The sequence below is a fragment of the Amycolatopsis sp. NPDC048633 genome (genome assembly GCF_040650695.1).
Lineage (GTDB): Bacteria > Actinomycetota > Actinomycetes > Mycobacteriales > Pseudonocardiaceae > Amycolatopsis.
On sequence record NZ_JBEZHS010000034.1, the window covers coordinates 1 to 104036 of the forward strand.

Here is a 104036-nt window from a genome sequence, read left to right on the forward strand (position 1 = left end):
ACATCGCGGCGCAGCAGGAGCAGGGCTGACGCTCGACCCAAAGCCGTGAAGGCCTCCTTACCGGCTCTTATGGCCGGTAAGGAGGCCTTCACGGCTTTTCCAGCGCCCGGAGGTAGGCGAGGACGGTCGCCCGGCCGAGGGACTCGCGGTCGGCGCCCAGTGCCGTGAGCGTCGTCTCGCCGAGCGCCGCGCGGGGGAGGGCCCGGGCCCACTCCGATGCGACTTTCGTCGGGTGGATCGGGTCGTCGGTGCAGGTGCCGATCCCGGCCGGGACGGCCAGGGCCGCCAGCTCGGCCACGGTCGGCGCCGGACGGCCCGCCGCGACGCGCAGGCCGGCCGCCAGCCCGTCGCCGTGGCGGCGCCACGCCCGGTCCAGTTCCGCTCGCAGCCAGCCGGGGCTGCCCGCCGTCTGCGCCAGGGCGGCGTCAACCCCTGATCCGGCCACCAGATCCGCGGACAGCGTCGCGGCCAGCGATGCGGGTGCCGGGCCCGGACGGCCGTTCCAGGCCGGGAGCGCGGCCAGCAGGCCCCCGCAACGGCCCGGATGGGCCACGGCCCACTCCGCGGCGAGGTGGGCGCCGAACGAAATGCCGCCTACGAGCAGTTCGCCGTGTTCGTCCGCCAGCGCGTCCAGGGTCGCCAGGTAGCCGTCGGCGAGCGCCGCGCCGGGGGGTGGCGGTGGCGCGATGAGCGGGACACCGAGGGCGCGCAGCGGGCCGGCGAAGACCGCCCGGACGAACACCTCGTCCGAGCCGGTGCCGGGCAGCAGCACCGCGGCGGGAACTCTGATTGCGGACGTCACGTTGCGATCTTTGCGCAAAGGCGTTTCCCTGGCGGGGACCGCAGTACGCTGGAATCGCACGGGCCGCAAGCAGTTTGTCGGGGGCCCCGGAGCACAGGAGCACCTATGTCCGCCAAAGACGGCGGCTACTTCAGCCGGTTGGTACGCAAGCTGACCAGCGACGTCGACGAGCTCGACGCCGACGAGATGTCGATGAGGTCCGGCGCCGAGGGCGCGCAGCGGGCCTGCGACTGCCGTTCCGGCGAAGAGGTCACCGTGATGGGGAGACTGCGCAGCGTGGAGCTCTGCCCGACGAACGAGGCCGCCACGCTGGAGGCGGAGCTGTTCGACGGGACACAGGGCGTGACGCTAATCTGGCTCGGCCGCCGCCGGATCCCGGGCATCGAGCCTGGCCGGACGATCAAGGTGCGCGGCCGGATGGCCGAGCGTGACGGCCAGAAGGTGCTGTACAACCCCTATTACGAGCTCCAGAGCCCAGTGAGTTGATCACCTATCGTGACTGAACCCGCCCCGAGCGAGAAGAAGACCGACGCGGAAGATGAAAAGCAGCCGACCCTGCTCGAGCAGATGGGCGGCGTGTCCGGCCTGATCTACTCGTCGGTGCCGGTGATCGTCTTCGTCCTGGCGAACGCCTTCTTCGGCCTGACCGCGGCCATCTGGACGTCGGTGGGCAGCGCGGTGGCCATCACCGTGCTGCGGGTCGTCCGCAAGGAGCCCCTGCAGCCGGCGATCTCCGGTTTCTTCGGCGTCGCGATCGCGGCGTTCATCGCCTACCGCACCGGGTCGGCGAAGGGGTTCTTCCTCTTCGGGATCTACGCGAGCCTGGTCTACTGCGGCGTCTTCGTGCTGTCGGTGGTCGTGCGGTGGCCGATCGCGGGCGTCGTCTGGAACGTGCTCAACGGCACCGGGCAGGCGTGGCGCAAGGACAAGCCGTCCCGCTACGGCTACGACATCGCGACGCTGGCCCTGGCGCTGGTGTTCGCCGCCCGGTTCGTCGTCCAGCGGTGGCTCTACCAGGAGGACTACACCGGCTGGCTGGCCTTCGCGAAGATCGCCATGGGGTACCCGCTGTACGGGCTGGGCCTGCTGGTGGTGGTCTGGGCGGTGCGCCGGTCGGACAAGCGGCTGAAGGCGCAGGCCGAGGACGAGCCCAAGCCGGAGACCGACGCCGAGGTCGAAGCCCGGCTGCGCGAGAAGTACGCCCAGACTCCCGAAGCCTGACCTTTGCCCGGCGGGGGATCGTGGGCCTGCTCTCCGATGGCATGAACGACCCTTTCAGGTCGTCCGGCGTGGTGAACGAGTCGTTCATGACGTCCCGGCGCGCCCCTCGAAGCCCGACCCGCGCGGGGCGCCCCCGTTTTCCACGCTACCGGTGAGCACCGACAGTTCCGCTCGTCCTGCGCCGCGAATGACTCATTCCCGGCGTCGGAGGTCCCGAATGAGTCATTCGCGGCACCCACTCGGCACGAAGAAGGCCCCCGGCACGCTCGCCGGGGGCCTTCTTCGCGAACTCAGTAGCCCAGCGAACTCAGTAGCCCAGTGCCGTCCGGATCTCCGGCTCGACGTCCGCCGTCGCGACGAATAGGAGCTCGTCGCCCGGCTCCAGGGGGTCCTCCGGCTGCGGCACGATCACGCGGTCGCCGCGCAGGATGGTCACCAAGGCCGCGTCGCGGGGCAGGCTCAGGTCGCTCACCGGCTTGCCGGCCAGCGGGGTCTCCGCCGGCAGCGTCAGCTCGACGAGGTTCGCGTTGCTCTGCCGGAACGTCATCAGCCGGACCAGGTCGCCGACGCTGACCGCCTCCTCGACCATCGCCGCGAGCATCCGCGGGGTCGACACGGCGACGTCGACGCCCCACGCGTCGGTGAACAGCCACTCGTTGGCCGGGTTGTTCACCCGCGCCACCACGCGCCGCACCGCGAACTCCGTCTTGGCCAGCAGCGACACGACCAGGTTCGCCTTGTCGTCGCCGGTGGCGGCGATCACGACGTCGCACTGCTCGATCCCGGACTCCTCCAGGATCGACACCTCGCAGGCGTCGCCGAGCACCCAGTCGGCCTGCTCGACGGTCTGCGGCTCGAACTGGTCGGCCTCCCGCTCGATCAGCATCACCTGGTGCCTGCCGTCGATCAGCTCGGCGGCGATGGAACGGCCGACGGCACCCGCCCCGGCAATCGCGACCCGCATCAGTCCTCGTCCTCCGGTTCGCGCTGCGCCACGCTCGTGACGTCGCTGACGGTGCCCGACCGCGCGGCCACCCACACGTCGTCGCCGTCCTGCACCATCGTCTTGCCGTCCGGCAGCACCGGCGTGCCGAAACGCATGATGAACGCCACCCGCGCGCCGGACGCCTCCTGCAGGGACCGGACGGAGTGCCCGACCCAGCCCTCGTGCAGCGGAAGCTGCAGCAGCGCGATGTTGCCCGACGGGTCCCGCCACGCCGACGCGACACCGTCCGGCAGGAGCGTCCGCAGGAACCGGTCGGTGGTCCACGGCACGGTCGCCACCGTCGGGATCCCCAGCCGCTCGTAGACGGCCGCGCGCTTGTGGTCGTAGATCCGCGCGACGACGTGCTCGATGCCGAAGTTCTCGCGCGCGACCCGCGCGGAGATGATGTTCGAGTTGTCGCCGCTGGACACCGCGGCGAACGCCCCGGCCCGCTCGATGCCCGCTTCGATCAGCACCTTGCGGTCGAACCCGACGCCGATGACCTGCTGCCCGTGGAAGTCGCTGCCGAGCCGGCGGAACGCCTGCTGGCTCTTGTCGATGACGGCCACCTCGTGGCCGAGCCGCTCCAGCGCAGCGGCCAGGGACGCGCCTACCCGGCCGCATCCCATGATCACCACGTGCACGCCCTGCCTCCTCTTCGGCGGTTAACCCGTCCGTACCTGCCCCGACATGCCAGCGCCGAACCTACCGTGTACCCCTGCCGTTAGGCTTCCGTGGTGTCGAAGTTCCCGACCGTGCTGAAACGCCTGGTCCTCGGACGTCCGTTCCGCAGTGACAGGCTCGCTCACACGCTCCTCCCGAAGCGCATCGCGCTGCCTATCTTCGCGTCCGATGCGCTCTCCAGCGTGGCGTACGCACCGGAAGAGATCTTCCTGACGCTGAGCGTCGCGGGCCTCTCCGCCTACGCGCTGGCGCCGTGGATCGGCATCATGGTCGCGTTGGTGATGCTGGTCGTGGTCGCCTCCTACCGGCAGAACGTCCACGCGTACCCGAGCGGCGGCGGTGACTACGAGGTCGCCAACACGAACCTGGGCGGCAAGTTCGGCCTGACGGTCGCGAGCGCCCTGCTCGTCGACTACGTGCTGACGGTCGCGGTGTCCACTTCGTCCGGTGTGGCGAACATCGGGTCCGCGGTGCCGTGGGTGGCACAGCACAAGGTGCTGGCCTCGATCGTCATCGTCGTCGTGCTGACGTCGCTGAACCTGCGCGGCATCCGGGAGTCGGGGAAGGCCTTCGCGATCCCGACATACGGGTTCATCGTGGGCATCATGGTCATGGTCGTGTGGGGCCTGGTACAGGCGGCCACCGGCACCGAGATGAAGGCCGAGAGCGCCGGGTTCACGCTGAACGCCGAAGGGACCTTCGCGGGCGTGGCGTACGCGTTCCTGGTGCTGCGGGCGTTCTCCTCCGGCGCGGCGGCGCTGACCGGGGTCGAGGCGATCAGCAACGGCGTCCCGGCGTTCCAGAAACCCAAGTCGAAGAACGCGGCGACGACGCTGCTGATGATGGGCCTGCTCGCGGTGACCATGCTCGTCGGCATCATCACGCTGGCCACGATCACCGACGTCAAGTTCGCCGAGGACCCGGCGGAGCAGCTCGCCGGCGCTCCCGCGGGCTATGAGCAGAAGACCATCGTCGCGCAGATCGCGCACGCCGTGTTCGCCGACTTCCCGCCGGCGTTCTACTACGTCTCCTTCTCCACCGGCATCATCCTGCTGCTGGCCGCGAACACCGCGTTCAACGGTTTCCCGGTGCTGGGCTCGATCCTCGCGCAGGACCGTTACCTGCCGCGGCAGCTGCACACCCGCGGCGACCGGCTGGCGTTCTCCAACGGGATCCTGTTCCTCTCGGCGTTCGCGCTGGTGCTGATCATCGCGTTCGACGCCGAGGTGACCCGGCTCATCCAGCTGTACATCGTGGGCGTGTTCGTGTCGTTCACGGTGAGCCAGGCCGGCATGATCCGGCACTGGAACCGGTTGCTGGCCAAGGAAACCGACCCGGGCAAGCGACGCCGGATGCGGCGCTCGCAGACGGTCAACGCGGTCGGCCTGACCATGACCGGCGTCGTCCTGGTCATCGTGCTCATCACCAAGTTCCTGCTCGGCGCGTGGATCGCGATCGCGGCGATGGTGGCGATCTTCGTGCTGATGACCGCGATCCGGAAGCACTACGACCGCGTCGCCGACGAGCTGAAGGACCTGGGCGACACCCCGACCGTGCTGCCGTCGCGCAACCACGCGATCGTCCTGGTGTCCAAACTGCACCGCCCGACGCTGCGCGCGCTGGCCTACGCCAAGGCGATGCGCCCGGACGTCCTCGAAGCCGTGACGGTCAATGTGGACGACAAGGACACGCGCCGGCTCACCGCCGAGTGGGACGCGCACAACTTCAAGGTGCCGCTGAAGGTCGTCGAGTCGCCCTACCGCGAGATCACGAAACCGGTCCTGGACTACGTGAAGCGCGTGCGCGGCGACAACCCGCGCAACGTGGTCACGGTCTTCATCCCGGAGTACGTGGTCGGGCACTGGTGGGAACAGGTGCTGCACAACCAGAGCGCGCTGCGGCTCAAGGGCCGCTTGCTGTTCCAGTCCGGCGTGATCGTGGCGAGCGTGCCGTGGCAGCTGGAGTCGTCCGCCAAGGCGGCCGCGCGCGTCCGCAACGAGCGGCCGGCCGCCGGCGACGTCCGTCGCGGCTTCTCTCCCAACGGGAAGCCGATCACCACCCCGAAACCCAAGGAGCCGGCAGAATGACGAGCTGGCTGGGCCGCGTCCTCGAGGTGGAGGTCGGCGCGGTGGCGCACGGCGGCCACTGCGTGGCGCGTGCCGATGGTCGCGTGGTGTTCGTCCGGCACGCGCTGCCGGGCGAGCAGGTCCGCGTCGAGGTCACCGAAGACAACGGCGGCTCGTTCTGCCGCGGCGACGCCGTCGAGGTGCTCGTCCCGTCCCCGCACCGGGTCGAGCCGCCGTGCCCGCTCGCGGTGCCCGGCGGCTGCGGCGGCTGCGACTGGCAGCACGCCGCTCCGGATCATCAGCTCTCGCTGAAGGCGGCGGTGGTGGCCGAGCAGCTCCAGCGGCTGGCCGGCATCGAGCGGGACATCGTCGTGGAGGCCCTCGAAGGCGGGCCGCTGGACTGGCGCAGCCGCGTCCGGCTGGTCGCCGACCGGGACGGGCGCGCGGGCCTGCGCGCCCACCACAGCCACCGGGTGGTGCCCCTCGAAGACTGCCCGATCGCGGTGCCGGGCGAGCTCGACGACGTCCTGGCGCGGCGCTGGCGACCGGGCAGCGAGATCGAGGTCACCGGCGACGGCGACGGCGGGGTGCACGTCCGGGAGCTGTCGACGGTCCGGGGCAAGGTCCGCGCCCGCCAGCTGGCGGGCGGGGTGGCGGTCCAGCACGCGGCGGGCCGCGACTGGCAGCTCGACGCGCACGGCTTCTGGCAGGTCCACCCGGCGGCGGCCTCGACGCTGGCCGCGGTCGTGGCCGAGTGGGCGGAGGCGCCCGTGGGCGGGACGGCCTGGGACCTCTACGCCGGGGTCGGGCTGTTCGCGTCGGTGCTGGCTTCGCAGGTCGGCTCGTCGGGCCGGGTGCTGGCGGTCGAGTCCGGCCGCCGCGCGGTCGCGGACGGCGAGAAGAACCTGGCCGACCTGCCGCAGGTGTCCTGGCAGGCGGGGCGGGTGGAGCACGTGCTGGAGTCGGCCCCGAAGCCGGTGGACGTCGTGGTGCTGGACCCGCCGCGCAAGGGCGCGGGCAAGGCCGTGGTGGAGACGATCGTGGCCGGGCAGCCGGACCGGATCGTGTACGTGGCGTGCGACCCGGCGGCGCTGGCCCGGGACGTGGCCATCTTCGCTTCGCACGGGTACGCGCTGACGGACCTGAGGGCGTTCGACGCCTTCCCGATGACGCACCACGTGGAGTGCGTGGCGCTGCTGTCCTGAGTTTTTGTCGGTGGTGGCCGTCACACTGATCGCGTGACTCCTCTCGACGACTTCGATCTCGCGGCCTCGACGGTGACGTCGCTGGTGGGCGCCCTCGGCGACGACCAGTGGGCGCTCCCGACGGCGTGCGCGGACTGGGACGTCCGCGCGGTCGTCAACCACCTGGCGCACGGCAACGCGAAGGTGGCGTTCTGGGCGGGTTCGGGGCCACCGGCTCCGGACGGTGACTACCTGGGTCCCGCGCCGGCAGCGGCCTTCGCCACGTCGGTCGCGGCGGCTCGTGCGGTGCTGGCCGAGCCGGGGTTGTTCTCGCGGAAGGTGACGACGCCGCTCGGCGAGGTGCCGGGGGTGTTCCTGGTCCACATGCGGGTCAACGAGTACCTGGCCCACGGCTGGGACCTCGCGGACGCGACGGGGCAGTCGACGGACCTCCTGCCGGACCTGGCGTCGCGGGCGCTGGAGCAGTGGCGAACCAGGTTCGGGGCGACGCCGCGGCAGGTGGGTGGGCCGTTCGGCCCGGAGGTGGAGGCGCACCCGGGGGCGACGGAGGCGGACCGGCTGGCGGCCTTCCTGGGGCGGAAGGCGGTGAACGGCTGAGGGGGAGATGAACGCGACAGCCTGAGTTGGCGGCGCCGCTGCTTGCTACTGCGTGGGCGCGGCGGTCCGCTTTCGCGACTGTGCAAGCGTGGCGGTCTGCGTGGTGCGGCGAGCCGCGGGCGGCAATGGCTGGAGGCGACCGCCAGCCACCGTGGCCGACCGGCATGAGCGGCTGGCGCGCGCCCCGGCGTCAGGCTGCCCGGCGCACCGCGAACGCCGCCGCCAGGCCCGTCGCCGTCATCGCGATGCCCGACACCAGGAGCACCCACGCTCCCGCTCCCGGCACCACCCGCGCCGTCGGCTGGAAGCGGGCTACGTGCGGGAGCGTCACCGCCAGGTGGCGCAGGACCACGCCCGTCACCACCAGCCCCGGGAGGCACGTCATCGCCAACGGCTCGTCCTGGTGGCGGGCGAACGTCAGGTACGCCAGCGTGCCCGCGAGCAGCACCGCCGCCGCGCAGACCAGGCGCAGGCCCAGCGCCAGCTCGGGGTCCGGCGTTCCCGGCGGCAGCAGCCCCCGGTAGTCGGCGGTCCGCAGGGTCAGCCCGGCGATCACCCCGACGCCGGCGACCCCTGCCGCCACCGCTCGTGGAATCCGCCAAGCTCGCGTCACGCCAGGCAGCATAAGTCGCCCGAAACGGCTTTCCGAGCACGTTTCCCGCGCTGGGCCGATCGGTGGATCCCGATCGAGGGACCCGCTCAGCCGGCGAACCAGCGCTGCGGTGCCGGCCGCAGGTTCTGGTAGATGTGCTTGACCTCGGTGTACTCGCCCAGCCCGGTCGGGCCCAGCTCGCGGCCGAACCCGGACTGCTTGTAGCCGCCCCACTCGGCCTGCGGCAGGTACGGGTGGAAGTCGTTGATCCAGATCGTGCCGTGGCGCAACCGCCCGGCCACGCGCTGGGCTCGCCCCGCGTCCTGCGTGAACACCGCCCCGGCCAGGCCGTAGTGGGTGTCGTTGGCGATGCGGACCGCGTCGTCCTCGTCGGTGAACGTCTCGACCGTCAGCACCGGCCCGAACGACTCCTCGACGACCGCCGAGGAACCCTGTTTCACCTGGTCCAGGATGGTCGGCAGGTAGTAGAAGCCGTCGGCGAGCGCGGGGTCGCCGGGCCGCCGCCCGCCGGTCCGGAGCACCGCGCCCTCGGCCAGCGCCGCCGCCACGTACGCCTCGATCTTCGCCCGGTGGGCCGCCGAGATCAGCGGCCCGGTTTCCGCGTGGGAGTCGAACGGGCCGCCGAGGCGGATCCGCTCGGCCCGGCGCACCAGCTCGGCGACGAACTCGTCGTGCCACTCCCGCTGCACGATCAGCCGCGTGCCGGCCGAGCACACCTGGCCGGAGTGCAGGAACACCGCGGTCAGCGCGTAGTCGACGGCCGTCTCGAAGTCGGCGTCGGCAAAGACCACGTTCGGGTTCTTCCCGCCCAGCTCCAGGGCCACTTTCTTGACCGTCCCGGCGGCCGCCGCGGCGATCACCTTGCCGGTCGCGAGCCCGCCGGTGAACGACACGAGGTCGACGTCCGGGTGCTCGGAAAGCGGCGCGCCCACCTCCGCGCCCGCGCCCAGCACCAGGTTCCCCACGCCCGCCGGCAGGCCCGCCTCGGTGAGCAGCTTCAGGAACAGGATCGAGGTGTGCGGCGTCAGCTCGCTGGGCTTGAGGACGAACGTGTTGCCCGCGGCCAGCGCCGGCGCGATCTTCCACACGGTCTGCAGCAGCGGGTAGTTCCACGGCGTGATCAGCCCGCAGACGCCGACCGGTTCGTGCACGATCCGGCTGAAGGCGTCCGGGTTGCCGGTGTCGACGACGCGGCCGGCGTCCTGCGCCGCGAGCTTGCCGAAATAGCGCAGGCAGGCGGCGATGTCGGCCATGTCGTAGCGGCTCTCGACCAGGCGCTTGCCGGTGTCGAGCGACTCGGCGCGGGCGAACGCCTCCGCGTCGCGGTCCAGCAGGTCCGCGGTGCGCAGCAGCAGGTCACCGCGCAGGTGCGCGGGCGTACCGGGCCACGGGCCGGTGTCGAACGCCCGGCGTGCCGCGGCGATGGCGGCCTCGGTGTCCTGGGCGGTGCCCTCGGCGACCGTCGCGACCAGGGAACCGTCGGCCGGGCAGCGGATCTCCCGCCGCCCGCCGCCGATCGCGTCCACCCAGTCGCCGCCGATGAAGAAGTCCGCCATGCGTCCCATTCTCGTGGCCACGCCGCGTGACCGCCACAGCACGGCGGGGAGACGAGGTTCACCTCAGGAGATGACGGGTGATCGCGCTCCGCCTGTGACACCGGACGCGGCGGGCGGAAGCCCGGTGGCCGTCCTCCGTAGACTGGCCGGAACGAGGCGTGGTGACCAAGTGAGGTGGAGACGAGTGACGTTGCTGGAGTCCGTTCAAGGACCGGCGGACCTGAAGCGCATGAGTGTCGAGGACCTCGGCGAGCTGTCCGCCGAAATCCGGGACTTCCTCGTCGACAAGGTCCGCCGCGCCGGCGGGCACCTGGGGCCGAACCTCGGCGTCGTCGAGCTGACCCTCGCGCTGCACCGCGCGTTCGACTCACCGCGCGACGCGATCGTCTGGGACGTCGGGCACCAGGCCTACGTGCACAAGATCGTCACCGGCCGTGCGGAAGGCTTCGACCGCCTGCGCCAGACCGGCGGCGTCACCGGTTACCCGTCGCGCGCGGAGAGTGACCACGACTGGGTCGAGAGCAGCCACGCCTCCTCTGCACTGTCCTATGTGGACGGTCTGGCGAAGGCGTTCGCGCTGGGCGACGACGAGCGGCACGCGGTCGCCGTCGTCGGGGACGGCGCGCTCACCGGCGGCATGTGCTGGGAGGCCCTCAACAACATCGCCGCGCACCGCGAGCGCCCGGTCGTCATCGTCATCAACGACAACGGCCGCTCCTACTCGCCGACCATCGGCGGCGTCGCCGACCACCTCGCCGCGCTGCGCCTGCAGCCCGGGTACGAGCGGCTGCTCGACGGCGGCCGCGAGATCCTCAAGCACACCCCGGTCGTCGGCCGGCCGATCTACGCCGCGCTGCACGCCGCGAAGGCCGGCCTGAAGGACGCGCTGAGCCCGCAGGCGATGTTCTCCGACCTCGGCCTGAAGTACCTCGGCCCGGTCGACGGCCACGACTTCGTCGCGCTGGAGAAGGCGTTCCAGAGCGCGCGCAGCTTCGGCGGCGCGGTGATCGTGCACGTGGTGACCGAGAAGGGCCACGGCTACGCGCCCGCGGTCAACCACGAGCACGACCAGATGCACCAGACCGACCCGATCGACCCGGAGACCGGCCTGCCGCCGGTGAAGGGCCCGAGCTGGACCGGCGTGTTCGGCGACGAGCTGGCGAAGATCGGCGCCGAGCGGGAGGACGTCGTCGCGATCACCGCGGCGATGCTGCGCTCGACCGGCCTCGACAAGTTCGCCGAGGCGTTCCCGGACCGTTGGTACGACGTCGGCATCGCCGAGCAGCACGCGGTGACGTCGGCGGCCGGCCTCGCGATGGGCGGGCTGCACCCGGTCGTCGCGCTCTACTCGACGTTCCTCAACCGCGCGTTCGACCAGGTGCTGATGGACGTCGCGCTGCACCGCCAGCCGGTGACGCTGGTGCTGGACCGCGCCGGGATCACCGGGCCGGACGGGCCGAGCCACCACGGCATGTGGGACCTGTCGCTGCTGGGCATGGTGCCGGGCATGCGCGTGGCCGCCCCGCGCGACCCGGCGACGCTGCGGGAGGAGCTGCGCGAGGCCGTGGCGGTGTCCGACGGCCCGACGGCGCTGCGTTTCTCCAAGGGCAAGGTCGGCACCGACGTCCCCGCGGTCGAGCGGCTGGGCACGGTCGACGTGCTGCGCCGCCCGGTCGAAGGTGCCGACGTGCTGCTGGTGACGGTCGGCCCGTTCGCGACGCTGGGATTGGCGGCGGCCGACCGGCTCGCCGACCAGGGCATCGGTGTGACGGTGGTCGACCCGCGCTGGGTGCTGCCGGTCCCGGCCGAGCTGGTGGCGCTGGCGTCCCAGCACAAGCTGGTGGTGACGGTCGAGGACAGCGGCCGCCACGGCGGCTTCGGCTCGGCGCTGGCGGCGATGTTCCGCGACGCCGAGTGCGACGTCCCGTTGCGGGACCTGGCGGTGCCGCAGACGTTCCACGACCTCGGTAGCCGCGACGAGGTCCTGGCCCGCATCGGCCTGACGGCCCAAGACGTCTCTCGCCGCGTGACGGAGTGGGCGTCCCGCCTGGGCTCGGTTTCGGAGCCGGCGCCCGAGAAGAAGGACGCGAACCGCACCTGACCACAAGCGCCCCAAGGCGGCCTTGGTTGCGTCTGACGCACCGAAGGGCGCCTTGGGTGCGTTGAACGCACCCAAGGCCACATTGGGGCGGCTGGGGTCAGGCCTCCGCGGGGACCGTGAGGACGGCTGCGGGCGCGGGCACCGAGCCGAACACCTCCGGGGGTTCCGGGAACAGCTTCACCAGCACCGGATACGTCACCGCGGCGGTCACCAAAGTCACGAGCAGGCTGATGTCCACCCCGCCCGCGATGTTCCGCAGCGGCCCCGCGATCATCGGCGTGTTCGCGCACAGCAGGCCCAGTGTCGTCGCCGGGATCCAGGCCGCCATCGCGCGCCAGTTCACCCCGCGCGCGAACCAGTACCGCCCGCCGCGGCGCCCCTCGTTGAACACCTGCAGGTCCGCCACGTCGTAGAACCCGCGCCGCTGGACGAAGCCGATCATCATGATCACCATCCACGGCGACGTGCACAGCACGATCAGCGTCGCGAACGCGTTGATGCTCGACACCATGTCCAGCACGAAGTTGCCGACGAAGATGAACGCCACGCTCAGCGTCCCGATCAGCAGCGTCGCCTGGACGCGGGACAGGCGGGGGAAGATCGAGCTGAAGTCCAGGCCCGTCCCGTACAACGACGTCGTGCCCGTGGACAGGCCGCCGATCAGGGCCACCACGATCAGCGGGATCGCGTACCACAGCGGGGAAACCGCCGTCAGGCCCGTGATGTAGTCGGCCGGGTCCGCGACCAGTGTCGCCGTCGCGATGCCGAAGCCGAACGGCAGCAACGTCGCCACCTGCGCGAGGAACGGCGCCGCCAGCAGAGAGCGCTTGCTGAAAGAAGAAGGGATGTAGCGCGACCAGTCGCCGAGGAACGCGCCGAACGAGATCGGGTTGGCCAGCGCCGTCAGGGCCGCCAGGGTGAACGTCGGCCAGAACGTGCCCAGCGCGTACGTCCCGGTGCCCGCGTACCCCGGGTCGAACGAGCTGCCGTACGCCAGCACGCCGAGCAGCATGATCGCCGTGCCGAGCACCACCGCGACCCGGTTGACCAGGAGCATGAACCGGTAGCCGTAGATGCAGACGACGAGCGTCGCGATCGCGATCAGGCCGTACGCGATCCCGCGCAGCGTGGCGCCGCCGTCGAAGCCGAAGAGCCGTTGCGCCGCGCCGGCCACGGCGTCGCCGCTGACCCAGACCGAGATCGCGAAGAACGTGATCGCCGTCAGCAGCGACAGGAACGACCCGACGCACCGGCCGACCACCCCGAAGTGCGCGCCGGACGACACCGCGTTGTTGGTCCGCGTGCGCGGCCCGAACAACGCCATCGGCGCCAGTACCAGCCCGCCGACGACGACGCCGAGCGCGGTCGCCAGAGCCGCGTCGCGGAAGCTCAGCCCGTACGCGATCGGCAGCGTGCCCAGGATGATCGTGGCGAACGTGTTCGCGCCGCCGAACGCCATCCGGAACAGGTCACGCGGGCGCGACGTCTGCTCCTCCGGCGGGATCGGCGCGATCCCGTGCCGCTCGACCTCCGTCACGCGGGCGCTCATGCGAACCTCGTCATGACGTGCTTGACGCGGGTGTACTCGGCGAAGGCGTACGCGGAGAGGTCCTTGCCGTGCCCGGAGTGGCCGAACCCGCCGTGCGGCATCTCGGCGACCAGCGGCCCGTGCGTGTTCACCCACACGCACCCGAAGTCCAGGTCGGCCGACACCCGCGCGGCGACGCCGAGGTCGTTCGTCCAGACCGACGACGCCAGCCCGTACGGGACGCCGTTGGCCAGCTCCACGGCCGAAGCTTCGTCCGAAAAGGACTGGACGGTGACCACGGGCCCGAAGATCTCCTCCTGGACGATCTCGTCGTCCTGTCGCAGCCCCGAGACCACGGTGGGGGAGAAGTAGAAGCCCCGGGAACCGAACCGCATCCCGCCGGTCTCGACGCGGGCGTGCGACGGCAACCGCGAGATCAGGCCCTCGACGCGCGAGAACTGCGCCGCGCTGTTCAGCGGCCCGAAGTCGACCCCCGGCGTCTGCGCCGAGGCGACCTTGGTCAGCTCGCGGACGAAGTCGTCGTGGATCGACGCGTGCACCAGCACCCGGCTGCCCGCGGTGCAGTCCTGGCCTGCGTTGTAGAACGCGGCGCCCACGATGCCTTCGGCCGTCGTGGCGAGGTCGACGTCCGGGAACACCAGCAGCGGCGCGTTGCCGCCCAATTCCAGGTGGGTGCGCTTGAGGTCGGCGGCCGCCACGGTGGCGACGTCGATGCCCGCCCGCGTCGACCCGGTGATCGAGACGAGGGCCGTGCTCGGGTGGCGCACCAGGGCGCGACCGGTGTCGCGGTCGCCGGTCAGCACGGTGAACGCGCCCGCCGGCAGGAACTCCGCGGCCACCTCGGCCAGGAGCACGGCGGTCGACGGCGTCGTCTCGGCCGGCTTGAGCACCACGGTGTTGCCCGCGGCCAGGGCCGGCGCGATCTTCCAGACCGCCATCATGAGCGGGTAGTTCCACGGCGCGATCTGCGCGCAGACGCCCACCGGCTCACGGCGGATCACCGACGTGTGGCCCGGCGCGTACTCCCCGGCGGCCGTGCCCTCCAGGTGCCGCGCGGCACCGGCGAAGAACCGCAGCGCGCTCACGCACTCGGGGATCTCCTCCTCGAGCACCACCGACCGGATCTTGCCCGTCTCGCGCACCTCGAGGTCGGCGAACTCGTCGGCTTGGGCTTCGAGGGCGTCGGCGATCTTCAGCAGGGCCAGCTGCCGCTGCGCCGGAGTGCTGCGGCGCCACACCGCAAACGCTTGCGCGGCGGCCGCCAGCGCGTTGTCCACATCGGACTGCCCGGCGATGGCACTGGTTCCGATCACCTCGCCGGTCGCCGGGTCGGTCAGGTCGAGCGTGCGCGTCATGCCTTCTCCAAGTGGGTCGGCGCGAACAGCTTCAGCAGGGCGGGGAGGACGACCACGGACGGCCCGGGCGTGCGCAGCGCCTCGGCGAGGTCCGCGCCCACGGTGTCCAAAGAAGACAGTCTCGCGGGCACGCCGAACGACGAAGCCAAGGCCACGAAGTCGGGCCGGGCCAGCTCGGTGGCCGTGGTGTGGCCGAAGGCGTCGGTGAGGTACTCGCGCAGGACGCCGTAGCCGCCGTCGTCGACGACCAGCCACGTGACGTCGAGGCCGTGCTGCACCGCGGTGGCCAGCTCGGCGACGCCGTACATCGCACCGCCGTCGCCGGACACGGCCAGCGTGGGAGACCCGGCGGCCGCGCCGCCCAGCGCGCCCGGCAGGCCGTAGCCCAGCCCGCCCGCGCCCTGGGCGGTGTGGATGGGCGCGCCTTCGGGGTTCCACGCCGACCAGGCCCAGTACGCGGCGATCGTCATGTCCCAGAAGGTCTGCGTGCCGTCGGGCAGCGCCGCGCGGATGTCGTCGACCAGCTTGCGTTCGACGGCCAGGTCCTGACTGTCCAACCGCGACTCGACGCGGGACAGCAACGAAGCGACGGCGGCTTCGGCCCGGCCGTCGGACGGCCGCATCGGCACCCACTCCAGCAGCGCCTGCAGCGTCGAGGCGACGTCGGCGTGGATGCCGAGGCCCGGGTAGTTCGACTCCAGCTTGCCGAGGTCGGCCTCGACCTGGATGACCCGGCCGCGCGGGGCGAACTCGCGGTAGTTGCTGGACAGCTCGCCGAGGCCGGAACCGAGCACGAGCAGCACGTCGGCGGCCGCGAGGAACTCCGTGGTGTGCCAGTCCTCCAGCCACGACCGCCCGGACAGCTCGTGGTCCCAGCCGAAGACGCCCTTGCCGCCGAAGGTCGAGATCACCGGGGCGCGCAGGGCCTCGGCCAGGGCCGTCAGCTCGGCCTGGGCGCCGGACCGCAATGCGCCGCCACCGGCGAGGATCACCGGGTTCGACGCCGCGGCCAGCAGATCGGCGGCCGCGGTGACCAGCTCGGGCAGGGGCTCCAAAACCGGGGGAGCAGCCGCCACCGACGTGATCGGCGGGACCCCGGCCGGGCCGAGCAGCACGTCCTGCGGGATCTCGACCCAGACGGGGCCGTACGGCGCGGTCGCGGCCGACGTCCAGGCTTCGCGCAGCGCCGTCGGGATCTGGCTGGCGCGGCGGACGACGTGCACCGACTTCACGACGTCCCGGAAGCTCGCCTGCTGGTCGGGCAGCTCGTGCAGGTAGCCGTGCCGGCCGCCGCCGAGCCCGGCGACCGGGACCTGGCTGGAGATCCCGAGCACCGGCACCGACGCGGCCCGGGACTCCTGCAGGGAAGCCAAGGTCAGCAGCGCGCCCGGGCCGGTCGAGACGACCAGGGGCGTCACGGGCACCGGGCCGCCGGGGTTCGCGGCGAGCCGGGCGCGGGCGTGCCCGTCGGCGGCGAAGGCGAGGTTGTTCTCGACGCGCCCGCTGATCACGCGCAGGTCGCCGGCGCGCCGCAGCGCCTCGAAGAGGCCCAGCGCGTGCTGGCCGGGCAGGCCGAACACCGTGTCGGCGCCCAGCGCGCGGAGGGTCTCCACGACGACGTCGCCGCCGATGCGGTCGGTGTCGGTCATGCGCTCTTTCCCAACGACAGCAGGCTCACCAGGTCGTAGGCGACGTGGGAGGCCGCGATGGCCGTGATCTCGGCGTGGTCGTAAGCGGGGGCCAGCTCGACGACGTCGGCCCCGACCAGGTTGAGGTCGCGCAGCCCGCGCAGGATTTCCAGGAGCTCGCGGCTGGTCATCCCGCCGGCTTCGGGGGTGCCGGTGCCGGGTGCGTGGGCCGGGTCGAGCACGTCGATGTCGACCGAGACGTAGAGCGGGCGGTCGCCGATGCGCTGCCGCAGCGCGTCGACGGTCTCGGCGACTCCGCGGCGCAGGACGTCGCCGGAGGTGACGATGCCGAAGCCGAGCCGCCGGTCCTCCTCGAGGTCGCGCTTGCCGTACAGCGGCCCGCGCGTGCCCACGTGCGACAGCGCGCTCGTGTCGAGGATGCCTTCCTCGGACGCCCGCCGGAACGGCGTGCCGTGGGTGTACGGCTCGCCGAAGTAGGTGTCCCAGGTGTCGAGGTGCGCGTCGAAGTGCAGCAGGGCAACGGGTCCGTGCTGCTTCGCCGCGGCCCGCAGCAGCGGCAGCGCGATGGTGTGGTCGCCGCCGACGGTCACCAGCCGCGTGCCGTTCGCCTGCAGCGCTTCGGCTTCCTGCTGCAGCGTTTCGATCGCTTCACCGATGTTGAACGGGTTGACCGCGATGTCCCCGGCGTCGACGACCTGCTTCTCGGCGAACGGCGAGACGTCCAGCTCCGGGTGGTACGGCCGCAGCAGCCGGCTCGCCTCGCGCACGGCCGCCGGGCCGAACCGCGCGCCGGGCCGGTAGGACACGCCGGAGTCGAAGGGCACCCCGACGACGGCGATGTCGGCATGGGCGACCTGGTCGATGCGCGGCAGCCGCGCGAAGGTCGCGAAGCCGGCGAACCGGGGGACCCGGGACGAGTCGAGGGGTCCGACGTTAGGCACTGGTGGGCTCCTGTTCGCGGTTCGGGACGGACGTGTCTTCGCCGTTGAGACGGCGGGTCCAGGTGGAGAGGATCGCGTCGGCCGTGCGGGGCGTGGCGAAGCTGACGGCCAGGTACACCACCAGGCTCGCGCCGAGGCCCCAGTAGATCGGGGTGTTGGCGTCGACGCCGTCGATGATCATGAAGGCGACGACGGACACGGTGCCGGCGACCATCGAGGCGTACGCGCCCTGCCGGGTGCCGCGCTTCCAGAACAGCGCGCCGATGATCGCGACCAGCAGGCCGCCGACCAGGATGTCGTAGGCGATGGTGAGGGCGTTGACGACGTCGTCGACGATCATCGCGATGCCGATCGCGATCAGCCCGAGCACGAGCGTGGCGAGCCGGTTGCGGCTGACCTCGCCGCCCTTCTTGAGGCCGATCTTGGTGAGCAGGTCCGACGTCGTGGTGGTGGAGCACGCGATGAGCGCGCCGCTCGCGGTCGACATCATCGCCGAAAGCGCGGCGGCCAGCACCAGGCCGCGGACGCCGGTCGGCAGCAGGCGTTCGACGATCGTCGCGAAGGCGTCCTGCGCGCTGGCGAGGTCCGGGTACAACGCGTGCGCCGCGGTGCCGATCAGGGCCCCGGCCAGGCCGTAGACCAGGCAGTAGACGCCGGAGGTGATGCCGCCGGACGTCGCGATGCCGGGCGTGCGGGCGGTGAACACGCGCTGCCAGATGTCCTGGCCGATCAGCAGGCCGAAGGTGTAGATGACGAAGTACGTGATGATCGTGTCCGTGCCGATCGAGCTGAAGCTGAAGAAGCTCGCGTCGAGCTTTTCGCTCATCCCGCTGAACCCGCCGGCCGAGCTGATCGCGACCGGCAGGAGGATCGCCAGGATGCCGATGGTCTTGATGACGAACTGGGCGATGTCGGTCAGCGTGATCGACCACATGCCGCCGAGCACCGAGTAGAGGACCACGATCGAGCCGCCGATCGCGATGCCGGCCCAGTTCGGCAGGTCGAAGAGCACCTTGAAGATGGTCGCGAAGGCCAGCGTCGAGGTGACCGTGAGCATCAGGGTGTAGCCCCACATGACGATGCCGGACACCGCGCTGGTGCGGCCGCCGTAGCGCAGGTCGAGCATCTCGCCGACGGTGTAGACCTTCAGCCGCACCAGCCGCCGCGCGAACAGCGCGTGCAGCACGAGGATGCCGACGCCGATGCTGACGACCAGCCACATGCCGGAGATGCCGTAGGTGTAGCCGAGCTTCACCCCGCCCACGGTGGACGCGCCGCCGAGCACGACGGCCGACATCGTGCCGGAGTACATGAACCAGCCCAGCCTTCGCCCGGCGACGAGGTAGTCGGACTTGGTCTTCGCGAGCCGGAGGCCGTACCAGCCGACTCCGAGCATCCCCGCGATGTACAACGCGATCACGGCGTAGTCCCCGGTCACGGCGTCCTCCTTACCTCTTCGGGTGGTGTTCGGGTCACCGTAGGTTCGCTCGCCACCCCTCCGGCATGGGATGATTCATCCACAAGTCGACACAAGTGGGGATGAGATGACCCAGAACGTCGATCCGTTGTCCACCGAAGTGAATGTCCCGTTACGGGCGGTGGTCGGCAACCGGGAGCTGGCGCTCGAGGTCGTCCGCGAGACGCTCCGGCCGGGCGCGCTGGACGCCCCGGTGCGCTGGGCCCACGTCAGCGAGCTGCGGGACCCCGCGCCGTACCTGCTCGGCGAGGAGCTGATCCTCACCGCCGGGGTGAACCTGGCCACCACGCGCGGCGAGGTCGACCAGTACGTCCGCGGCCTGCGCCAGGCCGGGGTCACGGCGCTCGGCTTCGGGCTCACCCCGAACGTCCACGAGACGCTGCCGGAGCCGCTGCGCCGGGCCTGCGCGCGCCACGGGCTGCCGTTGCTGGTGGTGCCGACGCGGACGCCGTTCCTCGCGGTCAACCGGGCGGTCTCGGTCGCGCTGACCGAGGCGGGCCAGCGGGAGCAACGGCGGATCACCGCGGCGCGCGAGGCGCTCACCCGGGCCGCGGGCGGCGGTCTGGGCGAGCTGACCGAAGCGCTCGCGACGCGGCTGCGGTCGTGGGTCGCGCTGGTCGGCGCCGGGGACGTCCTGGCCTCGGCGCACGACGCGCCGTCGCCGCTGCCGCCGGAGGTGCGGGAGCTGGTCGCGACCGTGCGGGCGGGCAGCGGGATCCGCAGCGCGACGACCGAGCTGACCGGTGCCGGCGGGGTCGTTTTCGTCGTGGTCCAGCCGGTCTACCCGCAGGCGACGGCGTCGCACCTGGTGGTCACCGGCCGCGCGCGCCGGTTCGACGGCGCCGACCGGGCGATCCTCGCCGTCGGCGCGGCGCTGCTCGGGCTGGTCGGCCGGGCCGGGTCGGACGCGGCGGAGCTGGGCGCGGCGGCCACCGGCCTGCTCCTCGGGCGGGCTTCGGCCGGCGAGGTGGCGCGCGAGCTGCTCGGCTCGGACGGCGGCCGCCTGATCGTGGGGGCGCCGTACCGGCGTGGCCCGGACGAGGTGGCGCAGCGGCCGGACTGGCTGCGGGCCCGGCTCGACACCCCGCTGGTCCAGGTGCTGCCGGGACCGCGGTTCGTGGCGATCGTCGGCCCTTCGCCGCCGGAGCTGGAGGGCCTGCGCGCGCACGGCTGGCTCGCGGCGGCGGGGGCACCGGTGCCCGCCGCGCGGCTGGCTGACTCGGTGGCGGAGGCCGAGCTGCTGCTTTCGCGGGCCCAGGCGCTCGGCCGTCCGGTCGTCGCCGGCGGCGGGCCGCCCGACTTCGACGCGCTGCTCGACCCGGGCGCTTCCCGCGGATACGCGACGAAGCTGCTGGAGCCGCTGATTTCGCTGGACCGGACGGACCGCGAGCTGGTCCGGACCTTGCGCACGTGGCTGGCCCACCACGGCGGCTGGGAGCCGACGGCCACCGAGCTGGGCGTGCACCGCAACAGCGTCCGGCACCGGATCGCCCAGGTCGAGAAGGCCCTGGACGTGGACCTGGCGGACCCGGAGACCCGGATGCGGCTGTGGTTCGCGCTGCGCTGGGCCACACCTGACACACACGGTCCTTAAAGGGCACTCTCAGGAAAATATGGGATTGTGATGGCGTGCGAGTTTTGGTAGTCGAGGACGAAGAACCCCTGGCCGACGCGATCGCCCGTGGCTTGCGCCGCGAAGGCATGGCGGTGGACGTCGCGCTCACGGGTGACGACGGTCATGAGAAGGCCGCCGTCACGCGGTACGACGTCGTGTTGCTGGACCGGGACCTGCCCGGGATGTCCGGCGACGAGCTGTGCCGCGAGATCGTCGCGTCCGGAGAATTGACCCGCGTCCTGATGCTGACCGCGAGCAGCTCGGTGTCCAACCGCGTCGACGGGCTGTCGCTCGGCGCCGACGACTACCTCGCGAAGCCGTTCGCCTTCCCCGAGCTGGTCGCCCGAGTGCGGGCGCTGGGCCGGCGAGCCACGCCGGCCGCGCCGCCGCTGCTGACCGCCGGGGACGTCGAACTGGACCCGGCGAAACGCACCGTGCGCCGCGCCAGCGGGCCGGTCGAGCTGACGCGCAAGGAGTTCGGCGTCCTCGAGGTCCTGCTCTCGGCCGCCGGCTCGGTCGTCAGCAGCGAAGAGCTGCTCGAACGGGTGTGGGACGAGAACGCCGACCCGTTCACCACGACCGTCCGGGTCACCGTCATGACGTTGCGCAAGAAGCTCGGCGAGCCCGGGATCATCGAGACCGTCGTCGGCTCCGGGTACCGGGTGCCGGAGCCCGGCACGCCGCGCGCGTGAACCTGCCGGGCACCCGCAGCCTCCGCGCCCGGATCACCTTGCTGGCGACCGTGCTGGTCGCCGCGGTCAGCCTGCTGCTGCTCTGGCTGGCCTGGACGCTGGTGCGGGACTCGCTCGACGCGGTCCCGCAGATGCCGCCGGGCAGCACGGTCGTCGTCGACGGCGTCCAGGTCGACGCGTCCACGCTCGCGGACCACCTGCGCGTGCACGCCCGCAACCGGATGCTGCTGTTCGGCTCGATCGCGTTCCTGCTCGTGGTGGCGGCCGCGGCGATCCTCGCGTGGACGTTCACCTCGCGGGTGCTGCTGCCGCTGCGCGAGATCACCGGGACGGCGCGGCGGCTGTCGATCGAGTCGATGGGGCAGCGGATCGGCGGGGTCCGGTCCCGTGACGAGCTGGCCGAGCTGGCCGGCACGTTCGACGACATGCTCGACCGGCTCCAGGCCGCTTTCGACGCGCAGCGCCACTTCGTCGCGAACGCGAGTCACGAGCTGCGGACGCCGCTGGCGGTGATCCGCACCGAGCTGGACGTCACCCTCGCCGACGACGACGCCGACGAAGCCGAGCTGCGCAGGATGGGCGGGGTGGTCCGCGACGCGACCGAGCGGGCCGGGCAGCTGGTGAACTCGTTGCTGCTGCTGGCCCGCACCGACGGCGCCGGGCTCGGGGTCCGCGAGCCGGTCGACCTGGCGGCGGTCGTCGACCGGGCCTGGCGCGCGGCGCGCGCGGAAGCCGAGCAGCGCGGGATCCGGGCGACGTTCGCGGTGGCGCCGGCGCCGGCGTTCGGCGACCCGGCGCTGCTGGAGCGGATCGCGGGCAACCTGCTGGAGAACGCGGTCCGCCACAACGTCGAGGGCGGCTGGCTGGAGGTCGTGACGCAGCCGGGGCCGCAGTGGTCGGTGCTGCGGGTGCGCTCATCGGGCGGGCTGGTCGACCCGGCGGCGGTGCCGGAGCTGTTCGAGCCGTTCCGCCGGGCGGGGGTAGCGCGCACGGCCCGCCACGGCGCGGGTCTGGGGTTGTCGATCGTCCGCGCGGCGGTCGCGGCCCACGGCGGAAGCGTGGCAGCGGAACCGATCGTGGGCGGCGGCCTGGGAGTGACGGTCCACCTCCCGGTCCGCTAGTCGTGAGTGGGAAACCGGGTTGGAACACTGTTTCCCACTCACGACCACCCGTCCACCAAATGGGGGTTCACGCACCAGCACAAGGCCTCGAACCGGTGTCCCGGCGGCCGACGTGTGCTGTGATCTTCCGCGTGGAGGAAAAACCGCTGGTCCGCGTCGTGGTCCCGGTCTTCGCGCTGGCGCTGGCGGCCGGGGTGGGGCTGGCCTTCGGCGTCGCGGCCCTGAAGCGCCCGCCCGACCTGCCGGTGGACACGAACCCGGCCCCGCTGGCCGGGCACACGCTGTGCGCGGCGGTCGTCCTGGTCTTCCCCGACGACGCCGCAATGCGGGCGGCCGTGCCGTCCTTCCGCGACAACCCCACGGCGCGGCGGGTGTTCGTGGACCCGCCGTCGATCTCCTTGCTCGCCGTCCCGGGCACCGACCTGAAGGCTTGGGCGCAGGAGCTGCACGCGCGCTTCCGGACCGCCGAGCGGGTGACGGTGATCGACTCGGACGCGGCGGCGGCGCGGCTGAAACTCACCGCGCCGCCGCCGAAGTGCCCGAGAGAGGGCGAGTACTAGCGAGCCGGGACCGAGGCGACGCCCGGGGCGAGGAACGGCTTGCCGTTCACGCGCTCGGACACGCCGGAGCGGTCCAGGTACGGCGTGATGCCGCCGTTCCAGAACGGCCAGCCGGCGCCGAGGATCAGGCACAGGTCGATGTCCTGCGCCTCGGCGACCACGCCCTCGTCGAGCATGATCCGGATCTCCTCGGCGATGGCGGAAAGCGCTCGCTCCCGCACCTGGTCCGAAGTGGACGGAGAAGCTCCCTGCGTCCACAGCGAAACGACCTCGGGGTCGGGCGACTGGTTGCCCTGGTCGTCCCAGATCCAGACGCCCTTCTTGCCCGCCTTGACGAACTTGGCGAGGTTGTCGGACACCGTGAACCGGTCCGGGAACGCCTCGTGCAGCGTCTCGCCGACGTGCAGCGCGATGGCCGGGCCGACGAGCTGCATCAGCGTCAGCGGGGTCATCGGCAGGCCGAGCGGTTCCAGCGCCTTGTCGGCGACCTCGAACGGCGTGCCCTCGTCGACGGTGACCAGCACCTCGCCGAGGAAGCGCAGCAGGAGCCGGTTGACGACGAACGCCGACGCGTCCTTCACCAGCACGCTGGACTTCTTGAGCTGCTTGCCGACCGAGAACGCCGTCGCCAGGGACGCGTCGTCGGTCTGCTCGCCGCGGACGATCTCCAGCAGCGGCAGCACGGCGACCGGGTTGAAGAAGTGGAAGCCGACCACGCGCTCGGGGTGCTGCAGCTTCGACGCCATCGCGGTGATCGACAGCGACGAGGTGTTCGTCGCGAGGATCGCCTCGGGGGAGACGTGCTGCTCCAGCTCGGCGAACACCTGCTGCTTGACGCCCAGCTCCTCGAACACGGCCTCGATGACGAAGTCGGCGTCGGAGAAGGCAGCCTTGTCGAGCGAGCCGGAGACCAGCGCCTTGAGCCGGTTGGCGCCGTCCGGGGAGACGCGCTTCTTGGCCAGGAGCTTGTCGATCTCCTCGTGGACGTACCCGACGCCCTTGTCGACGCGCGCCTGGTCGACGTCGGTCAGCACGACCGGCACCTTGAGGCGGCGCACGAACAGCAGCGCGAGCTGGCTGGCCATCAGGCCGGCGCCGACGATGCCGACCTTGTTCACCTTGCGCGCCAGGTTCCGGTCCGGCGCGCCGGCCGGGCGCTTGGCGCGCTTGTTGACCAGGGTGAACGAGTACAGCCCGGCGCGCAGGACGTCGGACATGAGCAGCTCGGCGAGTCCGTCGGTCTCGGCCGCATAGCCACGGTCGAGATCGTTCTCGCGGGCCAGCTCCAGCAGCTCGACGGCCTTGGTGGCGCCCGGCGACGCACCGTGCGTGCGACCGTCCACAAGGGACTTGGCGCGGGCGATGGCGGCGTCCCACCCGGAGCCGCGGTCGATCTCGGAGCGAGCCGGCGTGATCTCGCCGTTGACCACGCGAGCCAGCCACAGCAGCGACTGCTCGAGGTAGTCGGCCGAGCCGAAGACGGCGTCGACGATGCCCAGCTCCGCCGTCTTCTTGACGGTGAGCATCTTGTTCTGCGCCAACGCGTTCTCGATGATCACCGTGACGGCGGCGTCCGGCCCGATGAGGTTCGGCAGCAGCTGCGTGCCGCCCCAGCCCGGGAACAGGCCGAGGAAGACCTCGGGGAACGCGATCGCCGCGGTGTTCTCCGAGAGCGTCCGGTAGTGGCAGGACAGCGCCAGCTCCAGGCCGCCGCCCATGACCGCGCCGTTGATGAACCCGAACGTCGGGATCTTCGTCTCGGTGAGGCGGCGGAACACGTCGTGCCCGGTCTGGGCGATCTCGCGCGCCAGCTTCGGGTCGCTCACGGACTCGACGCCCGAGAGGTCCGCGCCGACGGCGAAGATGAACGGCTTGCCGGTGACGGCGATCGCGGCCGGCTCGGCCTCGAAGGCCTTGTCCAGCGCGGCGTTCAGCGACACCAGGCCCTGCGGGCCGAAGGTGTTCGGCCGGGTGTGGTCGTGACCGTTGTCGAGCGTGATCAGGGCGACGGGCTTGGCGAGCCCAGGCACCTTCACGAGACGGGTCGTCGCAACAGTGACGACCTCGTCCGGGAACGCGGCCTTCGCTTCTTCAGCGGTGAAAGTCATTACTTCGCCCCCTCGAACGCCGGGTTCTCCCAGATCACGGTGCCGCCCATGCCGATCCCGATGCACATCGTCGTCATGCCGTACCGCACGTCGGGCCGCTCGGCGAACTGGCGCGCCAGCTGCGTCATGAGGCGGACGCCGGACGAGGCCAGCGGGTGGCCGCAGGCGATGGCGCCGCCCCACTGGTTCACGCGCGGGTCGTCGTCGGCGATGCCGAAGTGGTCGAGGAAGGCCAGCACCTGCACGGCGAAGGCCTCGTTGATCTCGAACAGGCCGATGTCGTCGATCGACAGACCGGTGCGCTTGAACAGCTTCTCGGTGGCCGGCACCGGGCCGATGCCCATGACCTCGGGCTCGACGCCGGCGAAGGAGTAGCCGACCAGCCGCATCGCGACGGGCAGGCCCAGCTCGCGGGCGGTGTCCTCGTCGGCCAGGATCGACGCGGTCGCGCCGTCGTTGAGGCCGGCCGCGTTGCCGGCGGTGATCCGGCCGTGCGGGCGGAACGGCGTCTTCAGCCCGGCCAGGGTTTCGAGCGTGGTGCCCGGCCGCGGCGGCTCGTCCTCGGTGGCCAGGCCCCAGCCCAGCTCCTTCGAGCGGGTGGCGACCGGAACCAGCTCGGGGCCGATCTTGCCGGTCTTGACGGCCTCGGCATAGCGCTCCTGGCTGCGCGCGGCATAGGTGTCGGTGCGCAGCTTGGTGATCGCGGGGAACCGGTCGTGCAGGTTCTCGGCGGTCTGGCCCATGACGAGCGCGGTCGGGTCGACGAGCTTGTCGGCGATGATCCGCGGGTTCGGGTCGACGCCCTCGCCCATCGGGTGGCGGCCCATGTGCTCGACGCCGCCGGCGATGGCGATGTCGTAGGCGCCGAAGCCGATGCCCGACGCGGTGGTGGTGACGGCGGTCATCGCGCCGGCGCACATCCGGTCGATGGCGAAGCCCGGCACGGACTTCGGCAGGCCGGCGAGCAGCGCGGCGGTGCGGCCGATGGTCAGGCCCTGGTCGCCGATCTGGGTGGTGGCGGCGATGGCCACCTCGTCGACGCGCTCGGGCGGCAGCTCCGGGTGCCGCCGCAGCAGCTCACGGATGGCGTTGACGACGAGGTCGTCCGCGCGGGTGCCGGCGTAGATCCCCTTGTCACCGGCCTTGCCGAAGGGGGTCCGTACCCCCTCGACGAAGGCGACGGTGCGCACGCCCCGCGCGTTCGGCGCGAGCGGCGTTGCTGGTGCGGCCACGAATGCTCCATGAAGTAGACAGAAATCCTGTCCGCACGATAGCCCTTGTTACCCGTGGGTAACTAGTGGTGTGGCCCGGTCGAGTGGGCTACGGCACACTCTTGGGCGTCAGCGTCTGTCCCTTGAGCAGCCAGGCGACCCCGAACGCCCAGATCGCGACGCTCTCCAGCCACAGCGCCGGGCGCAGCTGGGGCACCAGGCCCAGCGAGCTGGTCACCACGATGAGCACCAGGCACCCCAGGATCACCACGCCGCAGGTGCGGTAGACGACACCCGTGCCGGGCGGCTGCTCACCGTCGTGCGGGAACAGGCGGAGGCAGAAGTAGGCCAGGCTCAGGAAGAACACCGCCGCGAACGCGAGGTGCAGGACGCCGGAGGTCTGGTCCCACGTCGTCGCGGCGGTCCCCGGCGTCGTCGGGAACAGCGCCAGCCCGATCGCGCCGAGCCCGGCCACCGTGCTCACGATGTTGTCGACGTAGTCGTGGCCGTAGTACGCGAGCAGGAACACCCCGACCGCGCACATCGCGCCGACGAAGACGTTCCGCAGGTCGGTGTAGTAGTAGCCGCTGAGCGAGCCGATCAGGTCGCCGCCCTGGACGAGCTGCTTGCCGAGGATCAGGACAATCGGCAGCGCCAGCCCGATCAGCCCGATCGCGCGCCGCAGGTACAGGTACGAATGGACGAGCGGGGCACGGGTCGCCGTGGTCATGGCCGCCTCCCGGGAGCGTTCCTCACCAAGGTCATCGGCGGTTTACTGCCCCGGTTCGAGGCCCATCACCCAGATCCTCAGCTGATCGTTACGCAACTCGGCGAAGGCGCCCGAACTGTGGGCGATGGGGTGGAAGCCCGCCACCAGCCCGATCCGGGCGCCCTCGGCCGGGTCCCAGACCTCCAGCCCTGCTTCGGTCCGCACGTACAACAACCCGTCGTGCGCCCACATCGGGCCGGCGGGTCCGGCGAACATGCCCGTCCGCCGTCCGGTTGTGGCGTCGTACAGCTCGACGCCGTCGAGCATCCGGTCGTCGCTCACGCCCATGCCCTGGACAGCGACGGTCGTGTCGCCGAGCCACGCGATCGGCCGGTCCCACACCCAGTCACGCGAGGTGAGGCTCCGCCCGTGCTCGGCCGCGTGCGGGTCGCCGTCGAGCCACGCCGCGACGTCGACGACCACCGGCGCGCCCACCGGCATCCATACCCAGCCGTCCACGACCAGCGCTCGCTCGGACGGGCTCACGTGCAGCGCGCCCTGGAAGTAGTCGAGGTAGTGCTCGTGGTCCGGCGCCGCGGTTTCGCGATCGGTCAGCACCTCACCGCCGGGCAGGGCGAAGACGTCCAAGCGGTTCCAGTCGGTGCCCGCGACGACCTTCGCCGTCTCGCCTTCGCCGAGGAAGGCGAGCGGGAACCGGGTGAACTCGTTGTCGTTCCAGTCTCGGTCGAGGTCGACGACCGTGAACCACTCGAGCAGGTCGACGACCGTGGCGAACTGGCCGTAGTCCGAGACGACGGCCGCGTACCGGCCGTCGCGCGAGGTGTGCAGGGAGCGGCGCGGCCGGTCGGGGATGTCCCGGATGTCCTCGTAGGTCTCTTCCGGCAGCTCGACCGGCCCGACGAGCCACTGGTCGTCGCCGTCGATCCGGACGAACCCCTCGGCAGTGAGCGCGAGCCAGCCGTCCGGCATCGCGGCGAGGCAGCCGTCGTTCAGCGGGGTCACCGGGCACGGCCGGGTCACCCAGCTCCCCGCGAGCTCCTTGTCCCGCAACAGGACTTCGGGCTCGCCGTGCCAGCCCGAGGGAAAGCTCCGCTGGTCGGCCCGCTCGGCGCAGCTCTCGCAGACGTCGACCAGCGCGGCCGGCGTGCAGAGCGCGCAGATCAGGTCGTACCGCGTGCCCAAGCCGGTCAGGTGGCGCGTGGACGGAGGAGGTTCTTCGACAGCCAAGTGCGGGCAGAGGCGCAAGGTGCCGATGCGGCCCGGATGGCCGCAGGGCAGGGTGTTCACGACCTCAGTGTGCGTGGCGTCGCACCGGCGCGCACCCGATTTATCCCAGGTGCGCCAGCCACCCGCCCTTCGCCGAGATGTCCTCGGCGCCCTTGGTCGCCGCCGGTTCGCACAGGAACCCGGACACGCGCGAACCGTCGGCCAGCTCGACCTTCCCGATCGCCAGCGGCGCGGGAATCCGCGAGACGAACTCGCCGAAGCCCCGCACCGGCAGGTCCCACACCTCCGCCGCGATCGCGACGCCGTCGGATGCGACCCGCACGAGTCCCGGCTTCGGCGGCACCGTGTCCAGCGCGTACAGCCGGTACGACGCGGACGTGGAGACTTCCGAGACGAACCGCCCGCCGCGGGAGGTCAGTTCGTGGTTCAGCGGCTGCCCCCGCAGGTGAGCGCCGACGACCACGAGCGGGACCCGCTCGCCGCGCAACCCCGCCAGCGCGGCCAGCTTCAGGTCGTCGTGCGGGGCGCCGACCAGCATCACGCCGAACGGGCGCCCGGCCACCGTGCCCGCCGGGACCGCCAGCGCCGAGAGCCCGAACAGGTTGGTGGAGTTGGTGAACCGGCCCAGGCGCGCGTTGACCGCGATCGGGTCCGCGGCGACCGCGGCGATCGTGGGGTGCTCGGTCGTCGTCGGGGTGAGGAGCGCGTCGACACCGGCCAGCACCGAGAGTGCCTCGGCGCGCAGCCCGGCCAGCGTCTGCTGGTCGGCGAACAGCCGGTGCGCCCGGATGTCCCTGGCACCGGTGATGATGCCGTGCACCACCGGGTCCACGGCGTCCGGATGCGCTTCCAGGAACTCGCCGACGGCGGTGTACCGCTCGGCGACGAACGCCCCGCCGTACAACAGCTGTGCCGCCTCCAGGAAAGCCGACATGTCTACTGTGGTCACTTCGGCGCCGGCCGCCGCGTACTCCTCGACGGTGGCCTCGAACGCCTCCGACCAGCCCGCTTCCAGCGGTCCCAGGCGATCGGGCACGCCGAGCCGGAACCGTCCCGGGTGGACCTGCGCGGGTTCGGCCAGGCAGGTCAGCGCGAACGTCGCCTCCTCGATCGTCCGCGCGAACAGCGACACGCAGTCGATGCTCGCGCACGCGGGGACGACGCCCTCGGTCGGCAGCAGCCCGGGCGTCGGCTTGAGCCCGACGATCCCGTTGTACGCCGCCGGTACCCGGCCGGAGCCCGCGGTGTCGGTGCCCAGCGCCAGGTCCGCGATCCCGAGCGCGACGGCGACCGCTGATCCCGAGCTGGAGCCGCCCGACACGTACGCCGGGTCGACGGCGTTGCGCACCGCGCCGTACGGGCTGCGCGTCCCGACCAGCCCGGTCGCGAACTGGTCGAGGTTGGTCGTGCCGAGCACCAGCGCCCCGGCCGCCCGCAGCCGGGCAACGACCGGTGCGTCGGCCTCCGGCTTGTACGCGTACGCCGGGCAGCCCGCCGTCGTCGGCAGTCCCGCGACGTCGATGTTCCCCTTGACCGCGACGAGCTTGCCGTACAGCGGCAACCCTTGTTCCGCCAACGCGGCGGCCTCGGCCAGCACCTCGGCTTCCGGCCGCAGGTCGATCCAGATCTCCGGCCGGTCGACCTGCTCGATCCGCCGGTACGCGGCGCGAACTCGTTCCAGGATGCTCATCCGAGCACCACCAGCGGTGTTCCGGGGGCGACCTGGTCACCGGGGGACACGAGCACTTCGACCACCTCACCGCTCGACGGCGCGGGGATCCGCGCCTCCGTCTTCATCGCTTCCAGCGTCACCAGTGACTGCGCGCCCGCGACGCGCTCGCCCGCCGCGACGTCCACCCGCCACACCGTCGCCGCGAACGGCGCCTCGACGACGTGCCCGCCCGGCGGCGCCTCGACCCGTTTCGGTGGCAGCGTCACCGGTTCCGGCTTCGGGTCGAACTCGCCCGCCGCGGCCCACGCCCGCCGTTCCGCCTCGAACGCCGCCGCCTGCGTCGCCCGGAACCCGGCGATGCCGTCCGCGTTGTCGGCCAGGAACTGCTGGTACTCGGCCAGCTTGAAGGTGCCGTCGGTGACGTCCAGCTCCAGCTGTCCGGCCGAGCTTCGCGCCCGCAGGTCGAGGAGTTCGTCCGCGGACACGGGGTACCAGGAGATCCGGTCGAAGAACCGCAGGCACCAGGGCTGCTCGCCGCCGTGCCAGCTGTTCCACACCTGCACGGTCCGGCCGACGAACTGGTAGCCGCCCGGGCCTTCCATGCCGTAGATGCAGAGGTAGGCGCCGCCGATGCCGACGGAGTTCTCCGCGGTCCACGTCCGCGCCGGGTTGTACTTCGTCGTCACCAGCCGGTGCCGCGGGTCGAGCGGCGTCGCGACCGGCGCGCCCAGGTAGACGTCGCCGAGGCCGAGGACCAGGTACTCCGCGTCGAACACCGTCCGGTAGACGTCGTCCACGCCTGCCAGCCCGTTGACGCGCCGGATGAACTCGATGTTCCACGGGCACCACGGCGCGTCGTCGCGCACGCCGGTCATGTACCGCTCGATCGCCTCGCGCGTCGCCGGGTCGTCCCACGACAGCGGCAGCCGGACGCTGCGGCTCGGCACCTCCAGCGCGTGCGTCGGCGGCAGGTCGCGTTCCAGCTCGCGGACCAGCCCGAGCGCCTTGCCGACGGGCAGCGCGTCCGGGTCGACGTGCACCTGCAGCGACCGGATGCCCGGCGTCAAGTCGACGATCCCCGGGACGCCTTCGGCCGCCAGCCGTTCCCCGAGCGCGTGCACCCGCATCCGCAGGGCGAGGTCGAGCTTCATCTCGCCGTACTCGACGAGCAGGTTGTCGTCCCCGCTGCGGCGGTAGGTGACGGACGGTTCGTCGTCTTCGGACGCTTGCCGGCCCAGTACCCCGCCGTCGTGGCGGGCCTTCCTGGTGGACGTCACCGCGGAGGCCGGCCGCCGCCGCAGCACCGCCGCGTGGTCGGTGTCGATCGGCACGAACCGCACGGTGTCGCCCGGGCGCAGCTGCCCGAGCTTCCAGCGCTCGCCGGTGGCGACCGTCGCCGGGCAGACGAAACCGCCGAGGCTGGGCCCGTCCGGGCCGAGCAGGATCGGCAGGTCGCCGGTGTAGTCGACGGCGCCGATCGCGTACGGCGTGTCGTGGATGTTCGACGGGTGCAGGCCCGCCTCACCGCCGTCCGCGCGGGACCATTCGGGCCGCGGCCCGACGAGCCGGACGCCGGTGCGGGCGGAGTTGAAGTGCACCTGCCAGTCCGTGGCGTAGAACGTGTCGACGTCGCCGGGCGTGAAGAACTCCGGTGCCGCGTGCGGGCCTTCGAGTGCCCCGATCGTCCAGTGTGGAGCGAACTCCGGGCGGTCGGTCACCGGGCCGAGGACCGGGTCCGCGGGCAGCGGGCCCGGAGTCAGGACGTCGCCCGCGGCCAGCGCGCGGCCGCCGAGCCCGCCGAACTTGCCCAGGGTGAACGTCGCCGCGCTGCCGAGGAATGCCGGGACGTCGACGCCGCCGCGAACCAGTACGTAGCTGCGCAGCCCGGCCGTGCACGCCCGGACGTCGAGCGTAGCCCCGGCGGGAACCTCGACGGGTGTCCACAAGGGAGCCTCGACGCCGTCGACGAGTACGGTCGTCGGCGCACCGGTGACGCACACGTGGGTGGCGTGCGAAAACCGGAGCGTCACACCGTCCACAGTGCACTCCAGGCCGGGCGCACCCTCGGGGTTGCCGAGCGCCAGGTTGCCCAGCCGCAGCGAGCGGTCGTCCATCGGCCCGCTCGGCGGGACTCCGACGCGCCAGAAGCCGGTGCGGCCCGGCCAGTCCTGCACGGTCGTCATCGTCCCGCCGCGCACGACGTCGATCCGGTCCTCGGCGTCCTCGATGGCGTCCAAAGTGGACGTGTCGTGCGCGACCGCGCCGAACGCCGCGTCGGCGGCCGCCGCCCGCAGCTGCCCGAGGTTGGTGCGGACGCCGTCCACCCGGGTCAGGGCCAGTGCTTCCCGCAGGTGCGCGAGCGCGTCGGCGCGGTCGGTGCCGGTGCAGATCACCTTGGCCAGCAACGGGTCGTAGTGGGTGGTGACGGTGGTGCCCGGCTCGACCCAGGTGTCCACGCGCGTGCCCGGCGGCAGTGCGACCCGGGTGACGAGGCCCGCGCTCGGCCGGTGCCCGGCGCTCGGGTCCTCGGCGTACACCCGTGCCTCGACGGCGTGCCCCCGCGCGACCGGCACCGCGCGGAACATCGCGCGGTCGCCCTGCGCGAGCCGGAGCATCCAGGCGACCAGGTCGACGCCGTGGACGGCCTCGGTGACCGGGTGCTCGACCTGCAGCCGGGTGTTGACCTCGAGGAAGGCGGCCTCCTCGCGTTCCGGGTCGTAGACGTACTCGACCGTGCCGGCCGAGCGGTACCGCACCGACGAGCAGAGCGCGACGGCCGAGTCGACGAGCTGTTTCCGCATCGCGTCCGGCAGGTCCGGCGCCGGGCACTCCTCGACGACCTTCTGGTTGCGCCGCTGCAGGGAACAGTCGCGGGTGCCCAGCGCCAGGACCTCGCCGAAGCCGTCGCCGAACACCTGGACCTCGACGTGCCGGGCGCGGCGCACCAGCCGCTCCAGGAACACCCCGGAGTTCGCGAAGCTCTTGGCCGCGACGCTCCGCACGGTGTCCCACGCTTCACGCAGCTCGTCGGGCGTGGCGCACGCGCGCATCCCGATCCCGCCGCCGCCCCCGGTCGCCTTGAGCATCACGGGGTAGCCGATCTCGGCGGCGCGGGCGACCGCTTCGTCCACATCGGACAGCAGGCCGGTGCCGGCGAGCAGCGGCACGCCCGCGGCGACCGCCGCCTCGCGTGCGGTGTGCTTGCTGCCGAACACTTCCAGGTGCTCGGGCGACGGCCCGGCGAACGCGAGCCCGGCGTCCTCGCAGGCTCGCGCGAACGCGGCGTCCTCGGAGAGGAACCCGTAGCCGGGGTGGACCGCGTCGCAGCTGGTGTCGAGCGCGGCGGCCACGATCGCGCCGGCCCGCAGGTAGCTTTCCGCGGCGGGCGCCGGCCCGAGCCGCACGGCCCGGTCGGCGAGCCGCACGTGCGGGGCGAGGCGGTCGGCGTCGGAGTACACGGCGACGGTCTCGAGGCCGAGCTCCCGCGCGGTGCGCAGGATCCGGACCGCGATCTCGCCGCGGTTGGCGACGAGCAGCCTCACTCGCCGCCTCCGGGGGACGTCACGACCAGGCGCACCGGCGTCGGGTCGAACCCGTTGCAGGGGTTGTTGATCTGCGGGCAGTTCGACACCAGCACGAGGACGTCGGTCTCGGCGCGCACCCGGACTTCGAGGCCCGGCGCGGAGATCCCGTCGACGATGCCGAGGGTGCCGTCTTCTTCGACCGGCACGTTCATGTACCAGTTGACGTTGCTGACCAGGTCGCGCTTGCCCAGCCCCCATTTCGCGCCCTCGCTGAGGAAGTTCTCGACGCAGGCGTGCTGGAAGCGGGTGTGCTGGCCGTAGCGGAGGCTGTTGGACTCCTTGCTGCACGCGCCGCCGATCGTGTCGTGGCGCCCGCACGTGTCGGCGACGACGGTCAGCAGCGGGGCGCCTTCCTGGGTGCGCAGGACGCTGCCCGTGGTCAGGAAGATGGTGTGCTGCGCGGCGATCGTCGTGGCCGCGCTGTAGCGCTGGGCCGTGTCGTTCGCGTCGTAGCAGAGGAAGTCGACGGCCTGGTTGCCGCCCAGGTCGATGATCGCCAGCTCGCTGCCCCGCTTCAGCACGGTGGAGAACGGGGCGCGCGCGGCGACGTCGAACGTCAGCTCCAGCTGGGACTGGTACGCCGTGCTCATGCGATCCCCCGGGCGGTCAGGTAGTCGGCGGTGTTCTCGAAGGCCCGCTGCGCCTCCGGCGAGTGCGTCCATTCCGGACTGTCCGGAGTGGACGGCCGGTCGCGCCAGGCGAGCACTTCGAGGTTCGTCACGGTGTAGTCCGGCCGCGGGTCGACCGGGTGCGCCACGTTGGCGATGAGCACGATCGCCGGGAGCTCGATCCGCAGCTCGACCGACCGGCCCGCGCCCGCCGATCCGGTGAAGTCCAGGCCGCCGTCCGGCCGGACCCGGACGCCCTGGAAGAACGACAGGCTCGGCGGCAGGTCCCGCGGCCCGAGGCCGTTCTTGGCCGCTGCCAAGGTGAACAGCGGCAGCCCGGCGGGGGAGGGACCCTGCGGGGCGCCGTCGCCGTAGCGCTCGGTGTTGCCGTCCACAGTGGACGTCCCGCACAGGGCGTCGTGCCGCCCGCTCGAGTCCGCGACGACCGTCGCGAGCACCCGGGCCTGGTCCGACAGCAGTGCCACCTTCGCGCCGAGGTAGGCGTTCCACTGCACCTTCACCGTGTCCGCGACGTTCAGCCGCTCCCACGGCCCCTCGGCGTTGAACAGCAGCAGGTGCGCGCACGCGTCGCCGTCGACGTCGGTCAGCCGCACCCGCGTGCCCCGCGCGAGCACCTTGTGCGTGTAGCCGCCCCCGGCCACCGTCTCGGCCCAGGTCAGCGCCTCGGGCGCGACCTCGGGCGGCGGTGTCGGCCAGGTGCTCGCCGGGATCGACGGCATCGTTTCGACCACGGTTCCGGCCTGGGCGCGGGCGTGGTCGCGGGCGCCGTGGGGGGTGGCGGTGGTGCTCATGGACGTCCTCTCTCAAGCGCGGGTTCGAGGGCGGGAGCGCGACGCGGGCGCGGCCGGCAGAGCCAGCCGATCACCAGAGCGCCGCCGACGAACTCTATCGGGAACAACAGCGTCCAGGCGGCGCCCGAACCGGTCACGTCGTAGATCTCCGGGCGCGGCCAGGCGATGTTCACGATCATGGCGATGCCGTAGAGGACGGCCGCCGCGTTCACCGGAACACCCCAGCGGCCGAGGGAGAACAACCCGGGCTCGGCGGGGAGGCGTCCGCGCAGCCGGTGCACCAGCAAGGGGCCGGTGACCAGGAGATACGCCAGGTAGACGACCACCACCGACGTCCCGGTGATCGTGCTGAAGAGCGTCGGGTTGCCGACGTTGAGCAGCAGCAGCCCGATCGCGAGCCCGCCGGACAGCAGGGCGGGCGCGACCGGTGTCCCCGTGCGCGAACTCACCGACGAAAGTCGGGTGGACGCGGGGAGTGCGCCGTCGCGGGCCATCGCGTAGATCAGCCGGACGGTGCCGGTCTGGATGGTCAGGGTGCAGACGACCACGGCGACCGCGACGTCGGCGAGGAAGACCCGGCCGAGGGTGTCACCGAAGACGGCGGTGATCACGTACGGCAGGCCGTGGCCGGCGAGCTGCCCGTCGGTCAGGCTCGGCGCGGCCATCAGCGCCGTGAGCACGACGGCCAGCCCGCCGATCCCGGACACGAGCACGGCCCGCAGCACCGCGCGCGGAGCTGCCCGTCGCGCGTTCTTCGTCTCCTCCGCGACCGACGCGGCGGTGTCGAAGCCGTAGAGGACGTACGCGGCCATGAGCGCCGAAGCGAGCACGCCGCCGATCCCGGCGCTCGTGCCGGGGTTGTCGTGCAGCACCACCTGCGGCCCGCGGACGGCGAACAGGCCGAGGCCGGTCACCAGCACCACGACGCCGACCAGCTCGGCCGCGACACCGACGTCGTTGATCCGCGCGATCAGCCGCACGCCGCCGGCGTTCACGGCGGTGGTGAAGACGAGCAGCAGGGTGCCGAGCAGGACGGCGTTGGCCGCACCCGACGGCGACGTCACCGTCGGGTCGCCGCCGACGAGCTGGAAGCCGTCCCACACCGACGGCAGCACGACCTGCAGCGCGATGGCCGCGGCGGCGAGCGCGACGACGCAGCCGAGCAGCATCATCCAGCCGGCGAGCCAGCCGAGGAAGCCCTTGGTGAGCTGTTTCGCCCACTGGTAAACGGATCCGGCGAGCGGGAAGCGCGCGGCGAGCTCCGCGAACACGAGCGCGACGAGCAGCTGGCCGGCGAGGACCACCGGCCACGTCCAGAAGAAGAGCGGGCCGCCGAAGGTGTAGCCGAAGCCGAAGAGCTGGAAGACGGTCGTGAGGATCGAGACGAACGAGAAACCGGCGGCGAAGGCGGAAAACCCGCCCAGCGACCGGCGAAGCTCTTGGCGGTAACCGAAGGCGGCGAGTTCGTCGGGTGGGGACATGCGGGCTCCTGACCTGGTTTCGATCGCTTGACAGAAATTAGGTCTCGGGCACGACGTGATGATCTCCGGCGCGTTAGGGCCTCGTTAACGGACGGGCCGACAGCCCGTCAACGGCGACATGCAGGAGTAACCGCACCTCGGTGCGGGTGTCCGGGCCGCGGACCTGGCAAGATCACCGGCGTGGTCAAAGGGGCGGGGGTCGGCAGGCCCAGGGCGAGCGGCGCGGCGGCGAACCGGCCGGACGCGCGTCAAGCCGTGCTCGACGCGGCGGGCGAGCTGTTCACCGGAGCCGGCTACGCGGCGACGACGACCCGGGCCATCGCCGAACGCGCGGGGCTGCGCCAGGCGTCGCTCTACTACCACTTCCCGGCCAAGGAAGACATCCTCGCGGCCCTGCTGGCCGAGACGGTCCGCCCGTCGCTGGCCCTGGCGGCCCGGCTCGTCGCGGACTCGTCCCCGTCGGCGGTCCGGCTGTGGGCGCTGGCGTACGCGGACATCCGCCTCCTCGGCGGCGCCCGCCACAACCTCGGCGCGCTGTACCTGCTTCCCGAGGTCGGCTCGGCGAACCTGGCCCGCTTCCGCGCCGAGCGCGCGGACCTGAAGGCGGCCTACGGAAGCTTGGTGGCGGCGGTGGGTGTCGCGCCGGAGGCGGTGGCGATCCGCGCGGACCTGGTGTTCGGCCTGGTGGAGAGCATCGCGGTCATCCGCCGCGACGACCCGCAGCTGGATGTGGAGGCCCACGTCCGCGAAGGCGCGGACGGCGTGGTCCGCCTGGTGGGGCTGCCGGAGCCGACCGACGAGCTGCGCGCCGAGGCGCACACCCTGCTCGCGAAGCTCACCGATTGGACGAACACCGGCTAGAAGCGTCCGCCGACGCCGGACACCGGCTGGTTGACCAGCAGGTTGCTGATGATCCGGGAGAGCTCGCGCATCGTGCGCATCCCCAGCTGGATCGACTGGGCGCCGACGCGCAGCGGCCGGATCGCCGCGCGCATGGGCGCGTTGATCGCCTCCAGGGGCCGGATCTGGGTGAGGAACTCGGTGATCCGGGCTTCCAGCTCCATCAGGCCGGTCAGCATCTCGACGAACTCGTCGTACTCCCGGCGGGCCCGGTCCAGCAGCTCCGGCGTCATGTGCGAATCCATCAGCCGCATGTACGACCGGATCGTGGAGTCGGTTTCGGCGACGGTGGCTTCGAAGTCGGTGCCGACCTGCTGGATGGTGACCGCCAGCGGCTTGATGGTGTCGGCCGCCCGGACGACCCGTGCCTTGATGGCTTCGGGGGTCATCCCGGCGACGTCCCCGGTCACCTGCCGCATTTCCCCCGCCAGTTCGTCCAGCGCGTGGCTGATCGCGTCGAACTGCCGTTCCAGGAGCTCGCCGATCTTCGTGAGGTTTTCCTTGTATTCCTGGAGCCCGGGCCCGTCCTCTTCCGGCGCGAAACCGTCGAGGAGGAGCTGGTCGCATTTCTTCAACTGTTCCAGCGCGGCTTCCGCGGAGCGGATCGCCAGTATCAGCTTGTCCGCGACCACGGCCATCGTCCGCCGCCACTCGGCGGTCCCGGAACCGGCGAGCACGGCGTCCTTGATGTCGACGTACTGGAGCTTCTCGATGATCCGGATGTTGGCGTCGTCGCTCTGCCCGGTGATGAGCTCGTGCCCCAGCACGATCAGGGGCAGGATCAGCTGCGTGAGGCCGAGTTCCTTGGCTTTGGCGTAGAACGCGGTGAGCTCTTCGCGGCAGTCGGCGCTCTCGTAGAAGTAGTTCATCGAAATGACCGGGATGAACACCATCGCGGCGTTGATGCCGTCCTGGATCTTGGTCCGCCAGTCCTCACCCCAGCCGATGCTCTCGCGGTCCACGAACACTTCGACCTTGCGCCCGTGCGCGGAGGCGCAGAACTTCTCCAGCGAATTCTTCAATGGCGTGACGAAATTGAGGAAACTGTCGTCTTCGTGCGTGAAACTGAGGAAGCACTGGACAGCGGGCTGATCGGCCAGGAAATCGGTCATCGGTACCTTCGGCGGCGTCGCGGCGTTTTCCGGCGCAGCCTAGAGCAGGCGGGGACCGAGTCCGCGCGGTTCCGGCGGGTGCTCCGGAAATGTCCTGGAACTGTCCGCTCAGGAAGCCGTCGTCTGGAGGGCCTTGCTCAACGCCGTGGCCGTCAAGCCCACCTGCCACGGGCGTGCCCCGCCCGCGCGGAGCACGTCGGCCACCGACTCTTCGTCGGTCTCCGCCGGGGGCCGCCAGCACGTGCGGCGCACCAGGTCCGGCAGCAGCAGGTTCTCCACCGGCAGCCGCCGGTCCTCCGCGATCGCCGTCAGCGCCGTGCGCGCCGCGGACAAGCGGGCCGCCGCGTCCGGGTCCTTGTCCGCCCAGCGGTTCACCGGGGGCGGGCCGTCCGTCGGCTGGGACGGTGAGGGCAGCTCGCTCGCCGGGAGCGCCTTGGCCGCTTGCAGGTGCCGGAGCCAGTTCGCCGTGTACTTGCGCTGGACGCGGCCGCTGAACACCGGCAGCGCCTGGAGCTCCTCGACCGTCTTGGGGTCGGCCGTCACCGCGTTGATGATCGCGCTGTCCGGCAGGATCCGGCTCGGGGCGCGGTCGCGTTTGCGGGCCAGCTCGTCGCGTGCCTGCCACAGCTCCCGGACGGCCGCGAGGCCGCGCGGGTTGCGGATCTTGTGCACGCCGGACGTCCGGCGCCACGGCTCGGCCCGCGGGGCGGGCGGCGGTGCGGTGCGGACGGCTTCGAACTCCTGCTGCGCCCACTCGAGCTTGCCCTGGGCGCCCAGCTCCGCCTCCAGCTTTTCGCGCAGCTGGATGAGCAGCTCGACGTCGAGGGCCGCGTAGTTGAGCCAGTCGACCGGCAGGGGCCGCTTCGACCAGTCGGCCGCGCTGTGCCCCTTTTCGAGGGTGTAGCCCAGCAGCAGCTCGACGAGGGTCCCCAGCGCGACGCGCTCGTAGCCCGCCAGCCGGCCGGCCAGCTCGGTGTCGAACAGCGCCGCCGGGTGCAGGTCCAGCTCGGCGAGGCAGGGGAGGTCCTGGGAGGCGGCGTGCAGCACCCACTCCAGGGAGTTGAGGACGTTCTTCAGCGGGGTGAGGTCGTCGAGCTCGGTCGGGTCGATCAGGACCGTGCCGGAACCCTCGCGTCGCAGCTGGACGAGATAAGCCTTGGGCCAGTACCGGTAGCCGGACGCGCGTTCGGTGTCGACGGCGACGGCGCCGGTGCCCGCGGCGAGCCGCGCACAGGCTTCGAGCAGCGCGGCTCGGTCGGTGACCACCGGGGGAGTGCCCTCGGCGGGCTCGCGTAGCAGCACGGGGCCGCCCGTGGACTCGATCTCCATCCCGGTGTCCTCGGCCTCTGTGCTTTCCATGACTAGCGACCCTACGGGACGGGCGTACCGCGCCTGGTGCGCCCGCCCCGTGGGGAGGTTCGTCTATCCGTCAGCGGATGACGCCGGCCCGCATGGCCAGCGCAACCATCTGAGCCCGGTCGCCCGTGCCGAGCTTGCGCCCGATGCGAGACAGGTGGGACTTGACGGTGAGGGCGGAGAGGGAAAGTTCCTCGCCGATCTCCTTGTTGGACTGTCCGTCGGCGACCAGCTGGAGCACCTCCACCTCACGAGCGGAAAGCTCGCGCGGGGTGTTGTCGGTGCCGGCGACGCGGGTCCCGGTGGCGAGCACCGGAGCCACGCTCGGGTCGGCGTAGACGCCGCCTTCGAGCACACGCCGCACGCCATCGGTCACGACGACCGGTGACGCGGACTTCAGCAGGTACGCCTGGGCCCCGGCCTGGAAGGCCGAGCGGACCGCGTACGGGTCGTCCGAGGATGCGAGTACGACCACGCGCGGCCAGCCGTGGCTACGAAGTTCCGTAACCAGTTCGATGCCGCTGCCGTCAGGCAGTCCGAGATCGAGGATCGCCAGGTCACAAGGCCCAGTGGCCTGTGCTCGCGCCCTCGCCTCGGCCACCGTGGCGGCTTCGTGGACGGTCCCCGCACCCATCTGTGCGAGTCTTGCTGCGATTGCCTCCCTCAACAGCGGGTGGTCGTCGACCACCAATACCGAAAAAAGCTCTTCCCGCGGGTGCGGAACCATGCTCGCCGGCAAAGCACCGGCTGGCGTGGATCGGACGGCCTGAGAAATGCCGACGGTAGCCACGTCACTACCTCCCTGGAGTCGGTCGTGCCCCCCGACCGGCACCGGGACCTTCGGCCGTTCAGCCGCGCCAGCTTTAGACCGAAAGTGGTGTCGTCGAAGGCACTGTAGCCGCCCTGAGGCCGTTCTGGGGGGATCGAATGGGTATCTATCTCAAACGAACAGTCACTCAGTGGGTTCGCGGTAACACGATCGGGCTAGTACACGGCCGGTTGCTAACGGATAGCCCAGCGAACACGATGCAAAGAAGTTACCGGCGCCCAAATGGCCGTGCAGATGGAGTGTGCAGCTGCCGGTGCGCGTAGTGACAGGGGTCCGGATGGGGGTCCGGGAGGGCCGGAATGTGCCTCCGGCCGGGGCATGATCAACTTCGCGGAACGGCTTCTGCGGGCCCCCTGGAAGGCCGGAACGGTGACTGTCCGTGGCCGTCAGGGGCGATCTTCGGCCGAATCGCCGCAAGTTGATCTTGTTGCGGTGCGTGACCGCGGTGCGTCACTAACGGGGGCACGGGTGAAGACGTGAAACTGCCTCAGGAACGTCGGGGGCGGTCCGCCCGGGGGTCTGTCATCGTCTGGACCATTCGGCCGCCAGCGGCGCGCTCAGGGGGCCGACTGGGGGTTCCCGTTGGTTTGGACGGCGTTCAGCGGATGTGAAATTTGCTCACATCCGTACAAGGGGGTTGGTGCGGGGACGGCCGGGGAGCGTCGCCGTGGCCGATCCGGTGTGAATGATCCCTCGGACGGCCGCAGAGCGGGATCGCGGCAGCCGGGAGCCGTCAGGAGCTCTGGCGCTGCCCGAAGAGCGTCACGCCGACCGGCGGCAGGCCCACGACGCTGGCCATGACCTGGCAGAACGCCTGCCCGTGCGGCAGCAGCCCGGCGTCCGTCGGCGTCCACGACGCCCGCAGCTCGAGATCGTCGGTCCGCGCCGGGCCGGAAATGTCGCCGAAGCGGGCCGACGACGTCTCCGTCACCGTGCCGCCCAGTGCCGTCCAGCTCGCGCCCGACACTTCCAGCGCGTCCGTCAGCCACGACCAGCCGACCGCCGGCAGGAAGGGATCGGTCGCCAGCTCCCGGTCCAGCTCCGCGCGCACGTACAAGACGAGCCGCAGCACGCCCTCCCAGCCTTCCTGGCCCTCCGGGTCGTGCAGGAGGACCAGGCGGCCCGAGGCCAGCACGTCCGCGGGGCCGGAGACCTCACAGCTGACCGCGTACGACCACGGCGCGAGCCGCTGCGGCGCCCGCATCGGCTCGAGCAGCACCTCCCGGCGGGGCCGGACGGACTGCAGCGCCACAACTGCTTCGCGGAAGAGGTCGGGCACTGGCGTCATGGCGGTCACGCTTCGACTTTAGGGCGGGCACGCCCCGTTGCGGGCGCAGGCGCGCCGATGGAACCACCGTCCCCAGCTCGTGGCACGATTGACGGCGATGTCTCCGACCACGCCCCTGCCGCAGCGAGCCGCCCCGTCCGGCCGCCGCGAGCTGCCCGAAGCCCCGTTCCTGGTCGCCGCACGCGGCGAACGCCCGGCTCGCACGCCCGTCTGGTTCATGCGCCAGGCGGGTCGTTCGCTGCCCGAATACCGCGCGCTGCGCGAGGGCGTGCCGATGCTCGACTCCTGTTTCGACCCCGAGATGCTGGCCGAGATCACGCTGCAGCCGGTCCGCCGGCACGGCGTCGACGCCGCCGTCCTCTACAGCGACATCGTCGTGCCGCTGAAGGCCGCGGGGGTCGCCCTCGACATCGTCCCGGGCACCGGCCCGGTGGTCGACGTGCCGATCCGCGACCTCGCCGCCGTGAAGGCGCTGCCGGAGCTGGCGCCGGATCAGGTCGCGAAGGTCGCCGACGGCGTGAAGCTGCTGGTCGAGCGGCTCGGCGAGACGCCGCTGATCGGCTTCGCCGGCGCGCCGTTCACGCTGGCCAGCTACCTCATCGAGGGCGGGCCGAGCCGCAACCACGAGCACACCAAGGCGCTGATGCACTCGTCGCCGGAGGTCTGGCACGAGCTGGCCGGCCGCCTGGCCGACATCGCGCTGACGTTCCTGCGCGCGCAGCTCGACGCCGGCGTCGACGCGATCCAGCTGTTCGACTCCTGGGCGGGCGCGCTGTCCGAGCGGGACTACCGCGAATTCGTGCTGCCGCACTCGGCGAAGGTCCTCGACGGCGTCGCCGCGTACGGCGTGCCGCGGATCCACTTCGGCGTCGGCACCGGCGAGCTGCTCGCCGCGATGCGCGACGCGGGCGCGGACGTCGTCGGCGTCGACTGGCGCATCCCCCTCGACGAAGCAGTCCGCCGCCTCGGCGGCCACGCCGTCGTGCAGGGCAACCTCGACCCGGCGCTGCTGCACGCGTCCTGGCCGGTCCTCGAAGCCGAGGTCCGCCGGATCGTCGAAGAAGGCAAGGCGGCCGACGGCCACATCTTCAACCTCGGCCACGGCGTGCTGCCGGGCGTCGACCCCGACGTGCTGACCCGCGTGGTCGGGCTGGTGCACGAGCTGTGAAGCGCGTCGCGGTCGTCGGCGGCGGTGTTTCCGGGCTGACCGCGGCGTACCGGCTGCGGCGGCTGCTCGGCGAAAGCGCCGAGATCGTCGTGTTCGAGAAGACGAAGACGCCGGGCGGCAAGCTGCGCACGGCCGAGCTGGCCGGCGTCCCCTACGACGTCGGCGCGGAGGCCTTCCTCGTCCGCCGTCCCGAGATGCTGGGGCTGGCCCGCGAGCTCGGGCTCGACGTCGTCCACCCGACGAAGGCGCGCGCGAAGATCCACGCCGGCGGCACGGTGACCGGCCTGCCGCCGGGCACCGTCATGGGCGTCCCGGCGTCGGCGGAGTCGGTCGCCGGGGTGCTGTCGGAGGCGGGCCGCAAGACCGTCGAAGCCGAGCTGTCGCTGCCCGCGCTGCGGCTGCCGGGTGGCGACCTGGCGCTCGGGCCGCTGCTGCGCGAGCGCTTCGGCGACGAGCTGGTCGACCGGCTGGTCGACCCGCTGCTCGGCGGCGTCTACGCGGGGGGTGCCGACGGTCTGGGGCTGCGCGCGACCATGCCCGGCCTGGCCGCGGCGGTGGCCGCGGGCGCCGGTTCGCTGACGGCGGCGGCCAAGACCCAGCTGCCGGCGAACCCGTCGGCGGCGCCGGTGTTCGGCACCGTCCCCGGCGGGCTGGGCACGCTGGTCGACCGGCTCACCGAGCTGTCCGGCGCCGAGCTGCGGACCGGGCTGCCGGTCTGCGACATCGCACGGCACGGCACCGGCTGGCGGCTGCGCATCGGCGCGAACCCCACCGCGCACGCGCCCGCGGACAACACGGTCGAGGCCGACGCGATCGTGCTCGCGGTGCCCGCGCCCTCGGCCCGGCGGCTGCTGGCCGAGCTGGTGCCGGCGGCTTCGGCGGCGTTCGGCGAGGTCGAGCTGGCGTCGATGGCCGTCGTCGCGCTCGCGCTCCCGCCCGGCACGCGGCTGCCGGACGCCTCGGGAATCCTGATCGGCGCCGGCGAAGTCGATTCCTCGGGCGTGCCGTACGCGGCGAAGGCGTTCACGTTCTCTTCGCGGAAGTGGGCGCACTTCGGCTCCGGCCCGGTGCTGGTCCGCGGCTCGGTCGGGCGCTTCGGCGAGCTGGGCGCGTTGCAGGCCGACGACGTCGAGCTGGTCCGCGTGGTCCGCGACGACCTGGCGCGGCTGACCGGTGTGACGGCGGCGCCGGTCGAGACGCTCGTGACGCGCTGGGGCGGCGGGCTGCCGCAGTACGGCACGGGCCACCTCGAGCGCGTGGAGCGGATCGAGAAGGCCGTCGCCGGGGTGCCGGGGCTCGCGGTCGCCGGCGCGACGCTGCACGGCGTCGGGTTGCCGGCGTGCGTGGCGACGGCCGAGGCCGCCGCGCAGCGGATCGCCGCGCACCTCTCTTCGTGAGTGCTCTCACCTGACCCGTGGCAGCGGCCGCGTCGCCGCGGTGACAGGATGGAAGGCATGGCGCGGGTCAACTACAACGATCTCAACGACACCATCCGCTACACCACCTGGTCGGTGTTCCGGATCGAGCCCGGCAAGCTGGGCGAGGACCGCGGCACCGCGGGCCGCGAGACGACCGAGTACCTCGACGGCCTCGAGGCCAAGGGTGTCATCGTCCGGGGTGTCTACGACGTCTCCGCGCTGCGCGCCGACGCCGACTACATGATCTGGTGGCACGCCGAGGAGATCGAGCAGGTCCAGGCGGCCTACTCCGGCTTCCGCCGGACCCCGCTCGGCCGCGCGTCGGTCCCGGTCTGGAGCCAGACCGCGCTGCACCGGCCCGCCGAGTTCAACAAGAGCCACGTCCCGGCCTTCCTCGCCGGCGAAGAGGCGCGCAAGTTCATCTGCGTCTACCCGTTCGTGCGGTCCTACGAGTGGTACCTGCTGCCGGACGCCGACCGCCGCAAGATGCTCGCCGACCACGGCAAGGAAGCCCGCGACTACCCGGACGTGCGCGCCAACACCGTCGCGTCGTTCGCGCTGGGCGACTACGAGTGGATCCTCGCCTTCGAGGCCGACGAGCTGCACCGGATCGTCGACCTGATGCGGCACCTGCGCGGCACCGAGGCGCGGCTGCACGTGCGCGAGGAAGTCCCCTTCTACACCGGCACCCGCGTGCCGCCCGCCGAGCTCGTCGCGGCTCTGCCCTAGTGCGGGAGATCCTGGACGGCGTCTGGCGCACCCTCACCGGGGACGAGCCGGGACCGGTCGAGCTGACCGGCGCCGAAGACGTGCTGCCCGGCCCGTACCGGGTGGCGGCCGCCGCGACGGCGTCCGTCGCCGCGGCGACGCTGGCCGCCGGCGAAATGCTGAAGCTGCGCGAAATCGAGCCCGGCGTGGTCACCGCGGACACCCGCCACGCGGCGGCGGCGTTCCACAGCGAACAGCTGCTGCGCGTCGACGGTGCCGGCGCCGAATCGGTGTGGGCGCCGCTGTCGGGCAACTACCGCACGGCCGACGGCTGGGTGCGCCTGCACTGCAACTACCCGCGTCACGAAGCGGCGGTGTGCTGGGGACTCGGTGTGCCGGGAACTCGCGAGGCGGTGACCAAGGCCGTCGCCGGACGCGGCGCGCGCGAGGTCGAGCACGCCGTCGTCTCGGCCGGGGGAGCGGCGGCCCAGCTGCGTTCGCCCGAGGACTGGGCCGCGCATCCGCAGGGTTCAGCGGTGGCTTCGCTGCCCCTGGTGAACTTGGCGCCGATCGGCGAAGCGCCGAAGCGGACGTTGTTCTACTCGGACCGTCCGCTGGGCGGCATCCGGATCCTGGAGCTGACGCACGTGCTGGCCGGCCCGGTGGCCGGCCGGGTGCTGGCCGCCCACGGCGCCGACGTCCTGCACGTGGGCGCGGCGCACCTGCCGCGCGTCGAGGCGTTGGTGCGCGACACGGGTCAGGGCAAGCGATCGGCGTTCGTCGCCCTGGACACCGAGGGCGGCCGCGCGAGGCTGAAGAAGCTGATCAGCCGGGCGGACGTGCTGGTGCAGTCGTTCCGCCCAGGGGCGCTTTCCCGCATCGGCTTCGGGAACGCGGAGCTGGCCGCACTGCGGCCGGGCCTGGTGATCGCGGACCTGAGCGCGTATGGCTGGGAAGGCCCGTGGGCGAGGCGGCGCGGGTTCGACAGCGTGGTCCAGATGTCGAACGGCATCGCTTGGGACTCTTCGGGTGATCCTTCGCCGCTCCCGGTCCAGGCGTTGGACCACGGAACGGGCTGGCTCACGGCGGCGGCGGTGATGACGGCGTTGCGGCGCCAGGTCACGGATGGCGGCACCTGGCGGGTCCGGCTGTCCCTGGCCGGTACGGGCCGGTGGCTGGATTCCTTGGGACGTAAGGATTCTTCCGCTGCCGACGTCGACTTCGGTGACTTGATGGAGGAAGCCGACTGCGGCTACGGCCGGTTGACGCGGGTCCGGATGGCCGGCGGTTTGCCGGGCGCGGAGCCGCACTGGGACTTCGGGACCCGGCTACCGGGTGTCGACAAGCCGACCTGGACCCCCTGACCCCTGCGCCCGAATGTGGCGTTGGGTGCGTTGGACGCAACCAACGCCACATGGGGGCGTTAGGCGCGGCGGCGGAGGCGGGACACCAAGCCCCGCTTGGGTTTCGGCAGGTGGCCCGCCTCGATCAGCCACGTGACGAACTCGTCCGCGTAAGCGTGCGAATGCTCCGTGGCCTTTTTCGGGCGGCTCGCCGAGAACTCCGCGAAAAGCGGCCCGAACCGCTCCCCGAGCTCCTCCGCCAGCTCGGGCCGCTGGTAAGCCAGCACCCGCCCGTGCTTGCGCCGCAACACGTTCGCCTCCACGCGAAGCCGCGAAGCGTCGAACCCCGAAGGCGCCGGGCCATCCGCCAGCAGCGCCTGCAGCAGCTCCGCCTGCTGACGGGCCAGGTCCGCGCGGCTCACACCGTCACCGCCGCCCGCAAAGCCGCCAACTCAGCGGCCAGTTCGTCGTCCGAAGGGTAGTCGTCGTCGCGTTCCAGCAGGACTCCCGGCGGGTCCGTCCGGCGGCGGAGCTCGGCCAGCAGGTCCAGCACCTCCGGCAGCACCGGGTGCGCGTGCGTGTCGTGGTAGACGCCGTCGCGCTCGATGCCGCCCGCCATGTGCACGTACGCCAGCCGCTCCCACGGGATGCCGTCGAGGAACGCCTCCGGGTCGGTGCCGATGTTGCGGGCGTTGGCGTACAGGTTCGCCACGTCGATGATCAGCCGGCAGTCCGTCCGCTCGGTCAGCTCGGTGAGGAACTGTTCTTCCGTCAACTCGGCGGATGGCCAGTCCAGCACCGCGGCGATGTTCTCCAGCGCGAACGGGACGTCCACGATGGACTGTGCCAGCCGGACGTTCGCGACCAGCACGTCCAGCGCCTCTCGGGTGCGGGGGAGTGGCATCAGGTGCCCCGAGTCGAGCCCGCCCGCGCGCACGAAGCAGACGTGGTCGCTGACCAGCGGCGCGTCCAGGGCCCGCGCGATCTCCGCGAGGTGCTGGACGCGTCCGGTGTCGAGCGGTTCCGCCCCGCCCAACGACAAGGACACGGCGTGCGGCAGCACCGGCATGCCTCGCTTCCGCAGTGCTTCCAGGGTCTCGGGGAGGTGGTCGGCGTGGAGGTTCTCGGCGACCACCTCGACCCAGTCGACGCCGGGCAGGCGCGCGATGGACAGGTCCAGCTCGTGCCGCCAGCCGATCCCGATGCCGAGCTCACCCACCGCACCCACCTCCGCCGCACGACGAGCCGCCACCGCAGGAAGATCCGCTGCTGCACGACGACGAGCTGGAGCACGAGGACCCGCTGCTGCACGAGGACCCGCCCGACGACGAACCGCCGCCGCCGATGGCGGGTGGCATCAGCGCCGCGCTCAGCTCTTCGTCCGGGTACATCGCCCAGCCGCCGAGGGCGACGGCGGCCGCGGCGCCGCCGAGCAGCACGCCGCCCGCCAGCATCCCGGCCGGCACCGGCCCGCTCGCCGCGGACCGGGCCTGGCCGAGCAGGCGCTGTCCGGCGGCCGACGGGTGCCGGGCCCCGGTCTTCGACCGCCGGACCGCGGCCACGATCGTCAGCACCGCCGCGATCAGTACCAGGAACACCAGGACCCCGACCGGCCGGCCGAGCGAGATGCCGTTGACCAGCCGCACCACGCCGAGCACCAGCACGGCCAGCTGCAGGACGAGCCCGAACGTCCGCGCCTGCCGCCTCGCGGCCGCCGACGCCAGCAGGCCCCGCTGCTCGAGGCCCTCCTCCAGAGCGCGCATCGCCGCGGAGCCGCGGACGCGCGCCCGGATCGTCGCGGTCGTCTTGAGCTGCGCGACGTCGGCGACCGCCCGCTCCAGCGGTTCGACCGGCCGCGTCCCGGCCTGGCTGATCTGCTTGTAGCTGTTGACGCGCAGCTGGCCGCGCTCCACCAGCGCCGCGATCGCCGCGTCGACGGCCCGGTCGGGGCCGCCCGCGAGGAACGCGAGCTGGTAGACGGTCGGCGGCGGGCCCGGCTGGACGTTGTCGGCCCGCAGCGCGCGGCTCGCGAAGACCGCGGACACGATGAGCCGGATCAGCAGGACCGCGCCGAGCAGTGCGATGTAGAGGACCACGAAATCCGGTCCGGAGATGCCCCACGGGTCGCTCATCGCCCGTCTCCCCTCAGTGAATTGCGGTTACCGTAGCTGTGAGACGCAGGTTCTCGCGTCGGCGTTTCAACCGCCGCAGCCCCCGCCGCCACCGCCTCCTCCGCCACCACAGCCGCCGCCCCCGCCGCCGCCACCGCAGGAGCTGCCGCCACCGCCGCCGCACGAGCTGCCGCCGTAGAAGCCGACGAACCCGCCACCGCCACCGGCCGCCGCCCACCGGCCGCGGCGGCTGGACGAACGGGTGGCCGAGACGACCGTGGAGCGGCTGACGGCCAGCCGGACGTCCTTGTCGGGGTGGCCGGCGAACCCGCCGGCCGCGACCGCGCCCGCCGATCCGGACGTCAGCGACCCGGCGCGCTCGGCCTCGCGGGCCGCGGCCCGTCCGGCGGCGGTGGCCTTGACCTCGGGCGCGTTCGCGGTGCGGGTCGTGACGAAGATGGCCGCCACCAACCCCAGCAGCAGCAGCAGGCCCAGCAGGAAGCCGACGGGGTGCCCGGTGGAGCTGCCGGCGATCAGCCGGACCACGCCGAACACGACCAGCGCCCAGTAGGCGACGGCGGTGAAAACCCAGGTCAGGCGCACCTTTCGGGCGTCCACGAGCAGGCCGCGCGCGATCAGCCCGTGCTCCAGGTCGACCAGCGCCGGGTGGTGCCACACCTCGCGGCACACCGTGCTGACGGCAGTGCCGGTCTTGCTGATCCGCACCAGCGCGGCCCGGCCCAGGTCGTCCGAAGCGCTGCCCCGGACGCGGTGGACCCGGCCGGTGCCGTCCATCCGGATGATCTGGTGCTCCAGCAGCCGCGCGACGACGAATTCACCGGCGCGCGTGCGCCCGCCGGTGAGCAGTGCGAGTTCTTCGGCCCGCTCCGGCGCGCCGCCCGCGCGGCCGCGCAGCAGCAGCCGGGTCCGCACCGCGGCGTACGCCGCGGGCACGAGCAGCAGGCCCAGGTAGAGGCCCGCGAACAGCGGTCCGGGAATGCCCCAGGTGTCGGTCATGACGCCGCCCTCCCTCGTCCGTGTGCGGAGACTACGTTCGAGGAAGGGCGGCGGTTGTCGGCTTAAGGAGGATTTAGGCCAACGGTCCTACGACTGGGGTACCAGCTTCAGCGAGATCGAGTTGATGCAGTAGCGCTGGTCGGTCGGGGTCGCGTACCCCTCGCCTTCGAAGACGTGCCCGAGATGGCTGTGGCAGGAGCCGCAGAGCACCTCGATGCGCTTCATGCCCATGGTGCGGTCTTCGCGCAGCAGCACGGCGTCGGAATCGGCGGGGTCGTAGAACGACGGCCAGCCGCAGTGGCTCTCGAACTTCGTGTCGCTGCGGAACAGCTCCGCACCGCACGCGCGGCACTCGTAGACGCCGGTGGTCTTGGTGTCGGTGTACTCACCGGTGAACGGCCGTTCGGTACCGGCCTGGCGGAGCACGGCGTACTCCTCCGGGCCCAGCTCCGCCCGCCATTCCTGCTCGGACTTCACGACGCGGGGGGTGGCGCCGACAACGGGTTTCATACCTTTCACCCGTTCCACGTTACGCCGCGAGCCACGCCAGGGCGTGCACCACGATGTCCCATGCGGCGACTATCACGCCGAGCACGATGAGGACCACGATCAGGGCCGACACCCAGTACCGCAGACCGCCGAGACGGTTGCTGGAATCGGCGAAGTCGGACACGCCGTCGAGGGCGGCTTCGATGGTGTAGTTGGGCCCGGATCGCTCGATCCGGTCGAGGTGCTCGGCGAACGCGAGCGCCTCCGGGTCGTACGGGTCCAGGCCGACCAGGTCCTCGTGGAACCGAGGATTCTGGCCCGGCAGCGAAGCTCCGTCGTCGGCCATGGCTCCACGGTAAGCCATCGGCGCCCGTCAGCCCACCAGCGGCGCGTTAAGTCTCAGAGGCCGGTGCCGGGGTTCGCGTCGAGCTTGGTGTTGCTGTCGATCAGCAGCTGCCCGTTCATCAACACGATGTGGTACGCCCGCCGGGTGCCGTTGAGCTCCATCGTCAGGTTCAGCGAGCCGTCGTCCCCGCTGCCCCCGTCCGCCTGGGCCTTGCGGTAGCCCTTGATGCTGCCCTGCTGTCCGGCCCAGTAGGCCTGGTACTCGGCCTGCGAGCCGTAGACCGCCTGGGCGGCCGGCGTCAGGTAGCCCCAGCCGGCGCCCGGGTTCGGGTAGTAGCTGTCGGTGAGCAGCCGGCCCGCCTGGCCGTAGTCCGTGATCTTGCCCTCGGACGGCGTCTTGCCCAGCTGGGCGGACGCGGGGGCGTCGTCGGAGCTGCTGGTCTTCGGGCTCGACTGGCCGGCGGTGGGCTGGCTCGGCGACTGAGCGTTCGTGGTGCCGCCGGTGCCGCCGTTCCCGGAGTTGGCCACCAGGAAAATGATCACCGCGAGCACGACGACCGCGGCACCCGCGCCCGCGAAGATCGCGTACTTGCGCTTGTTGTCCGCCTTCGGGGCGTTCGACGAGTACTGCGGGGCCCTGGCCGTCGGCGCGGCCGCGGGCATCGGTCTGGGCGGGGTGTTCGGCGGCGCGGCCGGGGACCGCATCGGCATGAACGCCGCGGTCGGGCGCGGCGGGTTCGACGGCGCCTTGTTCGCGGGCACCGGCGTGCCGACCGGCGGCGACTTCGGTGCGGGCTGGTCGGTGCGCTGCCACGGCGGGCGGTCGCCGCTCTCGGCGGGTCCGGCGGGCTTGCGGCCCGAGTTGCCCGAGAGCAGCGGCGGTGACGCCGTCATGCCGCCGGGTTCGGTCCGGGCCAGCGCGGCCAGCCGCTCGCGGGCCTCGGCCATGGACGGCCGCTCGCCCGGCTCGCTGCGCAGCAGGCTCATCAGCAGCGCGGTGGCCGCGCCCGCCTGCACCGGCGGGTTGATCTGGCCGTTCGCGGCCGCGTAGAGCAGCGCGAGCTGGTTGGTGGTGTTGCCGTACGGCGTGGTGCCCTCGATCGCCTGGTAGAGGGTCGCGCCGAGGGCGAAGACGTCGGAGCTGGGCACCGGGTCGGCGCCGCGGGCCAGCTCGGGCGCCAGGTAGGCGGGGGTGCCGCCGATCAGGCCGGTGGCCGTCAGCGTCATGTCGCCGGCCGCGCGCGAGATGCCGAAGTCGGTGATCTTCGCGGTGCCGGTCTCGTCGATGAGGATGTTGCCCGGCTTGACGTCGCGGTGCACGATCCCGGCGCGGTGCGCGGCCACCAGCGCGGAGGCCACCTGCTCGCCGATCCGGGCGATCCGGCCGAGCGGGAGCGTGCCCTCCCCGGAGAGGATCGTGGAGAGGCTCGGCCCGTTCAGGTACTCCATCACCAGGCACGGGTCGCCGTTGTGCTCGGCGATGTCGAACACCACGATCGCGTTCGGGTGCTGGAACCGGGCCGCGTTCTTCGCCTCGCGCATCGCGCGCTGGCGCATGTTGTCGCGCTCGGTCTCGGAGACGCCCGGCTGGGGGAGGATCTGCTTGATCGCGACGTCGCGCTCGAGGCGCACATCGGTCGCGCGCCACACGACTCCCATGGCACCGCTACCAATGTGCTCGACGAGGCGATAGTGCCCGGCGATCAGCTGACCGGTGTCGATGGCGACTGCTCCTGACGAAATTCCCGGTGGTGGCCCTGCTCAGCGCGGTTCCGCTTCGCGCACCCGATCGAGTGTAGCGGTCGGCCCTGTGCTGTTCGCGTCAGCCAGCCGGTCCGGCGGGCTCCGGTTCGGCCACCGGTGCCGCCGGGGCCCGTTTCCGGAACACCCTGACCAGCCCGATCGCCCCGGCCAGCGCGAACGCGCCGTAGCAGGCGAGCAGCGCGGGCGGCGTGTCGCCGGTCAGGGCGTCGCCGAGGACGACTATGGCGACGGTGCCGGGCACGCTGCCGAGCAGCGTACCGGCCAGGTACGGGGTCAGCCGCACGGACGACACGCCGCAGAGGTAGCTGAACGGCGCGAACGGCACCACCGGGATCAGCCGCAGCGACGTGATCGCGAGGACCCCGCCGCCGGAGAGCCGGTCGTTGACCGTCCGGACGCCCGCCCGGTGCAGGTGCCGGGTGACGAGGTCGCGGCCGAGCAGCCGGGCCAGGCCGAAGGACAGGCCGGCCGCGATGGTGGTGGCGACCAGGCCGATGGCGATCCCGGCCGCGGTGCCGACCAGCAGGCCGGCGGCCAGGTTGAAGACGGTGCGCGGGATCGGCGCGACGGTGAGCAGCGAGTACGCGACGAACAGCACGAGCGGGGTGGCGGGCCCGGTGGCGGCGGCCCAGGCGCGGAGATCGGCGGGCCCGGGGATCGGCAGCAGCACCGCGGCGGCCACGAAGAGGGCGACCACGGCGAGCGCGACGATCAGCTTGGTGCGGCCGGACACCTGTTCGAGCCTACCGGCCGGGGGTGCGCGGACCTCCGGGACGCCGTGAACGACTCGTTCACCGCGTCCGGCGCCGTGAAAGGGTCGTTCATGACGTCCGCCGGGCATTTTCGCGAGCGCCGGGCGGGCCGATCACCGCTAGCGTGACCGCATGCCCAAGCACGGTGACCCGGTCGAGTACGAGGTGGGCGGGCGCACCGTCCGCGTCTCGAGCCCGGACAAGGTGTACTTCCCCCAGCGTGGCATCACGAAGCGGCAGGTCGTCGAGCACTACATCGCCGTCGGCGGGCCGCTGCTGCGCGCGATCGGCGAGCGGCCGACCACGCTGAAGCGCTACGTCGACGGCGTCGAGGGCGAGTGGTTCTACGCCAAGCGCGTGCCGAAGGGCGCGCCGGACTGGCTCGAGACCGCCGAGATCACCTTCCCGTCGGGCCGCAAGGCCGCCGAGGTGTGCCCGACCGAGCCGGCCGTCTTCGCCTGGGCGGCCAACCTGGGCACGTTCGACTTCCACCCGTGGCCGGTCCGCCGCGCCGACGTCGACCACCCGGACGAGCTGCGCATCGACGTCGACCCGCCGGACCGGGCCGGGTTCGCCGACGCGGTCGAGGTCGCGCAGGTGGTCCGCGAGGTGCTGGCGGAGGCGGGGCTGACGGGCTACCCCAAGACGTCCGGTGGCCGCGGGGTGCACGTGCTGGTGCGGATCCGGCCGGAGTGGGACTTCGTCGAGGTCCGCCACGCGGTGATCGCGCTGGGCCGCGAGGTCGAGCGCCGGATCCCGGCCAAGGCGACGATCGCGTGGTGGAAGGAGGAACGCGGCGGCCGGGTGTTCCTGGACTACAACCAGGCGGCGCGCGACCGCACGGTGGCGTCGAGCTGGTCGGTCCGCGGCACCCCGCGGGCCACGGTGTCGACGCCCCTGACGTGGGACCTGCTGCCCCAGGTCGACGCGGACGACTTCGACGTGCTGACGATCCCGGAGTTCCTGGCTTCCCACGGCGACCTGCACGAGCCGATGGACGCGGAGGCGTTCGGGCTGGAGAAGGCGCTGGAGTGGTACGAGCGCGACCTGCGCGACCACGGGCTGGGCGACATGCCGTACCCGCCGGACTATCCGAAGATGCCGGGGGAGCCCAAGCGGGTCCAGCCCAGCAAGGCGCGGCCGGAGGAGTGACCCGGGCTGTGCGTGGCACCACACGGGTGCCGCTCGCCACTTCCGCGCTCGAAAAGCCGTCAAAGCTTTAATCGAAACTTCGCGGTGGAAAACGCGGAGTGATCACCTCGCTGCCCGCTGTCGCCTTTCGGGTCACAAATGGCGTACGGCCGCCTCAGTGGTCTCTACCATCGGCACGAACGGCGTAACGTGCGGTTCCGGTTCGACGACTCCCCGGAGACATGTCCTGGGGCGAGTTCGAGGGAGGCCCTCAGTGGACGACCTGATCGCATTCCTCGCCGCGCGCGTGGGCGCGCGGCAGGCGATGATCATGCAGGCCGTCAACAAGGCCAAGGCGGGCGACTCGATGAACCGCGGCGAGACGAAGGTCGCCGTGGAGCAGAAGATCCGCGGGCTGACCGACCTCGACCTCGACGCGGTCAACCAGATGATCAACGAGATCGAGGCGACCCGGCGGATCCTGCTCGCGCACCGCACCACGGTGTCGGAGAAGGTGCCCGGGTTTCCGCTCTACGGCAGCGAATACTGGTGTGAGACCTGCCACGTGCCCGCCGACGAGGCCGGCTCCAACTGGTGCCTCACGCTGCGCCTGCTGGCCCTGCCCTACACCGACCACCCGGACTACAGCGAGCGCTGGCGCCCCTGACGGGAATCCCGTCCCGCGCCGGGCGTTGCACCCGGGGTGAGGATCTCCGTTCTGGACCGTTCGCCGGTGCGGCGTGACGGCGGGACCGCGCGGGCGCTGAGGGACACCGTCGCGTTCGCCGCCGACGTCGAACGGCTGGGCTACCACCGGTTCTGGGTGTCCGAGCACCACAGCGTGCCCGGGGTCGCCGGGTCCGCGCCGACCGTGCTGGCGGCGGCCGTCGCCGCGGCGACGAGCGAGATCCGCGTCGGCACCGGGGGCGTCATGCTGCCGAACCACCGGCCGCTGGTCGTCGCCGAGCAGTTCGGTGTGCTGGAAGCGCTGTACCCGGGCCGGATCGACATGGGACTGGGCCGGTCGGTCGGCTTCACCGCCGGCGTCCGCGACGCGCTCGGCCACGGCAAGGAAGCCGCCGACGACTTCGGTGCGCAGGTCCGGGAGCTGCTCGGGTTCTTCACCGGTTCGCCCGCGTACCCGGGGGTCCACGCCTACCCCGCCGAGGGCCTGCGCGTGCCGCCGTTCCTGCTGGCCACCGGGTCCGGCGCCGACCTCGCCGCGGAGCTCGGGCTGCCGCTGGTCATCGCGCCCGTCCGCGGCGAACGCGCCCTGGCCGAAGCCGTGACGCGCTACCGCGACGGCTTCCGGCCGTCCGGGTGGGCGGCGGAGCCGTACGTCGTGGTGTCGTCGGCGATCGCCGTCGCGGACTCGGCGGCCGACGCGCGCCGCCTGCTCGTGTCGGAGGCGTGGGCGACGGTGTATTCGCGCTCCCACGGCGTCTTCCCGCCGCTGTCGCCGCCTGCGGAGGTCCTGGCCCTGCCGATGTCGGACCGCGAGCGCAAGCGGCTGGAGGAGACCCTGGACGGCCAGATTTCGGGCACCCCGGCCGAAGTGGCGGACCGGCTGGGGAAGCTCGTCGCGGCCGTGGACGCCGACGAAGTCCTCGCGACGACGGCCGCCCACGACCAATCGGCGCGGCTCGATTCTTTCGCGGCGCTCGCCGAACTCGCCGGCCTTCGTGTCCCCATTTTGTGAACGACCGGCGAATTCGTCGAACTCCGCGTCGGTGAATCAACACCGAGGTGTCTTGATACCGCGTCGAATCATTACCGGTGGGACATATAGCGGTCCCTCAGTTCGCCGCTTCGTACGACTCGATGGTGCGGTGTTCGAGGTTCGGGACGAGCTGCTCGAGGACGAGCTCCTTGAAGTGCGGGGTCTGCCGGTGCGCCTCGAAGGCTTCCGGCGAGGTGTACCGCTCGAGGAGCACGACGCTGTGGTCGTCGTCCAGGTCCCGGTAGACCTCGAAGGCGAGGTTGCCCGGTTCGGTGCGGCTGGCCTCGGCGAGCCGCCGGTACAGCGGCAGCAGGTCGGCCACCTTCCCCGCGGGAAGGGTGTGCCGGGCGATGATCTGCAGTTCGGGCATCGGGGGCCTCTCTGGGGGAACGGGTCCCCTCACCGTAGGTCGCCGGGGTTTCGGTCCGTGCCGAAGGATCACCCGAGGACGAACGGCAGCCGCGCGGCCAGGTCGCCCAGCGCCGTCGACTCGGTGTCCGTGGGGGCGCGGCGGCCCGTCGCCACCAGCAGCACGTCCTCGTCGGAGAACGACGCCGGGAACGCCGTCCCGGCGATCTTCTCCAGCAGCTCCCGCGTCCGCGCCACACCTTCGGCAGGCGGCCCCGGAACCGAAGGCGCGTGCGCCACCAGGTCCAGGTGGTGCAGCGTCCACTCCAGCACGTACGCCGACAGGTAGTCGCCCGCCGTCAGGACCATCTCCTGGGTCTTCACCCGCATCCCGGGGTCCGCCAGGTCGGCCGCACGGCCCGCCGCGGCGCCCACGTCGTCGAGGTGGAACTTCAGCAGCGCCGGGTCCTCGTACGCCGCCGCCAGGCGGACGATCAGCGCGTCCAGCGGGTCGTCGCCCGTGGGCAGCGCGTCCGACAAAGCCCAGTACGTCACCGCGTCGTGCGTCAAAGCCGACGAAGCCGGCGTCACCAGCGTGATCAGGACGTCCTGCGCGTCGATCACCAGGTGGCACACCAGGTCCCGGACCAGCCACCCCCGGCAGCCGGACGGCTTCGCGAAGTCCTCGCCGGGAAGGGAAGCGACCGCGGCGCGCAACGCCGCCCACGTGCGCGAGAAGAGATCCACGCCGGCGAAGCTAGCAGGGTCAGAGCCTCAGCTGCAGCTGAGTAAGAATCCGCTGCGCGGGATCGGCGAAGTCCACTCCGGACACTTCGGCCGCGCGCCGGACGCGGTAGCGGACCGTGTTGGGGTGGATGTTCAGCGCCCGCGCCGCCGCCCGGACGTCGCCGAACGCGTCGAGCCAGGCCAGCACCGCCGGGACGAGGATTCCGCCGTGCTCGGTGTCGTGCTCCACCAGCGACGTCAGCCGGGGGTCGCGGATGCGGGGCTGCCCGCTCAAGAACGCGAGCACCTCCGACAGCAGCACCTCGGCGCGGACGTCGGCCAGCGACGCGACGTCGGCCGGCCAGTGCCCGCGCGCCATCGCCGCCAGGACGCGGTCGGCGTCGCCCCGGGACGCGGCCGCGTCCGACAACCGCGGCACGACGCCGCCGAGCGCCGCCCGGACCGGGACGTCGAGGTGCCGCCGAGCCGTGCCGACGATCTCCCTGGCCAGCGCCAGCACCGCCGCGTCCGAGTGTTCGGGCAGGTCCGGCAGCAGCGCGTAGACGCGGCCGCCGATCACGCTCACCAGCGCGCTGCGCCGGTAGGCCGCGGTGTGCACGGCGATGAGGTGCACGAGCTCGGCGCGCCGGAGCTGCCGGTTGTCCGAGCGGTCCAGCGAAAACGCCAGCACCTGCGCCGGACGGGCCGGGTCCGCCCCGATGTCGTCCGCGACGGACTCCGCGTCCAGCCGCCCTTCCAGCAGGCTCGCGAGGAGGTCCTCCCGCAGCCGCAGCTGCGGGCTGGGCAGCGTCCGGGCGCGGATCAGCTGCGGCGCGAGGGTGCGGCTCGCGCCGAGCAGGGCCGTCTCGGCGCGTTCGGTGAGCGGCTGGGCGCCCTCCTGGACCCAGATCGTGCCCAGCGGCTGCTTGCCGGCGTGGATGCCCGCCGCGATGCGCCGCCGGATGCCCAGCTCGGGTCGTTCGTCGATCCGGACGATCCCTTCGCCGGCGCGAAGCCGCTGGTAGACGCCCCATTCGCGCAACATCGCGAGGTAGCGTTCCGGGCCTTCGCGGCCGAGGATCGACAGCCGCCGCAGCTCGTCGACCTCGTCGCCGGCCCGCGAGTACGCGAGCACGCGGTTCGCCGTGTCCTCGATGCTGACCAGGCCGCCGGTGAGCGTCGCGATCGTCTGGGCCAGGGCGAACAGGTCGCCGAGGACCTCGCCGCTGGCCGCCTCGCCGCCCGCCCTGGCCGCCTCGACAACCCCGCGGGCCAGGGACTCGACCTGTTCCCAGCGGGCCTCGGTGCCGACGGTGAGCAACGCGACGCCCGCGTCGGCCGCGACGTCGGCGCCCGTCGCGCCCTTGACCGCCACCGCCGCCGCACCGCCGCGCCCGGCCGCGCGGATCGCCGGCGCCGCCGCCCGGCCACGCGCGCCGATGACCAGCACCAGATCGCCGGGTGACGCTTCCAGGGGGTCTTCGGGGTCGAGGATCACGACGTCGGTGACCGGGACGCCCAGGCCGTGCGGCGCCACGACGACCTCGACCAGCGGTTCCCCGAGGGTGGCCAGCACGTGGCGCAACGATGTTATCCGATCGGCCAATGTCACCCGATCGATTTTAGCCGCTTGGACAAGCCGCCGAAGCGTGTCCGGCGTTACCGTTCGGGGCATCCAGACGTAGCAGGAAAGGCAGAGGAGCCGCCGTGGACGCCGTGACCCAGACCCCCGCCCCGAAGAACGAGCCGGTGCTGACGTATGCGCCGGGCAGCGCCGAGCGCGCCGAGCTCGAGGGTGCGCTCAAGCGGCTGGGCCAGGCGGAACCCGTCGACCTCACGGTCACCGTCGGGGGCGAGCAGCGTCCCGGTGGCGGCGAGAAGATCGACGTCGTCCAGCCGCACAACCACCGCCACGTGCTGGGCACCATCCACAGCGCCACCCAGCAGGACACCACCGACGCCATCGCCGCGGCCGCGAAGGTCGCGCCGGAGTGGCGTGGGCTGTCCTACGACGACCGCGCCGCGATCCTGCTGCGCGCCGCCGACCTGCTGACCGGCCCGTGGCGCGCGACGATCAACGCCGCCACCATGCTCGGCCAGTCCAAGACCGCGACCCAGGCCGAGATCGACTCCGCCTGCGAGCTCGCCGACTTCTGGCGCTTCAACGTCGAGTTCGGCCGCCGCGTGCTCACCGAGCAGCCGGCCAGCTCGCCGGGCGTGTGGAACCGGATGGAGCACCGGCCGCTCGAGGGCTTCGTCTACGCGATCACGCCGTTCAACTTCACCGCGATCGCCGGCAACCTGCCGACCGCGCCCGCGCTGATGGGCAACACCGTGCTGTGGAAGCCGTCGCCGACGCAGTCGTTCGCGGCGCACCTCACCATGCGGCTGCTCGAAGAGGCCGGGATGCCGCCGGGCGTCATCAACCTGCTGCCGGGTGACGGCAAGGCCGTCTCCGAGGTCGCCCTGACCCACCGCGACCTGGCCGGCATCCACTTCACCGGCTCGACCGCGACGTTCCAGCACCTGTGGGGCACGGTCGGCGCGAACATCGCGGGCTACCGCGGCTACCCGCGGCTGGTCGGCGAGACCGGCGGCAAGGACTTCATCGTCGCGCACCCGTCCGCCGACGTCGACGTCCTGCGCACGGCGATGGTCCGCGGCGCTTTCGAGTACCAGGGCCAGAAGTGCTCCGCCGCTTCGCGCGCGTACGTCCCGCGCAGCGTCTGGAACCGGGTCAAGGACGGCCTGGTCGCCGAGACCGAGGCGCTGTCCTACGGCGACGTCACCGACCTGTCGCACTTCGGCGGCGCGGTGATCGACCGGCGCGCGTTCACCAAGCACGCGGAGCTGTTCGACCGCGTCAAGGGTGACGCCTCGGTGGAGGTCCTCACCGGTGGCGTCGCCGACGACACCGACGGCTTCTTCGTCCAGCCGACGATCCTCGTCTCGGACAACCCGAAGCACGAGATCTTCAGCACCGAGTACTTCGGCCCGATCCTCTCGGTGCACGTCTACGAAGACGGCGACTTCGACGCCGTGCTGAAGCTCGTCGACGAGACGGCGTCCTACGCGCTGACCGGCGCGATCATCGCCAACGACCGCACGGCCGTGGCGAAGGCATCCGAGGCGCTGCGGTTCGCCGCGGGCAACTTCTACGTCAACGACAAGCCGACCGGCGCCGTCGTCGGCCAGCAGCCGTTCGGTGGCGCGCGGGCCTCGGGCACCAACGACAAGGCCGGTTCGATCTTCAACCTGCAGCGCTGGACGAGCCCCCGCTCCATCAAGGAGACGTTCGTCCCGCCGACCAGCGTCCGCTACCCGCACCAGGGCTGAGGGAGGTCCGTCATGTTGCGCGCTCCGTTGCTCGCCGCCGCCCGGTCGAAGGGCATCCGGCGGCTCGTCGAAGCGGTGCCCGCCACGCGATCCGTGGTGCGCCGGTTCGTCGCCGGGTCCGAGACCGCCGACGCCGTCCGCGTGGCCAGGGAACTGGCCGCGGACGGCCGCCGGATCACCCTCGACCACCTGGGCGAGGACACCACCGACGCGGCGCAGGCCGCGTCGACGGTCGCGGCCTACGAAGCCGTGCTGTCGGCCCTGGCCTCGGAAGGGCTCGCTTCCGGGGCGGACGTCTCGGTGAAGCTGTCGGCGGTGGGCCAGTTCCTGCCGTCGAACGGCGAGGACGTCGCCTTGGAGAACGCGCGGAAGATCTGCGCGGCGGCCGAGGCGGTCGGCGCCACCGTGACGCTCGACATGGAGGACCACACCACCACGGACTCGACGCTCGGCATCCTGCGTGAGCTGCGCGGCGAGTACCCGTGGGTGGGTGCGGTGCTGCAGGCCTACCTGCGGCGCACCGAGCAGGACTGCCGGGAGCTGTCCGGGCCCGGGTCCCGGGTGCGGCTGTGCAAGGGCGCGTACGCCGAGCCGGAGCCGGTGGCGTTCCAGGAGAAGTCCGAAGTGGACAAGTCCTACGTCCGCTGCCTGCGTGTCCTGATGGCGGGGCAGGGCTACCCGATGGTCGCTTCGCACGACCCGCGGATGATCGAGATCGCCGCCGCGCTGGTGATCGAGAACGAGCGCCGTGACGACGACCACGAGTTCCAGATGCTCTACGGCATCCGCCCGGAGGAGCAGGGGCGGATCGCGGCCGGCGGGTCGCGGATGCGCGTCTACGTGCCCTACGGCGACGAGTGGTACGGCTACTTCATGCGCCGCCTCGCGGAGCGCCCGGCGAACCTGGCGTTCTTCCTGCGCGGGCTCGCCACCCGCTCCTGAGACACGACGAAGGCCGCTCCGGGACCCGGGGCGGCCTTCGTCGTGTGGTGGTCAGGCCTGTTCGGCCTCGGCTTCGGCGGCCTTGCGCTTGACCTCGGCCATGTCGACCTCGCGAGCCTGCTTGATGAGCTCTTCGAGGGCGGGCTCGGGCAGCGCGCCTGGCTGGGCGTAGATCAGCGTCTTGTCGCGGATGATGGCCAGCGTCGGGATGGAGCGGACGTCGAAGGCGGCGGCCAGCTGCTGCTGCGCTTCGGTGTCGACGCTCGCGAACACGAGGTCTTCGTGCTTCTCGGAGGCCTTCTCGTAGACGGGTGCGAACTGGCGGCACGGTCCGCACCAGCTCGCCCAGAAGTCGATCAGGACGAACTCGTTGTCGTTTACCGTCTGGTCGAAGTTCTCGGCAGTCAGCTCAACGGTGCTCATGCCCTGGTCAACGAAGTGGGTCCGGCGGGAATTCCCGGGGCCGGGGTAGCGTCTCCCCGAGCGCAACCAGCAAGAGGAGGAACAGATGGCCGACGGCGAAATCCTGGGCCGGATCGACGAGCTGATCGCGGAGGAGCACGAGCTCCGGTCGCGCTCGGTCGGTGTCGGACTGGGCGGCGGCGACAAGGATCGCCTCACCGCGGTCGAGCAGCAGCTCGACCAGTGCTGGGACCTGCTCCGGCAGCGGCGCGCCAAAACGGAGTTCCACGAGAACCCGGACGACGCCACGGCCCGCCCGGTCTCCGAGGTCGAGTCCTACCGCCAGTAACCCGTAACTCGCGTGATTGAGCACGTGGCTCGCGTGATCGAAGCCGGATCTCGCGAGTTACGGCTTCAATCACGCGAGTTCCGTCTGTGATCACGCGAGTTACGGGTCAGGCGGGGCAGAGGGTGCCGTCGGTGGGGACCTTGCCGTCGATCAGGAACGCGCGGGCCGCGTCGGTGACGCACGGGGACGTGCCCACCGCGCCATGGCCCGCGCCCTGCCACGTGATCGTCACCGCCGTCGGCATCTGGTCCGCCGCGCGGGTGCTGCCCAGCTGAGGTGTCACCGGGTCGGCCGCGGTGGCCGCGACCAGGATCGGCGGCGCGCCGGACGCGCCCGCCGGCGGCAGCGGCTCGGACCGCACCGGCCAGGGCCCGCACCAGGCCAGCTGCTGGGCGACGACCGTGCCGAACTGCGGGTACTTCGCTCGCATTCCGTCGGCGACCTGGTCGAGCTGGTCGGCCGAAAGCCGTGACTGGCTGTCGTTGCAGCGGGTGGCGATGGTCGCGTCGATCCGCGACGGCTGGGCGCGCGTGTCGTGCAGCACCGGCGCGGCGAAGGCGGCCAGCGGCGTGATGTTCCCGGACCGGGCCGCGGCGATCGCGTCCGCCAGCTCCGGCCACCGCGAGCGCTGCGCCAGTCCGGAGTAGACGGCGTACATCGCTACTCCCGGCCCGAACACGACGTTGTCGTCGGTCGACGGCGGCGTGCGCCGCAGCTGGTCGGTGACGGCCGCCAGCGCCGCCTTAGGGTCGCCGAGGGCGCACTTGCGCGAAGCGCAGTCCGCGGCGAAGGCGTCCAACGTGGCCTGGGCACCGGCGGCGACCGCGTCGAGCACCGCGGCGGTGTCCGGGCCCGGGTCGGGGACGCCGTCGAGGACCATCCGGCCGACCTGGCCGGGGAAGCGCACCGCGTACTGCGAAAGGACCTTCGAGCCGTCGCCGCGGCCGAGCGCGTTGAGCCGTTCCATGCCCAGTTGCTTGCGCAGCTCTTCGAGGTCGCCGGCACCGCGCCAGCTGTCCAGCGCGGTCTGGGAGTCGTCCAGCTCGATCGCGCACTGCTGCCCGGCCTTGCGCGCGGCGTCCAGCACACCCTCCAGGTCGCCCTGCGCCGGGTCCGCGTCGATCAGGTCGTGCCGGACGTCGGGGGGCACGCACTGGACGGCACCCGAGAGCCCGGTGCCGCGCCGGTCGAGGCCGATCAGCGAGAACTTCTCCAGGAACGCGGGCGGCAGCGTCGCGGCCAGCCGCGCGGCGTACACCGTGCCCGGTTCGCCGTCGACGTCGTTGACCACGACCAGCGGCACCGGCCCGGTGCCGACCTTCAGCGCCAGCAGCCGCACCACCGAACGCCGGGTCTCGCCGGGCGCGTCGAGCGGCGCGGTGACCCGGGCGCAGGTGAAGTGCAGGGTGTCCGGGACGGCGGGGGTGCCGATCCGCTGCCGGGTGTCGTCGTCGCAGTCGGCCCACCGCAGCGACGGCGACTGCGGTTCGGTCAGCGGAGGCAGCGGCACGGACGGGGTGCCGGCGGGCGTGCCGGCCGTCGTCTTGCCGTCGTTCTCGACCAGCGCCGGGCGGACCGACGGCCCGGCGGCGCAGCCCGCGGCGGAGGCCAGGGCGAGCAGCGCGACCAGGAGACGGGAACGGCGGCGGCGCACGGGCGAGGTCCTCACGTCGATCACAGGCATTGCACCGCCGAGCTTCGCACGGCCGGTGTGGGACGAGGGTTAGCGGGTCCGCACGACCTGGCCGCGGAAGACGGCGTCGAGGTCGTAGCGGGCCGGCTCGTCCAGCTGCGTGTAGTCGCACGACGCGGGTTCGCGGTCCGGGCGCCACCGCTTGAAGCGCGCGTTGTGCCGGAAGCGCGACGGCATGCCGCCTTCGGTGTTCTCGTAGGCGACCTCGACGACGCGCTCGGGCCGCAGCGGCACCCATTCGTGCTCGGTGGCGCGCCAGCGGGTGATGCCGCCGGGGATGCGCTGGCCTTCGCCCTGCGCGCGACCGCCCCAGGGGTGGTCCTCGCCGTCGGTGACCAGCGGCGCGAGCTCTTCGGCGAGTTCGCGCCGGCGCTCCTTGGGGAACGACCCGACGGTGCCGACGTGGTGCAGCACGCCTTTCTCGTCGTGGAGACCGAGCAGGAACGAGCCGACGAGTTCGCCGGGGCCGCCGTCGACGTGCCAGCGCAGCCCGGCCAGGACGCAGTCCGCGGTGCGCAGGTGCTTGTACTTGTGGAGGACGCGCTTGCCCGGCGTGTACGGCTCGTCCAGGGGCTTGCCGATGACGCCGTCGAGGCCCGCGCCCTCGAACAGCTCGAACCAGTGCCGCGCGGTATCCGCGTCGGTGGTCGCCGGGGTGAGCGGGAACCGGTCGCCGGCGAGTTCGACGAGCCGTTCGCGACGAGCCGACGTCGGCTCGTCCAGCAGAGACTCGTCGTCGAGCGCCAGCACGTCGAACGCGACGAACTCCGCGGGCTGCTCGGCGGCCAGCAGCGTGATGCGGCTTTCGGCGGGATGGATCCGCTCGGTGAGCGCGTCGAAGTTCAGCCGGCCCCCGCGCGCGACGACGAGCTCGCCGTCCAGCACGACCCGCGGCGGCAACGTCTCCAGCAGCCGGGCGACGGCTTCCGGGAAGTACCGGTTCAGCGGCTTTTCCGCGCGGGACTGCAGGTACAGCTCGTCGCCGTCCTTGAAGACGATGCAGCGGAAGCCGTCCCACTTCGGTTCGAACAGCAGGCCCCCGGAGTCCGGAATGGCCTTCGCGGGCTTGGCGAGCATCGGCTTCAGCGGCGGCTGCAGCGGTAGGGGCATGCCCGCATTCTGCGGAAAGTCGCCGCTCAGCGCACGCGTTTCGCCGCGCTCGTGTCGAGTTCGAGGCGCACGGCGGTGGGCAGCGCGTCGAGGCCGAGCGACTCCCGTGCCCTGGTCAGCACGCGGGCGTCCAGGTCGTCCCAGACGCTCTTGAGGTCGGTTCCCTCGTGCAGCCACAGGGTGACGCGCAACGCCGGCGACGTCCGCGAGCCGACCGCGCGGACCCGGGCCCGGCTCACGCCGTCGAGCTGTTCCGCGTCGGCCTGGACCGCGCCGGAGATCGCGGCGGCGGTGACGACCAGCTCCGCGCCTTCGGTGCGGTCGAGGTCCACGTCGGGCCGCGGTTCCGGGCGCAGCGAACGCAGCGTCCCCCGCAGGCCGAGCACGAACAGCAGGACGCCGAGCACGATCGCGACGATCCGGGCGGGCGTGGCGTGGCCGCCGAGCCAGTCGAGCGCCATCGGGTCGAGCAGGGGCCGGCGGCCGCGGAACTCGCCGAGCACGCCGAAGCCGACCACCAGGGCGAGCGCCCCGCCGGCCAGGGCCAGCAGCCCGACGAGGAACGTCCACGTGCGTTCGCCGGCGTACGACCGGGAAAGCGCCTTCGTGGCGGCTGATTTGCTCATCGGCGGTCCTTGGGGGAGTCGACGACGACCGAGACCTTCGGCCGCCGCACGAGCGGGACGTCGTCGAGCAGCGCGGACACCGTCGCCAGCAGGCGCGGCCGCAGCTCGCCCTCGGTTTCGAGGGTGCTCTTCGCGCGGACGCGGACGCGGCGGGCGCTCGCGGTGACCGTCGCGCCCGCGACGTTGTCCTGCGCGCGCACGGTGAGCCCGACCAGCCGGGCCAGCGAGCGCGGCGACGTCGAGACGCTCACCTCGCCGGCCGGGTCGGTGAGCCGGATCGCGCGGTTCCCGGCGGCCAGCGCGCAGAGCAGCAGGACCAGGCCGGCGGCGGCGAGCACGCCGGCGCCGACGCGCACGGCGTAGGCGTCCCAGCCCAGCGACGCGAGTTCGGCCTGCCAGCGCGGCCACGGCACCAGGAGCGGGCCCGAACCGGGACGCCACCAGTGCCAGCCGACTTCGAGCGCGAGCACCGCCCCGGCGGCCGCGAAGGCCAGGCCGAGCAGGGTGGACAGGAGACGGACGAACGGGCGCACGGCTACCGCACCCTCGGCGGCACGTCGGGCAGCAGCGCGGACACCGTCACGGCGAGGGTCCGCACGTGGTAGCCGGTGAGCAGCTCGACCTCGTCGGTGACCTTCTCCCGCACGACGTCGACGACGGTCCGCACCGGCGTCGGATACTGCAGGGCGAGGTCGAGGGCCAGGTCGACGTCGTTGTCGAGGCCGCCGACCTTCGCCTTCGCGCCCTTCTTGCCGTCGCGGGTGGTGGTGCCCGGGACCTGGTCTGCGGCGTGCTGGGCGACCTTGCGCACCACCGCGTGCGCGACGGTGAGGGTGCCGCGCTCGGCCGGCTCGGCGAGGTCGCGCGGCACGTCCAGGACGCGGCTCACTTGTCGCGGCCCTTGCCGAAGAGCTCGCCGAGGTCGAGCTCGCCGTCGAGGACCCGGCCGGCGACCAGGCCGATGATGCCGAGGGCCAGGGTCACCAGGAACGCGGTGAACCCCTGGGTCGCGGCCAGGCCGAGGATCAGCCCGGCCAGGAGTCCGGTCTGCGTTGCGTTCACATGTCCTCCTTGGACGGTTCGGACTGCGGAAGTGCGGTCACGCGGTCAGCGCGTCCTGGGTGGCCGGCGGCGGCGCCGGAACCGGGCGAACACCCCGGCCAGCCCGCGGCGGCGGGCCACGAAGCTGACGGGAGCGTCGTAGCGGGAGTCCACATCGGACTCTCCGGCGCGGAGCCGGGCCAGCCCGGCCGCGAACTCCGCCGGGTCGCCACCCACGTCCGGGTGGTGCGCGCGCACGAACGCGCGGAAGGCCGCCCGGCCCGCCGCGTCGCCCGTGTCGCGTCCGGTCATTCCACCCGCGTCGATTCGGGTTCTTCCTCGCCGGGCAGGTGGATGTCGTTGACCGCGATGTTCACCTCGATCACCTCGAGGCCGGTGATCTGCTCGACCGCGGTGATCACGTTGCGCCGCACCGCGCGGGCGACGTCGGCGATGCGGGCGCCGTACTCCACGATCACGTCGAGGTCGATCGCCGCCTGCTTCTCGCCGACCTCCACCGCGACGCCGGCGGTGGTGACCGTGCCGGAGCCGGGGATCCGTTCGCGCAGGGCGCCGAGCGCGCGCGACACCCCGCCGCCGCCCAGGGCGTGCACCCCGGCGACCTCACGGGCGGCCAGGCCGGCCACCTTCTGCACGACCACTGACGAGATCGTGGTGCGGCCGGCGGCGCCCTCTTCGTTGAGCGGGGTCACCGTGCCGGGGCTTTGGGTCCGTTCCGGGTGCATGCGTGCGGGCTCCTCTCGCGGCGGTCTGTCGCTCGTACGATGCCCGCGGGCGCGCAAACCTCACGCAAGGTCCCCCGATCGGGGGAACGCCTAGCCGGGGTGGACGTCGATGACGTGCACGTTCACCGTCGTGGCGACGCCGAGCTGGCGGGACAGCTCCTCGGTGAGCTCCTGCCGCAGCGCTTCGGCGGCCGCGTCGGCGGTGAGCCCGAACCGGACCGACACCAGCACCTGCACGGCGTCCTCCTCGACCCCGACGGCGGAAACCCGCACGCCGTCGGGCGCCCGCTCGACGGCGATGGCCGAGGCCAGCCGGGCGACGACGTTCTCGGTGACGCGCAGGCTGCCCGCTTCGCCGGGCACCTCCACGGCGGTCCGGCGGCCGCGCGCGACGGCCCGCAGCACGCGTTCGACCAGGCCGGGCGGGGTCGGCACGCGGCGGCGGGCAGCCGCGCGCACGGCGTCCCAGCGCGGGTCCCGCTCGGGGTCCTGAAGCTCGGCCATCACCGCTCCCTCAACTCGGCGAGCAGCGCCACCCTGGCCCGGTGCAGCCGGGAGCGCAAGGCGCCGACGTTCACGTCGAGCACGTCGGCGACCTCTTCGTAGCTCAGGCCCTCCAGCTCGCGCAGCACCAGCGGCACCCGCTGGGACACCTCCAGCCGGCCGATCGCGCGCAGCACCGCGTCGACCTCTTCGGCCCGCACGACGCGGCCTTCCGGGCCCGGATCCGCCCTGGCGAGCAGTGCACTGTCCAGAGTGGACTGACCGTCGGGTTCCGGCGCGTCGAGCGAGATCGTGGGCCGGCGCCGCCGCAGGAGCGCGAGCGCGCTGTTGGTGACGACGCGGTAGAGCCAGGTCGACACCGCGGACTCGTGCCGGAACGAAGCGAGGGCGCGCCAGGCGGCCAGCCACGAGTCCTGCACGACGTCCTCGGCCTCGGCGGCGCTGCCGGTGATCCGCAGCGCGACGCGGTACATCCGGGGCGTGTGCCGCCGCACGAGCGCGCCGAACGCGGCGTCGTCGCCGGCCGCGGCCCGGGTGAGCAGGTCGGCGTCGTCGCTCACCCGGCGTCCCGGCGGTAGCGCAGGAACGTGAAGCCGTCCTCGACCAGGACCGAGGCCAGCGCGAGCCGGCGCGGCGCGGCCACCGGCCCCGCGGCGATCCGGGCCGCCGGCCCGGCCACCAGCAGCGGCGCCACGGTCAGGCACAGCTGGTCGACGAGGTCGTCCGCGACGAGCCGGCCGAACAGCCGCGGCCCGCCCTCGCACGCGATCCGGCGCAGCCCGCGCGCGGCGAGCAGCTCGAGCGCGCGACGGATGTCGACGTCGTCGGTGCCCGCGCGCACGATCTCCGCCCCGGCGGCTTCGAGGGCGTCGGTCGGCGCGGTCTCGGTGGTGACCACGATCGGGGGAACGACGGTCTCGGTGAACAGCCGCGACGCCGGGTCCAGATCGGCGGTGCGGGTCACGACGGCGATCGGCGGGACGCCGTCGAAGCCCAGCCGGCGACGCCGCTCCAGCCGCTTCGGGCCCGCGACGACCCCGCGGTAGTCCTCCGCGCGAGCCGTCCCGGCGCCGACCAGGACCACGTCGGCGAGATCGCGCCCGAGCAGGAAGACCCGCCGGTCGGCGGCGTGCGAGAGGCCCGCCGACGTCGTGTCGACCTCGACGGCGCCGTCCGCGGACGCGACGAAGTTGACCTGCACCCAGGGGCGGTCGACCGCCGCCGGGTAGGCGTAGATCTCCTCGAGGTCCACCCCGGTCAGCTCGCCCGTCGAAGAGGGCCACACGCTCCGCACGGGACAATCCCAGCACGGGCGTGAACCACGTCTCTACCGGGGGACAGGCCCGCCCGGCGGCACCCCGCGCGCGGATAGGCTCTGCGACCATGCCCGCGCACCTGGTGGACCGCCGACCCGAGCTCGGCGCCGACGAGCTGATCACCGCGCTGGTGCCGCCGCCGCGCTTCGGCGCCGTGCGGTTCGAGACCTACCTCCCGAACCCGGACGAGCCGAGCCAGGCCGCCGCGGTCGAGGCCTGCTCGGCGTTCGCCGCCAAGATCGGCGCGCGCAAGGAGAAGAAGCGCTTCAAGCTCTTCGGCGGCTCCGCCGAGCCGGCCGGGCCGATGGGGCTCTACCTCGACGGCGGCTTCGGCGTCGGCAAGACCCACCTGCTCGCCTCGGCCTGGCACGCGGCGCCCTCGCCCAAGGCGTACGGCACGTTCGTCGAGCTGACCCACCTGGTCGGCGCGCTGGGTTTCGCCGAGGCCGTGCGGCGGCTGTCCGAGCACCGGATCCTGGCCATCGACGAGTTCGAGCTGGACGACCCGGGCGACACCACGCTGGTCACGCGGCTGCTGCAGGAGCTCATGGACACCGGCGTGTACATCGCGGCGACGTCGAACACCCTGCCGGAGAAGCTCGGTGAGGGCCGGTTCGCCGCCGAGGACTTCCTGCGCGAGATCCAGTCGCTGTCGGCCCGGTTCGGCGTCGTGCGCGTCGACGGCCCGGACTACCGCCACCGCGGCCTGCCGGACGCGCCGCCGCCGGTCACCCCGGACCTCCTGGAGGAGTCCGTCGCCACCCACGTCGGGTCCACTGTGGACGACTTCGACGCGTTGTGCGAGCACCTGGGTTCGCTGCACCCGTCGCGTTACGGGCGGCTGCTGGACGGCGTCACCCGGGTGCACCTGCGGGGCGTCCACCCGGCGCCGGACCAGAACGTGGCGCTGCGGCTGGTGGCCTTCGCCGACCGGCTCTACGACCGCGCGATCCCGGTGGTCGTGTCGGGGGAGCCGCTGCCGGCGCTGTTCACCGAGGAGATGGTGAACGGCGGCTACCGCAAGAAGTACCTGCGCGCGGTCAGCCGGTTGACGGCACTGGCGCGGGACGCGGCACCGACCACGTGAGCAGCACGACGGCGACCGCGAACAGCGTCCCGCCGACGACGTCCGTGAGGTAGTGGTAGCCCATCCCGACGAGCCCGATGGTCGCGGCGAGCAAGGCCAGGGCGCTCAGCACGACGACGTACGCCTTGCGCGTGACGAGCACGAGCACGGTCAGCACCGCGACCAGGCTCACCGTGTGGCCGCTGGGGTAGACGAGGGTGTCGTTCTTCCACCGGTCGTAGAGCGGTTTGAGCAGCCAGCTCGTCAGCAGGATCGCCAGCACGGGCGCACCGAGCGCGAAGGCGGCGTCGGCCCGCCGCCCGGCCCGCAGGCACAGGACGATGGCGAGGATCCCCAAGGCGAGCACGACGTACGGTTCGGTCGGGAAGACCAGCGCCCGCAGCACGCCGGGGCTCAGGTGCGCGACCCAGCCGGCGGCCGTCGCGTCCACGGCGCCGGGAGTGGTCCCGCCGGCGAAGGGCAGCCCCAGCAGCACCGCGAGCAGCCCGCACACCGCGGCCGGCACCCACATCGTCCTCACCCGCGCGAGAATAGCCGTGACCTCGTGATGCACCCGTTTGCCCAGGGGTGTCGAGAGTGGTCTTGTGCGGCGAGACCGGCGCGGGTCACGGTGGCGGGTTCGGGGAGTCCGACTTCGGCGATGGTGGCGGACCCTGTAATCGCCGGTCCGGCCTTGGTCATCCGAATCGTGCGCTGGACTGGCTGCTCTCGCTGGGCGTGCGCGCCGACTACCCAGCCGTTGTCGGGCCTCGGGTCGGTGGTCAACGCGGCCGGCTCGATGGGGCCGGGCGGCTCGAACCTCCCGCACGGTGGCCAAGTGGTCTGCGGTGGCTTCGTCTAGGCTGAATGAGTTGGAGAATCACGGACTCGTGCTAGTGGATGCCAGTCGGTGAACTGGACGAAAAGTGGACAAAGCACAAGATTGTAATTTTGAGGAAACCGCCTGAACGGCGGTTCCGTAGCGTGTTCGTATCTTGAAAAAGACCGGGCTGCTATATTAAGCAACTCTTCGTGGTTGCTTCTTGCTGTGAACATACACTTCAGGCCGAAGACAAGCCGATCAAAAAGATGTGAATTTGATCTGTCGGATTTCTTCTTGGCAGGAGGGTAAATGCCCCGAAGCCGCACGGTGGGACTCATGATCGGGACCACGACGGTCGACATGGTCATCTCCGAGTTCGGACGTGAAGTCACCAGTAAGCTCCGAACCGGGCACGGTTCGAGAGAAGATCATCTGCGTGGCCCGTTCGAGCGCATGCTCGCGGCGATCGCTGGAAGCCTCGGCCTGAAGATTACGACCATCGGTGAGACTCGTCTCCCTGACCTTTCGATCCGGCCTGACTACGCCATCGACGTCGCCGGTGCGCGTGCCGGGTATGTCGAGTTGAAGAAGCCCGGCCACGGTGTTCCGGACACCTGGACGAAGGCGAGCAAGCACGATCTTGAGCAGTGGGAGAAATTCCAGCGTCTTCCGAACGTTCTCTATTCCGACGGTGAGCAGTTCGCGCGTTACAACTTCGGCAAGCTGCAGGGGGTGGTGGCCAAGCTCGAACCCGGCCTCGATCGCGCAGGCAACAAGCTGCATGCGGTGGGCACGGACTTCGCGCGAGTCCTCACTGATTTCCTGCTGTGGGAGCCCGAACGGCCGCGCACACTGGATGAACTTGTTCGGTTGACGGCCAACCTGTGCGGCCTGCTCCGAGACGATGTCACCGCCGAGATCGCGCGGGAGAACTCCGGGAAATCGGCGACGCAGACTTTCCTCGGCTTGGCCGCGGACTGGCGCCAAGTTCTCTTCCCGAACCTGACGGATGTGGAGTTCGCGGATCAGTACGCGCAAACGATCACCTTTGCGCTCTTGCTGGCCCGGGTGGAGGGCGTCAGCTTCCCTGGCCGCTCCATCGGTGAGATCGCTCGTTTGCTGGGGAAGAAGCACTCGTTGATGGGGCGTGCGCTCACGGTCCTCACCGACCAACCCGAGGAGGAGCACAGCGTCGCTCTGACCACCATGGTGAGGGTGCTGAGTGTGGTGGACTGGGCAGAGTTCCCCGACGACACCTACGCGATGCTGTACGAGCGGTTCCTCACGGCCTACGACCCCGCTTTGCGTCGGAAGAGCGGTGTCTATTACACGCCGGCCTCGCTGGTCTCCTTCATGACCAGGTTCGTGGACGATGTTCTGCGGTCTCGACTGGATCGAAGCCTCGGGTTCGCGAACCGGGACGTCATCGTCGTCGATCCGGCGATGGGAACCGGAAGCTTCTTGGCGGAGGTCGTCGACAGGGTTGCGGTGACGGTCGAGGAAGAGGAAGGCCTCGGTGCTGTTCCGGCAAGCTTGCGTGAGCTGTCGAAGCGACTGATCGGCTTCGAGAACCAGGCCGCTCCCTACGCGGTCGCCGAGCTGCGTCTTCACAGCTTGCTGAAGAAGCGGCATCGCGCGGAGCTCCCGGCTTCGGAGCGTCGATTCCTCGCGGATACCCTCGATGACCCCGATGTGCAGCTTCTCCCGATGGGGCGCATGTATGAAGCCATCGAGCGGTCCCGCAAGGGAGCGAACCGGGTCAAGCGTGAAGAGCCGGTCATGGTGGTGATCGGCAACCCGCCCTTCGTCGACAAGGTGAAGGGCATCTCGTCGTGGATCGAGTCACCCAGCTCTGCGGTCGCGGCACCGAGCCTCCATGCGTTCAAGAAGCCTGGCAACGGCCGCCTGGAGTATGTGCTTTCGAACAAGTACATCTACTTCTGGCGATGGGCGACCTGGAAGGCCTTCGACGCGCATCCTGCCGACCCCGCGGGTGTCGTCGCCCTCGTGTGTCCCGCGGGGTTCGCGACCGGCCCGGGCTTTGCTGGCATGCGGGAGTATCTTCGCAGAACCGCGGATGAGGGCTGGTTCATCGACTTGACGCCTGAAGGGCATCAACCACCGATTTCTACCCGGTACTTCAAGGAAAACCAGCAGCCCATCTGTGTGGCGATCTTCATCCGTCGAGGCACGTCGAACCCCGACGTTCCGGCACTGATTCACCGAGTGAGTGTCTCCGGAAGCGTCGTGGAGAAGGAGGCTGCACTGGCCCGGCTGCAGGTGGATGATGGGTGGGATATGTGTGCGAGTGATTGGGTTGCTCCTTTCCGGGCTACCGGCGACGAGCACTGGGCTTCGATGCCTTTGTTGCCTGACCTCATGCCCTGGACTTCGCCGGGAGTGAAGCCCAACCGGACCTGGGTGTATGCGCCGGAGCAGAGTTCCCTGGCGGAGCGCTGGCGCACCTTGGTGGAAGCGGAGCCGGCCGAGAAATCCTTGCTCTTCCAGGAGAGCCGGGATGCAAACCTCAGACGAGTGAACCCACAACTTCCAGGGTGCAGGGTAGCGGGCGCGCCTTTCGTGGAAGAACGTGGTGAGCCGCCAGTGTTCGCTCGCGTTGCCTTTCGCTCCTTCGATCGACAGTGGATGATCCCCGATCCGCGGCTGCTGGCGACGCCGAGGCCGGCACTCTGGGGAGTTGCTGGGGACAGGCAGATTTTTGTCGTTGAGCAGCATGTGCACGACATCGGGTCCGGGCCGGGGTTGGTGTTCGCTGCTCAACTCCCCGACATGCACTATTTCGCAGGGCGGGGTGGTCGCGTGTTCCCGCTTTACGCGGACCCGAACGGCCGGAAGGCCAATCTTGCGCCAGGTTTGCCGGAACTTCTTTCAGATCGTCTCGACCTCGAAATCAGACCTGTCGACCTGGTGGCTTACCTGGCTGCGGTGATCGCTCATCCCGGGTTCACCTCCCGGTTTGCGGCTGACCTTCGGACTCCAGGTGTTCGGGTTCCACTCACATGTCGGCCAGACCTGTGGGCGGAAGCGGTCAGCATCGGGCAGGAGCTCCTCTGGTTGCATACCTACGGAGAGCGGTGTACTGATTCTGCTGCTGGTCGCCGAACCGGCCCACCGAAGATGCGAGCGGGCCGTCCGACGGTACGGGTCGGCATTCCGGACACCGTGGAGGACATGCCTGACACCATTGCCTACGACGAGCCGTCGCGGACTTTGCATGTCGGAGACGGGGCCATCGGTCCGGTATCGCCCGAGGTCTGGAACTATCGAGTGGCCGGAATGTGGGTCGTCAAACACTGGTTCGGGTATCGGAAGAAGAACCCATCCGGGAACCGGAAGTCACCACTGGATGACATCGTCGCTGCCACGTGGACTCCGTCGATGACGACCGAGCTGCTTGAGTTGCTGAACGTTCTCGAACTTTGCGTCGCACTTGAACCGCGTCAAGCGACACTGCTGGATGAGATCATGGAGCAGCCTCTGCTCACCATCGATGACTTGACGGCGGCGAAAGTGCTGCCGGTACCTGCGGCGGCCCAAGCTGCTCCCAAGGTCGGTCGGGGCATCGATCTGTTCTCACAAGATGCCGAGGGCTGACTTCTGTTGCCCGCGGCTCAGAGTCAGATGAGCTCGATGATCCGGTCTGCCCAGGGGTGTCAGCTCCCCGAGAAGGCGGCGTGGTCGGCCTCCGTCCGGTCGGCGTACCGCACGGCGTACGCGCCCATCGCTTCGTCCAGCTCGGAGTCCTCGGCGAAGTAGCCCGCCAGGAGCTTCGGGTGCAGTGACCGCGTGTGGGCGCGGGCCAGCAGCGCCCCGGCCAGCCTGCCGTAGTCGTCGAGGTGGTCCTTCTCCAGCTCGGCCGGGTCGATGTCGCCCTTGAGGTTGCGGAACTGGCGGACGATGAACGGGACGCCGCCGATCGTGGTCCAGCCGAGCAGGACGTCGGTCTCGGCCTGCACCAGCCGGGCGCCGTCGACGATCCGGCGTCCTTCGTGGGTCGCTTCCGGGAGGTCCAGGTACGGCGCGAGCGCGGGCTTCTGCGCCTGCTTCACCTGCAGCACCAGGTCTTCGTCGTCGTTGCCGTGCAGCAGGGCGACGTAGCTGCGCAGGCCGACGCTGCCGGTGCCGACCACGCGGAAGGCGACGTCGGCGATCCGGTAGCGCGAGATGAGCGTCCGCCGCGACTCGCGCAGGGTGTCCACATAGGACACCAGGCCGGCGGCGACGGCCTCCGCGGTCGCCTCGTCGACGTGCGTCAGCACCGGCGGGTCCTCGACGAACCGGTGGCGCGCCAGGCCGGTCTCGTGGTCGTCGACGCGCTCGGTCCACTTCGCGGCGACCTTCGCGCTGTCGTTCTTGCGGGCCTTCTCGGCGGCGTCGGCGAAGTCGTCGATCAGCTCGTCCGCGCGGGCCTTGGACAGCACCGAGGAGTCCGGCAGCGCGTTCCAGCTGCGCAGGAACGGCAGGTCGGCGAGCGCGCGGATGGTGCGGCGATAGGACTTCACGGCGTCTTCGGCGGCCTCGCGGCAGCCGGACTCGCCGATGCTGCCCTCGCGGCCGGCGAGCACGAGGCTGGCCGCGAGCCGCTTGAGGTCCCACTCCCACGGGCCCGGGACCGTCTCGTCGAAGTCGTTGATGTCCATCACGATCTTGCCTTCGGGCGTGCCGTAGAGCCCGAAGTTGGCGGCGTGGGCGTCGCCGCAGAGCTGCGCGGTGACCCCGGACGACGGCGTGCCGGCGAGGTCGGCGCCCATGAGCCCGGCGGCGCCGCGGAAGAAGGTGAACGGCGAGGCCAGCATCCGTTCCCGGCGCAGCTCGGCCAGCTCCGGCAGCCGGCCGGCGTTGCTGGCGTCGAAGTACTGCTTCGGGCTCGGCCGGTCCTTGCCCGCGGCCTCGTGGTCGTGCGCGGCGGCGGGTGCCTTGTCCCGGAGCCGCTTCCCCTGTTCGTAGAGCTCGGCCGGCGTCACGCTGTCGGTGCCGACGAGCGGCCGTTCCACCCATTCCCCTGATCCCATACCGGGCACAACGTCCGAAGGGGACGATCTGCTCCCGGTTGTGCTCCGGATGCCGCCGGGGCGGGAGGCTCACCCGGCGGCATCCGGACGTTTCAGGGGCGGATGACCTCGGCGATCGCGTCGATGCCGCGGTCCAGCTCCTCGCGGGTGATCACCAGCGGCGGTGCCACCCGCAGCGTGCGCTCGTGCGTCTCCTTGCACAGCACGCCCCGCGTCGCCAGCGCCTCCGACGCCTCGCGGCCCGACGGACCGCCCGGCGCGATGTCGATGCCGGCCCACAGGCCGCGGCCGCGGACCTCGGACAGCCCGGTGCCGATCAGCTCGCCCAGCCGGGTCTGCAGGTGCGCGCCCAGCTCGGTGGAGCGCTGCTGGAACTCGCCCGTCTTCAGCAGCTTGACCACCGCGCGCCCGACCGCGCAGGCCAGGGGGTTGCCGCCGAACGTCGAGCCGTGCTCGCCCGGCTTCAGCACGCCCAGGACGTCGCGGCGGCCGGCCACCGCCGACACCGGCAGGATGCCGCCGCCGAGGGCCTTGCCCAGCGTGTACACGTCCGCGCGGACGCCTTCGTGGTCCAGCGCCAGCACGGTGCCGGTGCGGGCCAGCCCGGACTGGATCTCGTCGGCGATCAGCAGCACGCCGTGCTCGTCGCACGCGGCCCGCACATCGGCGAAGTAGCCCTCCGGCGGCACGATGACGCCGGCCTCGCCCTGCACCGGCTCCAGCAGCACCGCGGCCGTGCGCGGGGTGATGGCGTCGCGCAGCGCGGCGGCGTCGCCGTACTTCACCGTGACGAAGCCCGGCGTGAACGGGCCGAAGTCGGCGCGGGCGGTCTCGTCGGTCGAGAACGACACGATCGTGGTGGTCCGGCCGTGGAAGTTCGATCCGGCGACGATGATCTCGGCGGTGCCGTCCGGCACGCCCTTGATCCGGTGCGCCCACTTGCGGGCGATCTTGACGGCCGACTCGACGGCCTCGGCGCCCGAGTTCATCGGCAGCACCAGCTCGGTGCCGGTCAGCTCGGCCAGCTCGCGGCAGAACAGGCCCAGCTGGTCGTGGTGGAACGCCCGCGACGTCAGCGTGACGCGGCCGAGCTGCTCGACCGCGGCGGCGATCAGGTCCGGGTGCCGGTGGCCGAAGTTCAGCGCCGAGTACCCGGAGAGGAAGTCCAGGTAGGACCGGCCTTCGACGTCGGTCACGGTCGCGCCGGAGGCTTCGGCGATCACGACGGGCAGCGGGTGGTAGTTGTGCGTGCTCCACTGCTCGTCGAGCTCGATGAAGCTCGCGGCGGTGGGGGCGGCGGTCTCCCGGCCGGCGAACGTCGTCATACGTTCAGGTTAGAGGCAATACACGCAGAGTTCAGCCGGGAATCATTGCTTTCACCCGTTGTTCGTTGCGCAATCCGTGGCTCGGACCCCCGAATCGCTGTGAGACCACCCGGCCGGGTGCGCCGACAGGAAAGCCCTCGCCCGACTGGCTATCGTCGCGGGATGGCCAAGAAGGACACAGGAAGCCGGGTCCGGGACGCGCTGCGCGTCGGCGCGGAGCTGCCGGACCCGGGCTCGACCCCGGTGGGGCCCGGCAAGAAGCCGAAGGCCGTCGCCAAGCTGGACGACGCCGCCGCACGGCTGTCCGCGCTGCAGGAAGCGCTCTACGCCGAGGGCGTCGGCGGCGGTGCGCGGAACGTCCTGCTGGTGCTGCAGGGCATGGACACCTCGGGCAAGGGCGGCACGGTCTCGCACGTGCTCGGCCTGGTCAACCCGATGGGCGTCCGCTATGCCGGGTTCAAGGCCCCGACGGCAGCCGAGCGCCGCCACCACTACCTCTGGCGGATCCGGAAGCAGCTGCCGGTGCCCGGCCAGATCGGCGTGTTCGACCGCTCGCACTACGAGGACATCCTGGTCCCGCGCGTGACCGGCCTGCTCACCGCGGCCGAGCGGCGCCGCCGGTACGGCGAGATCAACGCGTTCGAGAAGGAGCTGGCCGACGCCGGCACGACCGTCGTCAAGGTTTTCCTGCACATCTCGCCGGAGGAGCAGCTCAGGCGGCTGAAGGCCCGGCTGGAGACGCCCGAGAAGCACTGGAAGTACAACCCGGGTGACCTCGAAGCGCGCTCGCACTGGCCGGCCTACCAGGAGGCCTACGCCGACATCTTCAAGAAGACGTCGACGGACCACGCGCCGTGGCACGTCGTGCCCGCCGACCACAAGTGGTACCGCAACTGGGCCGTCGCCGAGCTGCTCATCGAAACCCTCGCCGAGCTGGACCCGAAGTTCCCGGAGCCGGGCTTCGACGTCGGGGAGGAGCTGGCGAAGCTGAAGGGTGTTGGCGTGTCGGCGTGACCGTCTGAAAGAGTGCGGACGTGACCGATGTCGACGACCTCCCGTTCCTCCGCAAGCAGGCCCGGACCCAGCGCTTCACCCTCGGCGCGCCGAAGGAGTTCCGGGTCGCGCCGGACGCCTCGCGCGTGCTCTTCCTGCGCGCGGAGTCGGGCACCGACCCCCGGCACAGCCTCTGGTCGGCCGACCTGGCCACCGGCGCCGAGACGAAGGTCGTCGACGCCGTCGAGCTGCTGCCCGGCGAAGAGGAGCTGCCCGCCGAAGAGCGGGCGCGCCGCGAACGCGCCCGCGAGACCGGCGGCGGCGTCGTCCACTACAGCACCGACGCGGGCTTCACCGTCGCCGCGTTCTCGCTCTCGGGCAAGCTCTACACGCTCGATCTCGCTTCCGGCGAGGTGACGCTGCGCGTCGACGGCTCGGTGATCGACCCGCGCCCGAACCCGACCGGCACGCACGTCGCGTACGTGCAGAACCGGCGGCTGCACGTGCTGGAGCTGGCTTCCGGAGAAGACCAGGTGCTGGTCGAGGAGGACGGCGAGGACATCGCCTGGGGTCTCGCCGAGTTCATCGCCGCCGAGGAGATGGACCGCACGCGCGGCTACTGGTGGTCCCCGGACGGCCGCAGCCTCCTGGCCGAACGTTCCGACCGCGGCCCGGTGCCGCGCTGGACCATCGCCGACCCGGCGAACCCGCAGAACCCGGCCAACGTCGTCGCCTACCCGGCCGCGGGCACCACGAACGCCCTGGTGTCCCTGTCCGTCCTCGGCCTCGACGGCTCCCGGGTGGACGTCGCCCCCGGCGAGTGGGAGTACCTGGCGTCGGTGCACTGGTCGGCCGGCGGCGCGCCGCTGCTCGCCGTGGAGCCGCGCGACCAGAAGCGGATGGACGTCCTCGCCCTCGACGTCACCGACGGCTCGACGTCGGTGCTCCACACCGCGGCCGACCAGCACTGGATCGACATCGTCGGCGGCGTCCCGGCCTGGACCCCCGACGGCAGGCTCGTCACCGAAGGCATGGTCGACGGCGACCACCGGCTCTTCGTCGGCGGCGAGGCCGTCACCCCGGCCGGGCTGCAGCTGCGAGCGGTGCTCGACGTCGGCGACGAGATCCTCTTCAGCGCGTCCGAGGACGACCCGACGCAGATCCACGTCTTCCGCACCGAAGGCGCGTCGGTCCGGCGGTTGTCCACTGTGGACGGCGTACACGTCGGATCCGGTTCGGCCGCGGTCACCGTGCTTTCCTCGTGGAGCCTGGAGCACAGCGGCCCGCGCGTCTCGGTGCTGCGGGACGGCTCCTCGGTCGCGTCGATCGCGACGTCCACTGTGGACCCGGACATCGTGCCGAACCTGACCTGGCTGACGCTGGGGGAGCGCGGCCTGCGGGCGGCGCTGCTCCTGCCGCGCGGTTACGAGCCGAGCGAAGGCAAGCTGCCGGTGCTGCTCGACCCGTACGGCGGCCCGCACGCCCAGCGCGTCCTGCAGAGCCGCAACGCGTTCCTGACCTCGCAGTGGCTCGCCGACCAGGGCTTCGCGGTGCTCGTCGCGGACGGCCGCGGCACGCCGGGGCGCGGCGCGGTGTGGGAGCGCGAGATCGCCGGGCGCCTCGCCGACGTCACCCTGCAGGACCAGGTCGACGCCCTGCAGGCGGCCGCGGCTTCGCACACCGAGCTGGACCTCGAACGGGTGGCCATCCGCGGCTGGTCCTACGGTGGGTACCTGTCCGCTCTGGCGGTGCTGCGCCGGCCGGACGTCTTCCACGCGGCGGTCGCGGGCGCGCCGGTCACCGACTGGTCGCTGTACGACACGCACTACACCGAGCGGTACCTGGGCAAGCCCCAGGACGAGCCGGAGAGCTACGCGCACAACTCGCTGATCGAGAGCGCCGCGGAGCTGAGCCGCGCGCTGCTGATCGTGCACGGGCTGGCCGACGACAACGTGTTCCCCGCGCACTCCTTGCGGCTGTCGTCGGCGCTGCTGGCGAAGGGGCGGCCGCACGTCTTCCTGCCGCTGGCGGGGGCCACCCACATGACGCCGCAGGCCGAAGAGGTCGCGGAGAACCTGATGCGCACGCAGGTGGACTGGCTGCTGCGCGAGCTTTCCGCCGTGGACAAGGAGACTGCGTGAGTGAGCCTGCGAACGAACCATTCAGCACTGCGCCTTCGGCTTATGCCGGGCTGAGCGTCAGCGAGGGCCGCGCATGAGCCGCTGGGGCCTCACGATTCCGCTGACGGGGGTGCCGCTCACGGCGCACCGCGAGCTGGTCGAACAGCTGCCGGACCTGGGCTACACCGACGCGTGGACGGCAGAGACGGCGGGCACGGACGCGTTCACGCCGCTCGTGCTGGCCTCGCAGTGGGCGCCCCAGCTGCGGCTGGGCACCGCGATCGTCCCGGTGTACACGCGGGGCCCCGGCCTGCTGGCGATGCAGGCGGCGACGGTCGCGGAGCTGGCGCCCGGCCGGTTCGTCCTCGGCATCGGCGCGTCGTCGCCGGTGATCGTCTCGAACTGGAACGCGGCTCCCTTCGAAGAACCGTTCGCGCGGTCGCGGGACACGCTGCGGTTCCTGCGCTCGGCGCTGGCGGGGGAGAAGGTCAGCGAGAAGTACGACACGTTCGCCGTCTCGAAGTTCCGGCTGGAGCGCCCGGCCGACCCGCCGCCGTCGATCATGCTGGCAGCCCTGCGCCCGGGCATGCTGCGCCTCGCGGCGCGCGAAGCGGACGGCGCGATCACGAACTGGCTGGCGGCTTCGGACGTCCCGAAGGTGCGCTCGGTGATCGGCCCGGACGTCGAGCTGGCGGCCCGGATCTTCGTCTGCCCGACGGAGGACGCGGACGCGGCGCGCGGCCTGGGCCGGATGCTGATCTCGAGCTACCTGACGGTCCCGGTGTACGCGGCGTTCCACGACTGGCTCGGCCGCGGTGAGGCACTGGCCCCGATGCACGAGGCGTGGGCGGCGGGCGACCGGCAGAAGGCGAACCAGGTGATCCCGGACGCGGTCGTCGACGAGCTGGTGATCCACGGCAGCGTCGAGTCGTGCCGCGAACAGGTGCAGTCCTATGTGGACAACGGCTTGACGACGCCGATCATCGCGCTGCTGCCGACCGGCGGGGATCCCTTCGAGCAGGTGCGGGGGCTGGCCCCGCGCTGACTCAACCGACGAGCAGGGCGACCGCCGCGGCGAAACGCTCGAGGTACGCCTCGCGCGTTTCGACCTGGTGCTTCAACCCGATCGACGCGCTGATCAAGGTCTGGGCGACGCGGACCGCCTGCTCCGGGTCCGCCGCCTCGGCCACCGCGTCGGTGACCAACCGCTCGAACCGCGCCGGCGCGGTCTTGGTGAGCTCGCCCAGCAGGTCCGGGTGCTGCTCGATGACGCCGGTCACGTCCCGGCTCAGCGGTCCGAGGTAGCGCCCGGTCCACCGGTCGAACGCGTCGGCCAGACGTGCGGGCAGGGGGCGGCCGGCGTCGGCGAGGATGCGCCCGGCCGCGGCCAGGTCCTCGTCCAGCGCCCGGCCGACCGCGGCCCGGAACAGCGCTTCCTTCGACTCGAACAGGAAGTACAGCCCCGGCCGCGAGATCCGGGCCGCGCGGGCGACCTCCTCCATGGAGGCCTTCCGATAGCCGTGGCGGGCGAAGGTGAGCAGGGCCGACTCGAGCACCGCCTCCCGGCGGCCGGCCTCGGCGTTCTGCGTTTCGGGCATGTGGCCAGGCTAGCAGACTGGCTTTACAACTTCTGACTAGTTTGTATAGTCGGGTCATGACCTTGATCAGCACGCCGTTCACCGCAACCAGCACCGCGGCCGAGGTCGTGGCCGGCCTCGACCTGACCGGCGTCCGCGCGGTCGTGACCGGTGCGTCTTCGGGCCTCGGCGTCGAGACGGCCCGGGCGCTGGCCTCCGTCGGCGCCGAGGTGACGCTCGCCGTCCGCGACCCGGCCGCCGGGGAGGCGGTCGCCGCCACCATCGCGGGCGCGGCGGTCCGGCCACTCGACCTCGCCGACCGGGCCTCCGTGCGCCGGTTCACCGACGGCTGGGCGGGCCCGCTCCACCTGCTCGTCGCCAACGCCGGGCTCGTGACCGGCGGTCTCGCTCGCACCCGGGAGGCGTGGGAGCTGCAGTTCGCGACGAACCACCTCGGCCACTTCGCCCTGGCCCGCGGCCTGCGCGACGCCCTCGCGGACGGTGCCGCGGACCGGGGTGAGGCGCGGATCGTCGCGGTCAGCTCGACCGCGCACATGCGCGCCGGCGTCGACTTCGAAGACCCGCACTTCGAGCGCCGGGACTACGACCCCCAGATCGCATACGCCCGGTCGAAGACCGCGAACTCCCTGTTCGCGGTGGGCGCCACCCGCCGGTGGGCGGCCGACGGCATCTTCGCGAACGCGGTGAACCCCGGCGGGGTCGCGACGGGGCTGCAGCGCGACTTCACGGAGGCGCAGAAGCAGTCCCTCGCCGCGGCCGAAGCGGCCGGGATCTTCACCTACAAGACCGTCGGGCAGGGCGCGGCGACCAGCGTCGTCGCCGCCGTCGCGCCTCAGTTCGCCCGCACCGGCGGGCACTACCTCGACGATGGTCAGGAGGCCTACACCGTCCCCGACGACGCCGAGCTCGCCGACCACCCGCACGGGGTCAAGGAGTGGGCGCTGGACGCGGCTCTCGCGGACCGGCTCTGGGCGCTGTCGGCCGAGCTGACTAGCTGAAGACCGCGGTGGCCAGGAGCAGCCCCAGCGCACCCGAAGCCAGGCCTGCGACCACCGTCACGACCACGTTCAGCACCGCGTACAGCCGCGTCTTCTCCAGGAACAGCCGGACGGTTTCGTAGCCGAACGTCGAGAACGTCGTCAGGCCGCCGCAGAAGCCCACCGCCACCAGCGACCGCAACGACGACGGCTCCGCGCCGTGCAGGAGCCAGCCGCTCAGGAAGCCCAGGATGAACGAGCCCACGACGTTCACCGTCAGCGTCCCGAACGGGAACGGCGAATCGCGCCACGCCTGCACCCGCCGGTCGGTCAGGTAACGCAGGATCGACCCGGCCGCGCCGCCGACCGCCACCAGGAGCACCGTCACGCGTGACCCCTTCGCAGCGCGCGCGTCGCCGTCAGGCCGGCGGCCACCGCGATCAGGCAGAGCGCCACCGACGCCAGCACGTACATCAGCGACGCCAGGATCCGCCCGGTCGTCGCCGCGTCGAGGGTGTCGGTCACGAAGGTGGAGAAGGTCGTGAACCCGCCGAGGATCCCGACGCCGAGGAACGGCCGCAGCAGCTGGTGCGGCCGCGGGGTGGTCGTCAGGATCGCCATGAGGACACCGATGAGCAGGCAGCCGAGCACGTTGGTGAGCAACGTCGCGACGGCGAACTCCCCGCGGGCGTGCGGAATCGCCACCGACAGGCCGTAGCGGGCGAGGCTGCCCACCGCGCCGCCGGCGCCGATCGCGAGCAGGACGTCCCACCGGGTCGCGGACACGCTGATCACCTCCGCGTCGAACCTACCCCCGGCGTAACGACGGTCTTCGCGGCGGCGACTCCTGCGGGCGTACCGCGCCGACGGACCGCTGGGAGCCGCGTTGTCGAGAGAAGGTCCTTACACCAAGATCAGTGCCGTGGCAGCGGTCCTGGCGCTGGTGCTCGCTTACCTGCTGGCGGCGGCCCCCGCGCACTGGTGGCCGTTTCCGACGGTCGCCGGGCAGGCGCAGTCCGCGCCGGGTGGCACGACCGCGGTGTTCGCACCGCCGGTCGCGGACTACTCGACGACCCCGCAGACCACCACGGCGGTCGAGGAAGACCTCGCCGGCTTCGTCCTCGGCTACTACCGCTCGATGCCGGACACCACCGCGGGCTGGCCGCTGATCGGCCCGAACCTCCACGGCCGTGGCCGCGCGAGCTACGACCGGTTCTGGGGCCGCTACGGCAGCGCGGAAGTGCTGGACCGGCCGTCGGTGCGGGACAGCCAGGTCACGGTCCGGATCGCGCTGCACCCCCGCGACGGCACGGCGACGCTGGTCGAACGGCACGTGCTCACGATCATCCGCTACGACGGCGGTCTCCGCATCGACGCCGACGAATACCTCGGCCGAGGCTGACGGACAAACGCCGTGAAGGCCACCTTGAGGGACATAGAGTCCCTCAAGGTGGCCTTCACGGCGTTCGAGCCGGGGCCCCTGCACCCCGGCCGCCGCGCCGTGCGTTACGCCGGGCGGATGTTCTGGTTGACGTGGAACACGTTCTCCGGGTCGTACCGCCGCTTGATCTCCGCCAGCCGCTCGTAGTTGCCGCCGTAGGAAGCCTTCACCCGGTCCTGTCCCTCCTCCATCATGAAGTTGACGTACGCCCCGCCGGCCGAGGTCGGGTGCAGCTCCTCCCAGTAGTCGCGCGTCCACTGGGAAATCGTGTCCGCGTTGGCCGGCGACGGGTCGACGCCCACGATCACGCCCGACCAGCCGCCGGACCGGTGCGGGAACGCCGTCGCGTCGGCTGCCACCCGGCTCGCCGCTCCGTCGATCGGGTACAGGTGCATCGACGAGTGCATCGACGGCAGTCCCTCGCCGTGCTTGAGGTGGATGTCGATCGCCGCGTCGGAGATCTCGTGGAACACGTCCGCCCGCCAGTACCACTGCAGCCCGGCCGGGTACAACGCGTCGAACGCGCTCTGCAGCACCGTGTACGGCATGTCGTGCAAGCCGACCACCAGCGGTGAACCGAAAGAGCGCACCGGCGCCAGCACCTCGTCGGCCTTGTCGTGCGCACCCGTGTAGCACCAGACGATGCCGCACGCCTTGCGGCCCCACAGCTCCTCCGGGAACGGCGGCGCCGGCGGGACCGTCAGCAGGCCGAACCAGCCGCTCAGCTCTTCGGGCAGCGACGGCAGCAGCTCGCGGTACCAGCGCAGCACGTCCGGGGTGTCGCCCAGGTCGTACAGCACCGGCCCGCCGATGACCGTGCCGCGCTCGCCGATGTCGTGGCAGCGGAAGGTGAACGACGTGACGACGCCGAAGTTGCCGCCGCCGCCGCGCAGGGCCCAGAACAGGTCCGGGTGCGAAGACTCCGAAGCGTGCACGAACGAGCCGTCCGCGAGGACGACGTCCGCGCCGAGCAGGTTGTCGATCGTCAGGCCGAACCGCCGGGCCAGGTAGCCGATGCCGCCGCCGAGCGTCAGCCCCGCGACGCCGGTCGACCCGACGATGCCCGACGGCGTCGCCATCCCGAACGCGACCGTGGCGTGGTCGACGTCGCCCCAGGTGCAGCCGGCGTCGGCGCGGACGGTGTGGTTGACCGGGTCGACGGTGGTGCTGCGCAGCCCGGACAGGTCGATGACCAGCGCGCCGTCGGCGACGCCGAGGCCGCCCGCGTTGTGGCCGCCGCCGCGCACGGCGACGTCCAGGCCCTGCGCGCGCCCGTAGCGGACGCAGGTGACGACGTCGGCGGCGTCGCGGCAGTAGGCGATCGCCGCCGGCCGCTTGTCGATCATGGCGTTGTACACGGCGCGGGCCTCGTCGTAGCCCGGGTCGGCCGGCGTGATCAGGTCGCCGCGCAGCGTGGCGGCCAGCTCTTCGTGCGGCAAAGCGGTGGTGGTCATGGTGCCCCTCTCGGAATTCCCCTACCCGAGGAGAACGTAGGCACCCGGCGTTCGCGCAGCGTTCGGTCCGTTCGCCGCAGGTCAGCGCGGTCAGGACGGGGACCGGACGCCGAGGTCCGCCTCCGCCCGCCGCCGCAGCGCGACGCTGCCCTGGACGCGGGCCAGCTCGGCGGCCGCCCGCAGGCGGGGGAGCGGATCGGGGTCGTGGGCCGCCCGCAGCCGCAGCACCTCCGGCAGCCACCAGCGGTCGTCGCGGGCCTCCCCGGCGGCGAGCGCGGCGTCCAGCGTCGCGCGGGCCGCCTCCGGGGCCGACAGCTCGGCGAGCAGCGACAGCCAGTACGGCATCCGCGCGAACGCCCCCTCGGCCTTGAGGTGCGCGACGCCTTCCTGGGCCGCGGCCAGCCCGGCCGCGCCGCCGCGCGACCAGCCGCCCAGCACCAGCGCCCACTCCCGGTAGTAGGCGAAGCCGTACCGGTCGCACAGCGTGTGGAGCTCGGTGACGGCCGCCCACAGCGCCCGCCGGTCGCGGCGCATCTGGTGGGTGATCCCGGCGTACGCCAGCGCGATGGCCAGGCTGTAGGGCTGGTCGACCTCGCGGGCGATCGCGATCGCGCGGGCGCCGCTCGCCACGGCCGCGTCGTCGTGGCCGAGGAGCCAGTGGGCGTGCGCCGCCCAGGCCGGCCCGTGCACGTCCGGCCGGGTGCCGATCGGCCACGACGACGCGCCGCGCGTGCGTTCCGCGCCCAGCTCGAAGTGCCGCAGCGCCTCGGCCGGGTCGTGCCCGAGGCTCAGCGACGAGCCCGCGAAGATGAAGTGCGCCGAACCGTCCTGTTCGGCACTCGTCCCGGGCGCCAGGAGCGCGAGGGCCCGTTCGGCCGCTTCGTGCGCCTCCGCCGTCCGGCCCTGGACGAACCGGGACGACCACAGTTCCAGCAGCGCCGTCAGCGCGGACTCCTTGCCGCCGGAGGACTCCGCGAGCGCGAGCGAACGTTCCAGGACGTGCTGCAGCTCGGGGGAGGAGTAGCCGTGGTGGGCGTTGAGCGGCCCGGCGAGCGCTTCGAGGACGGCGAGCTCCGCGCGGTCGCGGTTGCCGCTCGCCGGGCGCGCGCGGACGAGGTCGAGGGCCTCCTTCAGCAGCCGGATCGCCTCGGCGTGGGCGAACGTCCCGGCGGCGACGGCCGCGGCCCGCCGGTAGTGGGCGACGGCGCGGTCGGGCCGCCCGCCGCGCGCGTACTGCTCGGCCAGCTGCGCCGCCACGGCGTCGGTGTCGTCGGCGTGCAGCAGCTCCATGCCCTGGGCGAGGCGCCGGTGCAGCAGCCACCGCCGTGGTGGGCTGACCTGCTGGTAGGCGGCCTCGCGCAGCAGGTCGTGGGTGAAGTCGTAGCCGCCGCCGAACTCGCGCACGATCCGGCGGCGCCACAGCTCGTCGACCGCGTCGACGACGGTGTCCGCGTCGAGGTCGCTGGCCTCGGTGAGCAGCTCCAGGGTGAAGTCCCGGCCGGCCGCGGCGGCGAGCCCGGCGACCTCGCGGGCCGCCGGGCCCGGCTGCTCGAGCCGGGCGCGCAGCACGCCGGTCAGGCGACCGGAGGGCGGGGAGTCGTTGGTGCGCAAGGCTTCCACGACGTACAGCGGGAACCCGCCGGTGGCCGCGTGCAGCAGGGCGCGGTCCGACGCGGACAGCGGCCGCCCGGCGACCGCTTCGCCGAGACGGGCGGTGCCCTCGGCGTCGAACGGGCGCAGCGGCAGCTCGGTCAGCTTGCCGTCGTCGCGCAGCTGGGTGCTCCAGGCCGCGACGCCGGGGTCGGCGTCGCCGTCGCGCAGCGTCCCGGCGACCAGCAGCGGCGCGTCCGGCAGGAGGCCGAGGCAGAAGGCGAGGAACGCCCGCGTCTCGTCGTCGCACCACTGCACGTTGTCCAGCACCAGCAGGACGGGCCGCCCGCCGGCGGTGAGCGCGCGGGCGAGCCCTTCGAAGAACCGCAGGCGCTGCCAGGCGTCGACGCCGCCGTGCCCGGTCGCGGCCGGGCGTGTGGCCGGCCGCAGCCGGTCGACCTCGGTCCGCCAGACCGCGTCGAGCGACGTCGCCGCCCGTTGCACGGCCGGGGTGCGCAGCCAGTCGGCCACCGGCGCCAGCGCGATCCGCCCGGGCGTGCCGAAACAGCGGCCGACGGCGACGACCGCGCCTTCCGCGCGGGCCAGCGCGGCGAGCTCGGCGACCAGCCGGGTCTTGCCGACCCCGGCGTCGCCGCGCACGAGGACGATCCCCGCGCGGCCCGCCGCGGCCGCGTGCCACCACTCGCCGAGCCGCGCCAGTTCGGTTTCCCGGCCTACGAGCCCAGGCGCGGCTGCCCGCCGGGGTTCGGGGTCCGGCCGCGCGAGCAGCCGGCGCAGCGCCGCGCGGGTCGGTTCGGCCGGGACGACGCCGAGCTCGCGTTCGAGGATCGACGCGCACCGGTGGTACGTGCTCACCGCGCCCGCCCGGTCGCCGGCGTCGGCCTGCAGACCCATCAGCGTCCGGTAGCCGGTCTCCTCCAGCGGGCGCAGCCGGACCCGGCGGCGGGCCGCGTCGAGCGCGACGGCCGGGTCGCCCGCCGGGGTCCGGCAGAGCAGGTCGCACAGCTCGACGCATTGGCGCTCGAGCTCGGCGCGGGCCGCCAGGACCCAGTCGTCGGCCAGGCCCGGCAGCAGCTCGCCGCGGTAGGCCGCGAGGGCGGCCTGCGCGTGGGCGACGACCTCGCCGGCGTCCGCCGCGGCCAGCGCGGACCGGCGGGCGACGTCGAACTCCCGCACGTCCACCAGGCTTTCTCGGGTGTCCAGCCAGCACAGGTCACGTCCGGTGACGACCAGGGAGGGCGGGTCGCCCAGCACGCGGCGCAGCTGGTGCAGCTCGCGGCGGAGGTTGGTCAGGGCCTGCGCGTCGGTGGAGTCCGGCCAGAACAGTCCGGCGATCAGCCGCCGGGGCTGGGCGAGACCGGCGTGCACGACGAGGTGGGCCACGAGCGCGACCGAGCGCGGCGACCGCGTCAGCACGGCCCCGGACTCGTCGTCGGCGATCACCTGTTCGCCCAGCAGCGACACCCGCAGCATCCGGCCACGCTAGCGCCGAGACGGGTTCGCGCGCGGATCTTCACCGGCGAGGGGTTGCGCCGGGGCGCCCGGGTGCGCAGGCTCGACGTCGTGAGCGAGCACGAGTACGACCTCATCGTCATCGGTTCGGGCCCCGGCGGCCAGAAGGCCGCCATCGCCGCGGCGAAGCTGGGCAAGCGGGTGGCGGTCGTGGACCGGCACGACATGGTCGGCGGGGTGTGCGTCAACACCGGCACGATCCCGTCCAAGACGCTGCGCGAAGCGGTGCTCTACCTGACCGGCATGAACCAGCGCGAGCTGTACGGCGCGAGCTACCGCGTCAAGCAGGACATCACGATCGCCGACCTGCTGGCACGCACGCAGCACGTCGTCGGGCGCGAGGTCCAGGTGGTGCGCGCGCAGCTGATGCGCAACCACGTCGACCTCATCGCCGGGATGGGCTCGTTCGCCGACCCGCACACGGTCATCGTGGACGGCAAGCACGCCGGCGACCGCCGGACGCTGACCGCGGACTACGTCGTGATCGCCACCGGCACCCGCCCCGCGCGGCCGGGCCACGTCGACTTCGACGCCGCCCGCGTGCTCGACTCCGACGAGATCCTGCGCCTGGAGCAGATCCCGTCGTCGCTCGTCGTGGTCGGCGCCGGGGTGATCGGGATCGAGTACGCGTCGATGTTCGCCGCGCTCGGCTCGCGCGTGACCGTGGTCGAGCAGCGCGACCAGATGCTCGACTTCTGCGACCCCGAGATCGTCGAGTCGCTGAAGTTCCAGCTGCGCGACCTCGGCGTCACGTTCCGCTTCGGCGAGAAGGTCGCCGACGTCGCGGTGTCCGACGACGCGACGATCACGACGCTGGTCAGCGGCAAGCGCATCCCGGCCGACGGCGTGATGTACTCCGCCGGCCGTCAGGGCATGACCGGCGCGCTCGCGCTGGACGCGGCCGGGCTGGCGGCGGACGAGCGCGGCCGGCTCGTGGTCGACGAGCACTACCGCACCGAGGTGCCGCACATCTACGCGGTCGGCGACGTGATCGGCTTCCCGGCGCTGGCGGCGACGTCGATGGACCAGGGCAGGCTCGCGGCGTACCACGCGTTCGGCGAGCCGGCGAACGGCCTGGGCGCGCTGCAGCCGATCGGGATCTACACGATCCCGGAGATCTCGTACGTCGGTTCGACCGAGGCGCAGCTGACGTCGTCGTCGGTGCCCTACGAGGTCGGCATCGCGCGCTACCGCGAGCTGGCGCGCGGCCAGATCACCGGCGACAGCTACGGGATGCTGAAGCTGCTGGTGTCCACAAAGGACCGGAAGCTGCTCGGGGTGCACGTGTTCGGCACGGGCGCGACGGACCTGGTCCACATCGGACAGGCGGTGATGGGCTGCGGCGGCACGGTCGACTACCTCGTCGACGCGGTGTTCAACTACCCGACGCTCTCGGAGGCCTACAAGGTGGCGGCGCTGGACGCGCACAACAAGATCCGCGCCTTGGACCGCTTCACGTCCTGAGCCGCCGACTCCGCGGATCCGCCCGCGGCGAACGCGTTTGACACTCGACTAGAACATATGTTCGACTGGCGCCGTGCGATGGGATCGGCAGCGAGCGGGGGAGGGTGAGCCGGCACTGCCCGGGCTGGAGGGCCTGGTGCGGTCCGTGCGGTCACCGGAGTTCGACGGCGTCACCTTTCACGAGGTGCACGCGCGCTCGGTGCTGAACAAGGTGCCCGCCGGGTCCGGCGTGCCCTTCGGCTGGACGGTCAACCCGTACCGCGGCTGCTCGCACGCCTGCACGTACTGCTTGGAAGGCGGCACCCGCATCCTGCTGGCCGACGGCCGGACGAAGGCGCTGTCCGAACTGGCCGTCGGCGACGACATCTACGGCACCCGCGGCCACGGCGCGTCCCGGCGGCTCGTGCCCACCAAGGTGCTGGCCCACTGGACGACCCTGCGCGCCGCCTACCGGGTGACGCTCGAAGACGGCACCCGGCTCGTCGCCGGCGGCGACCACCGGTTCCTCACGAGCAAGGGCTGGAAGCACGTCACCGGCACCAAGTTCGGCGCCGCGCAACGCCCGCACCTGGAGCCCGGCACCGAGCTGATCGGCGTCGGGCGGTTCGAGCCCACCCCGGACGAAACGCTCGGGTACCGGGCCGGCTACCTCTGCGGGATGCTGCGCTCCGGCGGGTTCGCCGCGGAACCGGACGCCGCCACGCGCGCCCTCGAGTACCTGCCCGACTTCGGCGCGTCCGTCGGGTTCCTCCAGGTCCCGTCCGAACCGGACGCGCACTGGCAGCGCGGCTTCCTCGCCGGCCTCTTCGACATCGCGGGCGACTACGGCCGCGGCGTCCTCGCCGTGGCGCACGACGAACCCGAGATCACCGAAGCCTTCGCCGGCGCGCTCACCCGCTTCGGCTTCGCGCACCACATCGACGAGGTGCCGAAGTTCCCCGCCCGCCAGGAGGTCCGGCTGCTGGGCGGGACGCCCGAGGTGCTGCGGTTCCTGCACGTGAGCAACCCGGCGGTGGCGTGGAAGCGGTCGCTGGACGGCGCGGTGATCGGCGCGAGCCGCCGTCTCGTCGAAGCGATCGAGCCGCTCGGCCTGCAGCTGCCGCTGTTCGACATCACGACCGGAACCGGCGACTTCATCGCCGACGGCATGGTGTCCCACAACTGCTTCGCCCGGAACACCCACACGTACCTGGACTTCGACGCCGGCCACGACTTCGACACCCAGGTCGTCGTGAAGGTCAACGCCCCGCAGGTGCTGGCGGCCCAGCTGAAACGGCCGTCGTGGCGCCGCGAGCACGTGGCGATGGGCACCAACACCGACCCGTACCAGCGCGCGGAGGGCCGCTACCGGCTGATGCCGGAGATCATCACGGCGCTGGCCCGCTCCGGGACGCCGTTGTCGGTGCTGACGAAGGGCACGGTCCTGGCGCGCGACCTGCCGCTGCTGCAGGACGTCTCCGCCGACGTGCCGGTCTCGCTCGCGGTGTCGATCGCCCTGCTCGACCGCGAGCTGCAGCACCGCCTCGAACCCGGCACCCCGAGCCCGCAGGCCCGGCTGGAGCTGGTCCGCAAGGCCCGCGACGCCGGCCTGCCGTGCTCGGTGCTGGTGGCACCGGTGCTGCCGTGGCTGACGGACTCCCCGGAGGCCCTCGACGCGCTGTTCGCGAAGCTGGCCGAGGTGGGCGCGACGAGTGCGACGGTGATCCCGCTGCACCTCCGCCCGGGAGCGCGTGAGTGGTTCGGGCGGTGGCTGGCGGGGACGTACCCGGCGCTGGTGCCGCGGTATCGCGAGCTGTACGCGCGGGGGAGCTACGTGCAGAAGGCGTATCGCGAGCGCCTCGGCGAGCGGGTGGCGCCGTTGCTGCGGCGGCACGGGCTGGCGCCCAAGACGGGGTATGAGGTGCGGAGCCCGGAGCCGGTGCCCGAGGCGCCGGTCGTGGAGCAGTTACGCCTGTTGTGACGGCGGGGAGCGTTCGCGGTCGAGCGGCGTTCGCCGCCCGCCGGGCCCCCGATCGGTCCTTTGTGGACAACACCCTCTCGCGGTGCGTGATCCTCCGCCGGACGGCCGTGTGGGTGAAGCCGTCACCCGGAACGCCGCCCGACCCTGCCGAACTCCGCCGTTCGCCGTAGTCCGGCCCCGATTGCGTCGCCGTGTCGGGGCCTTGCGGAAAAATGTCCGATCGTGTCGTTGTCGCCCCACCTCGCCGACGCCTAACGTCGAAGGGATCGACGTGGAAGGGAGAGCGGTGATGACGACCTCGCAGACCGACCGCGTCGCGGCCGCCCGGCTCGCCTGGGCCGCTCTGAAGCTGACCCGGGCCGGCCGGCACCCCGTGAGCGTCGACAGGCTGGCCGCGACCGTCGGTGTCGCCCCGGTCGAGGCACGCCGGCTCGTCGAGCTGATCGGCTTCACCCTGCACCGCGACCTCGTGATCACCGGCCCCGCGCCGCGCGGCGCCCACCACCGGCTCCAGCCCGCCGAAGGTACCCTCGGCGCCGGCCCGGACGGCACCGTCGACATGTTCCTGCTGGCCATCGCCACCGGCGAGCGGGTGCACGCGGCCGCGACCTGCCCGGTCACCGGGACGCGCATCCGCATCGAACTCACCGCGCGGGCGATCATGCAGGCCGACCCGCACTCGGCCGTCGTCGCCACGGTCGACCTCGGCTTCGGGCTCGAGCAGGCCGACGCGATGGCCTGCGCGGGCCAGCCGTTCTTCGCCTCGGCGCCGGCCGCCGCCAACTGGCTGGTGACGCACCCCGGCGGCCGCATCTACCAGGTCGCCGCCTACCTGGCCCAGGCCCACCGGCTGGTCGCCGCGCTGGAAACCCGGCCGAGGTACGTGCTCTGACCAGTGCGCAAGCAAGCTTGCCGACGTCGTAGGCTGTGACCTGCGGGGCTTCGCCCCGAGCCGGGGGCTCTGCCACCCGGACCCCCGAAAGAATTGAGCGGTTCGTTAGCCTTTCCGGGCAGCGAGAACCGCCCATGTCGAAGGAGAGCAGTCGCAGTGCTCCGCACTCACAACGCCGGCACCCTGCGTGCCGAGCAGGCCGGACAGACCGTCACCCTCACCGGATGGGTGGCCCGGCGGCGAGATCACGGCGGCGTCATCTTCATCGACCTCCGTGACGCCAGCGGCGTCGCCCAGGTCGTCTTCCGCGAGGGCGAGATGGCCGAGCGCGCGCACGCGCTGCGTTCGGAGTTCTGCGTCAAGATCGTCGGCGAGGTCGCGAAGCGCCCCGAGGGCAACGCGAACGCCGAGATCCCCACCGGCGAGATCGAGGTCCTCGCGACCGGGCTCGAGGTGCTGTCCGAGGCCGCGCCGCTGCCGTTCCCGATCGACGACCGGGTCGACGTCGGCGAGGAGATCCGCCTCAAGCACCGCTACCTGGACCTGCGCCGCAGCGGCCCGGCCGCGGCCATGCGGCTGCGCAGCGAGGTCAGCCGCGCCGCCCGCGAGGTGCTGCACGACCAGGACTTCGTCGAGATCGAGACGCCGACGATGACCCGCTCCACCCCGGAAGGCGCCCGCGACTTCGTGATCCCGGCGCGGCTCAAGCCCGGCTCCTGGTACGCCCTGCCGCAGTCGCCGCAGCTGTTCAAGCAGCTGCTCATGGTCGGCGGCATGGAGCGGTACTACCAGATCGCGCGCTGCTACCGGGACGAAGACTTCCGCGCCGACCGCCAGCCCGAGTTCACCCAGCTCGACATCGAGATGAGCTTCGTCGAGCAGGACGACGTCATCAAGGTCGGCGAGGACATCGTCTCGGCGCTGTGGAAGCTGATCGGGCACGAGATCCCGCGGCCCATCCCGCGCATCACCTACCACGAGGCGATGGCCAAGTACGGCTCGGACAAGCCGGACCTGCGCTTCGACCTCGAGATCACCGACCTGACGGAGTTCTTCGCCGACACGCCGTTCCGCGTGTTCCAGGCGCCCTACGTCGGTGCGGTCGTGATGGCCGGTGGCGCGAGCCAGCCGCGCCGTCAGCTCGACGCGTGGCAGGAATGGGCGAAGCAGCGCGGCGCGCGCGGCCTCGCGTACATCCTCGTGAACGAGGACGGCACGCTCGGCGGCCCGGTCGCCAAGAACCTGTCCGAGACCGAGCGCGAGAATGTCGCCGCCGCGGCGGGCGCCAAGGTCGGCGACTGCATCTTCTTCTCCGCCGGCAAGGCCGCGAGCACCCAGCCGCTGCTCGGCGCCGCGCGCGACGAGATCGGCAAGCGTCTCGGCCTGATCGACGAGGACGCCTGGTCGTTCGTGTGGGTCGTCGACGCGCCGCTGTTCGCGCCCGTCGAGGACATCGGCGACGACGTCGCCGTCGGCTCCGGCAAGTGGACGGCGGTGCACCACGCGTTCACCTCGCCGACCCCGGAGTGGATCGACAAGTTCGAGCAGGACCCGGGCAACGCGCTGGCCTACGCCTACGACATCGTCTGCAACGGCAACGAGATCGGCGGCGGGTCGATCCGTATCCACCGCGGCGACGTCCAGAAGCGCGTCTTCAGCCTGATGGGCCTCGGCGAAGAGGAGGCGCAGGAGAAGTTCGGCTTCCTGCTCGATGCCTTCGCCTTCGGCCCCCCGCCGCACGGCGGCATCGCGTTCGGCTGGGACCGCATCGTCATGCTGCTGGCCAAGGCCGACTCGCTGCGTGACGTGATCGCGTTCCCGAAGACCGGCGGCGGCTACGACCCGCTGACCGCGGCACCGGCGCCGATCACGGCGCAGCAGCGCAAGGAAGCCGGCATCGACGCCAAGCCGGCCGCGCCCCCGCAGAACTAGTGCTGCACCTCAGGGCCGTGTGCCCGCCGGACAAGACCGCCCAGGCGCTCGACATCCTGCGGGCCCACGCCGGGGTGGCGCACCTGGTCGTGCACCGCGGCGTGGCCGTGTCGCCCGAGGGTGACCTGGTCGAGGCCGACATCGCGCGCGAGGCGGCGGACGAGCTCGTCGAGGCGCTGTGCGTGCTCGAGCTCGACCACACCGGCGGCATCACGCTCGAAGCGATCGACACGGCGCTGTCCGACGCCGCCGACGAGGCGGAGGAGGCGGCGCCGGGCGAGGGCGCGGACGCCGTGGTGTGGCAGGAGCTGCTGTCCCGCACCGGCGAGGAGTCACGGCTCAACGTGACGTTCCTGGCGTTCCTCACCATCGCGTGCCTGCTCGCCGCGGTCGGCGTGCTCACCGACTCCGCGGTGACGATCGTCGGCGCGATGGTCGTCGGCCCGGAGTTCGGGCCGCTGGCCGCGCTCGCCGTCGGCCTGGTGCTGCGGCGGTGGGACCTCGTCCGGCTCGCGGGGGCGGCGCTGGGGATCGGCTTCCCGCTGGCCATGGTCGTCACGCTGGGCGGTGCGCTGCTGGTCCGCGCGACCGACGTGTTCGGCGCGCAGGCGTTCGAGCTGAAGCGGCACAGCGAGGTCGACTTCGTGTTCTCGGTCGGCGTACCGTCGCTGGTCGTGGCGATGCTGGCCGGGGCGGCCGGGATGCTCGCCATGACGTCGGCGAAGTCGGCCGCACTGGTCGGGGTGTTCATCTCCGTGACCACGGTGCCGGCCGCGGGGTATGCGGTCGTGGCGGCCGTGGCGGGGGAGTGGAACCGATGCGTCCAATCGGTGGGTCAGCTGCTCGTCAACCTTCTCGGAATCGTTGCAGCGGCGGCCATTGTGTTGATCGTGCGCCGGAATGGGCAACGTTCACCGGTGGGGATGCGTCCACTTTCCCGGGGATGAGTCCTTTCCGGGCCGGGGGATCCTTCTTGTCCGGATGTCAGTAGTCATGGTTGCTCAGTCACGAGTAGGGTCGGTGACAATGACAGTCGACACCTCCTCCACCGGCGATGCTGGGGTCGGGGCAGGAGCCGAGCACCTTGCCATCGCCGCGGCGGTCGCGGCGGGCGAGTCCGTTCTCTCACGCCGGTTCGGCAGTGCGATCACGCTGGTCGCGCCCGAAGACCTGGCGGGGAGCGGGCCGGCCACGGTGGTCCGCGCGAGAGTGGTGTCGTCGTCCTTCGCGCTGCCGCGCACGCTGGTGATCAAGCACTACCCCGACCGGCCGGTGGCGGGCGCGGAGGACCCGTTCGCCCAGGAGGCGGTCAGCTACCAGCTGTTCACCGCGCTGGCGCCGGACGAGCGGATGTGCCCGGAGCTGCTCGCCCACGACGGCCGCGACCGCGTGCTCGTGCTGGAGGACCTCGGCCGCACGCCGACGCTGGAGGACAAGCTCTACGCCCGCGACTCCCGCGCGGCCGAGCGCGCGCTGCTGTCGTGGGCCCGCTCGCTGGGCCGGCTGCACGCGAGCACGGCGGGGCGCGAAGCCGACTTCAACGCGCTGCTGCGGCGGCTCGGCGGCCCGGCGAAGTCCGATTCCGCCGGTGACGAGCTCTACGACCGCGTGCCGGCGGTGATCCAGGAGCGGCTGGGCATCCCGGCGCCGGAGGAGGTCCTCTCGCAGGTGGCGGAGGCGCGGCAGCAGTCCGCGTCGGCCGGGTTCCGCGCGTTCAGCCCGGTGGAGCTGAGCCCGGACAACAACCTGGTGACGGGCGAGAGCGTCCGGTTCCTCGACTTCGAGTTCGGCTGCGTCCGCTCGGCCCTGGTCGACGCGGCGCACCTGAGGCTGCCGTTCGCGAGCTGGCCGGACGCGCTGGCCCTGCCGGCGGGCATGAGCGAGGCGATGATCGCGGCGTGGCGCGCGGAGGTGGTCGGGATGTGGCCGGCCCTGGCCGACGACGAGGTCCTGGCCGCGCACCTGACGACCAGCGAGCTGCTGCGGGTGTGGCTGATCACGGGCGAGGAGCTGGGCTCGCTGGACCTCTCCCGGCACGCCGCCCCGGTGAGCCGCGAGGCGGCGCTGGTGACGTGGTGGCGGGATTTGGCCAAGCATGCCGGATATGTCCGGATGATGGCACTTTCGGAGTTCGCGGCCCGGGTGGCGGCGGCACTGGCGGCGCGGCTGGGACCGCACGCCGACCTGGCGTTCTACCCGGCTTTCCGCTGAGCCCGGCCCGGCTGTCCACAGCCCGGCCGTGATGTGGGCAAGTCGGCCCGGCTTCGGCCTTTCCCGGCTTTTCGTCGGCCCGCCCCGATACGCTGGAAGCGGGGCCGGCCCCCAGGAGAGGGCGGGGGCTGCTTTCGGGCAGGCCGATGGCCGCGCTGGCGCCAAAGCTGGACATTTCCGGCACCTGTGAACCGAGCGTCAAGAATTAGGCGCCCGCTCGCCGACGTGTTACCTCCTTCTCACCGCAAGTGAGCTTCCGTGGCCGATGGTCGTGGGCGTGACCGTGATGAGTGTCGAAGTCACTCCCGAACCCTCCCGCCCGAGCCGTCCCGCCCGTCCCGCGGCCGTGCCGTCGCTCAGGCGCGCTGAGCGGCTCGTCGTGCTCGGTGACTCCACCGCCGTCGGGCTCGGGGACCCGCTTCCCCGGCGCGGGGGCTGGCGGGGCGTCGGCCCGCTCGCCGCCGCCGCGCTCGGGGTCGAGGCCGGTGGCTACCTGAACCCCGCCTTCGCCGGTGCCCGGATGCGGTGCGTGCTCACCGAGCAGGTGCCCGCCGCCGTCGCGCACCGGCCCGATGTCGCGCTGCTCGTCGCCGGGATGAACGACACCCTGCGCCCGGACTTCGACGCCGCCCGGATCGCCGCCGACCTCACCGACATCATCCACCGGCTCCGCAAGGTCGACGCCACTGTCATCCCGGTCCGGTTCCACGACCACAGCAAGGTCTTCCGCCTCCCCGCGTCGCTCAAGCGCGCCCTCAGTGCCCGCGTCGCCGAGCTGAACGCCGCCATCGACGAGGTCGTCGCCCGCGAAGGCGTGCCCTGCCTCGACCTCGACCGCCTCCCCGGCGCCTACGACCTCGCGGTCTGGAGCGTCGACCGGCTGCACCCCTCGGAGCTCGGTCACCGCCTGCTCGCCGACGGCTTCACCGGCCTCCTCGCCGAAGCCGGCTTCGCCGTCCCCGAGCCGGTGAGCCTCACCTGCGGCGGCGGTGTCGAGCCCAGCGCCACCGGGCACGCGGGGTGGCTGGTGCTCAAGGGAATCCCGTGGCTCTGGCGCCGCGGCCGCGAGTTCCTGCCCTACGCCGCGGTCATCATGTGGAACTCGTTCCGCGCCCGCTGAACACCCGCAACGCCTCCGCGTCCGAAGCCGGGTTCCGGACGAAGTAGTCCGCCCACTCCTCGATGCCGGGATAAGCCGATCGCGAAGCCAGCAGCCGGCACGCCGCCTCGACGTCGTACTGCGTGCGCCGCAGCTGGACGCCGTCGCCGAGCAGGGCCCAGTGCGCACCCCTTGCGCCGTAAGGCATTCCGACGCTGCCGGGGTTGACGACCAGCCGCCGGTCCGCGAGCCGGACGAACGGCATGTGCGTGTGCCCCAGCACGACAGTCTCCTCGGCCACCCCGGAAAAGACTTCGGCCCAGCGCTCCAACGGACTGTCGACGAGCACGATTTCCGTGTCGTCGCGCGGGGTCGCGTGGCAGAACAGCACGCCGTCGAGCGACACCGTCAGCGGCAGGGCGTCCAGCACCGGCAGGTCCGCGGGACGCAGCTGCCGCGCCGCCCAGGGGAAGATCGGGTCGGGGACGAACGTCCCGGTGCCGCGGGCCGAAGCCGCCAGCTCCCGGTCCGCGTTGCCCCGCACCCAGATCGCCCGGGGCCCCAGCGCCAGCAGCCGGTCCAGGGTTTCCACCGGCATCGGTCCGGCCAGCATGTCGCCGAGCAGCACGATCCGGTCCGCCGCCTCGACGTCCGGCTCGGCGAGCACGGCCTCCAGCGCGGGGAGGACGCCGTGGATGTCCGCCAGCACCGCCACGTTCATCGGACCACCCTCGGGCACGGCAGCGCCCCGGGCGAGGGATTTCGCCCAGGGCGCAACCGGTCACGCCGTGGTGAGCGGCAGCTCCCGCACCCCGGTCATGTTCGGGTTCACCTGGAACTTCGGCGGCTCGCCCGGGATCGTGCGCAGCGCCGGGTAACGGTCGAACAGGATGTTCAGCGCCACCCGGCCTTCGAGCCGCGCGAGCGGTGCCCCGATGCAGAAGTGGATCCCGCGGCCGAACGCGAGGTGCGGGTTCGGGTCGCGCAGGGGGGTGAACGTGTCCGGCTCGGCGAACACCCGGTCGTCCCGGTTGGCCGCCGCCACCCAGACCATCAGCATCTGGTCCGCGGGCACGGTCACCCCGCCCAGCTCCACCTCGCGCACGGTCGTGCGGGCCACCGCCGCGAACGGCGACAGGTACCGCAGCGACTCCTCGATCGCCGGCGGCACCAGGGACCGGTCGGCGCGCACGCGCTCGTCCCACTCGCGGTGGGTGTCGAGGCACAGCACCGCGTTGCCGAGCAGCATCGTGGTGGTGATGTGCCCGGCCAGCAGCAGGACGTTCGCGAAGTTGACGACCTCGTTGCGGGTGAGCTTCTCGCCGTCGAGCTCGGCTTCGACGAGCTTCGTCAGCAGGTCCTCCCGGGGCTGCTTCCGCCGTTCGTCGACGTGCACGCCGAGGTACTCGACGAGCGCCTTCTGCCCCTCGAGGGACTTCTTGACGGCCTCCAGCCGTCCCTCGGTCTGGTCCTTCAGCGAGAACTGCTCGGAGGAGCTGAACAGCTTGTCCACCCAGCCCTTGAACAGGTGCCGGTCGCTCGCGGGGACCCCCAGCAGCTCCGCGATGACGATCACCGGCAACGGGTAGGCCAGGTCTTCGACGAGCTCGAGCCGGCCGGAAGACCCCGCCTCGTCGAGCATCTCGTTCGTCACCGCGGCGATCCGCGGCTCCAGGTCCGCGACGACCTTCGGCGTGAACGCCCGGCTGACGAGCTTGCGCATCTTGTTGTGCAGCGGCGGGTCCAGCTGCAGCAGGTTGCCCGCCCGCATCTCGTCGAAGTCGACGTCGGGGTCGACGTCGGTCATCATCTCCTTCGGCACCAGCCGGGTGGTGTCCGAGGAGTACGTCCCCGGCTCGCGCAGGACCTCTTCGGCCTCCGGGTGCCCGTAGACGTTCCAGAACCCGAGCTCCTCCGCGTGGTGCACGCGCTGCGCGGGCTGCTGCCCCCGCAGCCAGAACTGGGATTCGTGGAGTCCCCAGGTGTCCGCTTGTGTGGTGGTCATGTCCGCCCCTTCTTTCCCCTGTGTGGCCCCGGGGTCAGCCCGGCGCCCTGGTGGGATCGTGTGCGTAGATCCCTTTCCGGTAGACCGAGACGAGCTCCTCGAGCGCCGAACCCAGCTCCGCCGCCACGTCCGCGACCGCGCGGGGGTCGGGCTCCCCGGACGGTTCGAACGAGGTGCGGATCATGTACGCGAGGACTTCCGCCTTCTCCTCCAGCGGAATGCCCTCGAACTCGCCGGAAAGCGTGTCGCCCAGGTAGAAGCCGAGGGTCGACGCGTTGAGCGCGTACGTCAGGTTCGGCACGTCCGAGCGGATCAGCCCGTGCCGGAGCATCGTCTCCTCGAACTGCGTGCGCAGTTCGTCCTGCTGCTTGCGCAGCGCGAGGTCGCCGAGCGAGCCGAACATGTCGGCGTTGCCGCGCAGCATCGCCATCACCAGCGGGCGCCGGTGGGTGACGAGGTACGACGCCGAGATCATCCGGTGCGGGAGGATCGTCGCCGGGTCGGCCTCGATCCGGCCCAGGATCTCGTCGGTCAGGTCGGCCGACTCGCGCATCATCAGCGCCTGGAACAGCAGTTCCTTGTTGCGCCAGTGCAGGTAGACGGTGCCCTTGCCGATGCCGACCGCGCGCGCGATGTCGTCGACCGCCACCTTCCGGTAGCCCATGCGCAGCAGCAGCTCGCCCGCCGCGTCCAGGATGCGGTCGGCGCGCTCGCGGTTGGGATGGCTCATGCGTCTCCACCTGGTGGTTCATTGAACATTTGACCTGTTGACCGGAATCGCACTTCTGGTCAACCAGTCACCACGAAGGTAGCGCCGATCCGGGGACCGGGGCAAGGGTTCTGTCGGTGGCTTCGGTTAACGTCATCCTTGTGGCACAAGACGAGCTCTTCACCGTGAACGCCGACGTGGCCCCGCCGCCCGGGCGGACCACGTCGAACGCGGGTGAACGGCAGGCGGACCCGGCGAGCTCCCCCCTGGCCGTGCGGATGCGGCCGCGCTCGCTCGAGGAGGTCGTCGGCCAGCAGCACCTGCTGCGCGAAGGCGCCCCGCTGCGGCGGCTGGTCGAGGGTGCGGCGCCGGCGTCCGTGCTGCTCTACGGCCCGCCCGGCACCGGCAAGACGACGCTGGCCAACCTGGTCTCGATCGCCACCGGCCGCCGGTTCGTCGCGATGTCGGCGCTCTCGGCGGGCGTCAAGGAGGTGCGTGGGGTCATCGAGGAGGCCCGGCGGCGCCGGCAGTACAACACCGAGAACACCGTGCTGTTCATCGACGAGGTGCACCGGTTCTCCAAGACCCAGCAGGACGCGCTGCTCGGCGCGGTCGAGGACCGCACCGTGCTGCTGGTCGCGGCCACCACCGAGAACCCGTCGTTCTCCGTCGTCTCGCCGCTGCTGTCGCGCTCGCTCGTGCTGCAGTTGCGCCCGCTGACCGACGAGGACATCACGCAGCTGCTGGAGCGCGCGCTGACCGACGAGCGTGGTCTCGGTGGCGAGCTGACGCTGACCGACGACGCGCGCGCCCACCTCGTCCGGCTCGCGGGCGGGGACGCGCGCCGCGCGCTCACGGCGTTGGAGGCGGCGGCGGACGCGGCCTCGGCCACCGAGGCCAAGACGATCGACCTGCCGACCGTCGAGTCCACTGTGGACAAGGCTGCGGTGCGCTACGACCGCGACGGTGACCAGCACTACGACATCATCAGCGCGTTCATCAAGTCGATCCGCGGGTCCGATGTGGACGCCGCGCTGCACTACCTGGCCCGGATGATCGAGGCGGGGGAGGACCCGCGGTTCCTCGCGCGGCGGCTGGTCGTGCACGCCAGCGAGGACATCGGGATGGCCGACCCGACCGCGCTGCAGTCGGCGGTCGCGGCCTCGCACGCCGTCCAGTTCATCGGTATGCCCGAGGGCAGGCTGGCGCTCGCGCAGGCGACGATCCACCTGGCGACGGCCCCGAAGTCGAACGCGGTGATCACCGGCATCGACGCCGCGCTGGCCGACGTCCGCGCCGGGCTCGCCGGCACCGTCCCGCCGCACCTGCGCGACGGGCACTACGCGGGCGCGAAGAAGCTCGGCAACGCGCAGGGCTACCGCTACCCGCACAACGTCCCGGAAGGCGTGCTGGCCCAGCAGTACCCGCCGGACGAGCTGGTCGGCAAGGACTACTACGAGCCGACCCAGCGCGGCGCCGAGCGTCCGCTCGCCGAGCGCGTCCCGAAGCTGCGCCGGACGATCCGCGGGGAGAAGTGACTCCGGCGGACGAATCTTCGGTAGCTGATCACCGGGGTGGCCCGCGTCAGTCAAGATCATCGGGTTTCGTAAGCTTCGCGCCTTGAGGTGGCCACGAATCGGGCCGCCGTGACCGCAGGAGGCGCTCCCGTGCCCGCGACGCTGCAGTGCATCGTCCTGGATTGTCCGGAACCGGTCGTGCTCGCGAACTTCTACCAGGAACTGCTCGGGGGCGAGGTGGACCGGCCCGACCCGCGGTGGCGGATCGACCAGGACTTCTCCACCCTGCACGTCGCCGGGCTGGTCCTGGGGTTCCAGCGCTCGGTGGACCACCAGCCGCCGCAGTGGCCGGACCCGGCCCACCCGCAGCAGTTCCACCTCGACTTCGAGGTCGACGACATGCGCGTGACCCACCACCAGGTCCTCATCCACGGCGGCCGGCTGCTCAGCCCGGATCCCGACGGTCGCGGCTGGCGCGTTTACGCCGACCCGGCCGGTCATCCGTTCTGCCTCCTCGGCGACTACTGACCGAGCGGGGCGCCCGGCCGTTCGGCACGATGGGGACATGAGCGTCGCGTTTCTCGGAACCGGAATCATGGGCGCGCCGATGGCGGCCAACATCGCGAAGGCGGGCCTCGACGTCCGGGTCTGGAACCGGACCCGGGCGAAGGCCGAGCCCCTCGCCGACGTCGCCACGGTCGCGGATTCGGCGGCCGCCGCGGCCGAGGGCGCGGACATCCTGGTGACGATGCTCGCGGACGGCCCTGCTGTCGCTTCGGCCTTCGAAGCTGCTTCGCCCGCTTCGGGCACGTTGTGGCTGCAGATGAGCACGGTCGGCCTCGGCTGGACCGACCGGCTCGCCGCGGCGGCCGAAAAGGCGGGCGTGGTGTTCGTCGACGCGCCCGTGCTCGGCACGCGCACCCCCGCGGAGCAGGCGCAGCTGCAGGTGCTGGCGTCCGGGCCGGAGGAGGCCCGCCCCGCGGCCACGCCGGTGTTCGACGCGGTCGCCGTGAAGACGCAGTGGCTCGGCCCGGCCGGGCAGGGGAGCCGGCTGAAGCTGGTGATGAACGCGTGGGTGCTCGCGCTGACCAACGGCACGGCCGAGAGCCTCGGCCTCGCCCAGGGGCTGGGCCTGGACCCGGCGCTGTTCCTGGAGACGATCAAGGGCGGCGGCCTCGACGTCGGCTACGCGCACGTGAAGGGCGGCGCGATGCTGTCCGGTGAGTACCCACCGGCGTTCCCGGCCGGCCTGGCGGCGAAGGACGCCCGGCTGGTGGTCGAGGCGGCGGGCTCCGACGTCGACGTGGCGGGGGCTCGCGCGGTGCTGGCCCACCTGGAGGCGGCGGTGGAAGCGGGCCACGGCGAAGAGGACATGGCCGCCCTCTACCGAGCGGTGGTCAAGGAGCGCTGACCCAGGGTCCCCAGCGCCCCAATGTGGCCTTCGGTGCGTTGAACGCACCGAAGGGCCCCATTGGTTCGTTC

General features: G+C 72.0%; 94 protein-coding genes and 1 pseudogene. 38 read left to right on the plus strand and 57 right to left on the minus strand.

Annotation, left to right across the window (positions count from 1 at the left end; all coding sequences use genetic code 11):
- Positions 1–88: 88 nt before the first annotated feature.
- Positions 89–772, minus strand: a complete 684-nt coding sequence (locus tag AB0C38_RS39370; protein ID WP_360683225.1) for an alpha/beta hydrolase — start codon at positions 770–772, stop codon at positions 89–91.
- Between the two features lie 135 nt (positions 773–907).
- Between AB0C38_RS39370 and AB0C38_RS39375 the strand changes: the two genes are divergently transcribed.
- Entirely contained in the window at positions 908–1288 is a 381-nt protein-coding gene (locus tag AB0C38_RS39375) for an OB-fold nucleic acid binding domain-containing protein (protein ID WP_072480405.1), read from the plus strand.
- A gap of 9 nt (positions 1289–1297) precedes the next feature.
- On the plus strand, positions 1298–2023 hold the full coding sequence (locus AB0C38_RS39380) for a DUF3159 domain-containing protein (RefSeq protein WP_360683051.1): 726 nt from the start codon (positions 1298–1300) through the stop codon (positions 2021–2023).
- A 307-nt stretch (positions 2024–2330) separates the two neighbouring features.
- Here AB0C38_RS39380 and AB0C38_RS39385 read toward each other — a convergent pair whose 3' ends face one another.
- Positions 2331–2987 carry a TrkA family potassium uptake protein gene (locus AB0C38_RS39385; protein ID WP_360683053.1) on the minus strand — a complete coding sequence of 219 codons (657 nt, stop codon included), beginning with the start codon at positions 2985–2987 and terminating at the stop codon, positions 2331–2333.
- Positions 2987–3661 (minus strand): annotated as a pseudogene (locus AB0C38_RS39390) (TrkA family potassium uptake protein); the annotation flags it as partial. The pseudogene AB0C38_RS39390 and the gene AB0C38_RS39385, both read right to left, overlap by 1 nt.
- Positions 3662–3745: 84 nt before the next feature.
- Here AB0C38_RS39390 and AB0C38_RS39395 point away from each other — a divergent pair.
- Genes AB0C38_RS39395 through AB0C38_RS39405 form a run of 3 tightly spaced genes read left to right on the plus strand, consistent with a single transcriptional unit; the run spans position 3746 to position 7560 of the window.
- Positions 3746–5779 (plus strand): APC family permease, encoded by a 2034-nt coding sequence (locus tag AB0C38_RS39395; protein ID WP_360683055.1) that lies wholly within the window; start codon positions 3746–3748, stop codon positions 5777–5779.
- Entirely contained in the window at positions 5776–6963 is a 1188-nt protein-coding gene (locus AB0C38_RS39400) for a class I SAM-dependent RNA methyltransferase (protein WP_360683057.1), read from the plus strand. Before AB0C38_RS39395 ends, AB0C38_RS39400 begins: the two co-directional genes overlap by 4 nt.
- 33 nt (positions 6964–6996) lie before the next feature.
- Positions 6997–7560, plus strand: a complete 564-nt coding sequence (locus tag AB0C38_RS39405) for a TIGR03086 family metal-binding protein (protein ID WP_360683060.1) — start codon at positions 6997–6999, stop codon at positions 7558–7560.
- A gap of 190 nt (positions 7561–7750) precedes the next feature.
- Here the strand turns inward: AB0C38_RS39405 and AB0C38_RS39410 are convergent, their stop codons facing one another.
- Entirely contained in the window at positions 7751–8173 is a 423-nt protein-coding gene (locus AB0C38_RS39410) for a hypothetical protein (RefSeq protein WP_360683062.1), read from the minus strand.
- Positions 8174–8259: 86 nt separating this feature from the next.
- Positions 8260–9729: an aldehyde dehydrogenase family protein gene (locus AB0C38_RS39415; protein ID WP_360683064.1), complete on the minus strand. Its 1470-nt coding sequence runs from the start codon at positions 9727–9729 to the stop codon at positions 8260–8262.
- Between the two features lie 184 nt (positions 9730–9913).
- Here AB0C38_RS39415 and dxs point away from each other — a divergent pair, with 184 nt between their 5' ends.
- Positions 9914–11830, plus strand: coding sequence for a 1-deoxy-D-xylulose-5-phosphate synthase (gene dxs, locus AB0C38_RS39420; protein WP_360683066.1), 1917 nt, complete (start codon positions 9914–9916; stop codon positions 11828–11830).
- 97 nt (positions 11831–11927) lie between these two features.
- Here dxs and AB0C38_RS39425 read toward each other — a convergent pair whose 3' ends face one another.
- The 5 genes from AB0C38_RS39425 to AB0C38_RS39445 are packed head-to-tail and all read right to left on the minus strand — an operon-like array spanning position 11928 to position 18762.
- Entirely contained in the window at positions 11928–13379 is a 1452-nt protein-coding gene (locus AB0C38_RS39425; RefSeq protein WP_360683068.1) for a cytosine permease, read from the minus strand.
- A complete protein-coding gene (locus AB0C38_RS39430; protein ID WP_360683070.1) occupies positions 13376–14734 on the minus strand; it encodes an aminobutyraldehyde dehydrogenase in 1359 nt (452 codons plus the stop codon). Before AB0C38_RS39430 ends, AB0C38_RS39425 begins: the two co-directional genes overlap by 4 nt.
- A complete protein-coding gene (locus AB0C38_RS39435; RefSeq protein ID WP_360683072.1) occupies positions 14731–16383 on the minus strand; it encodes a thiamine pyrophosphate-binding protein in 1653 nt (550 codons plus the stop codon). Before AB0C38_RS39435 ends, AB0C38_RS39430 begins: the two co-directional genes overlap by 4 nt.
- Positions 16380–17324: an agmatinase gene (gene speB / locus AB0C38_RS39440; protein WP_360683074.1), complete on the minus strand. Its 945-nt coding sequence runs from the start codon at positions 17322–17324 to the stop codon at positions 16380–16382. The genes AB0C38_RS39435 and speB overlap by 4 nt, the downstream gene beginning before the upstream one ends.
- Positions 17317–18762 carry a sodium:solute symporter gene (locus AB0C38_RS39445; protein ID WP_360683076.1) on the minus strand — a complete coding sequence of 482 codons (1446 nt, stop codon included), beginning with the start codon at positions 18760–18762 and terminating at the stop codon, positions 17317–17319. The genes speB and AB0C38_RS39445 overlap by 8 nt, the downstream gene beginning before the upstream one ends.
- 106 nt (positions 18763–18868) lie before the next feature.
- Here AB0C38_RS39445 and AB0C38_RS39450 point away from each other — a divergent pair, with 106 nt between their 5' ends.
- The 4 genes from AB0C38_RS39450 to AB0C38_RS39465 all read left to right on the plus strand — a co-directional run bounded on the left by AB0C38_RS39450 (position 18869) and on the right by AB0C38_RS39465 (position 22789).
- Entirely contained in the window at positions 18869–20395 is a 1527-nt protein-coding gene (locus AB0C38_RS39450) for a PucR family transcriptional regulator (protein ID WP_360683078.1), read from the plus strand.
- A 35-nt stretch (positions 20396–20430) separates the two neighbouring features.
- Positions 20431–21108, plus strand: coding sequence for a response regulator transcription factor (locus AB0C38_RS39455; protein ID WP_360683080.1), 678 nt, complete (start codon positions 20431–20433; stop codon positions 21106–21108).
- Entirely contained in the window at positions 21105–22229 is a 1125-nt protein-coding gene (locus AB0C38_RS39460) for a HAMP domain-containing sensor histidine kinase (protein ID WP_360683082.1), read from the plus strand. The genes AB0C38_RS39455 and AB0C38_RS39460 overlap by 4 nt, the downstream gene beginning before the upstream one ends.
- A gap of 131 nt (positions 22230–22360) precedes the next feature.
- On the plus strand, positions 22361–22789 hold the full coding sequence (locus tag AB0C38_RS39465) for a hypothetical protein (protein ID WP_360683084.1): 429 nt from the start codon (positions 22361–22363) through the stop codon (positions 22787–22789).
- On the opposite strand, the gene AB0C38_RS39470 is transcribed toward AB0C38_RS39465, so the two are convergent.
- The 9 genes from AB0C38_RS39470 to AB0C38_RS39510 all read right to left on the minus strand — a co-directional run bounded on the left by AB0C38_RS39470 (position 22786) and on the right by AB0C38_RS39510 (position 36222).
- Positions 22786–24897 carry a 3-hydroxyacyl-CoA dehydrogenase NAD-binding domain-containing protein gene (locus AB0C38_RS39470; RefSeq protein WP_360683086.1) on the minus strand — a complete coding sequence of 704 codons (2112 nt, stop codon included), beginning with the start codon at positions 24895–24897 and terminating at the stop codon, positions 22786–22788. The genes AB0C38_RS39465 and AB0C38_RS39470 overlap by 4 nt on opposite strands.
- Positions 24897–26087, minus strand: a complete 1191-nt coding sequence (locus AB0C38_RS39475) for a thiolase family protein (protein WP_360683227.1) — start codon at positions 26085–26087, stop codon at positions 24897–24899. Before AB0C38_RS39475 ends, AB0C38_RS39470 begins: the two co-directional genes overlap by 1 nt.
- 130 nt (positions 26088–26217) lie before the next feature.
- The gene (locus AB0C38_RS39480; protein WP_360683088.1) at positions 26218–26838 is read right to left on the minus strand and encodes a DUF998 domain-containing protein; all 621 of its coding nucleotides are present in this window, start codon (positions 26836–26838) and stop codon (positions 26218–26220) included.
- 42 nt (positions 26839–26880) lie between these two features.
- A complete protein-coding gene (locus tag AB0C38_RS39485; RefSeq protein ID WP_360683090.1) occupies positions 26881–28125 on the minus strand; it encodes a hypothetical protein in 1245 nt (414 codons plus the stop codon).
- 40 nt (positions 28126–28165) lie between these two features.
- The gene (locus tag AB0C38_RS39490) at positions 28166–29755 is read right to left on the minus strand and encodes an allophanate hydrolase (protein WP_360683092.1); all 1590 of its coding nucleotides are present in this window, start codon (positions 29753–29755) and stop codon (positions 28166–28168) included.
- Positions 29752–33279 carry an urea carboxylase gene (gene uca, locus AB0C38_RS39495; RefSeq protein ID WP_360683094.1) on the minus strand — a complete coding sequence of 1176 codons (3528 nt, stop codon included), beginning with the start codon at positions 33277–33279 and terminating at the stop codon, positions 29752–29754. Before uca ends, AB0C38_RS39490 begins: the two co-directional genes overlap by 4 nt.
- Complete coding sequence (locus AB0C38_RS39500) at positions 33276–33911, minus strand: urea amidolyase associated protein UAAP2 (RefSeq protein WP_360683096.1); 636 nt, start codon at positions 33909–33911, stop codon at positions 33276–33278. Before AB0C38_RS39500 ends, uca begins: the two co-directional genes overlap by 4 nt.
- Positions 33908–34741 carry an urea amidolyase associated protein UAAP1 gene (locus tag AB0C38_RS39505; RefSeq protein WP_360683098.1) on the minus strand — a complete coding sequence of 278 codons (834 nt, stop codon included), beginning with the start codon at positions 34739–34741 and terminating at the stop codon, positions 33908–33910. Before AB0C38_RS39505 ends, AB0C38_RS39500 begins: the two co-directional genes overlap by 4 nt.
- The gene (locus AB0C38_RS39510) at positions 34738–36222 is read right to left on the minus strand and encodes an amino acid permease (RefSeq protein ID WP_360683100.1); all 1485 of its coding nucleotides are present in this window, start codon (positions 36220–36222) and stop codon (positions 34738–34740) included. Before AB0C38_RS39510 ends, AB0C38_RS39505 begins: the two co-directional genes overlap by 4 nt.
- Positions 36223–36402: 180 nt before the next feature.
- On the opposite strand from AB0C38_RS39510, the gene AB0C38_RS39515 reads away from it, so the two are divergent.
- Positions 36403–37083 carry a helix-turn-helix domain-containing protein gene (locus AB0C38_RS39515; RefSeq protein WP_360683102.1) on the plus strand — a complete coding sequence of 227 codons (681 nt, stop codon included), beginning with the start codon at positions 36403–36405 and terminating at the stop codon, positions 37081–37083.
- Here AB0C38_RS39515 and AB0C38_RS39520 read toward each other — a convergent pair.
- The 4 genes from AB0C38_RS39520 to AB0C38_RS39535 form a co-directional block, all read right to left on the minus strand.
- Positions 37080–38234 (minus strand): toll/interleukin-1 receptor domain-containing protein, encoded by a 1155-nt coding sequence (locus AB0C38_RS39520; protein WP_360683104.1) that lies wholly within the window; start codon positions 38232–38234, stop codon positions 37080–37082. The genes AB0C38_RS39515 and AB0C38_RS39520 overlap by 4 nt on opposite strands.
- Before the next feature lie 108 nt (positions 38235–38342).
- A complete protein-coding gene (locus AB0C38_RS39525; RefSeq protein ID WP_360683106.1) occupies positions 38343–39593 on the minus strand; it encodes a ribonuclease D in 1251 nt (416 codons plus the stop codon).
- Between the two features lie 70 nt (positions 39594–39663).
- Complete coding sequence (locus tag AB0C38_RS39530; protein ID WP_033261886.1) at positions 39664–40380, minus strand: response regulator transcription factor; 717 nt, start codon at positions 40378–40380, stop codon at positions 39664–39666.
- Positions 40381–41152: 772 nt separating this feature from the next.
- On the minus strand, positions 41153–41716 hold the full coding sequence (locus tag AB0C38_RS39535; RefSeq protein WP_360683108.1) for a DUF3000 domain-containing protein: 564 nt from the start codon (positions 41714–41716) through the stop codon (positions 41153–41155).
- Between the two features lie 88 nt (positions 41717–41804).
- On the opposite strand from AB0C38_RS39535, the gene hemE reads away from it, so the two are divergent.
- Genes hemE through AB0C38_RS39555 form a run of 4 tightly spaced genes read left to right on the plus strand, consistent with a single transcriptional unit; the run spans position 41805 to position 46365 of the window.
- Positions 41805–42875 carry a uroporphyrinogen decarboxylase gene (gene hemE / locus AB0C38_RS39540; protein ID WP_360683110.1) on the plus strand — a complete coding sequence of 357 codons (1071 nt, stop codon included), beginning with the start codon at positions 41805–41807 and terminating at the stop codon, positions 42873–42875.
- Positions 42872–44272 (plus strand): protoporphyrinogen oxidase, encoded by a 1401-nt coding sequence (gene hemG, locus AB0C38_RS39545; RefSeq protein ID WP_360683112.1) that lies wholly within the window; start codon positions 42872–42874, stop codon positions 44270–44272. The genes hemE and hemG overlap by 4 nt, the downstream gene beginning before the upstream one ends.
- A 57-nt stretch (positions 44273–44329) precedes the next feature.
- Positions 44330–45022 carry a hydrogen peroxide-dependent heme synthase gene (hemQ, locus tag AB0C38_RS39550; RefSeq protein WP_360683114.1) on the plus strand — a complete coding sequence of 231 codons (693 nt, stop codon included), beginning with the start codon at positions 44330–44332 and terminating at the stop codon, positions 45020–45022.
- A complete protein-coding gene (locus tag AB0C38_RS39555; protein ID WP_360683116.1) occupies positions 45022–46365 on the plus strand; it encodes a CoA transferase in 1344 nt (447 codons plus the stop codon). Before hemQ ends, AB0C38_RS39555 begins: the two co-directional genes overlap by 1 nt.
- Before the next feature lie 59 nt (positions 46366–46424).
- Here the strand turns inward: AB0C38_RS39555 and AB0C38_RS39560 are convergent, their stop codons facing one another.
- The 8 genes from AB0C38_RS39560 to AB0C38_RS39595 all read right to left on the minus strand — a co-directional run bounded on the left by AB0C38_RS39560 (position 46425) and on the right by AB0C38_RS39595 (position 52803).
- Entirely contained in the window at positions 46425–46766 is a 342-nt protein-coding gene (locus AB0C38_RS39560; protein WP_360683118.1) for a hypothetical protein, read from the minus strand.
- Entirely contained in the window at positions 46763–47563 is an 801-nt protein-coding gene (locus AB0C38_RS39565; RefSeq protein ID WP_360683120.1) for a DUF692 domain-containing protein, read from the minus strand. The genes AB0C38_RS39560 and AB0C38_RS39565 overlap by 4 nt, the downstream gene beginning before the upstream one ends.
- Complete coding sequence (locus AB0C38_RS39570) at positions 47556–48476, minus strand: TIGR04222 domain-containing membrane protein (RefSeq protein WP_360683122.1); 921 nt, start codon at positions 48474–48476, stop codon at positions 47556–47558. The genes AB0C38_RS39565 and AB0C38_RS39570 overlap by 8 nt, the downstream gene beginning before the upstream one ends.
- Before the next feature lie 66 nt (positions 48477–48542).
- On the minus strand, positions 48543–49472 hold the full coding sequence (locus AB0C38_RS39575; RefSeq protein ID WP_360683124.1) for a TIGR04222 domain-containing membrane protein: 930 nt from the start codon (positions 49470–49472) through the stop codon (positions 48543–48545).
- Between the two features lie 87 nt (positions 49473–49559).
- Positions 49560–49982, minus strand: coding sequence for a peptide-methionine (R)-S-oxide reductase MsrB (gene msrB / locus AB0C38_RS39580; RefSeq protein WP_360683126.1), 423 nt, complete (start codon positions 49980–49982; stop codon positions 49560–49562).
- A gap of 19 nt (positions 49983–50001) precedes the next feature.
- The gene (locus tag AB0C38_RS39585; RefSeq protein ID WP_360683128.1) at positions 50002–50307 is read right to left on the minus strand and encodes a hypothetical protein; all 306 of its coding nucleotides are present in this window, start codon (positions 50305–50307) and stop codon (positions 50002–50004) included.
- A 53-nt stretch (positions 50308–50360) separates the two neighbouring features.
- Positions 50361–52013: a protein kinase gene (locus tag AB0C38_RS39590; protein WP_360683229.1), complete on the minus strand. Its 1653-nt coding sequence runs from the start codon at positions 52011–52013 to the stop codon at positions 50361–50363.
- A 115-nt stretch (positions 52014–52128) separates the two neighbouring features.
- The gene (locus AB0C38_RS39595) at positions 52129–52803 is read right to left on the minus strand and encodes a TVP38/TMEM64 family protein (RefSeq protein WP_360683130.1); all 675 of its coding nucleotides are present in this window, start codon (positions 52801–52803) and stop codon (positions 52129–52131) included.
- 151 nt (positions 52804–52954) lie between these two features.
- On the opposite strand from AB0C38_RS39595, the gene AB0C38_RS39600 reads away from it, so the two are divergent.
- From AB0C38_RS39600 to AB0C38_RS39610, 3 genes are all read left to right on the plus strand, one after another.
- Positions 52955–53974, plus strand: a complete 1020-nt coding sequence (locus tag AB0C38_RS39600) for a DNA polymerase domain-containing protein (RefSeq protein ID WP_360683132.1) — start codon at positions 52955–52957, stop codon at positions 53972–53974.
- 253 nt (positions 53975–54227) lie between these two features.
- Positions 54228–54620 carry a DUF6221 family protein gene (locus tag AB0C38_RS39605; RefSeq protein WP_360683134.1) on the plus strand — a complete coding sequence of 131 codons (393 nt, stop codon included), beginning with the start codon at positions 54228–54230 and terminating at the stop codon, positions 54618–54620.
- Between the two features lie 36 nt (positions 54621–54656).
- The gene (locus AB0C38_RS39610; RefSeq protein WP_360683136.1) at positions 54657–55652 is read left to right on the plus strand and encodes an LLM class flavin-dependent oxidoreductase; all 996 of its coding nucleotides are present in this window, start codon (positions 54657–54659) and stop codon (positions 55650–55652) included.
- A gap of 97 nt (positions 55653–55749) precedes the next feature.
- On the opposite strand, the gene AB0C38_RS39615 is transcribed toward AB0C38_RS39610, so the two are convergent.
- The 3 genes from AB0C38_RS39615 to AB0C38_RS39625 form a co-directional block, all read right to left on the minus strand.
- On the minus strand, positions 55750–56043 hold the full coding sequence (locus tag AB0C38_RS39615; RefSeq protein WP_360683138.1) for a putative quinol monooxygenase: 294 nt from the start codon (positions 56041–56043) through the stop codon (positions 55750–55752).
- A 68-nt stretch (positions 56044–56111) separates the two neighbouring features.
- Positions 56112–56768, minus strand: a complete 657-nt coding sequence (locus AB0C38_RS39620) for a maleylpyruvate isomerase N-terminal domain-containing protein (protein WP_360683140.1) — start codon at positions 56766–56768, stop codon at positions 56112–56114.
- Positions 56769–56787: 19 nt separating this feature from the next.
- On the minus strand, positions 56788–58341 hold the full coding sequence (locus tag AB0C38_RS39625) for a helix-turn-helix domain-containing protein (protein ID WP_360683231.1): 1554 nt from the start codon (positions 58339–58341) through the stop codon (positions 56788–56790).
- Between the two features lie 113 nt (positions 58342–58454).
- Here AB0C38_RS39625 and pruA point away from each other — a divergent pair, with 113 nt between their 5' ends.
- Both pruA and AB0C38_RS39635 read left to right on the plus strand, forming a co-directional pair.
- A complete protein-coding gene (gene pruA, locus AB0C38_RS39630; RefSeq protein WP_360683142.1) occupies positions 58455–60083 on the plus strand; it encodes an L-glutamate gamma-semialdehyde dehydrogenase in 1629 nt (542 codons plus the stop codon).
- A gap of 12 nt (positions 60084–60095) precedes the next feature.
- Positions 60096–61025: a proline dehydrogenase family protein gene (locus AB0C38_RS39635; RefSeq protein ID WP_360683144.1), complete on the plus strand. Its 930-nt coding sequence runs from the start codon at positions 60096–60098 to the stop codon at positions 61023–61025.
- A gap of 51 nt (positions 61026–61076) precedes the next feature.
- Here the strand turns inward: AB0C38_RS39635 and trxA are convergent, their stop codons facing one another.
- On the minus strand, positions 61077–61448 hold the full coding sequence (gene trxA / locus AB0C38_RS39640; protein ID WP_020645142.1) for a thioredoxin: 372 nt from the start codon (positions 61446–61448) through the stop codon (positions 61077–61079).
- A gap of 85 nt (positions 61449–61533) precedes the next feature.
- Here trxA and AB0C38_RS39645 point away from each other — a divergent pair, with 85 nt between their 5' ends.
- Positions 61534–61776, plus strand: coding sequence for a DUF2630 family protein (locus AB0C38_RS39645; protein ID WP_360683146.1), 243 nt, complete (start codon positions 61534–61536; stop codon positions 61774–61776).
- Positions 61777–61882: 106 nt separating this feature from the next.
- Here AB0C38_RS39645 and AB0C38_RS39650 read toward each other — a convergent pair whose 3' ends face one another.
- The 11 genes from AB0C38_RS39650 to AB0C38_RS39700 form a co-directional block, all read right to left on the minus strand.
- On the minus strand, positions 61883–63430 hold the full coding sequence (locus AB0C38_RS39650) for an alpha/beta hydrolase (protein WP_360683148.1): 1548 nt from the start codon (positions 63428–63430) through the stop codon (positions 61883–61885).
- A gap of 69 nt (positions 63431–63499) precedes the next feature.
- A complete protein-coding gene (locus AB0C38_RS39655) occupies positions 63500–64579 on the minus strand; it encodes an ATP-dependent DNA ligase (RefSeq protein ID WP_360683150.1) in 1080 nt (359 codons plus the stop codon).
- A 26-nt stretch (positions 64580–64605) separates the two neighbouring features.
- Entirely contained in the window at positions 64606–65205 is a 600-nt protein-coding gene (locus tag AB0C38_RS39660) for an alkaline shock response membrane anchor protein AmaP (RefSeq protein ID WP_360683152.1), read from the minus strand.
- A complete protein-coding gene (locus AB0C38_RS39665; RefSeq protein WP_360683155.1) occupies positions 65202–65738 on the minus strand; it encodes a DUF6286 domain-containing protein in 537 nt (178 codons plus the stop codon). Before AB0C38_RS39665 ends, AB0C38_RS39660 begins: the two co-directional genes overlap by 4 nt.
- 2 nt (positions 65739–65740) lie before the next feature.
- A complete protein-coding gene (locus AB0C38_RS39670; RefSeq protein ID WP_360683157.1) occupies positions 65741–66094 on the minus strand; it encodes an Asp23/Gls24 family envelope stress response protein in 354 nt (117 codons plus the stop codon).
- Positions 66091–66267: a hypothetical protein gene (locus AB0C38_RS39675; RefSeq protein ID WP_043781197.1), complete on the minus strand. Its 177-nt coding sequence runs from the start codon at positions 66265–66267 to the stop codon at positions 66091–66093. Before AB0C38_RS39675 ends, AB0C38_RS39670 begins: the two co-directional genes overlap by 4 nt.
- Positions 66268–66312: 45 nt before the next feature.
- On the minus strand, positions 66313–66558 hold the full coding sequence (locus tag AB0C38_RS39680) for a hypothetical protein (protein WP_360683159.1): 246 nt from the start codon (positions 66556–66558) through the stop codon (positions 66313–66315).
- A complete protein-coding gene (locus AB0C38_RS39685) occupies positions 66555–66992 on the minus strand; it encodes an Asp23/Gls24 family envelope stress response protein (RefSeq protein WP_360683161.1) in 438 nt (145 codons plus the stop codon). The genes AB0C38_RS39680 and AB0C38_RS39685 overlap by 4 nt, the downstream gene beginning before the upstream one ends.
- Positions 66993–67082: 90 nt before the next feature.
- On the minus strand, positions 67083–67496 hold the full coding sequence (locus AB0C38_RS39690) for a hypothetical protein (RefSeq protein WP_360683163.1): 414 nt from the start codon (positions 67494–67496) through the stop codon (positions 67083–67085).
- Positions 67496–68056 carry a sigma-70 family RNA polymerase sigma factor gene (locus AB0C38_RS39695; RefSeq protein WP_360683166.1) on the minus strand — a complete coding sequence of 187 codons (561 nt, stop codon included), beginning with the start codon at positions 68054–68056 and terminating at the stop codon, positions 67496–67498. The genes AB0C38_RS39690 and AB0C38_RS39695 overlap by 1 nt, the downstream gene beginning before the upstream one ends.
- Positions 68053–68790: a pyrimidine reductase family protein gene (locus tag AB0C38_RS39700; protein ID WP_360683168.1), complete on the minus strand. Its 738-nt coding sequence runs from the start codon at positions 68788–68790 to the stop codon at positions 68053–68055. Before AB0C38_RS39700 ends, AB0C38_RS39695 begins: the two co-directional genes overlap by 4 nt.
- Before the next feature lie 89 nt (positions 68791–68879).
- Here AB0C38_RS39700 and zapE point away from each other — a divergent pair, with 89 nt between their 5' ends.
- Positions 68880–69899 (plus strand): cell division protein ZapE, encoded by a 1020-nt coding sequence (zapE, locus tag AB0C38_RS39705; protein WP_360683170.1) that lies wholly within the window; start codon positions 68880–68882, stop codon positions 69897–69899.
- Here the strand turns inward: zapE and AB0C38_RS39710 are convergent.
- Positions 69853–70404, minus strand: a complete 552-nt coding sequence (locus tag AB0C38_RS39710) for a phosphatase PAP2 family protein (protein WP_360683233.1) — start codon at positions 70402–70404, stop codon at positions 69853–69855. The genes zapE and AB0C38_RS39710 overlap by 47 nt on opposite strands.
- A gap of 633 nt (positions 70405–71037) precedes the next feature.
- Here AB0C38_RS39710 and AB0C38_RS39715 point away from each other — a divergent pair.
- Entirely contained in the window at positions 71038–74316 is a 3279-nt protein-coding gene (locus AB0C38_RS39715; protein WP_360683172.1) for a type ISP restriction/modification enzyme, read from the plus strand.
- 59 nt (positions 74317–74375) lie between these two features.
- On the opposite strand, the gene AB0C38_RS39720 is transcribed toward AB0C38_RS39715, so the two are convergent.
- A complete protein-coding gene (locus AB0C38_RS39720; RefSeq protein ID WP_360683174.1) occupies positions 74376–75734 on the minus strand; it encodes a DUF2252 domain-containing protein in 1359 nt (452 codons plus the stop codon).
- Between the two features lie 92 nt (positions 75735–75826).
- Positions 75827–77059, minus strand: coding sequence for an ornithine--oxo-acid transaminase (gene rocD / locus AB0C38_RS39725; protein WP_360683176.1), 1233 nt, complete (start codon positions 77057–77059; stop codon positions 75827–75829).
- Positions 77060–77221: 162 nt separating this feature from the next.
- Between rocD and AB0C38_RS39730 the strand changes: the two genes are divergently transcribed.
- The 3 genes from AB0C38_RS39730 (at position 77222) to AB0C38_RS39740 (ending at position 81217) form a co-directional block, all read left to right on the plus strand.
- Positions 77222–78073, plus strand: coding sequence for a PPK2 family polyphosphate kinase (locus AB0C38_RS39730; protein WP_360683178.1), 852 nt, complete (start codon positions 77222–77224; stop codon positions 78071–78073).
- 20 nt (positions 78074–78093) lie between these two features.
- Positions 78094–80193, plus strand: coding sequence for a prolyl oligopeptidase family serine peptidase (locus tag AB0C38_RS39735; RefSeq protein WP_360683180.1), 2100 nt, complete (start codon positions 78094–78096; stop codon positions 80191–80193).
- Between the two features lie 73 nt (positions 80194–80266).
- Positions 80267–81217 (plus strand): LLM class F420-dependent oxidoreductase, encoded by a 951-nt coding sequence (locus AB0C38_RS39740; RefSeq protein ID WP_360683182.1) that lies wholly within the window; start codon positions 80267–80269, stop codon positions 81215–81217.
- 1 nt (position 81218) lies between these two features.
- Here the strand turns inward: AB0C38_RS39740 and AB0C38_RS39745 are convergent, their stop codons facing one another.
- Positions 81219–81770 carry a TetR/AcrR family transcriptional regulator gene (locus tag AB0C38_RS39745; RefSeq protein ID WP_360683184.1) on the minus strand — a complete coding sequence of 184 codons (552 nt, stop codon included), beginning with the start codon at positions 81768–81770 and terminating at the stop codon, positions 81219–81221.
- Positions 81771–81826: 56 nt separating this feature from the next.
- On the opposite strand from AB0C38_RS39745, the gene AB0C38_RS39750 reads away from it, so the two are divergent.
- Positions 81827–82768, plus strand: coding sequence for an SDR family NAD(P)-dependent oxidoreductase (locus tag AB0C38_RS39750; protein WP_360683186.1), 942 nt, complete (start codon positions 81827–81829; stop codon positions 82766–82768).
- Here AB0C38_RS39750 and crcB read toward each other — a convergent pair.
- Both crcB and AB0C38_RS39760 read right to left on the minus strand, forming a co-directional pair.
- Complete coding sequence (crcB, locus tag AB0C38_RS39755) at positions 82761–83135, minus strand: fluoride efflux transporter CrcB (RefSeq protein ID WP_360683188.1); 375 nt, start codon at positions 83133–83135, stop codon at positions 82761–82763. The genes AB0C38_RS39750 and crcB overlap by 8 nt on opposite strands.
- The gene (locus AB0C38_RS39760; protein ID WP_360683190.1) at positions 83132–83533 is read right to left on the minus strand and encodes a CrcB family protein; all 402 of its coding nucleotides are present in this window, start codon (positions 83531–83533) and stop codon (positions 83132–83134) included. The genes crcB and AB0C38_RS39760 overlap by 4 nt, the downstream gene beginning before the upstream one ends.
- A gap of 136 nt (positions 83534–83669) precedes the next feature.
- Between AB0C38_RS39760 and AB0C38_RS39765 the strand changes: the two genes are divergently transcribed.
- Positions 83670–84149: a hypothetical protein gene (locus tag AB0C38_RS39765; protein WP_360683192.1), complete on the plus strand. Its 480-nt coding sequence runs from the start codon at positions 83670–83672 to the stop codon at positions 84147–84149.
- A 104-nt stretch (positions 84150–84253) separates the two neighbouring features.
- Here AB0C38_RS39765 and AB0C38_RS39770 read toward each other — a convergent pair whose 3' ends face one another.
- Together AB0C38_RS39770 and AB0C38_RS39775 are read right to left on the minus strand one after the other, a co-directional pair.
- Positions 84254–85642, minus strand: coding sequence for an FAD-binding oxidoreductase (locus AB0C38_RS39770; RefSeq protein WP_360683194.1), 1389 nt, complete (start codon positions 85640–85642; stop codon positions 84254–84256).
- A 90-nt stretch (positions 85643–85732) separates the two neighbouring features.
- Complete coding sequence (locus tag AB0C38_RS39775) at positions 85733–88726, minus strand: AAA family ATPase (protein WP_360683196.1); 2994 nt, start codon at positions 88724–88726, stop codon at positions 85733–85735.
- A 90-nt stretch (positions 88727–88816) separates the two neighbouring features.
- Between AB0C38_RS39775 and sthA the strand changes: the two genes are divergently transcribed.
- From sthA to AB0C38_RS39810, 7 genes are all read left to right on the plus strand, one after another.
- A complete protein-coding gene (gene sthA, locus AB0C38_RS39780) occupies positions 88817–90229 on the plus strand; it encodes a Si-specific NAD(P)(+) transhydrogenase (RefSeq protein ID WP_360683198.1) in 1413 nt (470 codons plus the stop codon).
- 73 nt (positions 90230–90302) lie between these two features.
- Entirely contained in the window at positions 90303–92189 is a 1887-nt protein-coding gene (locus AB0C38_RS39785; RefSeq protein WP_360683200.1) for an intein-containing Rv2578c family radical SAM protein, read from the plus strand.
- Positions 92190–92478: 289 nt separating this feature from the next.
- A complete protein-coding gene (merB, locus tag AB0C38_RS39790; protein WP_360683202.1) occupies positions 92479–93081 on the plus strand; it encodes an organomercurial lyase in 603 nt (200 codons plus the stop codon).
- A gap of 156 nt (positions 93082–93237) precedes the next feature.
- Positions 93238–95013, plus strand: a complete 1776-nt coding sequence (gene aspS / locus AB0C38_RS39795) for an aspartate--tRNA ligase (RefSeq protein ID WP_360683204.1) — start codon at positions 93238–93240, stop codon at positions 95011–95013.
- Positions 95013–95960: a DUF389 domain-containing protein gene (locus AB0C38_RS39800; RefSeq protein ID WP_360683206.1), complete on the plus strand. Its 948-nt coding sequence runs from the start codon at positions 95013–95015 to the stop codon at positions 95958–95960. The genes aspS and AB0C38_RS39800 overlap by 1 nt, the downstream gene beginning before the upstream one ends.
- A gap of 79 nt (positions 95961–96039) precedes the next feature.
- The gene (locus AB0C38_RS39805; protein WP_360683208.1) at positions 96040–97224 is read left to right on the plus strand and encodes a phosphotransferase; all 1185 of its coding nucleotides are present in this window, start codon (positions 96040–96042) and stop codon (positions 97222–97224) included.
- Positions 97225–97489: 265 nt separating this feature from the next.
- Positions 97490–98344 carry an SGNH/GDSL hydrolase family protein gene (locus tag AB0C38_RS39810; RefSeq protein WP_360683210.1) on the plus strand — a complete coding sequence of 285 codons (855 nt, stop codon included), beginning with the start codon at positions 97490–97492 and terminating at the stop codon, positions 98342–98344.
- On the opposite strand, the gene AB0C38_RS39815 is transcribed toward AB0C38_RS39810, so the two are convergent.
- The 3 genes from AB0C38_RS39815 to AB0C38_RS39825 are packed head-to-tail and all read right to left on the minus strand — an operon-like array spanning position 98316 to position 101058.
- Positions 98316–99044: a metallophosphoesterase family protein gene (locus tag AB0C38_RS39815; RefSeq protein ID WP_360683212.1), complete on the minus strand. Its 729-nt coding sequence runs from the start codon at positions 99042–99044 to the stop codon at positions 98316–98318. The two genes, AB0C38_RS39810 and AB0C38_RS39815, sit on opposite strands and share 29 nt — an antisense overlap.
- Before the next feature lie 60 nt (positions 99045–99104).
- Complete coding sequence (locus AB0C38_RS39820; protein ID WP_360683215.1) at positions 99105–100328, minus strand: cytochrome P450; 1224 nt, start codon at positions 100326–100328, stop codon at positions 99105–99107.
- Positions 100329–100362: 34 nt separating this feature from the next.
- Positions 100363–101058: a TetR/AcrR family transcriptional regulator gene (locus AB0C38_RS39825; RefSeq protein WP_360683217.1), complete on the minus strand. Its 696-nt coding sequence runs from the start codon at positions 101056–101058 to the stop codon at positions 100363–100365.
- A 140-nt stretch (positions 101059–101198) separates the two neighbouring features.
- Here AB0C38_RS39825 and AB0C38_RS39830 point away from each other — a divergent pair, with 140 nt between their 5' ends.
- The 3 genes from AB0C38_RS39830 to AB0C38_RS39840 all read left to right on the plus strand — a co-directional run bounded on the left by AB0C38_RS39830 (position 101199) and on the right by AB0C38_RS39840 (position 103965).
- Positions 101199–102575 carry a replication-associated recombination protein A gene (locus tag AB0C38_RS39830; protein WP_360683219.1) on the plus strand — a complete coding sequence of 459 codons (1377 nt, stop codon included), beginning with the start codon at positions 101199–101201 and terminating at the stop codon, positions 102573–102575.
- Between the two features lie 129 nt (positions 102576–102704).
- Positions 102705–103082, plus strand: a complete 378-nt coding sequence (locus AB0C38_RS39835; RefSeq protein ID WP_360683221.1) for a VOC family protein — start codon at positions 102705–102707, stop codon at positions 103080–103082.
- Positions 103083–103119: 37 nt separating this feature from the next.
- Positions 103120–103965 carry an NAD(P)-dependent oxidoreductase gene (locus AB0C38_RS39840; protein ID WP_360683223.1) on the plus strand — a complete coding sequence of 282 codons (846 nt, stop codon included), beginning with the start codon at positions 103120–103122 and terminating at the stop codon, positions 103963–103965.
- Positions 103966–104036: the final 71 nt, after the last annotated feature.

Bases quoted from the DNA above. Each gene is read 5' to 3' on its own strand.
- AB0C38_RS39375 (WP_072480405.1), top strand. From the start codon at position 908: ATGTCCGCCAAAGACGGCGGCTACTTCAGCCGGTTGGTACGCAAGCTG.
- AB0C38_RS39385 (WP_360683053.1), bottom strand. From the start codon at position 2,987: ATGCGGGTCGCGATTGCCGGGGCGGGTGCCGTCGGCCGTTCCATCGCC.
- AB0C38_RS39400 (WP_360683057.1), top strand. From the start codon at position 5,776: ATGACGAGCTGGCTGGGCCGCGTCCTCGAGGTGGAGGTCGGCGCGGTG.
- AB0C38_RS39415 (WP_360683064.1), bottom strand. From the start codon at position 9,729: ATGGCGGACTTCTTCATCGGCGGCGACTGGGTGGACGCGATCGGCGGC.
- AB0C38_RS39425 (WP_360683068.1), bottom strand. From the start codon at position 13,379: ATGAGCGCCCGCGTGACGGAGGTCGAGCGGCACGGGATCGCGCCGATC.
- AB0C38_RS39430 (WP_360683070.1), bottom strand. From the start codon at position 14,734: ATGACGCGCACGCTCGACCTGACCGACCCGGCGACCGGCGAGGTGATC.
- AB0C38_RS39435 (WP_360683072.1), bottom strand. From the start codon at position 16,383: ATGACCGACACCGACCGCATCGGCGGCGACGTCGTCGTGGAGACCCTC.
- AB0C38_RS39450 (WP_360683078.1), top strand. From the start codon at position 18,869: ATGACCCAGAACGTCGATCCGTTGTCCACCGAAGTGAATGTCCCGTTA.
- AB0C38_RS39470 (WP_360683086.1), bottom strand. From the start codon at position 24,897: ATGACTTTCACCGCTGAAGAAGCGAAGGCCGCGTTCCCGGACGAGGTC.
- AB0C38_RS39480 (WP_360683088.1), bottom strand. From the start codon at position 26,838: ATGACCACGGCGACCCGTGCCCCGCTCGTCCATTCGTACCTGTACCTG.
- AB0C38_RS39490 (WP_360683092.1), bottom strand. From the start codon at position 29,755: ATGAGCATCCTGGAACGAGTTCGCGCCGCGTACCGGCGGATCGAGCAG.
- AB0C38_RS39500 (WP_360683096.1), bottom strand. From the start codon at position 33,911: ATGAGCACGGCGTACCAGTCCCAGCTGGAGCTGACGTTCGACGTCGCC.
- AB0C38_RS39505 (WP_360683098.1), bottom strand. From the start codon at position 34,741: ATGAGCACCACCGCCACCCCCCACGGCGCCCGCGACCACGCCCGCGCC.
- AB0C38_RS39510 (WP_360683100.1), bottom strand. From the start codon at position 36,222: ATGTCCCCACCCGACGAACTCGCCGCCTTCGGTTACCGCCAAGAGCTT.
- AB0C38_RS39520 (WP_360683104.1), bottom strand. From the start codon at position 38,234: ATGACCGATTTCCTGGCCGATCAGCCCGCTGTCCAGTGCTTCCTCAGT.
- AB0C38_RS39525 (WP_360683106.1), bottom strand. From the start codon at position 39,593: ATGGAAAGCACAGAGGCCGAGGACACCGGGATGGAGATCGAGTCCACG.
- hemE (WP_360683110.1), top strand. From the start codon at position 41,805: ATGTCTCCGACCACGCCCCTGCCGCAGCGAGCCGCCCCGTCCGGCCGC.
- hemQ (WP_360683114.1), top strand. From the start codon at position 44,330: ATGGCGCGGGTCAACTACAACGATCTCAACGACACCATCCGCTACACC.
- AB0C38_RS39570 (WP_360683122.1), bottom strand. From the start codon at position 48,476: ATGAGCGACCCGTGGGGCATCTCCGGACCGGATTTCGTGGTCCTCTAC.
- AB0C38_RS39575 (WP_360683124.1), bottom strand. From the start codon at position 49,472: ATGACCGACACCTGGGGCATTCCCGGACCGCTGTTCGCGGGCCTCTAC.
- msrB (WP_360683126.1), bottom strand. From the start codon at position 49,982: ATGAAACCCGTTGTCGGCGCCACCCCCCGCGTCGTGAAGTCCGAGCAG.
- AB0C38_RS39585 (WP_360683128.1), bottom strand. From the start codon at position 50,307: ATGGCCGACGACGGAGCTTCGCTGCCGGGCCAGAATCCTCGGTTCCAC.
- AB0C38_RS39600 (WP_360683132.1), top strand. From the start codon at position 52,955: ATGCCCAAGCACGGTGACCCGGTCGAGTACGAGGTGGGCGGGCGCACC.
- AB0C38_RS39615 (WP_360683138.1), bottom strand. From the start codon at position 56,043: ATGCCCGAACTGCAGATCATCGCCCGGCACACCCTTCCCGCGGGGAAG.
- AB0C38_RS39635 (WP_360683144.1), top strand. From the start codon at position 60,096: ATGTTGCGCGCTCCGTTGCTCGCCGCCGCCCGGTCGAAGGGCATCCGG.
- trxA (WP_020645142.1), bottom strand. From the start codon at position 61,448: ATGAGCACCGTTGAGCTGACTGCCGAGAACTTCGACCAGACGGTAAAC.
- AB0C38_RS39645 (WP_360683146.1), top strand. From the start codon at position 61,534: ATGGCCGACGGCGAAATCCTGGGCCGGATCGACGAGCTGATCGCGGAG.
- AB0C38_RS39655 (WP_360683150.1), bottom strand. From the start codon at position 64,579: ATGCCCCTACCGCTGCAGCCGCCGCTGAAGCCGATGCTCGCCAAGCCC.
- AB0C38_RS39660 (WP_360683152.1), bottom strand. From the start codon at position 65,205: ATGAGCAAATCAGCCGCCACGAAGGCGCTTTCCCGGTCGTACGCCGGC.
- AB0C38_RS39680 (WP_360683159.1), bottom strand. From the start codon at position 66,558: ATGACCGGACGCGACACGGGCGACGCGGCGGGCCGGGCGGCCTTCCGC.
- AB0C38_RS39685 (WP_360683161.1), bottom strand. From the start codon at position 66,992: ATGCACCCGGAACGGACCCAAAGCCCCGGCACGGTGACCCCGCTCAAC.
- AB0C38_RS39690 (WP_360683163.1), bottom strand. From the start codon at position 67,496: ATGGCCGAGCTTCAGGACCCCGAGCGGGACCCGCGCTGGGACGCCGTG.
- zapE (WP_360683170.1), top strand. From the start codon at position 68,880: ATGCCCGCGCACCTGGTGGACCGCCGACCCGAGCTCGGCGCCGACGAG.
- AB0C38_RS39715 (WP_360683172.1), top strand. From the start codon at position 71,038: ATGATCGGGACCACGACGGTCGACATGGTCATCTCCGAGTTCGGACGT.
- AB0C38_RS39720 (WP_360683174.1), bottom strand. From the start codon at position 75,734: ATGGGATCAGGGGAATGGGTGGAACGGCCGCTCGTCGGCACCGACAGC.
- rocD (WP_360683176.1), bottom strand. From the start codon at position 77,059: ATGACGACGTTCGCCGGCCGGGAGACCGCCGCCCCCACCGCCGCGAGC.
- AB0C38_RS39730 (WP_360683178.1), top strand. From the start codon at position 77,222: ATGGCCAAGAAGGACACAGGAAGCCGGGTCCGGGACGCGCTGCGCGTC.
- AB0C38_RS39740 (WP_360683182.1), top strand. From the start codon at position 80,267: ATGAGCCGCTGGGGCCTCACGATTCCGCTGACGGGGGTGCCGCTCACG.
- AB0C38_RS39745 (WP_360683184.1), bottom strand. From the start codon at position 81,770: ATGCCCGAAACGCAGAACGCCGAGGCCGGCCGCCGGGAGGCGGTGCTC.
- AB0C38_RS39750 (WP_360683186.1), top strand. From the start codon at position 81,827: ATGACCTTGATCAGCACGCCGTTCACCGCAACCAGCACCGCGGCCGAG.
- AB0C38_RS39770 (WP_360683194.1), bottom strand. From the start codon at position 85,642: ATGACCACCACCGCTTTGCCGCACGAAGAGCTGGCCGCCACGCTGCGC.
- AB0C38_RS39775 (WP_360683196.1), bottom strand. From the start codon at position 88,726: ATGCTGCGGGTGTCGCTGCTGGGCGAACAGGTGATCGCCGACGACGAG.
- merB (WP_360683202.1), top strand. From the start codon at position 92,479: ATGACGACCTCGCAGACCGACCGCGTCGCGGCCGCCCGGCTCGCCTGG.
- AB0C38_RS39805 (WP_360683208.1), top strand. From the start codon at position 96,040: ATGACAGTCGACACCTCCTCCACCGGCGATGCTGGGGTCGGGGCAGGA.
- AB0C38_RS39810 (WP_360683210.1), top strand. From the start codon at position 97,490: ATGGTCGTGGGCGTGACCGTGATGAGTGTCGAAGTCACTCCCGAACCC.
- AB0C38_RS39815 (WP_360683212.1), bottom strand. From the start codon at position 99,044: ATGAACGTGGCGGTGCTGGCGGACATCCACGGCGTCCTCCCCGCGCTG.
- AB0C38_RS39820 (WP_360683215.1), bottom strand. From the start codon at position 100,328: ATGACCACCACACAAGCGGACACCTGGGGACTCCACGAATCCCAGTTC.
- AB0C38_RS39825 (WP_360683217.1), bottom strand. From the start codon at position 101,058: ATGAGCCATCCCAACCGCGAGCGCGCCGACCGCATCCTGGACGCGGCG.
- AB0C38_RS39840 (WP_360683223.1), top strand. From the start codon at position 103,120: ATGAGCGTCGCGTTTCTCGGAACCGGAATCATGGGCGCGCCGATGGCG.